Source organism: Microcoleus sp. B4-D4, from assembly GCF_036705185.1.
Classification (GTDB): domain Bacteria; phylum Cyanobacteriota; class Cyanobacteriia; order Cyanobacteriales; family Microcoleaceae; genus Microcoleus.
Window position 1 is genome coordinate 1 of the sequence record NZ_JAUBTX010000030.1, and the last position, 84,654, is coordinate 84,654.

The 84,654-nt window shown below is 44.7% G+C and carries 69 protein-coding genes and 1 pseudogene; 41 read left to right on the plus strand and 29 right to left on the minus strand.

Annotated features, from left to right (window positions below):
- Positions 1–378: 378 nt before the first annotated feature.
- Together QUB13_RS20250 and QUB13_RS20255 are read left to right on the plus strand one after the other, a co-directional pair.
- Complete coding sequence (locus QUB13_RS20250; RefSeq protein WP_333383960.1) at positions 379–1,020, plus strand: LON peptidase substrate-binding domain-containing protein; 642 nt, start codon at positions 379–381, stop codon at positions 1,018–1,020.
- 230 nt (positions 1,021–1,250) lie between these two features.
- The gene (locus QUB13_RS20255) at positions 1,251–2,189 is read left to right on the plus strand and encodes a PspA/IM30 family protein (protein WP_333089729.1); all 939 of its coding nucleotides are present in this window, start codon (positions 1,251–1,253) and stop codon (positions 2,187–2,189) included.
- 33 nt (positions 2,190–2,222) lie between these two features.
- Here the strand turns inward: QUB13_RS20255 and QUB13_RS20260 are convergent, their stop codons facing one another.
- A complete protein-coding gene (locus QUB13_RS20260) occupies positions 2,223–2,867 on the minus strand; it encodes a pentapeptide repeat-containing protein (RefSeq protein ID WP_333089730.1) in 645 nt (214 codons plus the stop codon).
- Positions 2,868–2,896: 29 nt separating this feature from the next.
- Complete coding sequence (gene pheA / locus QUB13_RS20265) at positions 2,897–3,820, minus strand: prephenate dehydratase (RefSeq protein WP_333383961.1); 924 nt, start codon at positions 3,818–3,820, stop codon at positions 2,897–2,899.
- A gap of 209 nt (positions 3,821–4,029) precedes the next feature.
- Between pheA and QUB13_RS20270 the strand changes: the two genes are divergently transcribed.
- Positions 4,030–4,608, plus strand: a complete 579-nt coding sequence (locus tag QUB13_RS20270; protein ID WP_333089732.1) for a DUF1997 domain-containing protein — start codon at positions 4,030–4,032, stop codon at positions 4,606–4,608.
- 294 nt (positions 4,609–4,902) lie between these two features.
- Here QUB13_RS20270 and QUB13_RS20275 read toward each other — a convergent pair whose 3' ends face one another.
- The 7 genes from QUB13_RS20275 to pgl all read right to left on the minus strand — a co-directional run bounded on the left by QUB13_RS20275 (position 4,903) and on the right by pgl (position 10,594).
- Positions 4,903–5,364 (minus strand): FHA domain-containing protein, encoded by a 462-nt coding sequence (locus QUB13_RS20275; RefSeq protein ID WP_333383962.1) that lies wholly within the window; start codon positions 5,362–5,364, stop codon positions 4,903–4,905.
- A 228-nt stretch (positions 5,365–5,592) separates the two neighbouring features.
- Positions 5,593–5,748 (minus strand): hypothetical protein, encoded by a 156-nt coding sequence (locus QUB13_RS20280; RefSeq protein WP_333383963.1) that lies wholly within the window; start codon positions 5,746–5,748, stop codon positions 5,593–5,595.
- Between the two features lies 1 nt (position 5,749).
- Complete coding sequence (locus tag QUB13_RS20285) at positions 5,750–6,487, minus strand: PRC-barrel domain-containing protein (RefSeq protein ID WP_333383964.1); 738 nt, start codon at positions 6,485–6,487, stop codon at positions 5,750–5,752.
- Between the two features lie 202 nt (positions 6,488–6,689).
- Complete coding sequence (gene iscB, locus QUB13_RS20290; RefSeq protein WP_194068626.1) at positions 6,690–7,961, minus strand: RNA-guided endonuclease IscB; 1,272 nt, start codon at positions 7,959–7,961, stop codon at positions 6,690–6,692.
- 285 nt (positions 7,962–8,246) lie between these two features.
- Complete coding sequence (locus tag QUB13_RS20295) at positions 8,247–8,723, minus strand: FHA domain-containing protein (RefSeq protein WP_442921603.1); 477 nt, start codon at positions 8,721–8,723, stop codon at positions 8,247–8,249.
- Positions 8,724–8,820: 97 nt separating this feature from the next.
- Complete coding sequence (locus QUB13_RS20300; protein WP_194012556.1) at positions 8,821–9,669, minus strand: FHA domain-containing protein; 849 nt, start codon at positions 9,667–9,669, stop codon at positions 8,821–8,823.
- A gap of 205 nt (positions 9,670–9,874) precedes the next feature.
- Complete coding sequence (gene pgl, locus QUB13_RS20305) at positions 9,875–10,594, minus strand: 6-phosphogluconolactonase (protein ID WP_333383967.1); 720 nt, start codon at positions 10,592–10,594, stop codon at positions 9,875–9,877.
- A 192-nt stretch (positions 10,595–10,786) separates the two neighbouring features.
- Between pgl and QUB13_RS20310 the strand changes: the two genes are divergently transcribed.
- Positions 10,787–10,948, plus strand: coding sequence for a hypothetical protein (locus QUB13_RS20310; RefSeq protein WP_333383970.1), 162 nt, complete (start codon positions 10,787–10,789; stop codon positions 10,946–10,948).
- 40 nt (positions 10,949–10,988) lie between these two features.
- Entirely contained in the window at positions 10,989–12,353 is a 1,365-nt protein-coding gene (locus tag QUB13_RS20315; RefSeq protein ID WP_333383973.1) for a hypothetical protein, read from the plus strand.
- Between the two features lie 480 nt (positions 12,354–12,833).
- On the opposite strand, the gene QUB13_RS20325 is transcribed toward QUB13_RS20315, so the two are convergent.
- From QUB13_RS20325 to QUB13_RS20345, 5 genes are all read right to left on the minus strand, one after another.
- Positions 12,834–14,000: an LptF/LptG family permease gene (locus QUB13_RS20325; RefSeq protein WP_333383979.1), complete on the minus strand. Its 1,167-nt coding sequence runs from the start codon at positions 13,998–14,000 to the stop codon at positions 12,834–12,836.
- 306 nt (positions 14,001–14,306) lie between these two features.
- A complete protein-coding gene (lptB, locus tag QUB13_RS20330) occupies positions 14,307–15,035 on the minus strand; it encodes an LPS export ABC transporter ATP-binding protein (protein WP_194068639.1) in 729 nt (242 codons plus the stop codon).
- A gap of 476 nt (positions 15,036–15,511) precedes the next feature.
- On the minus strand, positions 15,512–15,988 hold the full coding sequence (locus QUB13_RS20335; RefSeq protein WP_333089750.1) for an LptA/OstA family protein: 477 nt from the start codon (positions 15,986–15,988) through the stop codon (positions 15,512–15,514).
- Positions 15,989–16,361: 373 nt separating this feature from the next.
- Positions 16,362–16,772 (minus strand): DUF309 domain-containing protein, encoded by a 411-nt coding sequence (locus QUB13_RS20340; protein ID WP_333383983.1) that lies wholly within the window; start codon positions 16,770–16,772, stop codon positions 16,362–16,364.
- Between the two features lie 269 nt (positions 16,773–17,041).
- On the minus strand, positions 17,042–17,404 hold the full coding sequence (locus tag QUB13_RS20345; protein WP_194012549.1) for a ferredoxin-thioredoxin reductase catalytic domain-containing protein: 363 nt from the start codon (positions 17,402–17,404) through the stop codon (positions 17,042–17,044).
- Positions 17,405–17,705: 301 nt separating this feature from the next.
- On the opposite strand from QUB13_RS20345, the gene cas6 reads away from it, so the two are divergent.
- Positions 17,706–18,830 (plus strand): CRISPR-associated endoribonuclease Cas6, encoded by a 1,125-nt coding sequence (gene cas6 / locus QUB13_RS20350; protein WP_333383986.1) that lies wholly within the window; start codon positions 17,706–17,708, stop codon positions 18,828–18,830.
- A gap of 152 nt (positions 18,831–18,982) precedes the next feature.
- Here cas6 and QUB13_RS20355 read toward each other — a convergent pair whose 3' ends face one another.
- The 3 genes from QUB13_RS20355 to QUB13_RS20365 form a co-directional block, all read right to left on the minus strand.
- On the minus strand, positions 18,983–20,419 hold the full coding sequence (locus QUB13_RS20355) for a DUF2079 domain-containing protein (RefSeq protein ID WP_333383988.1): 1,437 nt from the start codon (positions 20,417–20,419) through the stop codon (positions 18,983–18,985).
- A gap of 108 nt (positions 20,420–20,527) precedes the next feature.
- Positions 20,528–22,099, minus strand: coding sequence for a DUF2079 domain-containing protein (locus tag QUB13_RS20360; RefSeq protein WP_333383991.1), 1,572 nt, complete (start codon positions 22,097–22,099; stop codon positions 20,528–20,530).
- A 9-nt stretch (positions 22,100–22,108) separates the two neighbouring features.
- Positions 22,109–23,653, minus strand: a complete 1,545-nt coding sequence (locus QUB13_RS20365; RefSeq protein WP_333383994.1) for a DUF2079 domain-containing protein — start codon at positions 23,651–23,653, stop codon at positions 22,109–22,111.
- Between the two features lie 127 nt (positions 23,654–23,780).
- Between QUB13_RS20365 and dxr the strand changes: the two genes are divergently transcribed.
- Both dxr and QUB13_RS20375 read left to right on the plus strand, forming a co-directional pair.
- The gene (gene dxr, locus QUB13_RS20370; RefSeq protein WP_333383997.1) at positions 23,781–24,971 is read left to right on the plus strand and encodes a 1-deoxy-D-xylulose-5-phosphate reductoisomerase; all 1,191 of its coding nucleotides are present in this window, start codon (positions 23,781–23,783) and stop codon (positions 24,969–24,971) included.
- Between the two features lie 521 nt (positions 24,972–25,492).
- Positions 25,493–26,167 carry a Uma2 family endonuclease gene (locus QUB13_RS20375; protein WP_333383999.1) on the plus strand — a complete coding sequence of 225 codons (675 nt, stop codon included), beginning with the start codon at positions 25,493–25,495 and terminating at the stop codon, positions 26,165–26,167.
- Positions 26,168–26,179: 12 nt separating this feature from the next.
- Here the strand turns inward: QUB13_RS20375 and QUB13_RS20380 are convergent, their stop codons facing one another.
- Complete coding sequence (locus QUB13_RS20380; protein ID WP_333384002.1) at positions 26,180–26,692, minus strand: phosphoribosyltransferase; 513 nt, start codon at positions 26,690–26,692, stop codon at positions 26,180–26,182.
- A 97-nt stretch (positions 26,693–26,789) separates the two neighbouring features.
- On the opposite strand from QUB13_RS20380, the gene QUB13_RS20385 reads away from it, so the two are divergent.
- A complete protein-coding gene (locus QUB13_RS20385; protein WP_333384006.1) occupies positions 26,790–27,962 on the plus strand; it encodes an RNA-guided endonuclease InsQ/TnpB family protein in 1,173 nt (390 codons plus the stop codon).
- Between the two features lie 97 nt (positions 27,963–28,059).
- Complete coding sequence (locus tag QUB13_RS20390; RefSeq protein ID WP_333384009.1) at positions 28,060–28,809, plus strand: pentapeptide repeat-containing protein; 750 nt, start codon at positions 28,060–28,062, stop codon at positions 28,807–28,809.
- 279 nt (positions 28,810–29,088) lie between these two features.
- Here the strand turns inward: QUB13_RS20390 and QUB13_RS20395 are convergent, their stop codons facing one another.
- Together QUB13_RS20395 and QUB13_RS20400 are read right to left on the minus strand one after the other, a co-directional pair.
- Positions 29,089–29,289: a hypothetical protein gene (locus QUB13_RS20395; RefSeq protein WP_333384012.1), complete on the minus strand. Its 201-nt coding sequence runs from the start codon at positions 29,287–29,289 to the stop codon at positions 29,089–29,091.
- 736 nt (positions 29,290–30,025) lie between these two features.
- Positions 30,026–30,223 (minus strand): hypothetical protein, encoded by a 198-nt coding sequence (locus QUB13_RS20400; protein ID WP_333089770.1) that lies wholly within the window; start codon positions 30,221–30,223, stop codon positions 30,026–30,028.
- 1,530 nt (positions 30,224–31,753) lie between these two features.
- Between QUB13_RS20400 and QUB13_RS20405 the strand changes: the two genes are divergently transcribed.
- From QUB13_RS20405 to QUB13_RS20425, 5 genes are all read left to right on the plus strand, one after another.
- Positions 31,754–31,942: a hypothetical protein gene (locus tag QUB13_RS20405; RefSeq protein ID WP_333384014.1), complete on the plus strand. Its 189-nt coding sequence runs from the start codon at positions 31,754–31,756 to the stop codon at positions 31,940–31,942.
- A 1,096-nt stretch (positions 31,943–33,038) separates the two neighbouring features.
- Complete coding sequence (locus tag QUB13_RS20410; RefSeq protein ID WP_333384016.1) at positions 33,039–33,893, plus strand: calcium-binding protein; 855 nt, start codon at positions 33,039–33,041, stop codon at positions 33,891–33,893.
- A 270-nt stretch (positions 33,894–34,163) separates the two neighbouring features.
- The gene (locus QUB13_RS20415; RefSeq protein ID WP_333384019.1) at positions 34,164–37,076 is read left to right on the plus strand and encodes a tetratricopeptide repeat protein; all 2,913 of its coding nucleotides are present in this window, start codon (positions 34,164–34,166) and stop codon (positions 37,074–37,076) included.
- Between the two features lie 24 nt (positions 37,077–37,100).
- Entirely contained in the window at positions 37,101–41,192 is a 4,092-nt protein-coding gene (locus QUB13_RS20420) for a tetratricopeptide repeat protein (RefSeq protein WP_333384020.1), read from the plus strand.
- Positions 41,185–42,987, plus strand: coding sequence for a tetratricopeptide repeat protein (locus QUB13_RS20425; protein ID WP_333384023.1), 1,803 nt, complete (start codon positions 41,185–41,187; stop codon positions 42,985–42,987). The genes QUB13_RS20420 and QUB13_RS20425 overlap by 8 nt, the downstream gene beginning before the upstream one ends.
- A 35-nt stretch (positions 42,988–43,022) precedes the next feature.
- On the opposite strand, the gene QUB13_RS20430 is transcribed toward QUB13_RS20425, so the two are convergent.
- The gene (locus tag QUB13_RS20430) at positions 43,023–43,286 is read right to left on the minus strand and encodes a hypothetical protein (protein WP_333384026.1); all 264 of its coding nucleotides are present in this window, start codon (positions 43,284–43,286) and stop codon (positions 43,023–43,025) included.
- Positions 43,287–43,350: 64 nt separating this feature from the next.
- Here QUB13_RS20430 and QUB13_RS20435 point away from each other — a divergent pair, with 64 nt between their 5' ends.
- The 10 genes from QUB13_RS20435 to QUB13_RS20480 all read left to right on the plus strand — a co-directional run bounded on the left by QUB13_RS20435 (position 43,351) and on the right by QUB13_RS20480 (position 53,251).
- Positions 43,351–44,085: a glutathione peroxidase gene (locus QUB13_RS20435; protein WP_333384030.1), complete on the plus strand. Its 735-nt coding sequence runs from the start codon at positions 43,351–43,353 to the stop codon at positions 44,083–44,085.
- Between the two features lie 195 nt (positions 44,086–44,280).
- A complete protein-coding gene (locus QUB13_RS20440) occupies positions 44,281–45,252 on the plus strand; it encodes a sodium-dependent bicarbonate transport family permease (protein ID WP_333089782.1) in 972 nt (323 codons plus the stop codon).
- A gap of 4 nt (positions 45,253–45,256) precedes the next feature.
- On the plus strand, positions 45,257–45,565 hold the full coding sequence (locus QUB13_RS20445; RefSeq protein ID WP_333384033.1) for a P-II family nitrogen regulator: 309 nt from the start codon (positions 45,257–45,259) through the stop codon (positions 45,563–45,565).
- A gap of 358 nt (positions 45,566–45,923) precedes the next feature.
- Positions 45,924–46,409, plus strand: coding sequence for a hypothetical protein (locus QUB13_RS20450; protein ID WP_333089786.1), 486 nt, complete (start codon positions 45,924–45,926; stop codon positions 46,407–46,409).
- Positions 46,410–46,580: 171 nt separating this feature from the next.
- The gene (locus QUB13_RS20455) at positions 46,581–48,554 is read left to right on the plus strand and encodes a carbamoyltransferase family protein (RefSeq protein ID WP_333384037.1); all 1,974 of its coding nucleotides are present in this window, start codon (positions 46,581–46,583) and stop codon (positions 48,552–48,554) included.
- 210 nt (positions 48,555–48,764) lie between these two features.
- Complete coding sequence (locus tag QUB13_RS20460; protein WP_333384040.1) at positions 48,765–49,172, plus strand: SxtJ family membrane protein; 408 nt, start codon at positions 48,765–48,767, stop codon at positions 49,170–49,172.
- The gene (locus tag QUB13_RS20465) at positions 49,173–49,337 is read left to right on the plus strand and encodes a DUF5989 family protein (RefSeq protein ID WP_193973035.1); all 165 of its coding nucleotides are present in this window, start codon (positions 49,173–49,175) and stop codon (positions 49,335–49,337) included. It abuts the gene before it with no gap.
- 4 nt (positions 49,338–49,341) lie between these two features.
- A complete protein-coding gene (locus QUB13_RS20470; RefSeq protein WP_333384044.1) occupies positions 49,342–50,574 on the plus strand; it encodes an SGNH/GDSL hydrolase family protein in 1,233 nt (410 codons plus the stop codon).
- Positions 50,575–50,587: 13 nt separating this feature from the next.
- Positions 50,588–51,913: a hypothetical protein gene (locus tag QUB13_RS20475; RefSeq protein ID WP_333384046.1), complete on the plus strand. Its 1,326-nt coding sequence runs from the start codon at positions 50,588–50,590 to the stop codon at positions 51,911–51,913.
- A gap of 6 nt (positions 51,914–51,919) precedes the next feature.
- Entirely contained in the window at positions 51,920–53,251 is a 1,332-nt protein-coding gene (locus QUB13_RS20480) for a hypothetical protein (protein WP_333384049.1), read from the plus strand.
- Between the two features lie 164 nt (positions 53,252–53,415).
- Here the strand turns inward: QUB13_RS20480 and QUB13_RS20485 are convergent, their stop codons facing one another.
- Positions 53,416–54,747, minus strand: a complete 1,332-nt coding sequence (locus tag QUB13_RS20485) for a hemolysin family protein (protein WP_333384052.1) — start codon at positions 54,745–54,747, stop codon at positions 53,416–53,418.
- A gap of 438 nt (positions 54,748–55,185) precedes the next feature.
- Here QUB13_RS20485 and mfd point away from each other — a divergent pair, with 438 nt between their 5' ends.
- Together mfd and QUB13_RS20495 are read left to right on the plus strand one after the other, a co-directional pair.
- On the plus strand, positions 55,186–58,746 hold the full coding sequence (gene mfd / locus QUB13_RS20490; RefSeq protein ID WP_333384055.1) for a transcription-repair coupling factor: 3,561 nt from the start codon (positions 55,186–55,188) through the stop codon (positions 58,744–58,746).
- Between the two features lie 200 nt (positions 58,747–58,946).
- On the plus strand, positions 58,947–59,600 hold the full coding sequence (locus tag QUB13_RS20495; protein WP_333384058.1) for an S-layer homology domain-containing protein: 654 nt from the start codon (positions 58,947–58,949) through the stop codon (positions 59,598–59,600).
- A gap of 144 nt (positions 59,601–59,744) precedes the next feature.
- Here QUB13_RS20495 and QUB13_RS20500 read toward each other — a convergent pair whose 3' ends face one another.
- From QUB13_RS20500 to gyrB, 3 genes are all read right to left on the minus strand, one after another.
- A complete protein-coding gene (locus QUB13_RS20500) occupies positions 59,745–59,873 on the minus strand; it encodes a hypothetical protein (protein ID WP_333384062.1) in 129 nt (42 codons plus the stop codon).
- Between the two features lie 67 nt (positions 59,874–59,940).
- Entirely contained in the window at positions 59,941–60,657 is a 717-nt protein-coding gene (locus QUB13_RS20505) for a biliverdin-producing heme oxygenase (RefSeq protein ID WP_333384065.1), read from the minus strand.
- A gap of 333 nt (positions 60,658–60,990) precedes the next feature.
- Positions 60,991–64,236: a DNA topoisomerase (ATP-hydrolyzing) subunit B gene (gene gyrB, locus QUB13_RS20510; RefSeq protein WP_333384067.1), complete on the minus strand. Its 3,246-nt coding sequence runs from the start codon at positions 64,234–64,236 to the stop codon at positions 60,991–60,993.
- Positions 64,237–64,522: 286 nt separating this feature from the next.
- On the opposite strand from gyrB, the gene miaA reads away from it, so the two are divergent.
- Complete coding sequence (gene miaA / locus QUB13_RS20515) at positions 64,523–65,446, plus strand: tRNA (adenosine(37)-N6)-dimethylallyltransferase MiaA (RefSeq protein WP_333384069.1); 924 nt, start codon at positions 64,523–64,525, stop codon at positions 65,444–65,446.
- Positions 65,447–65,969: 523 nt separating this feature from the next.
- Here miaA and QUB13_RS20520 read toward each other — a convergent pair.
- A complete protein-coding gene (locus QUB13_RS20520) occupies positions 65,970–66,206 on the minus strand; it encodes a CsgG/HfaB family protein (RefSeq protein WP_333384072.1) in 237 nt (78 codons plus the stop codon).
- Positions 66,207–66,288: 82 nt separating this feature from the next.
- On the opposite strand from QUB13_RS20520, the pseudogene QUB13_RS20525 reads away from it, so the two are divergent.
- Positions 66,289–66,722 (plus strand): annotated as a pseudogene (locus QUB13_RS20525) (IS1 family transposase); the annotation flags it as partial.
- A gap of 83 nt (positions 66,723–66,805) precedes the next feature.
- Here QUB13_RS20525 and QUB13_RS20530 read toward each other — a convergent pair.
- Entirely contained in the window at positions 66,806–67,525 is a 720-nt protein-coding gene (locus tag QUB13_RS20530) for a DUF2786 domain-containing protein (RefSeq protein ID WP_333089806.1), read from the minus strand.
- Between the two features lie 435 nt (positions 67,526–67,960).
- Between QUB13_RS20530 and QUB13_RS20535 the strand changes: the two genes are divergently transcribed.
- The 12 genes from QUB13_RS20535 to QUB13_RS20590 all read left to right on the plus strand — a co-directional run bounded on the left by QUB13_RS20535 (position 67,961) and on the right by QUB13_RS20590 (position 81,989).
- Positions 67,961–68,992, plus strand: a complete 1,032-nt coding sequence (locus tag QUB13_RS20535) for a glycosyltransferase (protein ID WP_333384075.1) — start codon at positions 67,961–67,963, stop codon at positions 68,990–68,992.
- A gap of 2 nt (positions 68,993–68,994) precedes the next feature.
- Positions 68,995–69,927 carry a beta-1,6-N-acetylglucosaminyltransferase gene (locus QUB13_RS20540; RefSeq protein WP_333384078.1) on the plus strand — a complete coding sequence of 311 codons (933 nt, stop codon included), beginning with the start codon at positions 68,995–68,997 and terminating at the stop codon, positions 69,925–69,927.
- A 269-nt stretch (positions 69,928–70,196) separates the two neighbouring features.
- A complete protein-coding gene (locus tag QUB13_RS20545) occupies positions 70,197–70,850 on the plus strand; it encodes a hypothetical protein (RefSeq protein ID WP_333384081.1) in 654 nt (217 codons plus the stop codon).
- 69 nt (positions 70,851–70,919) lie between these two features.
- Complete coding sequence (locus QUB13_RS20550; RefSeq protein WP_333384084.1) at positions 70,920–71,735, plus strand: class I SAM-dependent methyltransferase; 816 nt, start codon at positions 70,920–70,922, stop codon at positions 71,733–71,735.
- Positions 71,736–71,746: 11 nt separating this feature from the next.
- Complete coding sequence (locus QUB13_RS20555) at positions 71,747–72,904, plus strand: glycosyltransferase family 4 protein (protein WP_333384087.1); 1,158 nt, start codon at positions 71,747–71,749, stop codon at positions 72,902–72,904.
- Positions 72,905–72,990: 86 nt separating this feature from the next.
- Entirely contained in the window at positions 72,991–74,994 is a 2,004-nt protein-coding gene (locus QUB13_RS20560) for an ABC transporter ATP-binding protein (protein WP_333384090.1), read from the plus strand.
- 339 nt (positions 74,995–75,333) lie between these two features.
- Positions 75,334–76,545, plus strand: a complete 1,212-nt coding sequence (locus tag QUB13_RS20565) for a glycosyltransferase family 4 protein (RefSeq protein ID WP_333384093.1) — start codon at positions 75,334–75,336, stop codon at positions 76,543–76,545.
- Positions 76,546–76,700: 155 nt separating this feature from the next.
- Entirely contained in the window at positions 76,701–77,651 is a 951-nt protein-coding gene (locus QUB13_RS20570) for a glycosyltransferase family 10 domain-containing protein (protein ID WP_333384106.1), read from the plus strand.
- Positions 77,652–77,662: 11 nt separating this feature from the next.
- The gene (locus QUB13_RS20575) at positions 77,663–78,772 is read left to right on the plus strand and encodes a formylglycine-generating enzyme family protein (RefSeq protein ID WP_333384096.1); all 1,110 of its coding nucleotides are present in this window, start codon (positions 77,663–77,665) and stop codon (positions 78,770–78,772) included.
- A 100-nt stretch (positions 78,773–78,872) separates the two neighbouring features.
- A complete protein-coding gene (locus QUB13_RS20580; RefSeq protein ID WP_333384099.1) occupies positions 78,873–79,847 on the plus strand; it encodes an Npun_R2821/Npun_R2822 family protein in 975 nt (324 codons plus the stop codon).
- 77 nt (positions 79,848–79,924) lie between these two features.
- Entirely contained in the window at positions 79,925–80,803 is an 879-nt protein-coding gene (locus tag QUB13_RS20585; protein ID WP_333384108.1) for an Npun_R2821/Npun_R2822 family protein, read from the plus strand.
- Between the two features lie 157 nt (positions 80,804–80,960).
- On the plus strand, positions 80,961–81,989 hold the full coding sequence (locus QUB13_RS20590) for an Npun_R2821/Npun_R2822 family protein (RefSeq protein WP_333384103.1): 1,029 nt from the start codon (positions 80,961–80,963) through the stop codon (positions 81,987–81,989).
- Positions 81,990–82,090: 101 nt separating this feature from the next.
- On the opposite strand, the gene QUB13_RS20595 is transcribed toward QUB13_RS20590, so the two are convergent.
- Positions 82,091–82,465, minus strand: a complete 375-nt coding sequence (locus QUB13_RS20595) for a hypothetical protein (protein WP_193973787.1) — start codon at positions 82,463–82,465, stop codon at positions 82,091–82,093.
- Between the two features lie 136 nt (positions 82,466–82,601).
- The gene (locus QUB13_RS20600; RefSeq protein ID WP_333384105.1) at positions 82,602–84,278 is read right to left on the minus strand and encodes an ABC1 kinase family protein; all 1,677 of its coding nucleotides are present in this window, start codon (positions 84,276–84,278) and stop codon (positions 82,602–82,604) included.
- Between the last annotated feature and the right edge of the window lie 376 nt (positions 84,279–84,654).

An 84,654-nucleotide genomic window follows, 5' to 3' on the forward strand; every position in this document is an offset into this window, starting at 1 on the left:
ATTAGTCATTAGTCATTAGTCATTAGTCATTAGTCATTAGTCATTAGTCATTAGTCATTAGTCATTAGTCATTAGTTTATCAATAAATCTGTATAATTAATCTAAAATTTGAACTGTGTGGGAACGCTAAAAAAAATCATTTTAAAGTGGCTATCATAGCTTTTGATGTTGTTTATTCAACAAAAACATAATTTTTATCATTTTGAAAGCATGACGGCTTGTTTGAGCTGGTAGGGGTGGCTGGGAGGATTGACGATCGCCCGCCGTCGATCCCGGAGCCCGCGTAAAAGCCCGATCGCCCCTGTTCCCCGCCCCGGAATGACTCAAATCAGTTAAAGTAAGAAAAATAAGCGCAAGTACCGTCACCTTTGAGCGACAATGGCATCCTCTTCCTCCTCCACAGTTCGCGAACTCCCCTTATTTCCGTTGCCGGAAGTGGTTCTATTTCCAGGTAGACCACTGCCGCTGCAAATCTTCGAGTTTCGCTATCGAATCATGATGAATACGATTCTTGAGGGCGATCGCCGTTTCGGTGTACTCATGTGGGACCCCAACCAAAACAAAGTCTCAGCCGTTGGCTGTTGCGCCGAAGTAATTCACTGTCAGCGCCTCCCGGACGATCGCATGAAAATCATGACTCTCGGACAGCAGCGGTTCCGAGTCCTCGACGCCGTTCGGGAAAAACCCTATTTAGTCGGTCTAGTAGAATGGATTGAAGACGAACCGCCACAAACAGACCTTCGACCTTTGGGCCAAGATGTCGAACAACTGCTGAGAGATGTAGTTCGCCTCTCCAGCAAATTGATGGATCAGCCGATCGACTTACCCGAAGACATTCCCAGTTTGCCCACAGAATTGTCCTACTGGGTAGCCAGCTACCTTTACGGCGCAGCCACAGAACAGCAAAGTCTTTTAGAATTGCAAGATACTGCTGCGAGATTGGAACGCGAAACCGAAATTTTAACTTCTACTCGCAATCACTTAGCAGCAAGAACTGTACTGAAAGATACGCTCAAGTAGCGAATTTGCACAGGCAAAAAATACGATCGGTTTTGCCTGTACATCAGCCCAAATTGCACACAAATCATATTATTTTCAATTTAAAATCTTCCTATCGAAGATTTTAAAACTGTGAATGAACGATCGACTAAAGCTTTCGATCGCGCTACCAAATTCCATTCTTTTTAAGAACAGGTATCTATTTGAGCGGCAAATTCAAACAAGTTCGGATAGGTTCTTTATCGCATTAAATGCTTGTGTTAGAAAATCACGACCAACCGAAACCATACGATGCAGTGAGAGGCGGTCAAATGCCGCCTCCTGTGGGCGGTGTGGTACTCGGCGGGCTAGCAGGAGTTAAACACCGACTGTCGGCTGCTGTCAGCGAACACCGTATTGCGGCGCTGAAGGAAACCTTTAATTACGGCGATGCAGGCTTCAAAATAGCGATCGAGATTTGTCAAAACGAAACAGGCCCCGTGCAGCAGGCGGCCTGCGATTTAGTTCGAGAGAGGCTAAGCGCGATCGCCCGCGAAAAATTACAAGCCTTCGTACCTGTAAGCTTAGATTCAGAAACAGGGACAGATAAAACTCAAAAAATATTAAACAACTCACCCAGTGCAGTCTCAGAAAAAACTAGCGATCGGCAGTTGTCAGAAGCACAATTAATATTTGAGACAATTCTGCAGCAAATGCAACCAAATTTGCTGCTGTTAGAAGCATTAGTATCCTCTGTAAAGCGCGAAGAATTTACCAACGAATTGATGAATCTTTGGGATTTGTTAATCTCAGAAATTCAAGAACCTCTCAAAGAATTGCGTCAGGCTGTTGGTAGCGCAATTTCCGCCCAACTCCGCATTCAGTGGCAGTACAATCAAGCTGAATCTCAAGCCAATCAGTGGCAGCAGCGAGCCTTGATAGCACTTCAGAAAGGAGATGAAAACTTGGTTCGCCACGCCTGGGTTCGGAAGCAGCTAGAGTTGGATCAAGTAGCAGAATTAAAAATTGACTTAGACGACCAAACTGTGCGAGTAGAAACTCTCAACCGCAACTTGCTGGCTTTGGAAAGCAAGATTACTGAAGCTAATTCTAAGAAAGAGATTCTCAAGATGCAGGTTCATTTTGCTAAGGTACAGGAGCAAATTAACTGCACTTTCAGCCAAATGAATAATATATTTTTCCGTCCTTAATTGTTGGATTTTGGGCGTAAATATTGCCCGACTTCAGGCTTGTCTGATGCAAAAATGAATCGCCCCGCTAAAAATTGTTGAATCATCAAACTTAGCGCCTTCCATGTTAGCACCGCATAAAAAAGCCCCGCTCAAATTAGCGCCGCGCAAGTCAGCTTGTCTCAAATCTGCGCCCTGAAGATTAGCTTCATACAACAAGGCTCCTTTCAGGTTAGCCTTTTTGAGACTCGCTGACCGCAGTTTTGCCTCAGTTAGATTAGCTTTTGTAAAATCTGTATTGTCCAAGCAAGCATCAATGAGGTTTGCTTCGATTAGGTTAGCTTTGTAAAGTGAGGCCCCGGTCAAATCCACACCGATCATTTTTGTCTGGCTCAAATTGGCTTTGTTCAAGTTGACCTGCATCATTTCAGCTCCTGTCAACCTTGAAAAAGTTAAATCTGCTTTGCTAAGGTTTGCCCCATTTAGTTTGGTCATTACTAAGCAAGCATTTTTGAGAAATGCACCTAGTAAGTTTGCCGAACTAAGGTCTGCCAAAGTTAAATTAATTTCATTCAAAGTTGCACAGGCTAGATTAATATGAATCAGGAAAGCTTCACGCAAAGAAGCCTCTTTCAAGCTGGTTTCGTGAAAATCTCTTTCTCCGGCTGCATATCGCTTCAGAAGTTCATCAGCATTCATGTCGCTAGCCTCCTAAGTGGTAGCTAAAATTATACTACTGATAGTACAGTGTAGCAGCCGAAGATTTTTAAAGTTTCTGTGTGATTTTTGAGTTCTTCTACTGCCGATCGCACTAATGTAGAACCAGCATCCGCTTCAACATCCGTAAAAAAAATATATTCTCCGAGCGATCGCTTAGTCGGTCGAGATTCAATGCGACTTAAATTAATACCGCGACTGGCAAATACTTGCAAAGGTTTTACCAGCGATCCCGGCCTATTGGCAGGTACGCTAAAAGCTAGTGACGTGTGAGTGCAATTAGGCGTTGTCTCTAGATGCGACGGGGATGCTGATTTCGTGGCGGATTGAATTGATGAGTCGTGGGATGTTGCAGCGTTTCCCAATTTTCCTGTATTTGGGCCTAGTACCCAAAATCGAGTGTAATTGTCAGGATAATCATTAATCGGGCTCGCTAGCACTGGCAATTTGTAGAGTTCGGCCGCTCTTGGGGAAGAGATTACCGCGATACTTTTATCTTCTAGGTACTGCAACGCTTCCGTAGTTGAATTTGCCGGAATCAACTCAGCCGCCGGGATAAACTTTGCCAACCACAACTGACACTGAGCTAGGGCTTGCGGGTGAGAGTAAACTTTTTGAATCCCGTTAAAATTTTTAGCATTGGACAGCAGCGCGTGGGAAATCGGCAAAACCAAGGCGTGTTGAATGCGGAGTGCATCCAGCCGCCACAGGGTGTCTAGGGTGACAGTCACACTGCCCTCGATCGAATTTTCGACCGGCACAATTGAAAGGTCAACCAGCCCAGAGGCAGATGCCTCTAATGCCTGAGAAATGGTGGAATAAGGACACAGGGTGCATTCGGTGTTAGTTTCGAGACTTAACCAATTGACATAAGCTAGAGCTGCTGTTTCTGCATTCGTACCTACAGGGCCGAGATGTGCGATTGAAATTTTCATAATTAGTAGTTTTATGTTACAAATGTTTGCTTGACTCTCATCAGCCAGCAGGTACGATGAAAAAATTAGCCAGAGTCCCGAAAGCTTAGATCCGTAATTTCTCGGATGACATTGCGGGAGTGCGCGAGCTAATGCGAGACTTATGTCACCTTAAAAAGGTTATAGTTTATTAAGATATGCTTACAAATCCTATATATTAATATTTTCTCATGTATATCCGATTTAATTCTTCGCAATCCGTTGAGATCGCCGTACCAGATGAACAGGTTCCCATTCAACATTATCTGCGCCAGCCGAGGCGACTGGTGAACGCCTTAGTCGATCGCACTCGCACAGAGCAACTCAGCGATGACTGTTTCCGCCTGAAAATGCGGCCGTTACAATTTATGATGCTGAACATTCAACCCACGGTAGACATGAGGGTGTGGGCGCAGTCAGACGGCACAATCAATTTAGAGTCCGTGGCTTGCGAAATTCTCGGAGTGGGCTATATAAACGATCGCTTTGCTCTCAATCTTAAAGGACAGCTTGCTGCACACCAAAGTAGCGGACTAACCTGCTTGAAGGGAAAAGCCGATTTGGAAGTGCAAGTAGAATTACCGCCGCCCTTCTGGCTGACACCGAAACCGATTTTAGAAGCAACGGGCAACGGTTTGCTCAAAAGCGTGCTGTTGAGCGTCAAACAGCGGTTGATGCACCAGTTGCTCTTAGATTACCGCCGATGGGCAAGCAACGAAATAAACGTAATATCGAGCGATCGCCCTCAAATCTTATCTCTAGAAGGGTAATTTTGTGCTAGAGAATCGGTGAATTAATTGACAGCGATATTTGGCAAAAAATCGGCTTAATTGCAGAAATATTAGTTAAAGGGTCGAATATAGCAGTTCGAGTGACAGATGGGGTATCGATCCCCCAATCCCCCAATTCCCCAATCTAAAATCTAAAACTTGTACCCTCGCGACTTGTACCCTCGCGTAGCCGAAGCAAGCCGAAATATCTAAAATCTCAACTCCTCACCTTTTTGACAAAGGCTGTAGTACACCCAGAGTTTTATGGGATTTTGTGGGCTAGATAACGGCGGATCACTCAAGAATATCGATGTAAGTCTGTGCTCCTTCTTGATCGTCTTCAACGACTCCTACACCGATAGACCAATCAGTCGATTGGTCTTGTGAAGCTTCGTCTTTTTTGCCGATAAATTCGCGCTCTGGCGGGCTGGTAACTGTATCCGCTTCCAAATTAGTCGCCCCTACCCGAATTCGGATTTTGGGGCCGGAATTGCCCAAGCGAATCGTCATCCCGTCGGCGACTGACACCTGAGCGATCGGTTTATCATCTACATAAGTACCGTTAGCACCAAAATTAATAATTTCCCAGCCATTGGCGTGATTCCACAGCTCAACGTGGTGGCGGGAAACCACAGCACTGTAAATAATTACATCATTGTCGTTCGATCGACCGATCCGAACCACCGAAGCGGATTCAAAACACCACTTCTGAACCGCGACAGACTGGATAGGATGTAGCAGAGTTAAGGTAATCACGGATGTTTTGACACTCCGCCACCAAATACAAACGAATATGCTTCAATATCGATTTTTTCGGATAAAACCGCCAAAAAATTGATTCTCAAAAAAGTGGTCAGTGGGTGGCGACTTTCTCGCCCTACAGAAGTTAAGCACTTATTTATGCCGGAGTTTCTAGATAAAATAATAGTTTGCTGTATCAAACAACATAGGTCTTTTCGAGTTGCTAACATTTTCCTTATTAATTCAATACCAATAGAATACAATGCTTTGAGCAGCACTGGAATTCCTGGCACCCAAAGCCTCAATATCCGACACCAAAAATACCGATCGACCTTGCGGGGGCGCGTCGCCCCTAAAAATACGATCGGTAATTAGTCGCCTCTGGCCCTCTGGCTGCACTTCAGAGATCCGACTCTGGCGGCTCCGGTGTCGGCGGTGGCGATACAGATTCCTGCCTTTGTCGCTTCAACTCTGCTACTTTTTCTTGAGCTGCATCTCTGACTTCTAGAGCTTTATCTTGGAGTTTTTCCGCCAGATTTTGAGCGCCCCGCTTCACCTCTGCCACATTTAGGAGAGTTTGGTCGTAATCTTCGTGTAAAAACTCTGCTACCAGACCGACTTTTTTGTGTAATCCCTCAGCGTACTGTACGGGTTCCGACACAGCAGCCTCTGAAACGATCGCCCGTTTGCTGCCGATCGACGAAATCGCCCCAACCGGCAACAAGTAAATCCCGTCTAAAACGCCGCGCCAGCCGCTCGATTTAAACAGGTAATCGGTAACAGAACCAGTCGTGACATCAAATAGGTAGTCAACCACGGTACCTGCCTTATTTCCTGCGTCCGTGAGCACCTCAAGCCCGATCGGACAAACAGCTTGTTCCGGCTGATGTAATTCCGGGAGTTCCGGGTTAATAGTGACAAAAACATTTTCGCCCACAGCATCAACTTGCGCCCAAGCGAACCAGGTTTTTTTGTTCCCCAAAAGTCCCGACTTGCAAGTAAAGCCGATCGCCCGCTGGGAGTGAGAATCGAGCCAAATCCTGTCTACCCTGCCGACCTCTTCGGCAGTTCTGCGGTCGATCGTGCGGCGGTTTAGCAGTTCGCTGCGCTTAACAATCTGTTGTTGCGATCTACTCATAAATAAACTCCTGAGTGGCTACGAGAAAAAATGTCGGTCGAAGCGTCGATTTAAGATTTTAGGTTTTTGGCCCGTCAGAGGAATCACCGCAGTAGGAACCAGCGTCTAAAATTTTGGGATCGATCCTCAGCAGTATCGGGGTTAAGAACTGCTCGATAATCTCTACCCATACCTGGACATTACTACCGTTTTTGTTCAGATATCAGACATAACTGTAACCATCTTTGCGATGGATGGCTTTACAGTAATCGAGCCTTACCGAAAACCGTTTTTTGTTGATAATGAACTCACCTCTTCCATCCGACATAGGGCAGACTCTAGCTGTAAATGTTCCTTGATACTTACCTTTCGGTACATCGGCTCGAACAATATCACCAGTACAAAAGCCCAAAATTGGACGCAATGGACGATGCTTGATTGGATAGCCATATTTATCTGTTTGGCAGCGCTGCCTTGGACCCAAACCAGTTGCAGTGACATTGAGAATGCGCTCTGTTAAGACTTGCAGCGTTTTTGTGATACCAACACAGGCAGCGTCTAACCAGTGAGTTTTTTGTAATCCCAACCGAGTCCTGTTGTATTTGGTTTGTCCTCCTGTACCTGTATAGACTGGCAAGCCTGTTTCTTTGAGTCGATTAAACAATGCCCATCGGGTAGCATTAACGGCTGCTGCATCCAAACAAGGTCGCTTGGCTTGAGCTAATATCCGCTTAAGTAGATCGGGCTTTTTTGAGAGGAACTGCTCGATTGATTTTGTCCCTTTCTTGATGTTGCATTTCTCACAAGCTAAGCACAGATTAGAGATGCGGTTGCTACCTCCTTTGGCTAAGGGGTGAATATGCTCGATCTGTAAAGGCACATTTTCAATCCCGCAATAAGCACAGTTTCTTTGCCACTTTTCTAATAAATACTCGCGGATCTCGCAGCCAAACAAAGTGCCTTGTTGGTATTCGCACCCGCTAATCTCTGGATTATCTAGTGCTTGCGTGTCAAACTTAACTAGCTCCTGTCCGATCTCACGGATCGGAGCAAATTTACGCAGGCGCTTGACCCAAGTTTCTGTGGTTAAAACCCGATGCTTCAAGCTTGGTGCTAACCATCCTTGAGGGCGCGAACGGTTCAGAAAACGCGGCTGGCGGTAGCGTGTATTGCGGTTTCTCCGACCTCTCCGTAAAGACCTGCGAGAGTCAATAGCTAGTTTAATTTGCTGCCCGCGATGCTTCAATTCCATCCCCCAAATAACCTCATCCCTGTCAGTTACAAGAGCAAATCCCGTAACTTTTGAACCCGGATCGATTTTGAGAGTAAGAGGATGAACAATTGGACGCTCGATAGCTCGTTTCAGAATTAGAGTAAAGGGATATCTGCGAAAAGCAGCCGCCTTGCCCTGCTCTAATAATTTTCTTGCTTGTGCTGGATGAATCGGATTCATCGGTGTCTTTTGAGCGTCAATGAGAAAAACGTAGTTTGACATCTTCTGTCATCCAATTAAGTAAGGTTTGCCTCGGTAATGTTGAGAGGGCTTGTTAGGAACTAGGCACGGGCTTATCAACCTTTCGCCACTACTTTTTAACCTAGTTCGACAGGGCAGAAAACTGGCGTTTATTTTCTGGTGTCATGACCCTCCCAACGTAGGCTTAAGAAAGCCTTAACCTGCACGTTCTACTCTGTGGTAGAAGTTTCTACTTGTGTCCAGATTTTGGTAGGTTTTTACGAACGGGTTTGCAGTCATTTTTGAGCTGTAGCCAAAGATACTGATTTAATAATCTTCTTCCAAATAATTTGGAGTTTTTTCTGCCTCCGTTAAGTCATCCTCTTCTTTAGAAGTGCCAACTTCTTTTTGGTCGCGAAGAGGAATCGTGCTCAGGGGCGCGCCCAAGGAGGGAGCGTGAATTGCCTTAACATCCCTTGGCTTGACGCTAGGAACTCCTAACTCGACAGAGGGCTGATTTGGATCGACATTGATTTGAATTTTCGGGCCCGATCGAGCCAAGTGAACGATCAGACCGTCTACAACAGGAACCTTGGCGATCGGCTTACCATCGAGGTAAGTGCCGTTGGTACCTAAATTGATCAGTTCCCAACTGATGCCGCTGCGCCGCAATTCGATGTGGCGACGAGAAACCACAGCGCTAAAAAGAACGACGTGGTTTTCGTTCGATCGCCCGATCCGGACGACCTGCTCGTCTTCAAAGATCCAACTGCGGACGGGTATAGACTGGAGTGGATGTAGCAAGGTCAGCTTAATCACATTGGCAGCATTGAGTTTTGGTAGAGCGCCTCAAGATGCGATTTTAGATTTTAGACTTTCGATCGCCCAATCCAAACTCGATCTAAGAGATTTGAAATAGAAACGTAACCAGGTCTCCTTTCCCCAGAGAGATGCGGTCTCCCGCTCGCAACCGGTGTCGGTTTCCCTTTGGCAGAGGAGTATTGTTAACGTAAGTGCCGTTAGAACTGCCTACATCTTCTAGGTAGCAAGCATCTCCCTCCACCCGGAGATTTGCGTGTACCCGAGAAACAATCTCAGAATTAGCAAATCCAGAAACATCAATATCCGGCGGCACTAAGTCATTTGGCTTGCCTATGTGAACCACAGAAAGACTGTGAGGCAATTCTATCGGCGTATTTGTCTGAACGTGTATCAGGCGCGCCGATTGCTGTTGCAGTTGAGTTTTAGCCACACCCGCTGGCTGTGGGGCGGGAACCGGGGGAGAAGTATTTACTGCAGTTGCCGCCGATTCAGTTGTAACAGGAACCGAGAGTAAAGGCGGCGGATCTGGAATTGTAGGAATACTGGCGGGTATTTTTTCTAAGTTCGGCCCCAGATTTGGGGTGACAAAAGGTTCCGCTGCCGTCAGGGGTTCGGTGTCGAGTGCCTTATTTGCCGTAACTAAAGGTTCCCTTGCCATCATGGGTGCGGTGGGCGCTAAATCCGGCACCGGCGGCGATACCACTGTAGGCTCCACCGTCGAGGCTGACGGTACTGTCACCTCAACTTCTTCTGGAACTGTGGAACCCGGACGCAAGTTAAAGCCGCACTGACCGCAAAATGCTGCATCTGTCTGAACCGCTGCACCGCAGTTCGAGCAACTTGCGGTAACGGGTAAAGGCGTGTAGCAAGCCTCGCACTGGCTGGCCCCGTCGGGGTTCTGGTGATTGCAATTGGGACAGACAATCATCGATTTCTCCTTGCTATCGGCCAGATTTTCAAATCAGCCTCATAAAAAATACTAGGTATATGGTCAAATTTTAACTTTAACCGCCACAATTCTTATACTGCTTAGCCAATACTAGCAACTGACTCCGCACCGCGACGTTGGCGGTGAGGGGCAAAATCAAGTTAGCGATGTGCTGACTGTACTGCGGCGGCGCAAGCTTTCCGGGCTATTTTAGGGCAACACCGGCGGCGGCATCGAGCAGCCACCAAAGTTCGCCCTCTGGTTGAACGAGTCTGGCCGGATAGGTCATGGGGTCGGCTGCGGGGGCAAAAATTTGAGCTAGGGCGGGTTGTTTGCTGGCTCCTGCGACTATGAAGATGACGCAGCGGGCGCGGTTGATTAAGGGGACTGTAAAGGTGATGCGGGGTTCACCGTCTTTGTTGCCGACAGTTACTAAGGTGTCCCGGACTTGCAAGGCTGGTGTGCCGGGAAATAGAGAGGCTGTGTGGGCGTCGTCTCCTATGCCCAACAGGATGATGTCGAAAGCGGGAAACTCGCCGTCGGATACTTTGAAAAACTGCTGCAATTGAGTTTGGTGTGCTGAGGCATCGGCTGCGGGGTCGCCGGAGCCTGTGGGCATCGGGTGGATGTTGCTGGCGGGGATGTTTGTGCGATCGAGCCACGCGAGGCGCGCCATTTTTTGATTGCTGTCCTGGTGTTCTGCGGGAACGTAGCGTTCGTCACCCCAGAAAACGTGAATTTTGTCCCAAGGCAGGTCTTGGCTGGCGATCAATCTGTAGAGCGGTTCTGGTGTGCTTCCGCCCGCTAAGGCGATCGTACAAAGTCCGCGTTCTGCGATGGCTGCTGCGATTTTCGACAGGACAACCGCGAGGGAGCGCTCTATGAGTTCTTCTCGATTTTTTAATACTTCTACTATTTTTTGCATTTATTTCCTTTTAACTTTCTTCTGCGTGTGGCGATCGGCAATTGCCAATTTTGCTTTGAAATTTTGCGATCGGGTCGATCGGCCGCCACGCTTGGAAGCCTCAACACCGCGTCAAGTCGGATTTTATCATTCTTAGCGGGCTTTGTATTCTTGTGGCATATATAGCCTTTCTGTGCTCTGGTATGAGGTACTATGTGGCATTGGGCGGAGCGAAGCGGAGGGATTGGCCCGCGCAGGGCATTGGGTATACCTCACCACGCTGGAGAACCGCTATATGTCTGTAGCAACTTGCGATCGCAAGCTCGATCGCACCCCCAAAAAGCAAAAATCATCAAGATTCCTGTGGTAGACTAGGAAAAATAGTTTTAAGTCCGCACAGGATGAAAGCAAAACTATGTCAAGCTTTAAGCGATTCCCTACATCTGTCCGCTATCTGATAGCCCGGTTGCGCCACTGGACGCAACCAGCGGTTTGGGCTCCGTTAGCCGTACTCTGTGCGGGCGGATTATTTATCTGGGAAGTCTCCGTACATCCAGAAAGGTTAAGCATAGATGGCGAAGAAGTAGCAGCCTCAAACAATCAAGCTTCGCTACCCGGATTGTCTGCTGAAGATAGCGCCATTGCTGCTGAAATCGACAGCTTGCCGGTGCTAATCAATCAGTTCAATCAGTCTAATTCTGAATTGAGTTTATTAAATTCATCAGTAGTCAAAGGCCAAGGTTTATTCAACGAAATTAACGCTGGTGGATCAGAAAAGTCCCAGCCATCTTCAGCCATGCAGCAGCAAGCAACGAGCCGATTGTTGACTTTGCCAAATTTAGCAAATCCTGATGCCGGGTTCCAAAACAATAATCCGCTAAATTCCAGCTTGCCAAGTTCAAACGCCGCATCAGCTTTGAGTTTATCTGGTAGTGGGGCGATCGTTTCAGGGATAAAAACGATCGGCTTTCCTGAGTCTGGTGGTACAGCGACAAGCACTTTATCGCAGCAGTCGAGCGGTGCTAATTCTGGCAAACAAAACGACGCGCCCCTGCCTTTGAGTCCGTTGCAAGCAGCTATGCAAAAATACCTCGCCACTAACACTTCGGCAACGGCGACTTCTACTGAAAACACGGCTTCCTCAGCTCAATTGCTCGATCGACCAGCTTCGAGCGAGTCTCCGGCAAATCCGGCAAATTTGCTCCCAGCGGCCGCTACAGCTCAAGGGAGAGCAAATCCTGTGAATGTTCCGGTAGCACTTCCTTCAGTTGCGATTCAAACAAATACAATCGGCGAATCTCCACAATTCTTAAACCCAACAGCTACAACCCCTGAATCATCTGCCCGGTTAAATTCCAGAGTACCCAGCCTCGGGGAAATTAATACTGCGCCTGCAACTGTAGCGATGCCAAAAAATCCCTATCAAACTAATTTATATGGCTCCGGTGTAGCACCGGAAGTTCAACCCGCGGCACTTCCAGCAGTCGTACCAGGGCCAATACCGCTACTTCCCAATGTCCGTCAATCCTCTTTTCCAAGTGCGATCGGGGAAAGCAAAATAATTAACCCCCAAGTCTCTCCCAATTCAGCGAATTCTGAATTTCAACCAGCTCAATCAAATCAGCTTAACTTACCTGGTCAGCCTAATTTTGGAGCCGTTCCTCAAAACAACAATAATCAGGGGCAGCAAATTCAACCGCAACCTTTTTCTACACCCCGATCGCTGACACCGGGACGCTACATTGGCGGCGGCGAAATCAATACTTTTGCTAATCCTTAAAGTTATTGGTTATTGGTTATTGGTTATTGGTTATTGGTTGTTAGTTATTGGTTGCTGGTTATTGGTTGCTGGTTATTGGTTGCCAATCACAAATAAAATTGGAAAAAAAAAATGCTTTGCGGCCCAATTCCCAATTCCCAATTCCCAATTCCCAATGACTACTAACTGATGACTAAGAAATGAAAATTTAATAACTTAAGCGATTGCTCGTTACCTTCGCTCTGCCTGGTAATGCAGATAGGCGAGGCTCTGCCTCCTTTTATCGCGGAACTTACAGGATAGAGGACTGTAGGAGGTGCTTAAGCTGTCGCGCTTTTAAATTGCATATTCAGGGCGGGCGGGACAACCCACAAGATTTTTATTGTTTTTTACATAAAATTTAAATGCAAAACAGCTTAATGACTACTAACTAATGACCACTAACTAATGACTAATGACTAATGACTACTGACTACTGACTAATGACTAATTTGAGATAAATTACCTAGAGGCGGCTCGCACCAACAACAATCCGCCGATTCCAAAGCCAAAGGCTATGGGCAGCCAAGCCGAAAGAATCGGAGTCAAAGCAGCTTTTACGCCCATAGAACTGGTGATGAAAGAAAATACATAGTAAGTAAAAATTACAACTACACTAATCCCAAAACTCGTTCCTCTGCCGGAACGGCGCGGTTGAGTTCCCAAAGCTGCTCCTACTAAACCAAATACCAAGCACACGAAAGGAAAAGCATATTTTTCTTGAATTCGCACCTTGAGTTTGCGAATTTGCGGTACATCGCCGCTGTTTTTAAGGATTTCTAAACGCTCTAAAGCTTGAGCAATATTCATTTCCTTGAAATCTCGCACTCTGGCTGCTAAATCTAAGGGCGTGCGGGGGAGTTGTAACTGCTGGTGTTGAAATCTAACTATATTCCGGTAAGAGCCGTCAGGAGCGACAAGATAAGCGGTTCCGTTGTAAAAATCCCAGGTGTTTTCTGAGGGATTCCAAGTAGCTGATTCTGAAGAAACGATTTGATTGAGCCCTGGGGTGGAGCGATCGATAATTGTTAAACCTTTCATTTGCTTGCCGTCAAACTGTTCTGCATAAAAAAAGCGGGACAGGGTTTCTTCGCCGCCTTTTTCGGGTTTCCGAAATTCTGTGTAGATAATATTTCGATCTTGAAATGTTGGTTTTTCTCGCTTCAGGGCTCTGTCTAAAGTTACAGTTGCTCTGTAGCTGGCGGCTGGTACGACTAACTCTTGCAAAGCAAAGGTGAAGCCGGCAACAATTAAACTCATAATGACTGCGGGCATTACCAGTCGGTAAACGCTAACTCCGCAACTGCGGAGGGCGATGAGTTCGCTGTCGCTGGAGAGTCGGCTGTAGGCCATTAAGGTTGCTAGCAGCATTGACATTGGGAAAGCTAATACTACGAAGTAGGGAATTTGCAGCAGAAAAATTTCTAGGGCGGCGCTGTAGGGGAGGCCGGATTCTGTTACTCTGCGGACTAATTCAAATAAGGCTCCAACTGTGACGGCGACGGATGTAAAAAGTCCGACTCCAAATAGAAACGGGCCGATTAATTCTTTGGTAATGTACCAGTCCATTACTGAGATTCTTGGCAGCCAGTTGAGGGGAGTGAAGGATTTGGAGATTGCTATTTTCATAGTTTGGCGTTTTTGCTGTGGCTCTTCAAGCTACAATTTAAATTATCAATTTTAAATTTCTGTATTGTGTTTTTATGGTTGTGGAAGGGCTGGTTTATAGATATCTGGGCTGGGATATTTATAGCCTTTCTCACAAAGATGAGGTGCTAGGAGTGGGCATAGGGCATAGGGCATAGGGCATAGGGCATAGGGCATAGGCAGGAGTGGGAGCCGGCATACCTCACCAAGCTTGAGAACCGGTATATATCTAGGCGAAGCCGCCCCTACTGAATCTGTTTGGTGCGTCTTTGCGGTTGCTATACAAGACTACCGCACGAAGCTGTCGCCTAGGTAATATTGCCGGACTAAGGGGTTGCTGTAGAGTTCTTCTTCAGCGCCGGAGGCTAATATTTGACCGTCTCGCATGATGTAGGCTCGATCGGTAATTTCGAGGGTTTCTCGGACGTTGTGATCGGTGATCAGGATGCCAATTTTACGATCGCGCAGTTTGGCAATTATCGTTTGAATTTCATCTACGGCGATCGGATCTACGCCTGCAAACGGTTCGTCTAAAAATAGGAACATCGGCCCGTCTCGCCCAGCGGCTAATGCTCTCGCCAGTTCAGTCCGCCGCCTTTCTCCCCCCGAAACTTGAATTCCCAAACTGGATGCTATGTTTTGTAAGCGAAATTCTTCCAACAGGAAATCGACTCGATCTTTCCATTCCCCACGAGGCACTTGAGTTTGTTCTAGGACTAACAAAATGTTGTCGCGCACGCTCATGTTGCGAAAAATGCTGGCTTCTTGAGCGAGATAGCCAATTCCCAAATGCGCTCGTTTGTGCATGGGCATTTTAGTGATGTCTAAATCGTTGAGCCAAACAGTTCCTTGATTGGGTTTTTCTAATCCGGTTGCTATGTAAAATGTTGTGGTTTTGCCGGCACCGTTGGGGCCGAGCAGTCCTACGATTTCTCCTTGGGCTACGGAAAGGTTGACGCGACTAACTACATTGCGTTTTCCGTAGGATTTGTGAATATTTTCGAGTACAATTTTCATACTTGCCGAGGCAAATTATTAGAAGTCATAGTCATCAGTCATTAGTCATCAGTCATCAGTCATCAGTCATTAGTCATCAGTCATTAGTCATTAGTCATCAGTCATCAGTCATCAGGCAGGAGGCTATAAGGGCTTCGCTCGGAGGGTTAAAAGAAGGAAGAATAAGTACACAGCCAGCCTGTGAGCGATACCTAATTTTACGTTTAATTAGGTGGATTTACTTGCCTGTTAAATTTCAGATTGCTGGTTGGTGCGATCGCCCCTCAAGTGGATATTTGACAATCTTCAGGTTTTTACTTTTTTCAAGACTAAATTTTGCATTTATTCTCAGCTTTCAGGCGTCGCGCATTTAAACTCCGATCCAGGAACAGGCAGGATGCCCGTTCCACAAGAATTTCGGTAAAAATTATTGTCCGAAGTAGCTATGCAACAATTGATGTTTTTGGTGATAAATTTTGCTGCTATGGGGAGGGCTGTTACTTAGGTGCTGTTGAACTGGCGGGCGGTTTGGGGCCGATCGTATTTTGGGCTGCTGCATCTTGTTCGGGAGCAACGAGATAGACTGATTCTACCTGTCCTGGATTGTCTGGGAGGGCAATAAACCTGCCTTCATCGATCAAGTATGTCACGGTTTCGCCGCGCAGGCTGTTGCCCTGCTGCAATACGTAAACGTCGCCGCTGAGAATGATCCGGCGTTCGCGGCTGAAGTATTGAGCTTGAGCTGCTGTTGCTTGGATTTGGCGGGCTGGATAGTTGATTTGGACGTTGCCGCGGGCTGTCACGATGCCGGTTTTGGAGTCGGCTTCTTGAATGTCCGATCGCACGGAAAGGGTTCGGGGCTGCGCGGTTTGGGAATAGGTGGGAGAGACAATCGCGCCGGCCAGAGTCAGGGGCAACAGCAGCGACAATCCTTTGAATATGCGCGAATTAAGTAGTTTAGCGGAGGGCATCATAGCTTGCAAGCCTCAAAATATGTGAAATTGCTGAAGGGCCTTTTCCAACCCCTGATTTGTCTCTATGGAGATTAAATCCACCACACCCGATTTAGTTAGGTATTTTATCTTAACGGCCAGAAATATTCTCGTCAGGTCGATCGACCTGCCCGAAAGCATCAACCAATTATCCTAGCAAGACAATAGCCATTTTCACGAGGTGTTTGGCTGATTTACAGTTCTATCGAGAGGGCTTCTGTCCTCTGGCTGCGGTTTTATCGTTCGGACTTCAGTCCTTGGTATGACTTTTAGTCAATAAACTTGTTGCATAAATCTTGGATTGATAGTCCACCGCAGATGCAAAGCAGATGTACGCAGATCATTTAAAGAAGTGTCAACCCTGCGTCTGATGTTTCAAAATGTACGGCAATTGCAAGCCTGCAACTTCTGTACCTGCGAACAACGGTAAAAAATTAGCTACTGCTTCCGGGCCGGCTTGTTGCAAAGTGCTCAATAGTTTAGCGCTTTGTCGGAGCAAATCTTCAACAGCAATTTCAGCATAACTCGGCTGATAATAACTGAGCCGATTTATTCCTTCTCCGAGCAAGATTACTGCACCGCGCCAGTTTTGATTGCTTAAGTGATAAAGCCCTACAGCAATTTGTAAAATTCCCTGATAAAACTTTTTTTCCGGTTCGCCCGCTTCCATCCACAAAGCCTCTAAAGTATCGTGACAAGCGTAAAAGTCTTGGCTGTTAAACTGTTCGATACTTTGCCAAAATTCGTCCGGCATTTCCTCTATCATTTATTTGAGATTGGAAATTTTGAATTGGGATACAGCCTTCTCTAAAAAATGAGGTATTGACAATCTATTAATCTATGTATTAATAATCCATCAATCCCCAATTTAAAATCTACAATCTAAAATCTACAATACTTGTAGATATCCTAAGTGAGGAATGCTCTAGAGCGTAGAGTGGCGATCGGTTTTGTGAATAGCTAAGTCTTAAAAATAGGAAAAATTACGACCTGTTGTCAAAACTGCTATCAATTTACGACCGCCTACTTAACCGATTACATAGTTTCTCTGACAGCTTGAATCTGATCCATGCCAATTTCCTGATTAGTTCCAGCAAAATCGTTATCTGGCGTCAGAAATAACATACAATGACACTCTTTGCGCTCGCGCATGGGAATGCAAGGACAGTTCCAGTAGGCGGCTTTTACTTCGGCTTCTTTATCTTCGTAATGGCGACAAGGGCATAGGGGAGCACCTAGTTCATCTTTGTGCTTTGCTAGTCCTTCTATGACGACAGCAGTGACAGAAGGCTCGGAACAAAAGTAAGTTCCGGTGCGCTTGGCGTAGGTTTCGGAGAAATTCTTCATTGCCTCCAAGGTTTTTTCGTTGGAGAGTTTAGATTTTTCTGTTGTGTTCATAGTTCAGGATCGGAGTTGAGGATGCTACGAGCTTTTAACAATTGTATCGCAGAATGTGATTTTAAACACTTGTATATTTCTGTTTACTTACCAAGAGGAAACCTTGACAAAAATTGAGTTTTAGGTTGTGGGTTTTGTAAGGATTTTTTACGCATCCCGGACGGTTGGGGAAACAGGGCCATGACCCGGTTTTTGGAGCCTCCCAAAGATTTGACCGATCGCCCGCCCTGAAAAAAACATCCCCCAAAGGGGATACAAACAAGATAGAATATCACAGCGCTGTCCCTGTTTCTGGCATCTCATGGCAACTTCCCCCGACCCCACCCCCCGCAAAAAATCTGCTTCTGCTGCGCTGATTTGGCCCGCTGACACCGAGTTAGTCGGATTAGTGTTTGAATTAACTCCCCGCGCTGCTAGCTATCTGTACGCGCAGTATGCCATAGGTTTACACGCTTGGTTTTTGTATCAAGTACAGGAAACTGACCCGGATTTATCGCAGCTTTTGCACGACGATCAGTCAGAAAAAGCCTTTACGATTTCGGGATTGGAAGGTGATTTAGCCGCTAGTGGCAAAGAATTTCAGCTTGCGGGCGATCGTATTTATCGCTGGTACGTCACAGGACTTTCAAAGCGAATAGTGCAGTGGCTGAGTCAGTGGCTGCAAAATTTGCCCGAAGAGATAGATTTGCGAAATGCTCCGCTACTCATTCGCTCTTGGAAAATTGCTTTTGCTCCCACAACTTACCAGCAATTACTAACAGCAGAATTACCATTATCGCGCAACGTAAAACTTAGTTTTGTAACTCCAACAAGCTTTCGCAGCAAAGGTCATCATTTCCCTCTCCCGGTTCCTGAAAATGTTTTTTACAGCTATTTACGCCGCTGGAATAACTTTTCTGGGGTAATTTTTGACCAAGCCGAATTTATGAATTGGATTGATGAAAATGTAATTATTAGCCGCCACAAGTTGGAGTCGCAGAAGGTGGCGGCTGGCAAAAAAGGCATGGTGACGGGATTTACTGGGGCTGTGGAATTTGCGATCGGGCGATCGGGCCAAAATCGCCCTGATTTTGTACAATTATTTTATGCTTTGGGGCGGTTAGCACCTTACTGCGGCACCGGGCACAAAACAACTTTTGGTTTGGGACAAACGCGGACGCAATGGCTGACAGAATCGCCGACAGAAGTGTCTATACAAAGTGTATTGGCGGCGCGAATAGATGAATTGACAGAGAAGTTTATGGCGCTCAGAAAGCGTAAAGGTGGCAGTCGGGCTGCTGAGATTGCGGAAACTTGGGCGACGATTTTGGCGCGCCGGGAATTGGGGGAATCTTTGTTTGATATTGCTGCTGATTTGGAAATGCCCTATGAAACTGTGAAAACTTATGTGAAGTTGGCAAGAAGGGCTTTGAAAGTTGAGGATTAAAGTAATTGGGCATTGGGCATTGGGAATTGGGAATTGGGAATTGGGAATTGTTAGCTGTTGACTGTTGACTGTTGACTGTTGACTGTTAACTACTGCCAACTGCCAACTGACTACTGCCAACTGCCAACTGCCAACTGCCAACTGCCAACTGACTACTGACTTTTAGTAAATAAATATATGTCATCTCGCTGATATTTTAGTTGAAATTGAGGGTGATTTTTTAGTTGAGTTACTAGGTTTTGTACAAAAGCTCGATCGCTCATCCAGCCGGGATACCTCAGATTCAGCAAGACATAATCAAATTCTGCGAGGCTTGTAGGAGGTGTCTTAGCCTCAGTTAACTTTACCACGGGGCGGTGCGTTAAGTGGGGAGCTACGTGAGAAGTTGTTAAAACGCTGCCTTTTGTGTTGATGAAAGTAATTGCTTCTCTGGTAGCTGGTAAAGTGTCGAGGGAATCTAAATAAATAGTCCAAAAATAGCCGTATTTCGCTAAAGCTAAAAAAGCGATCAATGACCAAATTACAATGATTTTTGGCAATGGATAATTAGGAATTGGTAATCTATCAAATATTATCTTTCCTTGACACTGATTTCTATCGGCTAAACTGGAAATTACGGCAACTAACAAAAATGGTAATATCGGAATAGAATACTGATGAATCAAATCTCGCTGGGCTGGGATATCGGAAAGAATATTCATCGCCAACATCGGCACGGCGCTAATTAAAGGTGTCAGGTGACGCGGGGAAAGCCACCAAATTACAGGCAAGGTTAATAAGGCTAAATATTCAAAAGTATCTAAAGAAAATAAACGCCCTAAAATTAGATTTGGTTTCAATATTAAGTTAACAGCAATTTCTAAAACTGAATGTCCCAAATATTGATATCGCCCGACTCCTGCGTGTTGTCTTCCCAGATTGAAATACGGTATCACAGCCTGAGTAGTTATCAGGAACCAACCGACACCTAAAAAGAGAGCTATGAGTCCGCAATTGCGTTTTTTGTCAAAACACAACAGCCATAATCCCATCGCAGCTACAGTCAAAGATAGCACGGCTTTGCAACTCAAAACTAAGAGGATAGCAGCACAAAACCACAGGGTTTTATTGAGTCTGGCAGCTAGGATTGCTGCTAGCAGTGCGGGTAGGGCAATTACTTCTGGGTGGAAGTCGAAGAGGTTGACATTGAAGACTAATGGATAGAGGAGGTAAATACAGGCGATCGCCCGAGATATGCTATTATTTAATCCGGCTTGAATGGCCAAACTCCAAACTGGCAAAGCACCCAATGCTAAAGCAACTGCTTGGACTAGCAACAGCCAATGAACGTCGGGATATATTTTGTAAAGCAAAGCCACGGGATACATAACCAAAGCGGCGTGATTTCCCATGTGGTGAATTTCGAGAAATGAGGAAAACGGCGTTTGTCCCTGACTGATTAGATACGCTACTTGGTCATAAATTCCTAGTTCAAAGGCGTTGGATTCAAACAGGGCGTGGCGTACACTGCTGCATAGTAAAAATATTAACACAAAAAGGGCGATCGACCAAATTACAGGCTCGTATTTTAGATGCTTAAAATTGTTCATATTGTATTCATTCCAAAATTATCTTAAAATTATCTGCGTTTCTCTCTGTTTCTCTGCCTTAAATCTGCGGTTGGTTTTGAGCGATGAATAATTATTGCAATAAGTTTACTAATTGCTGATTTTTTGAAACAAAAATACATCGTCTTCATGATAGGTTATCTTAAAGTTAGGAGAATTTTTAAGTTGAGCCGCGACACTCGCAGCAGTATCGGCAGTATCCGGCCAAGGATGGCGCAAATTTAACAGTACATAGTCAAATTCATTCAAACTTTGTCCGTTAGCAACTTGATGCAGCAATTTAATTGTTTTTCGGTGAGCGAGATGAGTTGCTAGGGAATTATCTGTTAACACATTGCCTTTTGTTTCCACTCTGTTAATTGCCTGTCGCGTAGCTTGCCAAGTATCGAGAGACTCTAAATAAATTGTTCCAAAATAACCGTACTTAGCCAAAGCTAAAAAAGTTAACAGCGACCACAAAATTAACAATTTTGACAGCAAAGAGTTAGTAAATAGCAATTTGCCACTTTTCCCGCTTTGGCGAACCCAAATCCGGTGATTCCAGATACGTTTAACAGATTTAATCGAAATACGCTGCGATGCTTTCGTCCAGATTTGCGGCATCCAGTTGTGATGATTCCACAGATAATTAATTACATTTTTCCAGAAATTACTTCCTCTTTTTTGTCTGTCTGCTAGCGTATCAATTATAGCAATTAATAAAAATGGAAATATCGGCACAACATATTGGTGAATCAAATCTCTCTGCGCGTCAATATCGGAAAGAATATTCATCAATAGCATCGGCGAAGCACCAATTAAGGGCGAAAGATGCCGAGGAGAAATCCACCAGAGTGCGGGCAAAAATAACAAAATCAAATATCCCAAAGTCTCTACTGAAATCAGGCGATTGGCTACTAAGCTAGGTTTCAGCGCTAAATTAACAACTATTTCAAAAACCGAGTTTCCTAAATAGTGATATCGCCCCACACCTGCGTGCTGTTTTCCTTGATTAAAATACGGTACTATTGCTTGAGTTGCTATCAAAAACCAAGCCGCACCGAGAAATATAGCGATGAGTCCGCACCTGCTCTTTTTTTCAAAGAAAAACAGCCAAACACCCATCATCACGACGGTTAAAGATAATACGGCTTTGCAGCTTAAAATTAATACTGTGGCGGCACAAAACCACAGGATTTTATCGAGTCTGGCTGCTAAGATTGCTGCTAAGATTGCCGGCACAGCAATTACTTCGGGGTGGAAGTCAAACAAATTGACGTTAAATACTGCGGGATAAAGCAGGTAAACTGCTGCAATGGCGATCGCCTTTGATTCGTTTAATCCCGCTTGACGTGCTAAACTCCAGCTAGGCCAAGCACCTAGGGCTAGGGAAACAGCTTGCACTAATAACAGCCAGCGAACATCGGGATATATTTTGTAAAGTAAAGCTAGCGGATAGAAAATAAACGCTGTATGATCGCCTAAAATATTGATTCCCATTAATGAAGAAAATGGCGTTTGATTTTGAGAGATTAAATAAATTGCTTGGTCAAAAATTGCTAAGTCGAATGCTGTTGAATGAAATAATGCGTGCCGCACGCTGCTGGCGATAAATAAGATTATCGTTGTCACGACAATCATTAAAAATACTGGATGGAATTTTGTGGATTTTAAAGTTAGCATTCTGTTGGGTTAACCTGGGATGCGTTTAAATAGTATAACGTCGTTTTTTTGATAAGTTAATTTAAAATTGGGAGCATTTTTTAGTTGATTGGCTAAGGTATTTCCAATTTTTTCAGTGTCGGGCCAAGGATGGCGCAGGTTGAATAATATGTATTCAAATTCAGCTAGGTTTGTTTGGGGTGAAATTTGTGAAAGCAATTTTACGATTGGGCGGTGCGCGAAGTGAGGGGCAAGTCTGTTATCTGTTAAAATGCTGCTTTGGGGTTTAACTTGTGCGATTGCTTCCCTTGTGGCTTGCCAGGTATCTAGTCTATTTAGATACAGGAAAAAATCTTTATATTGTCCGAAAATTAAGAATATTATTAATGACCAAATTATCATTTGCTTCGGCAATTGAATGCCCAGCCACAGTTGCGGTATTGGTATTTTGATAAATGGTAAAGTCGCCGTTTTTTGGGGCGAAAATATTTGCGATTCGGTTTTCACTTGGGTGTTTTTGCGGCTGGATTCTTTGGCGATGACTGCTACGATCAAAAATGGAATTATCGGTAGTGAATATTGATAGGCTAAGCTGCGTTGAAATGGCAATTCGGAGAGGATATTGATAATTAGGGTAGGGATGGCAGGAATTAGGGCTGTTAAATATTTGAGGTTGTTTGGGCGGGGAAATGGCAGTAGCAGCCAAATCATGGGTAATATCAGGATGAATAAGTATTTTATTGTATCGATGGAAAGGATTCTTCCTAAGATTAATTGTGGCTTTAATAAAAGGTTGATAATTATTTCTATTACGGATTTTCCTAAATAGCTGTAGCGCCCGACTCCGGCGACTTCGCTACCGCTAAAGTAGGGGATGATTTTCTGGGAAGCAATCAAAAACCATGCTGCGCCTAGCAAAAGTGCGATCGCCCCAAAACGTTGCTTTTTTTCGCAAAAAAACAGCCATAACCCCATAGCAGCGATAGTTAGGGACAAAACAGCCTTGCAACTCAAAACTAACAGAATTGCGCTACAAAACCACAGGATTTTATTTAAACGCGCTGCCAAAATTGCCGCCAAAAGTGCGGGTAAAGCGATTACTTCCGGGTGAAAATCAAATAAATTGATGTTGAATACTACTGGATAGAGCAAATAAATTAGGGCGATCGCGCGGGATTGTTCTTGATTTAAACCGCCTAAACGCGCTAAACTCCAGCTAGGCCAAGCCCCCAAGGATAAAGCAACTGCTTGTACCAACAGCAGCCAATGCACGTCTGGGTAGATTTTGTAGAGCAAAGCTAGCGGATAATAGATTACCGCTGCGTGATCTCCCAAAATGTGCATCTCCATCAAAGAAGAAAAAGGCGTTTGGTTTTGGGCGATGAGGTAAATTGCTTGGTCAAAAATTCCTAAATCGAAAGCTGTTGATTGGAATAAAGCGTGTCGCAAACTGCTACAGGCAAAGAAAATTGTAGCTGAAATGGCGATCGCCAAAACCAGACTCGACGGTGGCTGCGATCGACCTTCTTCTATATTTTCGGCGCTGTCATCAACAAAATTTTCCCTATTCTCCATGAAATCTGGCACTAGCTGATCGGTCAAAATATAATGCCATCGAATGTGCTTGCCGCGCAATAGTTAACCGCTAATTTTAGTTCCCGCAATCGTAATATTAGAATAATCCACAAAACCTTAAAAAATTGTGAAAGCAATAACTCTTCTCGGCTCCACAGGCTCCATCGGCACTCAGACTCTGGATATTGTAGCTCAATACCCGGAACAATTTCGGATTGTCGGGTTAACAGCAGGACGAAATGTACAGTTGCTGGCGCAGCAAATTCGCCAGTTTAAACCAGAAATTGTCGCGATTTGTGACGAAGATAAATTACAGGAATTGCAGGAGGCGATCGCAGATATCGACCCTCAACCTATTTTACTTGCTGGGGAGTCAGGCGTTGTCGAAGTTGCCAAATACGGCGACGCTGAAGCCGTAGTCACCGGCATAGTTGGCTGTGCGGGTTTGCTGCCAACAATTGCGGCTATAGAAGCAGGCAAAGATATCGCCTTAGCAAATAAAGAAACCTTAATCGCCGGCGGCCCCGTTGTCAACCCCTTAATCGAAAAATACGGTGTTAAAGTATTGCCGGCTGATTCGGAACATTCGGCAATTTTTCAGTGCTTGCAAGGCTTACCGGCAGGAGGGTTGCGCCGGATTATTCTTACAGCTTCCGGCGGTTCTTTTCGAGATTTGCCGATCGACAAATTAGCAGGAGTAACAGTCGCCGATGCCTTGAAACATCCGAATTGGTCGATGGGACAGAAAATCACGATTGATTCTGCTACTTTGATGAACAAAGGATTAGAAGTAATTGAAGCTCATTACTTGTTCGGCCTGGATTATGACGACATTGATATTGTCATCCATCCCCAGAGCATAATTCACTCGTTAATTGAGCTGCAAGATACGTCGGTTTTGGCGCAATTAGGCTGGCCGGATATGCGCTTGCCGCTGCTTTACGCTTTGTCTTGGCCGGAGCGAATTCCTACAGATTGGCCGCGGCTGGATTTGGTAAAATCTGGTGATTTAACTTTCCGAGAACCAGACCACAAAAAGTATCCTTGTATGCAGTTAGCCTATGCAGCGGGACGTGCGGGCGGCTCCATGCCTGCGGTGCTGAATGCGGCGAACGAACAGGCGGTAGCGCTATTTTTGGACGAAAAGATTACATTTTTGGATATTCCGAAGTTGATTGAGCAGGTGTGCGACAAACACCAAGCTGATAACTGTGAAAGTCCTGGTTTAGAGGATATTTTGGCAGCGGATCAGTGGGCGCGGCTGGAAGTTTTGGCTGGAAGCGTCGAATTGGGCGATCGGATTCTTTCAGTGCGCTAATTCTGAGGAATTGCTCGTTACCAGGCTCTGCCTGGTAATGCAGATCCGGAGGCTCTGCCTCCTTCTTTCTTGCAACTTACAAGAGAGAGGACTGTAGGAAGTGTTTAAGTTATTAAGTTTTCCGATCCTCAGTTCGCTAATTTTTAGATGCAGACGGCGGTTAAAACCGCGTTTGTACTAAACACTCACGCGACTCTGCGGGTTAAAGAATGGGCAGTGAAAATTACGTTGTTTTATTCATTTATTGTCTTCAGTCCGCGTCAGCGGACTTCGTTTTTGTAAACCTGGTTTCAACCGCCGTCTTCTATTCTTCATGAATCCCTTGATAGAATAGAGCTATAAGTCAATACGGTTCACTTAACATATTTATGCCCCGGAGATCCCCCTCGCATCCCCCTTAAGAAGGGGGACTTTGAGAGCATTCTTGTCCCACCCCCTACTCCCCTTTTTAAGGGGTGTGCCAGGGGGATCGTCTTAAGTAAACCGTATTGAGCTATAAGTCCTCTTCTTGGAAGCAACCGATGCAAACAGAAACCAAACCAACCGTATTTGAACTCAATCAACTGATTATCCCACCCGGCAATAAAATAAAGTTACAAAATATTAGCTGGGAAATGTACGAAGCTATCCTAGACGAGTTAGGGGAAGGTTATGCACTTCGACTTACTTATTACAAAGAAACACTAGAAATTAGGATGCCTCTACCAAAACATGAAAAAGCTAAATCATTGATTGGTGACTTGGTTAAGTTACTTCTGGAAGAGCTTAATATTGATTGTGATGTTTTAGGTTCTACTACCTTCAAAAACAAAGAGATGCAGAGCGGCGTAGAACCTGACGATTGTTTCTACATTCAGCATGAAGCTGCTATCAGAGGTAAGGAGAGAATAGATTTAACAGTAGATCCGCCTCCCGATTTGGCGATCGAGATTGACAACTTCTCACAAACCAGTTTGAGCAGCTATCAAGCTTTGAAAGTGCCGGAACTTTGGAGATATGACGGGCGAATCCTGAAAATCTATCTGCTCCAAGACGGAAAATATATTGAGTCTGATAGCAGCCCAAATTTCCCCAACTTTCCCATTATTGATGTAATTCCTCAATATGTCGATCGCAGCAAAACTGAAGGCAGAAGCCCGACACTCAGAGCATTTAGAGCTTGGGTAAAAGAGCAACTACAAACCAAAGACTCGTAGCGGCGGGTTTTGCTAATTTTTGACTTTCGCCGCAAAATCAGCCGCACTCATCTTTTCGTACATTTCAAAAGGTTGGTGAATCCAAGGATTGTCAGTCAAATAATCTACATAATAATCCGGCTTTGCCACAGAACAAGCCTTGTACCAAAGTACAGCAGTCCGAATTTCCTGAATATCTTCGCCGTAGCGGTTTTGCAGCCAAAGGATACCTTGTTCTAAACTAATTCCCGAATCCACCAAATCGTCAACTAGCAGGAGGCGGCTGCCCAAATTATCGCCCACCATTGTCAAATTAGGCGCAAACTCGATCGCCCGCCGGACTTTTCCCTCCGCCCCACCGTAGGAAGAGGCCGCTAAAATTGCCAGAGGTTTGTCGAAAATCCGCGACAGAATATCGCCCACCCGCAGCCCCCCCCTCGCGAGACACACAATGCGATCGAATTTCCACTGAGATTCATCAATTTTTACAGCCAAATCCTCAATTGTCCGATGGTACTCTGACCAAGAAACGTAAAGGTCGCTCATCAAAAAAATGGGTAGAAACCCCGTCCTTTTAGGACGGCTTTACAAAAAGACTTGCCTCAAACCAACAATATCACAGAAAATGTGTTAACGTGTGAGAATGGAAAAAGCCTACCGCTACCGATTCTATCCCACTACGCAGCAAGAAAATCTCTTGCGACGGACAATGGGGTGTACACGGTTAGTGTACAACAAGGCTTTGGCTGCTCGCACAATCGCGTGGTACGAGCATCAAGAGAAAGTTGGCTACAGCCAAACCTCCTCTATGCTGACGAATTGGAAGAAAGAGGAAGAGCTTGATTTTTTGAATGAAGTTAGCTGCGTACCTTTGCAACAAGGACTCAGACACCTTCAAGCAGCGTTTAGCAACTTCTTTGCCGGTCGCGCTAGATATCCTAACTTCAAGAAGAAGCATAACGGTGGCAGTGCTGAATTCAGCAAGTCAGCTTTCCGCTGGAAAGATGGACAGGTATTTTTAGCTAAATGCACTACTCCATTGCCAATTCGTTGGAGCAAACAAATTCCCGAAGGGTGCATTCCGTCTACCATTACGGTAAGACTGACACCTGCTGGACGTTGGTTTGTTTCCATGCTTGTAGACGACTATACAATCAAGCCACTTCCGAAGATAGAGAAATCTATTGGATTGGATGTAGGAATAACCAGCCTAATTGCTACTAGCGATGGCGATAAAATCGCCAATCCTAAGCACTTTAAAAAGCTTCGCAAGAAGCTAAAGAGGAAACAGAAAGCGTTAGCCCGCAAGCAAAAGGGAAGTAACAACAGGCAAAAAGCGCGGGTACAAGTAGCAAAGATCCATGCACAGATCACCGATGCGCGTAAAGATTTTCTACATAAATTAACAACTCAACTAATTCGTGAAAACCAAACGATTGTAGTTGAGGATTTAGCTATCAAGAATATGGTGAAAAACCATAAATTAGCTTTGGCGATCAGTGATGCTAGTTGGGGCGAACTAATTCGCCAGTTGGCGTACAAATGCGAGTGGTACGGTCGAGAGCTAATAAAGATAGACCGCTGGTTTCCCAGTTCTAAGCGTTGTGGAAACTGCGGGTATATTGTAGATAAATTACCGTTGAATATTCGGGAATGGGAATGTCCTAAATGTGGGACAAACCATGACCGAGATATCAACGCTGCAAAAAACATTTTGGCGGCTGGGCTAGCCGTGTCAGTCTGTGGAGCAACTGTAAGACCCCAAGAGAGTAAATCTCGGAAGGCTGGTGCTACGAAGCAGAAACCTAATCAGTGATGATTGGGAATCCCCGCTCCTTGTTTGACGGGGTGGATGTCAAGCCTAATATTATTGAAATATCAATGATATTATTCAATATTTTGGGGGAAATGACATGAATGCAGACGAACTTCTCAGACGGTATGCAGCCGGAGAACGGGTTTTTCACAAAATAGACCTGAGCGGGGCGAATATGTCAAGGACAAATTTGCGCGATATTGACTTGACTGGAGCTGATTTAAAAGGTATAAATGCGATCGGCATCATCCTTTACAGAGCCAATCTGTATCAAGCAAATATCAGCCAAGCCAACCTCTCCCAAGCCAACCTCATGTCGGCTAATTTCGGCGAATGCGAGGCGGTGGGAGCGAACTTAAGCGGAGCCATCTTGCGGAGTGCGGTGCTCGGCGGGGCAGATTTAACCGGGGCGAGTCTCAGAGGTGCAGACATGAGAGAGGCCAACCTTCAGCGGGCAATCTTGATGCAAGTTTATGCAGTTAACGTTAACTTGCAAGGTGCCAACTTGACAGAAGTAAAACTTTGCCACATCAACCTCAGCAAAGCAAATTTAACCGACACCAACTTTACACAAGCTGATCTCAGCCATGCTAAGCTGACTCAAGCAAATTTGAGTTGGGCAAATTTGACCGAAGCCAATCTCGAAAAAGCGGATTTGAAGGGAGCCAATTTGAACGGAGCAAACTTGAGCTGTGCGAATCTTCATCTAGCTGATTTGAGCGGAGTTTCCCTTAAAGGAGCAAATCTCCGGGGAGCAAACCTGCATCAAGCTAATTTGCGCGGGACAAATTTAAACGAGGCGAATCTGAGAGAAGCGATGATGCCTGATGGCAAAATTTCTGAGTAAATAAACGGGCAAAATAGAACTTTAAACTGCGGGGTGCTGGTGGCGCACCCTACCTTTAGTTTAAATCCTAATTTTATTGAGGGGATTTAATTCTGTTTTTAGGTGAATGCGTTTTTCAACTGATACCGTACCGCGTACCATCCTGAGTGGAGAGGCAAAAATTTTAGATTACCGTTCAATCTCCAGATTCATCTGTTGACTAAATCTTAAATCTAAAATCTACTAAAATCGATTGACTGTGCATTTCCACAGAATCTGCAAAAAATTTTGTACTTGAGTTTAGTCTACGACTTTCAGCCAGCCCCGCCGAACGGCGTGGAGCAAGCGGTTGATGGCTGTTTGATCTTCTTCGGTAAGACGGTCGTTTAACAGCGCTGTTTGGAGCTGGCGTCGGTGAGTGGGAGTCAACAAACCCGAGTGATATACCTGAAAGACTAGCTCTGCAATACTAGATTGAGTTAAAAGCGTTTGGGTCATCATTGTGTTTTTTTTTTGAACTCGCTTTTAGTAGTATTGACTAATTTTCCAAAGTTTTATGTGATTCAAATAGGCGAGTTAATGTGATCCATTCGGCCTTGATTTGTGATTTGTGTCAGCCAAAGTTAGGTATCGTATTTTCCTAGATATAGATAGAAACTCGAAACACCAACTCTGTCAAGATTTCTGGCTTTTGGTAATTCCGAAATCTGTAGCTTTTGTTAAGAGATTACTACAAATAAATTAATATTTATCTCATAATAGACTACGAAGATCTGCGAACTAAATCGATCGACTTAATAAAACGTAAAAGTTTTACCGGACAAAATGGGTTTAAAGACTCCCCATCCTAGGGGAAAGGAAAAATTAATTTCTCTCGCTGCTAATCCTGTTGGCGTAAGTCTTTCGGTCAAATGACAAGCTGTTTAGTGTTTGCTGTTGAACGGGTGCAGTGGTGGAGGATTTTTCCGTGGCTTTGGTTAAGGAATGTTAACTGTTGACTGCTTCGGATCAAAAATCCCGGCTTTTTTAAGAAACCGGGTTCGACTGCAACGATCGCACTACGATTTTTTTTTAAATAAGGTTAAAAGCTTTACAGGAGAGAAAGTATAGCAGTGCGAGCGAAAGATGAGGTATTGCTCCCTCAATCCCCCAATTCCCCAATTCCCCAATCTAAAGTCTAAAATCTAAAATCCACTGACTTCTCACCTTTTTGAGAAAGGCGATATCTCTGAGGGGACTAATCGGAAATCCCGATCCATCCGCGGCGGATGGCGTAAAGCAGGCGGTTGACTGCATCTCGGTCATCTTGGTTCAGAGCGCTTTGGCAGAACGAAAGCAGTTTGTGGCTTTGAGTGCGAGTCAGATTGCCTGAATAGGTGACTTGATAGAATAGTTCAGCGATCGCCCGATCGGATTGTAAAGTCAGAGCTTGCATGAAATTTCGTTAATCTTGACTGTTCTAATATGCAGTGTTTGAGATGACAGTAGGGTGATTGCCGTCAGCTAAGCTGTGCGATCGTTCTGAACTATACTTGCGATCGAAGTCTGGGAGTATAGGTGAGTTAAATCACCGAAGAACAAAATACTCGATCGCCTTTGGGGTCATTTCCGGGTTGCTCTCACAGTTTGACAAAACGTCAAAAACTAATGAGAGCAAGGCTTTGAGCGCCACTGGCTGTCGCCGGAGTGCGTGTTGAAGGCGACATCTTGGGGCGTGGAGTCTGATATCTGTGAAAGTTTGGGCGATCGACAGTTGCAGGGTCGGGGAAAATTTGCGATCGGCAAACCGCACCCTGAGATATAATAATGATCAATAATTCGAGCCCATCTTATAGACTAACAGGTAAAACAATGATCGTTATTGGCTACTTTGCGATTGCCTTAATCGTTTTTATTGTTTGGTTCAAAAGTTTTTGGAACGATAGTGCGACATCAAAAACTGACTTAATCTCTTGGATAGCCTTAGTAATCGGCCCTCTGATTTGGCCTGTTGTGCTGCCCCTATCCCTTTTGCAAATTACCAGCAAAAAGTCTGTCGTTGCAGTTAAATCCGAGTAATTGTTCTAATAAGTTGTAGAAGTAACTGACTCAAACGCTGTCGGGTGTTTCGTCATAACTTATCCCCCCTACATCGCTCGTGGCAGCGATCGCATCTTCATTTTGTTTTTCCATAACCATGTGCATCTACAAGGTCAATATTTTTTGACCGCTCTCAAATTCTGCATTCTACTATTTTAATCTTGCTTTTTTGTCACCAGATTACTCTGACAAGCCTCATGCTGTCATGGCTGAGGTTCCTGACAGTATCAGGGAGCATCTCTCTCCGAATCCAAAAAGTATTTTTTACGACTTGCGAGCTGTCGCGCGATCGCGCGGGCTTGGCTTATAGATGTGTAGGGAGGTAGCGTCTTCCCTCGCACGGGAGCGAGCGCGACAGCACTCAAACAAAAAAATGCTGTTTACTACAAAGCCGGAAATACTCAAGCTTGATATGCAATGTAAAACGGTCTGTTGCTGGTCTGAGTATAACTTAAGACATATTTATTTGAGCGATCGCTCACTAACTGCATAGTTTTTCTGGCTTTCGGCCGCCGCACGCCATTGGTGGAATATTGAAAAATTCGCGCAGTACAAAAAACGCTACAGTCTTTGTGCTGCAAGCTTTAGCAGCTATTTTTTTTTAAATGTAGCAGCTTTTCAGAGACAATTGTAGAGTTCTAGAACGCCCAAATCGTCGAAGTCTTACCGCAGTTAGATAGACAATGCAAGGGGGAGAGTGCAATATGAAATAGCAATAAAAACTGTTTGCCCAATAGGCAAAATTTGTTGTAGGCGATCGGACATCAGGATTTGAGTACGCCAGCGTTCGGATTTTAGATCGGGTGCTGTATTGGCGGGAACTTCTCAAAAAAACGTGCCGTCACTGTAGCCAACTTTGCTATTTACACAAACAATAGGACTTAAAATGAAAGAAATGTCTGAAAAGCCAGTTTATCGAATTCTTAATCTAGTGTCGCTGCTAGCCCTGAGCTACTATGCAGCTACTTCGATAGGTTATATTTTCGAGAGCGACCCTCACATTTACAGCTACGACAACCAGAGCTATTCTAACGGCTCAACTCAGCAACTAGAAGCACACAAATCGTCTCAATAGTACAGCTTGTCTATGAATGCTCAACCAAATTCCCTCGAAATTGCTAATTGCGGGCGTACTCCTCGAAGTTAACAATTAGCCAGAATTTTATTACTTAATAATTAATTTGATTAATTTAAATTGTTAAATATAATCATCAGAAAAACTTATATATTAATTGTCAACTGTCAACTGAATGCAGGAGGCTGAGGGTGTAGTTTCACTTTTAAGAGTCCCATACTCCGGCTTTAAAGATTTATCTGTTTGGCATTGTGTCGCCAACCGAAGACAACTAATCCCATTTGCGATCGGCGATTGGTGGTGACTTGCTGCGCCAGCGGGTTGGGAACCCAGGCTCGATCGGTTGCATTTTTTGATTGAAACTAATGTTAAGCTCGGCAGCAGATTATTCTCAGCTTTGACTAAACGTCTTAACTCTAGTGTGCGGCCCTTAATCGCAACTCGATTGCCGAAATCACCGATTTTATTAGATAAAAACTGGGGTGATGAGCCACAAAAGTCCCTCAAGGACTGTGTTGGGGCGCAATTTTGACCGAAAGCGACCCCAAGCGCGGGCGGCCTGGGAATGCCCGCTAAAAATTTTTTTGATTTTTTGGGAACTATTGGGGGAACTCAAAAGTCAGGTCAACGAGAGTATACTAAAACATTGCTACTCCTGTTCTGCCCGAACGGGCCCGAACAGGAGTAGCAGGGCGATCGACAGTTGCCAAGGACTGCGGTGCAAATTCTCAATCTTGAGAGCATACTCCCATTAAAAATGGTCAGCGTGTATTTGCAGACTAATGTTTTAAAAATGACTAGCCGCACCCGAGCTAGGTATGGTAAACTCACAAACGTTTAAGTGGAATATTTTCGTGTTAGAGGAGGGAGTTGTGGAGTGGAGAGTCCAAAGCAGGAAAAAACCGATATTTGCTGCTATACGAATAAAGGATTGTACTCGCGCTCCGGGGCTCCCTGCTGACAAATTAAATTACATGACAGCTTATAGCAGCCGGGTCAATTAGGGTCTCAACCGATGTCCGGTTTCATTTATTGAATCCCTTTGGAGGGAAAAGTGTATTGTAGAAAAATGATTGATCTTTTAGGAGGAGTGTAAATGACACAGGTAACTAATCCAACAACGCCAGTATCTTCTATCCCGGGAAGTGGCGGTGGCTCTAACATTATCGGTGCTCAAGGCGAGAACAGGTTGAACGGCACCCAACAAGCCGATATTATCCTGACTTTTGGCGGCAATGATGTCATTGCCGGTGGAGGTGGCGACGACCTGATTATTTCCGGTGGCGGTAATGACAGCATCGGCGGCGGCAGTGGCAACGACGCTATCTTTGCAGGCAGCGGTAACGATGCGGTCGCTGGCGGTGACGGCGACGACCGGATCTTTGGCGGTAAAGGAAATGACATCATCGACGGCGGTGCTGGCAATGACTTGGTTTCTGGCGACAACGGCAACGACACCGTACTCGGCGGAAGTGGCAACGATACAGTCTTTGGCGGCCGGGGCAACGATATCGTGAGCGGTGGCGACGGCAACGACAGCCTCTACGGCGGTAAGGACAACGATACAGTCGATGGCGGTGCTGGCAATGACTTTATCTCTGGCGACAGAGGTAGCGATGTCTTGACTGGCGGTGCCGGCAGCGACACGTTCTACTTCGCTGGTTTTGGCGGCGACTTCGGCGTAGACACGATCACTGACTTTACTCCAGCCGAAGATAAGATCGTATTGAAGTCAGGCGGTGTGTTGGGTGCTTTGGGCACAGGCTTGGATTCCAGCGAGTTTGTCGTGGTTTCTAACTTCAATGCAGCCAGCAGCCCTGGAACTGCTAACAAGTTGGTTTACGACCCGCAAAACGGTGTGTTGTACTTCAACGGTACCGGCGGAGTGCTAACTATTGCTCAGTTGCAACCTGGCCTGACAATTACCTCGAACAACTTAGAACTGTTCTAAAACAACTGGCAGTTGTGGGGCAGCACTGGATAACATCTGGGGCTGTTCTTACAACTGCCGATCGTGTTTTAAAGGATTTTAACCTCACTCTGCTACCAGCGGGGTGAGGTTTCAATTCTGGAATTGAAGTAGGGACTGTTAAAAAAAAATCGATCGCCAGTTATTGATGAAATTAATCGATCGCCCGATCGCCTAAAATATATACAAATTTTAAAATCATAATTTATAAGTTTTCCTGAAGCGGGGAAAAACCGCAACTGCCCACAAGCAATGAGCACTGAAGCATACATCCGTCAAGCCCAAGTTTATTTGAAGCAGGGGAAGTTAACTGAGGCGATCGATATTTGCCATCAGGCGATCGAACTACAGCCATTTTCGCCGCTAGCTTACACTACTTTAGGCGAAATTCTCGAAGCGAGCGGAGACCCGACGGCGGCAAGAGATGCTTTTGTGCAAGCTTTGGAAATTTCGCCCCAGTTTGTTCTGGCTCATGCTTATTTGGGTCAACTTTACAACGAGTATTGCTGGTTGGATGAGGCGGCTTTTCATTACCGCAAAACTCTGGAGTTGAAGCCAGATTGGGCGGAAGTTCATTATAACTTGGGAAATATTTTTCACAAGCAGGGTAATTTGTTGGGCGCGATCGACTGTTATCGAAAGGCGATCGCCCTTAAACCGAATTATCTCGTTGCTTGCTACAATCTGGCTGTGGTTTTAGATGAAAATAATCAGATCGCTGCGGCCATTGATACCTACCGTCAGACGATTGCCAAACAGCCGGATTATGTGGAAGCTTACAGCAATTTGGGCGTGATTTTGCTGAAGGACGATCGCCCTGCTGAGGCGATCGAGATTTATCAACAAGCGATGCAGATTAAGCCGGATTGGGCGACGCTGCACAATAATTTGGGTCAAGCGTTGCAGGGCAAAAATCCCGATCGGGCGATCGCATCTTACCTCAAAGCTATTGAGTTGGAACCCGACATGGTTTTAGCCCACTACAATCTGGGGAAAGCTTGGCAATTGCAGGGGGAACATTCGGCGGCGGTTGCTTGTTTCGATCGGGTAATCGAACTAAATCCCCAACATATTTCGGGCTGTACGGATGCCGGATTTTCTTTGATGGTTTTGGGTCAAATTGCCGAAGCCATGCCTTATTTTCGGCAGGCGATAGCTCTGAAGCCTGATTTTGTTGAGGCTTACCGACGTTTGGGAGAAAGACGCCAAACTGCTGCGGTAGAAGATGATGAATTGTCAAGGGCGATCGCTGCGTGCGATCGATTTCTCGCAGCATTGATGGGAAGTTCGGCAACGGATTTTGTAGCGGATGTAACGGATGTAACGGATGTAACGGATGTAACCGATGTAACCGATGTAAGTCCGTCGGAAGAAGTCCGAGGGAAGAGGGAAGAAGTCCGAGGGAAGAAGGAAGAAGGAAGATTAATTACCGATTCCCCATTACCGATTCCCCATTACCGATTCCCCATTACCGATTCCCCATTACCGATTCCCGATTCCCAATTACCAATTGCTGAAATTTGCGATAATTTAGCAACAATTTACCTGCATTTGGGCAACGCTTTAACAGAGTACGGCGGTGCTGAATCTGCCGCGGCTTATTATCAAAAAGCTTTGCAAATTAATCCGAAAAATCCAGAAATTTACTGGCGGCTGGGCAATTGCTTGGTACAGCAAAAGCGCCTGACTGCGGCCATTGCAGTTTACCACATGGCTTTGACGGTTCAACCAGCTCTACCGCAGGTTTATGTAGAGTTGGCAAAAGTCCTGGAAAAACAGGGGCGCTGGCAACGGGCGATCGACTATTATCAAAAAGTTTTAGAATTGCAAAGCTGCGGGTATACGCAACTATCGCAAACAGGGAACTCTCTGGCAATAGCAACAAATGCGATCGCACTTCCTCACGGTATTTATCTATCGACTTGGGATTGGTTGGTTAATGCCAAATTGGATGCTGGGAATTATGTAGAAATAGTTTGGGAAGCCCAGACAGCAAACGCCGAAGATCTGGCTAATTCCCAATTACCAATTGCTCATTCCCAATTAGCAAATTCCGATTGTGGCGGTTTGACTTGCGGGCTGTGTCTGCAGCGAATTTCTAAGTGGTTCGATCCGGTGCATCTCGGTTGGGGAGTTTGCCGTTTGTCTAACTCGAAACCGATACCTGTAGATGCGCCAAAAACTTTTGTGGCACAGATTCCCCACGGGCGAGTTTGGATTGTGCCCCAGCAAAATTATTGGCTGATTTCCAAGGCGATCGCTGTCATTACTCCCGATAATTATTTGTTGGCTGATGTGTCGAGAGATTATCCTGATTTGTTGCCGGGATGCGACAAGCATGATGTTAGAAAACACAGCGTTTTTGACTTAGAATCTTTTCCAGGTTTAAAACAAATTGAGGGCGTGGTGGCGGTGCTTTCTGGCTTGTCGGGAAATGTCTATTTTCACTGGATGGTGGACGTTTTGCCGCGAATTGAATTGCTCCGGCAAAGCGGTAGGGATTTGGCAGAGATTGATTGGTTTTTGGTGAATAGTTGTCAGCACCAATTTCAGCGGGAAAGTCTCGAAATTCTGGGCATTCCCGAGGAAAAGGTTTTGGAGAGCGATCGCCTGCCTCACATTCAAGCAACAGAGTTAATTGTACCTTCTTTTGCGGGATATTTGGGCTGGCCGCCTGGGTGGGCGATGGATTTTTTGAGGCGGGAGTTTCTCACGAAAATTATCCCAGGTTCGAGTTATCCAAAACGCATTTATATCAGCCGTCACAAAGCAAGGTATCGCCGAGTTTTGAACGAGGAAAATGTGGTTGAGATTTTGGAACAATATGGCTTTGTTTCTATCTTCCCTGAATCGATGTCTTTGGTAGAACAAATTGCTCATTTTGAGGCTGCTGATGTGATAGTTGCCGCCCACGGTAGCGGCTTAACTAATACGATTTTTTGTCGGCAGGGAACTAAAGTAATTGAGTTGGTGTCGCCTCACTATATCAGCCATTATTACTGGGGAATTAGTCAACATTTGAAGTTAAATCATTATTACTTGGCTGGCGAGGCTTTTGAATGCTATCCTATTAGACAGTTAATGTATCAAAATTCGCTGACTGAAGATATTTTGGTGAACTTGAGTTCGCTCAAAAAGATGGTTGAAGTGGTTGGTTTGGGTTAGCTGGCATTTGGAGTAAGTTTAATTATGCCCTCGATTGAGAAGATGGAAAAAGCAGCGGTTGATTTGAATCGGCAAGCAGAAATTCATTTAGCTGAAGGAAGATTGAATGAGGCGATTGCTGCTTGCGAGTCGGCGCTGAAAATTGAACCGAATTTGGCTGTTGCTTGTCAAACGCTGGGAAAGGTGATGCAGGTGCGAGGTGAAATTGAACAAGCTAAGCAGTGGTATGAATCGGCGCTGGATCGCAATCCAAATTTGCCGGAAGTTTACGCTAATTTAGGCATTTTGTATTCTCAACAAAAACAGTGGCAAAAGGCGATCGCCAGTTGTGAAAAAGCTATCGCCCTAGCGCCCAATTTTGCTGCTGCTTACCGACAGTTGGCGAAAGTTTGGACGCAGTTGGAGAAGCGAGAAAAGGCGACTGAGTGTTGGTATCAAGCTTTTAAAATCGAGCCGAATTGGGCAACTGCTGACGAGTACGTTACCCTGGGAAATAGTTTAGTTGAATTGGGCAATTTTCCACAAGCGATCGAAAGTTATTCGCGGGCAATTGAGTTAAACCCGCAACTGGCAACAGCTTATCACAATTTGGGGGAAATGCTGGTAGGTCAGAAGCGGTGGGATGAGGCGATCGCCAATTACCGCCAAGCCATTGCCATCAATCCAGATTCTTTTGAATCTTACCACAGTTTGGGCAAAACTTGGGCTGAGCGAGGAGAATGCGATCGGGCGATCGCCTGTTACCGCAAAAGCCTCGAAATCAATCCGAATTACGCCCGTGCTTACCTTGGTTTGGGCAATGTTTGGGCGCAGAAACGCGAGTTTGATGAAGCAATTAAATGTTACCGTCAGACTCTGGAAATTAATGATAATTTCTATTGGGCGCACAATTCTTTAGGCGAAGCTTTGGCTCAAAAACAACAGTGGGAAGAAGCTATTAGTTGTTACCGCCAAGCGATTGCTATCAATCCAGATATTCCTTGGTTTTACTGCAATTTGGGAATTGCTTTAACCTGCGAAAAATCCTGGGATGAAGCTGTTAGCGCTTACCTCCACGCCATTCAACTCGAACCAAATTTGACGGGAATTAATCAGAGATTGGGATATGTTTTGCGGCAGCGCAGCGAATCTGATTTAGATAGCACAATCGCAGTTTACTGTCAAGATATTGAACAACTTGCTAGCGGGAAAATTTACCACAGATTGCTGGGAATTGAGTTAGATGGAGCGGAATTTTTTATAAATTTAGGCAACAGTTTAGCGAAACAGAAGCAGTTGGAAGGTGCGATCGTATTTTATAGCATGGCCATCAAAATCGATCCCAATGCTGCGGAAGTTGTCGCCCAACTTCAGGAAGTGCGGGCGAAACAACAGGAATTATACGCAGAAATCGCTGCTTACCGCCACCAAATCGCAATCGATCCGAGCAACTCTAAGGCTTACAATGATTTAGGCAATATTCTACCGCAATTAGGGGAATTGGCCGAAGCAATTATTTGCCACCAAAAAGCCAGTGAATTGAGAGGTTGGCCGGAATGTGCGGCGAAAAATTATCAATTTACCCAAGATTGGTTTACCCACAATATTCCTATTTGGAAACGGCATTTGCAGCAATTTACCGGAATTGCAGATTTTCAAGTTGTGGAAATCGGCAGTTTTCAGGGAATGTCGGCTTGCTGGTTGTTGGATAATATTTTAACTAATCCGACGGCAAAAATTACTTGTATTGATTTGTATTTTCAGCAACATTTTAAGGGTAATATTGCTCAAACAGGAGTCGCCGAGAAAGTAATTGAATTAGAAGGTTACTCTCAAGATTTGTTAATTAATTTAACTTCGGAATTTTACGATATTGCTTATGTTGACGGCTGTCACAAACCCACCAGCGCTTTGCAAGATGCGATTTTATCTTGGAGGTTGGTGAAAGTTGGCGGATTGATGATTTTTGACGATTACGAGTTTACTTTTCCCGATAGCCCGGAGCAAGATACTAAAATTGGAATCGATGTTTTTTTGGAGATGTTTGCAAGTCAGTTAGAAGTAGTACACAAAGGCTATCAACTGATGGTCAAAAAAACTGACAATCAAAAATTGGGCGAAGAGCAAACTCTGTTGTCTCTGGGTTGGGAAAAGTTGGGGGATATTGCTACAGAGGCGGGCTATCTCGATGAGGCGATCGCCCGCTATCAAACAGCTATTAAAATTAAGTCTGACAACTACTTGACTTACCACAAGTTGGGTAAAGCTTTGCAAGCAAAAGATTTGTTTGAGGAAGCTGGGGCCGCTTACCGAAGGGCGATCGCGCTTAACCCTAATTTTAGTTGGGCTTACCACTTTCTGGGGGAAACTTTACAGGCGATCGAGCAATACAGCGAAGCCGCTGCTGCTTACCACAAAGCGATTGAATTAAATCCCGATTTTTGTTGGAGTTACAATAATTTAGGCGATGCGCTGATGGAGATTTCTGAGTGGGAAGATGCGGCGGCGGCTTACCACAAGTTAGTTGAACTGAATCCCGATTTTTGTTGGTCTTACGAGAGATTAGGTAAGGCTTTGGTTGCACTAGAAAATTGGGAAGAGGCGACGGATGCTTACCGCAAAGCTATTGAATTAAATCCCGATGATTGTTGGCTGTACAATAGTTTGGGAGAAGTTCTAGAAAAACAAGAAAATTGGCCGGAAGCAGCGGTGGCTTTTGGCCGTGCTGTTGAGCTAGAACCCAATGAGAGTTGGCTGTACAAAAAATTGGGCGATGCGCTGCGGAATCAAGGGGAATTGGAAAGGGCGATCGCTATTTACGAACAAGGCATAAATCTCGATCCAAAATCCTGTTGGTGTTACGAAGGATTGGGTTTGAGTTTAATTGCCAAACAGCACTGGGAACCTGCAATCATTAATTTAGTTCAAGCCCTGCAAATTCAACCCGATTTGTTTGAAGCTTACGATAATATAGGGTATGCTCTGGAACAACAAGGAGAAGTTGATGAGAGCGATCGGGCAAAATGCAGCAATCAAATCTTACCTTTAAGTATTCTCAAAAAATACTGTGGGTTTACAGAAGATTTGACCGTTACAGCAGAATCCAATCCGCACCTCACCTGCATTGACATCTATCCTGCGAGTCAAATCAATTTATCTGATTCCAAAACAATCGACAGCAGCCGCAGATTTGGGGGAAATCAAAGTCATTCCAGAAAAGCTTTTGTTGCCGTATTGCCAAACGGACGAGCTTGGGCAGATGTTGTGACTACCGCCGTGATTAATTCAGACAATAAACTTGTTGCTGATATTTCAATGGGTTGTGCTGAATTGGTAATCACTTCCGACAAATTGCCTCCCGCTGAACACGTCGATGGAAATGTGGCTTTTTTATCTGCTCGCTGGGGTGGAGCCTCTTATTTTCATTGGATGTTTGATGTGATTACCCGATTTGACCTTTTGCAGCGGAGCGGATTGATAGAAACTATAGATAAGTTTGTTGTCAATGCCTCGGATTCTTCCTATCAAGCAGAAACTTTAAATACTTTAGGAATTTCTCAACATAAAATTTTAGAAAGCCGCTGCAATCTACATATTACAGCCGATAAATTAATAATTCCCTCAATATCTTATGACGGAGCGGGGGCGGTTTCAAAATGGAAGTGTGAACATCTACGACAGACATTTTTAAATGAACAACAGCCACTAAATACAAACTATTCAGAGCGCATTTATATCAGTCGCGAACAAGCATCTTATCGGCGAATCGTCAACGATGAAGAGGTAATTAAATACTTAGAAAAATTGGGGTTTCGTGCAGTCAATCTGGAAACAATGTCGGTAGCGGAACAAGCAGCGTGTTTGGCTGCTGCTAAAGTGGTTGTCGCACCTCACGGAGGCGGGTTGACTAATTTAGTTTTTTGCAGTCCGGGAACTAAGGTAATTGAGATTTTTTCTCCCCTTTACGTTCCGCATTGTTATTGGATGATTAGCAACTTGTGCGGTTTGGAACATTACTATTTAATTGGTGATTTGGTTGATGATGGAACTCCGACAAAACCATTACATAAGAATATGCGGTTGGATTTGAACTCGCTGGAACAATTACTAACTCTTGCAGGAGTTTTGCATGGATAATGACTACCACGAGTTGGGGAATTCGCTGCAATCAAGCGGTAGGTTTGATGAGGCTGTTGCTGCTTACCAACAAGCTGTTGAGTTAAACCCGGATTTTTCGTGGTCTTATCACAGTTTGGGCGATGTTTTGCTGAAACTTGAAAAATGGGAGGAAGCTGTCTGCGCGTACAAAAAAGCTGTTGAGTTAAATCGCGATTTTTCGTGGTCTTATCACAATTTGGGCGATGCTTTGCTGAAACTTCGGCGATGGGAAGAGGCTGCTGTGGCTTACCGCTGCGAGATTGCTCTCAACTCGGATTTTGCTTGGTCTTTCTGCAATTTGGGCGATGCTTTAACTAAGCTAAAACAGTGGGATGAAGCTATTGCTGCGTATTTGAAAGCTGTGGAAATTGACGGAAATTTGCCGGGAATTTACGAGAGATTGGGGTATGTTCTAGGAGAAACAAAGTCTGATTTAAAGTTGGTATTAGAACAGTGTCAATTGCAAATTACACCGGAAAATTGGAAGTTTTATTTGCAGTTAGGAAAAAATTTAGGAAAGTTCCATCGCCCAAAAAACGCAATTATTTTTTACCAATTTATCTTGACATACGCTCCGAGTTGTGCAGAACTGTCAGCGGAATTAGAGGAGTTGTTGCAGCAGCAAGAAAAGTACGTTAGCACTTTAGCCTCCGCCCGCGCCACAGTCGCCCAAAAACCTGATGATTGCTGGTCTTATTACAATTTGGGTGCTGTTTTGAGCCAGCAAAAATATGGGGAGGAAGCGGCGGCGGCATTTTTGCAAGCAATCCAAATAAATCCCGATAATCCTTGGTGGTTTTATTACAATTTGTGGGAAGTTTTGGTTAAGCAAAATAAGCTGGATGAAGTTGAGAAGTTGTGCCACGAAGTTGTGGAAGCTCAACCGGAGGCTTTTTGGCCTTATTTGAATTTGGGGGAAGTTTTGACGAGACAAGGCAAAATTGCTGAGGCGATTGATTGTTATCAAACTGCTAGTTACAAACAAACTTTGGCATCTGCTCTACTTAAAAATACAGGCAATTTGCCTCTTACAAAAACAACAGATAAAGTTAAATTTCCTAATTTTATAATTATTGGTTCTCAGCGGTGCGGCACGACTTCTCTGTACACTTATTTAGCTCAACACCCGCAAATTTTGACTCCGATTAAAAAGGAGATGGATTTTTTTTCGTGGCATTTTCACAGGGGAATTGATTGGTATTTGGCTCATTTCCCGCCCATGCCGGAGGGAGGGGAGTTTGTGACGGGTGAGGCTAGTCCGAGTTATTTTGACTGTCGGGAAGCGCCGAAACGTCTCTACAGCGCGTTTCCAGAGGCTAAGCTGATTGTGCTGTTGCGAAATCCGGTCGATCGCGCGATTTCTCATTTCTACCGCTTAAAGGGCTTGAATTGGGAAGGGCGATCGCTCGATCGGGCAATTAGCGATGAAATTGAACGGTTGAATCAAAATCCAGAATACATCATCGGCGAAGAACCGGGGAATTATTTAGCTCGCGGTAGGTATATAGAATTTATTAAAAATTGGCTGGCTTTCTTTCCCAAACAAAAGTTATTAATTTTGAAAAGTGAAGATTTTTATGCAAATGCGGCGGCGACTGTTCAGCAAGTTTTAGAATTCTTAGAGTTGCCGGAATATCAATTACCTGAATATCAAAATGCTAATCCTGGTGCTTATCCGCTCGTAAATCAGTCGGTTCGCCACTTGTTGAGCGATTATTTTAAACCTTACAATCAGGAATTAGAAGAGTATTTGGGGATTAAGTTTGGTTGGTAGTTATTTGTTAGTGGTTATTTGTTAGTGGTTATTTGTTAGTGGTTATTTGTTAGATGATTCGGCGGTTGAAACCGCCAGAAAGTCAAACAAAGTCGGCCTGCGCCGACTGGTTCATCAAGGGTATCCAAAACCCGGATTTCGTATGAGTCGGCAGTTGTGAGTCGGCAGCAGGCAGGAAAACAAGCAACTGCCAACCGCCAACCTCCAACCGCCAACCTCCAACTGCCAACCTCCAACTGCCAACCTCCAACTGCCAATTGCCCGCTGACTAAAAAACCTGTTTTCCCTTGACAAGTCATACTCGTTATGAGTACGCTATAATGAACGAAGCAATTTAACCCAAATACTCAAGGATTCAAAATTATGCTGCCTAACAAAGAAGGTCAAAGAGTACCCAAAGTCACCTTTCGCACTCGCAAAGACAACGAATGGGTGGATGTCACCACCGATGACTTGTTTGCAGGCAAAACCGTAGCTGTGTTCTCGCTACCGGGAGCATTTACTCCCACTTGTTCCTCAACACACCTCCCTGGCTACAACGAATTGGCGAAGGTTTTCAAAGAAAATGGCGTAGATGAAATCGTTTGTATGTCCGTCAACGACACCTTTGTGATGAACGAATGGGCAAAAGACCAAGAAGCAAACAATGTGACGTTAATTCCCGACGGTAACGGTGAGTTTACTGAAGGCATGGGAATGCTGGTAGACAAAACAGATTTAGGCTTTGGAAAGCGGTCTTGGCGCTATTCGATGCTGGTCAAAGATGGTTTGGTTGAGAAAATGTTTATTGAACCGGAGGAACCGGGCGATCCTTTCAAGGTGTCCGATGCTGAGACGATGCTCAAGTACATCAACTCTTCAGCAACCAAGCCGAAGGTGGTTTCGGTGTTTACAAAAGTAGGCTGTCCCTTCTGCGCTAAGGCTAAGGCCATGTTGACTGAAAAGGGCATGGATTATGAAGAAATCGTCCTCGGCCAGGACATCACAACCCGATCGCTCCGGGCCGTAACTGGTGCTACAACAGTGCCACAAGTATTTATCGACGGCAAGTTGATCGGCGATTCCGAAGCCCTAGAATCTTACTTGGCAGTTGCTTAGTGAGTTAAAAAACAACGGCTGCGGGTGTGTGCTGCACACCCTACAACGGCTGCGGGTGTCTACTGCACACCCGCAGCCGTATTTAGTCCGATCGAGCTTTCGGAGTCAAAGGTTCGATCGCGCTATCGATCGCTTCTCGTGCAACAATTATGGGTGAAACAATATTAAAAAAATCAAAAATGGGAGTTAACGATCGTGGATTTGAGTCTAGTAGCGTCAAACATTTTAAATCCACCAGTATTAGCTTTTTTCATGGGAATGGCAGCAATTTTTCTCAAATCCGATTTAGAATTTCCCGCCCCCATCCCCAAACTGTTTTCGCTGTACCTGCTGTTTGCGATCGGATTTAAAGGAGGCGTCGAACTTTCCAAAAGCGGAATTGACCAGCAAGTCGCCCTGACAATTTTGGCAGCGATGCTGATGTCTGCCCTAGTACCAGTTTATACTTTCTTTATACTGAGAATCAAACTCGACGCCTACAATGCAGCGGCGATCGCAGCCACCTACGGTTCCATCAGCGCCGTCACCTTTATCACCGCAACCTCCTTCCTCACAGGACAGGGGATCGACTTTGACGGTTACATGGTAGCAGCGCTAGCATTAATGGAATCCCCAGCAATTATCGTCGGTCTAATTCTCGTCAGCGTATTCGGCGGACAAGAAGAAAAACGCGATATAGTTTGGTCAGAAGTGCTCAAAGAAGCCTTCCTAAACAGTTCAGTATTTCTGCTAATTGGCAGCCTCATCATGGGGATACTGACTGGAGAGCACGGTTGGGAAGTTTTAAGTCCCTTTACTCAAGATTTGTTTTATGGCGTTCTGACTTTTTTCTTGCTAGACATGGGCCTGGTTGCTGCTAGCAGAATTCAAGATTTGCAAGATGCAGGAATTTTCCTTATCGGCTTTGCAATCCTCATTCCCATAGTTAACGCAGCCATTGGTTTAGTGATAGCCAAAATAATCGGAATGCCGGAAGGAGATAGCCTGCTGTTTGCCGTATTGTGCGCGAGTGCTTCTTACATCGCAGTACCGGCAGCAATGCGGCTGACGGTTCCCGAAGCTAACCCGAGCCTTTACATTTCAACAGCCTTAGCAGTGACGTTTCCGTTTAACATCATTGTAGGCATTCCCACGTATCTATACGCAATCAATATATTTTGGAGGTGAACCGATGGAGACAGTTAAAAGGATAGAAATTATTGCGAACTCGGTAGAACTTCCAAAGATTTTAGACGGTTTAGAAAAAGCTGGTGTCCCCGGTTATTCAGTGATTCGGGGTGTCGCAGGCAAAAGCACCAGGGGTACTCGATCGCGCGATTTAGCAATGACAATGCTGGATAATATTTACGTACTGGCTTTTTGCGAACCCGATCGAATATCGGCAGTTGCAGAACATATTAGACCCGTGCTAAATAAGTTTGGCGGGTCGTGTTTTATTTCCGATGCGATGGAATTGCTAACAACTAAGTGCGTTGGGTAGCGATTAGTCATTATAGCCTTTCTCTAAAAGGTGAGGTACCAGTTTTGCCATAAAAAGCTTGACACTGTAAGGGTTGCAGCATACCTCGGCATACCTCATCTTTCGCTTGAAAGGCTATAGTCATGATAGATTTTAGAGACATAAGATACACTGCACACTAAAATTATCTTTCGGTCATTATTCGGTCATTATTAGGATCAATCATTCTGTAGCTGTCTCTGAAATCACGAACAATCTACAGGCAAAACCCGCCCCCACCCAACTATCAAATATTCTGCGACTTACAAAAAAACTCACGCAACATACAATTTCTGTACTCTGTTAAGATCGCTCAATATCTTGACAAACCGCCCGATCCATGCAAACTTTCAAAAAATCAACCAGACCTTTCAACTCTCAAGATACATATCCCTGTCCCGTCTGTCGCACCGGTGAAATTGCTACGATGCCGATGATGGAAGCCCTAGCTTGCAACTTCTGCCAGCACATTTTTACCGCCAGCGAAGAAAGGCAATCGCTCCAAATGGCCGATCGCCAGCCGCCCGTAATTTGGCACTGGAACGGCAAAAAATGGATAGGAGCACACCTCGAAGGCGTAGAATTCGGATGGCCTTATTTTGCCGCAGCGATCGGCCTCATCTTCCTTCCCACCACCTTGCTCGGACTTTCAGCTTACTACTTTCCCCCAGTTCCCGGCAGCCGCTTGTCGTGGCTGCCCGCAGCTTGGACTGGTTTAGCCTTTTTGTCCCATTTAGGCATAGTGCTGTGGTTGGTAGGCGAATTTTATCAATTCCCCGCGGCCACTTACTTGAGAGCTTGGGGGCGCAGGATTAGCAGGCGCTAGCTGGCTGGTGTCAGACGGTTGAGGGCCGCGCACCGAGATTTATTTCGGTAAAATTTAAGTAAAATTGGAGGCGATCGCAAAAGTCAATTCCAAATCAGCACCACTAAAGCTATAATCATTAGCTATTCTAAATACTCAGATACGAGCGCATAGCGATTTGTAAGGAGAGCGATGAACATACTTGGAATCTCGGCGTACTACCATGACAGCGCCGCAGCCTTAATTTGCGATGGAGAAATTATCGCCGCAGCGCAGGAAGAAAGATTTTCCCGCAAAAAGCACGACGCCAGATTTCCCAAGAATGCGATCGCCTATTGCCTAAAAGAAGCGAACATAGAATTACGGGAAGTCGATCGCATAGTCTTTTACGACAAACCATTAGTCAAATTCGAGCGCCTTCTCGAAACCTACTTAGCCTACGCACCCCAAGGTTTTCGCTCTTTCCTAACCGCCATGCCCATATGGCTGAAAGAAAAGCTTTACCTCAAAACCATGCTCAAAAGAGATCTCGCAGAAATAGGCAACTGCAAAACCAATAAACTGCCATCTCTGCTATTTACCGAGCACCACCAATCCCACGCAGCCTCAGCATTTTTCCCCAGCCCGTTTCAAAAAGCAGCCGTTTTGTGCCTCGACGGCGTGGGCGAGTGGGCAACAACCTCGGTTTGGTTGGGAGACGGCAACGAACTTACACCTCAGTGGGAAATCGATTTTCCGCATTCCTTGGGTTTGCTTTATTCAGCTTTCACCTATTACACAGGCTTCAAAGTCAACTCTGGCGAATACAAACTCATGGGTTTAGCGCCTTACGGCGAACCCAAGTATGTAGACAAAATTCTCACCCATTTGATGGATCTCAAAGATGACGGAACTTTCCGTTTAAACATGGATTATTTCAACTACACAGTTGGCTTAACCATGACAAATAAGAAGTTTGACGAACTGTTTGAAGGGCCGCCGCGTCAAGGTGAAGGACAACTGACTCAGCGGGAAATGGACATTGCAGCTTCCATTCAAGTTGTTACCGAAGAAGTTGTTTTGCGGCTTTGCAGAACAGTCAAAAAAGAATTGGATGTCGATTATCTTTGTCTCGCGGGCGGCGTTGCTCTCAACTGCGTTGCTAACGGCAGACTTTTGCGGGAAAATATTTTCAAAGATATTTGGATTCAACCAGCAGCGGGAGATGCTGGCGGTGCTTTGGGCGCGGCTTTGGCGATTTGGTATCAGTATTGCGAACAAACTCGTACTGTGGGCGACGAGTTACTCGCAGTAAATAATATTAAGCCGGAGAGGGCTGAAGTCCTTACTACCAGTGGGGAGGAGAGGACTGAAGTCCTCACTACAAGCCAAGCTGTCGCAACAGTGGCGAAGTCGGTGGCTCATTTAACTTGTCACGACAAAATGCGCGGTTCCTATTTGGGGCCAAGGTTTACTGACGCAGAAATTCTTGAATATTTAGATGCTGTCAAAGCTAGTTATCACCGATTGGACGATGCCGAATTGATGCCGCAGTTGGCGGAAATTTTGGCACAGGGAAATGTCGTCGGATGGTTCCAGGGGCGGATGGAATTTGGGCCGCGAGCTCTGGGCGGGCGATCGATTATTGGCGATCCGCGCAATGCTAAAATGCAGTCTGTGATGAACCTGAAAATTAAATATCGGGAATCATTTCGACCTTTTGCACCATCAATTTTAGCCGAAAGAGTTGCGGATTATTTCGAGATTGACCACTCTAGCCCTTATATGCTATTAGTAGCACCGGTCAAAGCCAGTCTCCGCATTCCCATGACTCCCGAACAAGAGCAGTTGTTTGGCATTGACAAGCTCAACATTCCGCGATCGGAAATTCCGTCTGTTACCCACGTAGATTACTCGGCTCGCATCCAAACAGTTCACAAAGAAACCAATCCTCGGTACTATGACTTAATCAGTCATTTTGAAGAGCGATCGGGGTGTTCGATTCTGGTAAATACTTCCTTCAACGTCCGAGGTGAACCCATTGTTTGTACTCCCGAAGATGCTTACCGCTGTTTCATGCGAACCGAAATGGACTATCTGGTTTTAGAGAATTACTTGATTCCTAAATCAGAACAAATTCCTTGGAAACAAGATGATGCTTGGAAAAATGAATTTGAACTAGATTAGTCAGTTGACAGTTGGCAGTTGACAGTTGACAGTTGTCATTAGCTGAGATTTTAACTGGTTACCAGGCTCTGCCTGGTAACGAGCATATTTGAACTAGATTAGTTATTAGTTATTTGTTGTTGGTTATTGGAAGAGTGCAAATAACGAATAACCAATAACGAATAACCAATTCCCCATTCCCCATTCCCCATTCCTCATTCCCCATTTCTAATGAGCGACGAAATTAAAAAACTCGACAAAAAAGGCCTGCGCGATTTCGGGCTGCTAATTGGCGGCTTAATTGCAGTGCTGTTCGGTTTAGCAGTACCTTTACTGCGGCGCGATTCTCTACCTTGGTGGCCCTGGGCTGTCGGTGCAGTGCTAGTTGTGCTAGCATTGGTTGCACCAAAATCCCTCAATCCCGTTTATCACGCATGGATGCGGTTTGGACTGCTTCTCAACAAGATCGAAACGCCGATCGTCCTGGGGATAGTTTTTTACCTGATAGTTTGGCCGATGGGAGTTATCAAAAACATTTTCGGCGAAGATGCAATGCGCCGCAAACTCAATCCGAAAATGGATACTTACCGCATTCCAAGCAAAACAAGAACCAAAGTTAGTATGGAGCGTCCTTTCTAAGTGTTTGAAGCAACTTTAGACTTTCTCAAAGATTTGTGGGCGTTTATGAGAGAACGCCAAAAATATTGGCTGATACCCTTAATTGTGACTTTAGTATTTTTGGGAGCTTTGATTGTATTGAGTCAGGGTTCTGTGATTGCTCCGTTTATTTACACGCTGTTTTGAAAGAATGAGCAAGTTGAAAACTTTGGGCGTCAATTTAGCTTTGACACTCGGCGGTTTGTTGATGGGGGTGGTCATTGGTGAAGTTGGATTGCGAGTTGCGGGAGTTGAGGGCTACCCCAAAATTGGAGCTTTCGCAGACTCCGCGCCAACTCGTTTCCACACTGCCGATCCCGATTTGGGCTGGAAGCTTAAACCAGGTGTATCCGGGGAGTGGAAGGGCGAAGGTGAGAGTTTTGTGCAGGTGAATAGTGAGGGTTTGCGCGATCGCGAACACACAAAAGCCAAACCTCCCAATACCCTCAGAATCGCAGTTTTGGGCGATTCTTTCACCGAAGCAATTCACGTACCAGTTGAACAAACTTTCTGGTCGAAATTGGAACGAAAGCTAGGCAACTGCGAAGCTGTTAAGGGACGCAAAAATGTTGAAGTTATCAATTTCGGCGTGCAGGGTTACGGTAATGCTCAAGAATTGATAATGCTGCGAAAAAAAGTGTGGGATTACAATCCTGATATTGTAATTCTTGCATTTTTTATTGGCAACGATGTAATTAACAATTCCCCCAAACTAGAATACGACCACTATCGACCATTTTTTGCGTATAATGCTAGCGGCAAGTTAGTACCGGATATGTCTTTTCGCAATTTAGCACCGATCGACCGCAACGCAAGAGCAGTTTCATTCGTAGACAAATTGCCCAGTTTTCTGGTCAACAATTCGCGCATTTTGCAAGTCATCAAAAAAATTGACATAGACCAGAAAAAGCTGCAGTTATCGGCAGATTTTTCCGGTTTGAGTACCAAAAACTTCATTCCACCTCAAGATGCAGCTTGGCAAGATGCCTGGAAGGTAACAGAAGGTTTGATTGTGGAGATTCGCAATGAAGTCGTGCAGAAAAATGCTGATTTCTTACTTGTGACGATCGGCGATCCGATACAAGTTGAACGGGATGCCCAGAGGCGAAAAAATTATATGAGAAAAAACAAAATTCAGGATTTGTTTTATCCCGATAAGCGGCTAGAAAAATTGGGCGCGCGCGAAGGTTTTCGGGTACTGAATTTATCCGAACAGTTTCAAGGTTATACTGAAAAATTTCAAGTGTGCGCCCACGGTTTTGAGAATTCTGTACCCTGTGGGGGTCACTGGAATGAACTCGGACACAGGCTTGCTAGTATTTTGATCGCTCGCAATTTGTGCGAAAACTTGAAGCAGTCTCAAGCCCCCCAAAAACAACCGTAATCAGTCAAATTACATGAAAGACTCAACTTCGTTCAAAAAAGGCACAAATATATTAACTTTAATCGCTGTTAATTTGGCGATCGCTTTTATTTGTCTGGAAGCTTTGTCGCTAGCTTTTTATTTTGTAAATCAAAAACAGTTTTTTTATACCAGAACCAAAGGCAAAGAAAAAGTAGCAGAAGATATTGAAAGGCTCGGAATTCGACTCGATGAATCAATCGTAGAAAGACTGCACCCGTTTTTTGGTTACGTGCTAAAACAAGGTGCTTTTACCAATGAAAGATTAAAGTTGAAAGTCAACAAACAAGGCTTTTTTTCCCTCTACGAATATCCGTTTGTCAAAACCAAGAAAAATCAATTTATTATTGGGATATTCGGCGGTTCTGTTGCTAACAACTTTGCAGTAGATGAATACGTCACTCAAAGATTGTCTAAAAACTTAAACAGTTATCCAGAATTCGCCAATAAAGAAATTGTAATTTTAAATTTCGGTAACGGCGGCTACAAACAACCCCAACAATTATTAATTTTAAATTACTTTCTGGCTTTGGGTCAAGATTTAGATTTAGTCATCAATATTGACGGTTTTAACGAAGTAGCACTGTCAAATTTAAACAACAAAGCTCGATTAGAACTAGGAATGCCCAGCGTTCAACACATACAGCCGCTGACGGGTTTAGCCAACAACAACTTGTCGCCGGAAGCGATGAATTCGATCGCGCAAATTAGCGAAGACAAAAAAGAGTTGAAAGCAGGTATTGACAAATTGCAAACTTGTCAGTTGGCTTTGTGTCACGCTGTTACCTCGCTGAGAGTGAAACAATTAGTCAACAATTACCAGCAGGCCGTTGTCAAGTACGACCGGCAAGTCAAACAATCCAACCCAGACACGGCAAATAGCGGTATAGTATACCTTCCCAAAGCTGACTCTGTTTTGTCGGATGGTGCTGCTTTTGATAAAATAGCATCGATGTGGTACGAATCGTCGATCGCGATGAATCAAATTTTATCAAGTAGAAAGATTGAGTATTTTCACTTTATCCAGCCCAACCAGTATTATCAAACTAAACGAACCTTTACCGCCAAGGAGGACGAAATTGCGATCGACAAGAATAGTCCTTACATTGAAGGGGTGAAAAAAGGTTATCCCGTACTGTTGTCCAAAGTCGATGATTTGCAAAAAGCTGGGGTTAATGTTTTTAACGCAGTAAATATTTTGGACAATACCAAAGAAACGGTTTACAAAGATGCCTGCTGCCACTACAATTCAGTGGGAGAGGAAGTATTGGCAGACTATGTTTCCAGTTCGATTATTAAAGTAGTGAGAGAGTCAAAATAGATATTTATGAAAGATTTTAAAGTGATTAAAAAAATCCCAGAAATTCTGAAAATTGCTGCGATCAACTTGGCGCTTTTACTGGTTTTCCTGGAACTCGGTTCGCTGGGATGGTATTTTGTCAAGCACAAGCAATTTTTCTATACTAGATCCAAGGTGCAAGATAAGTCGGCTTTAGGAATAAATTTAGAAGGAGTACGGCTGAATCAGTCTATTGTCGAAAGGTTTCATCCTTTCTTTGGGTTTGTTCAAAAACCCAGCGCTGATTTTCGCCCCGGTTTTAAGGTTAACAACTACGGATTTATCTCTCCTTACGATTACCCTTTGAAAAAAACTAAGAAAAATCAATTTATTATTGGAGTTTTTGGCGGTTCTGTGGCTTCTAATTATGGAATATTTGAAGTTCAAAATAAAATTTTACCTCAATACCTCAAGCAGCTTCCCGGTTTACAGGATAAAGAATTTATAATTTTGTCTTTTGCTACTGGAGGCTACAAACAGCCGCAACAGTTATTAATTTTAAACTATTTTTTGGTTTTAGGTCAAGAATTAGATATGGTGGTCAATATAGATGGCTTTAACGAAGTAGCACTTTCTAATCTCAACAATAAAAATAAAATTGATTTGGCGATGCCAAGCATTCAGCACATTCTGCCGCTGACTAATTTAGCGAATAATAGCCTTTCTCTAAAAGCTATGAAAGCAAGTGTCAGAATTCAAGAAACTAAAACTAAGATTAATGAGGGGCTGGAAAGTTTGCAGCGCTGCTCTTTCGCGGCGTGCGATGCTTTGACTTCTGTTTACGTTCAAAATTTAGTTAACAATTATCGTAAAGATGTGATTGCGTTTGACAAAAAACAAACTCAACCACAAAAAAATGGTGATAACGTTATTTATATCAATAAAAATAATTCTGTTTTAAGCGATTCAGCAGCTTTTGAAGAAATGGCATTGAATTGGGCAAAAAGTTCAATTTTTATGCACAAAGTGCTGTCGGCTAGCAATGTGCCGTATTTTCAAGTTCTTCAGCCGAATCAATATTATCAGACGCAAAGGGTGTTTGGTGAGGCCGAAAAACGGATTGCTTTTAACAATGATACTCCTTATGCTAAGGCTGTGAAAATTGGCTATCCGGCTCTTTTGAGTAAGTTTCCTAATTTAGAAAAAAATAAGATTAATATTTTCAATGGGGTTAAGGCGTTCGACAAGACTAAAGATGTTGTTTATGTAGATAGCTGCTGTCATTACAATCAAGCTGGACAGGCGATATTTAGCAATTATGTGGGCCGTTCTATTCTGGAATATTTGCAGAAGAATGAGGCTAGGAGTAAGAAGAAGTAGGTTGACCAAATTATATCAAATCCGGCTTACATAGATAGCCCGATAATTTACATTATGTATCGCAAAATAACCATGATAAGGTTTGTAGTGAGGACTTTAGTCCTCAGAAATTGATCGGGACTAAAGTCCTCACTACGAACCTATTTTACCGCCGATCGCAAATTTTAGGTATTTGCTTCGGTTTTAGATCGATCGCCCACAGAGTCGATCGGCATTACCAATATCTTATCAACTCGGTTGCCGTCCATATCCACGACTTCGACTCGCAAACCGTTCCACTCAAAATGCTCCGCTGCTGTCGGAATTTTCCCCAAATTTGTAATCACAAAACCGCCCATTGTGTGGTAGCTACCCCTATTTTCTGACGATATTTCATCAATTCCAAATAATTCAAAGAAATCTTCAACCGGGAGCATTCCGTCTAACAGCCAAGAACCGTCCTCGCGCTGAACTGCTTGGGGTTCGTCGGCATCTTCTATTGAAGGAAAGTCGCCAACGAGTTCGACTAAAATGTCGTTAACTGTCACCAATCCTTGAATGACTCCGTATTCGTCAACCACCAAGGCAATTTGATTACTAGATTGCTTAAAAAGCTCTAATACTTTTAAACCGCGCGTGCTTTCAGGCACAAATAAAGGCCTGCGTAAAGAAGCACTTAAATCGAGGGGTTGACCTGTCAAAGTGCGAGACAGCATATCAGTAACGTGTACTAAACCGACAACATTATCGAGTCCGCCCTGACAAACAGGAAAGCGAGAGTGACCGCTGCCGAGCATTTTTTGGCGGTTTTCTTCTACTGAGTCGTCGAGGTCGAGCCAAGTAAGATCGGGTCGCGGAGTCATTAAGGCGCTGACTCGCCGATCGCCCAAACGAAAGACTCTTTCTACCATGTCTTGTTCGGCTTCTTCAAAGGTTCCGGCCTCGGTGCCTTGCTCTATTAAAACTTTGATTTCTTCCTCTGTAACTTGCGGTTCTGTTGAAGGCACAATCCCCATAATCCGCAAGATTAAGTCAGTGGAATAACTTAAAACATAAACGGCGGGAGCGCCAATTTTGGACAGCATTCGCATCGGAATAGCGACACTGGAGGCGATCGGCTCAGGGTTGTTGAGGGCGAGGCGCTTCGGCACGAGTTCGCCAATAATTATGGTGAGATAAGTTATGGTTAAAATTGCGATGACTGAGGCGATCGCCCCTGAGTAGGGTTCCAAAGCCGGAATCAAGCGCAACAGAGGTTCTACTCTTTTAGAAATCGTCGTTTCTCCGAAAGCGCCGGACAGGATAGCCAGCAGCGTAATCCCGATTTGAACAGTCGGCAAGAACTGATTGGGGGCATTAGCCAGATCCAGCGCTACACGGGCATTGAGCGAACCCTGGTTTGCCATCTGTTGCAGTCTCACCTTCCGTACTGAGATGATGGCCATCTCTGACATCACAAACACGCCATTGAGGAAAACCAGCAGGAGAACAATCAGAAGGTCTATACTTGGGGACATTTCTCAAATTATCGGTGGTAAAGGCGAAGCGCACTGCCCGGTTAGTCGATTTTAGATTTTAGATTTTAGATTTTAGATTGACTCCGCAGCCAGTATCTGGGGGATTTCCCTAATGTCTAAAATTTTTCGATCTTCACAACTTGAGTCGGGGGCTTGTATCCGTCTTTGGGTGCAGTCACAGGAGAGGTCTGGAAGCGGTCAATCTCGATCGCAAAATCGAAATTTTTTCTAAACCTGGCCCTATATTAACGGAACTGGCTCGATCGCGATCGCAAGTTCGAGATTTTTATAGAAAGCCTCTAGCAGAAATCTACCTGTAGTTGAGTGGCACTGCCAACAGCCGATCGCCACAATGATAGATGTTTGTCGTACAATCGAACTTACTTAGCAGGCCGCGGGGAAGAGCCTTCGCCCATCGGGGATTAAAACTAACAGCCCATGACTTTCTCTTCAATAATTCGTACTTTGGGGCGATCGCCCCTAGCAACAGAACTTCTCAACAAGCTCAAACGGCATCACTGCTTGCAACTGGCAGGTCTAGCCCGCTTACCTAAAGGTTTGGTAGCTTCCGCCCTCGCCCAGGAAGAAGAGCGAAACCTATTAGTCGTGACAGCAACTCTGGAAGAAGCAGGGCGCTGGGTAGCCTCTCTAGAAGCGATGGGCTGGCAAACCGTACATTTTTACCCGACCTCCGAAGCTTCGCCCTACGAGCTATCCTACTCCGACGAGAACGAAATGACCTGGGGACAAATGCAGGTGCTGGCGGATTTGGCGGACAAGCCAGAAAAAACCGCCAATCAGTCCAAGCCGATCGCCATTGTCGCCACAGAAAGATCCCTGCAGCCTCATTTGCCACCTCGAAGTGCTTTTGAGCCTTACTGTCTGACGCTGAAGCGAGGCGAAGTTCAAGACTCCAAGATACTTGACCGCCAACTGGCGTCGATGGGATACGATCGCGTGAATTTGGTAGAAACTGAGGGCCAGTGGAGCCGCCGGGGCGATATTGTCGATGTGTTTCCGGTGGCGGCGGAGTTGCCGGTGCGGCTCGAATGGTTCGGGGATAATTTGGAACAAATGCGCGAGTTCGATCCGTCTTCGCAGCGATCGCTCGATAAGGTCGATCGATTAGTTTTAACTCCTACTAATTTTAACACAATTATTAAAGCAGTTTTAGTCGAAAAAACGCTTGACAAAATTAACAAATTAGGCTCGATTGACACAGAAAATGAATCTGAAAAATTTGTCCGCAGACTGTTGGGTTTAGCCTTTGAGAGACCCGCATCTTTGTTGGATTATTTGCCAGAAAATACCTTAGTTGTGGTTGACGAGCCGGCGGGATGCGAAGCTCACAGCGACCGCTGGTTCGAGAATGCACAGGAACAATGGGAAAGTTGCAATCGGGAATCAGAAGCTGCAGGTGGTGAAACCGAAAGATTGCCAATTGCTAATTTAAAAGTTCCCAAAATTCACCGCACTTTTGCCGAATCAATGGCGGATGTCGCCGTTTTTTACAGGTTAGAAGTTTCAGAATTGGCAGAAGATTCTGCTACTCAAAAAATTAAAAATTCCGCAGGGGGCGAGCAGCTATCGCCTCCGATTAATTTGGCCAGCAGGCCTGTGCCGGTGATGCCTCACCAATTTGCTAAACTCTCTCAAATGCTCCGGGAAGAGCGCGATCGGGGTTTTACGGTGTTTATGGTTTCGGCTCAACCGAGCCGCTCTGTTGCTCTGCTGTCGGAACACGACTGTCCGGCTCAGTTTGTGGTGAATCCTCGGGACTTTTTGGCGATCGACAAATTGCAGTTGCAGCACGTTCCCGTAGCTTTGAAATACAACGGGCTGGCAGAATTGGAAGGGTTTATCCTGCCGACTTTTCGGATTGTTTTAATTACCGATCGCGAATTCTACGGCCAGCATTCTCTGGCGACTTTTAGCTATGTCCGCAAGCGCCGCCGCGCTGCTTCTAAAAAGGTTGACCCGCACAAGCTGAGTCCGGGGGATTTTGTGGTGCACCGCCAGCACGGAGTTGGCAAGTTTCTCAAGTTGGAACGCTTGACGATCGATCGCGAAACTCGCGAATATTTGGTGCTGCAATACGCTGACGGTACTCTCAGAGTCGCTGCAGACCAGTTGGGCGCGCTGTCGAGGTTTCGGACTGTGGGCGAGAAAGCGCCGGATCTCAACAAGCTGACAGGTCAAACTTGGGAAAAAACTAAGACAAAAGTTCGCAAAGCTGTTAAGAAATTGGCAGTGGATTTGCTGAATCTTTACGCTAAAAGAGCTAAACAACAAGGTTATGCTTTTCCTCCCGATATGCCTTGGCAGCAAGAGTTGGAGGATTCTTTTCCGTACCAGCCAACGCCGGATCAGTTGAAGGCTAGTTTTGATGTGAAACGTGACATGGAGGGCGATCGACCGATGGATCGTCTCGTCTGCGGCGATGTCGGTTTTGGCAAGACGGAAGTCGCTCTCAGAGCTATTTTTAAGGCGGTTACAGCGGGCAAGCAGGTGGCAATGCTTGCGCCGACGACAATTTTGACCCAACAGCACTATCACACCCTCTCAGAGCGTTTTTCGCCTTATCCGATCCAAGTTGGTTTGCTCAATCGCTTTCGCACAGAAACCGAGCGCCGGGAGATTCACAAGCGCTTGGCCACTGGGGAGTTAGACGTGATTGTCGGCACTCAAGCTGTTTTGAGCAAGACGATTAAATTTCGGGATTTGGGCCTGTTGGTGGTGGACGAAGAACAGCGGTTTGGGGTGAAGCAAAAGGAAGCGATTAAAGCCCTGAAAACAGAAGTTGATGTGCTGACTCTGACTGCGACTCCGATTCCCCGGACTTTGTATATGTCGCTGTCGGGGATTCGGGAGATGAGTTTGATTGCGACTCCGCCGCCAAGCCGCCGCCCGATTCAAACTCATTTAGCCCCCTACGATTTGGAAGTTGTGCGGACTGCTATTCGTCAAGAGTTGGACAGGGGCGGTCAGGTTTTTTATGTCGTGCCCCGGATTGAGGGGATTGATGAGTTGGCGGATACGTTGCAAACAATGGTTCCGGGGGCGAGAATTGCGATCGCCCACGGTCAAATGGATGCTTCGGAACTAGAATCAATCATGCTGACTTTTAGTGCCGCTCAGTTCGATATTTTGGTGTGCACGACGATTATTGAGTCTGGTTTGGATATTCCGCGCGTCAATACTATTTTGATTGAAGACGCGCAGCGGTTTGGTTTGGGTCAGCTTTACCAGTTGCGGGGACGGGTGGGGCGCGCGGGGATTCAAGCTCATGCTTGGCTGTTTTATCCGAAGCAGAATAAGCTTTCGGATGCTGCAAGGCAGAGGTTGCGCGCTATTCAAGAGTTCGCGCAGTTGGGTTCGGGCTATCAGTTGGCTGTCCGAGATATGGAAATTCGGGGCTCTGGTGATGTTTTGGGTACGGAACAGTCCGGTCAAATGGAGGCGATCGGTTTTGATTTGTATGCTGAAATGTTAGAGGAGGCGATTCGCGAAATTAAAGGTCAGGAAATTCCGAAGGTTGAGGATACACAAATCGACCTCAGTTTGACGGCGTTTATTCCTGCTGATTATATTGGGGATTTGGATCAAAAGATGAGCGCTTACCGCTCTGTGGCTTCTGCTAATACTTCAGCAGATTTGCAGCAAATTCGGGCCGATTGGTGCGATCGTTACGGGCCCATTCCTCTGCCGGCTGAGCAACTGATCCGCATTGTCGAACTCAAACAAATCGCCAAGCAAATCGGTTTTTCTCGGATTAAACCTGAGAACAAGCAGCACATTGTTTTGGAAACGCCGATGGAGGAGCCTGCTTGGAATTTGCTCCAGGCTAATTTGCCGGAACATTTGCGCTCTCGTTTTGTCTACAGCAAGGGGAAGGTTACTATTCGAGGTATGGCGGTTTTGACTGCCCAAAAGCAGTTGGATAATTTGATTGATTGGTTGGGTAAAATGCAGGGCGCTTTGCCGGAAGCAATTTTTTGATTTTTAAGTGGTGTTAAGCGAACACTTGAATTTTCTCTCTGCCCTCTTTTGTCTTAATTCGGCTACGCTACTTCGACGGTGCCGTATAAGTCAGTACGAGTCAGGACGAATCTTCCCTGCATCCATTAAATCCGTGGAGCGAGTCTGTTGTCGAACTTCCTTCAGTCGTAGCACAAAGGATTAAAATAGTGAAAACGTTAGTGTGTGTTTTTTTTGCGATCGCGCTAGCGCAAGGAGTGCCAACGGTGGTTCAAGCTCAACAAAGTATTGACCCGATCGATCGGGTTGTCAGTGCTGGATTGATGAATAAAGATCCTAGCGGTAATTTTAATGCTGATGGCCTTGTCAGCCGCGCTGATTTGGCGGTTATTTTAGTAAAAACCTTTGGTTTGGAACGGCGGAAAACCGCTCAGAAACCGGATATGGAATTGCCGGACGTAGCTAAGAGTTACTGGGCTTACAGTGCGATTCAAACTGCTTTGAAAACGGGAACAATGAGCGGATATCGCGACGGAATGTTTTTCCCTAATCAAAGGGTGACTCGTGCTGAAGCTTTAGCAATTTTTGCTCAAGCCTACGGTGTTTTTCAGTTTCCCGACGCGACTGTTGGCGAGATTTTAACTAAGTATCCAGATGCAGGGGAAATCCCTAGTTGGGCTAGAAAGTCTATGGCTACTGCACTTTATGAAGGGTTTGTGAATGTTGATATTGGAACTAATAAAATTAATCCTTTGAAGCCGATGACTCGCGGGGATATCGCTTACGCTTTGAGCAAGTATTTGGAGCGACAGGTAAGGCCAACTTCTTTACCAGTCCGTGACGAGGGGCCTCCGAATCGCGGCATGGGAAGGTAATATTTGTTCTGGATTAAAATTTAATTTTTGGGGATGCCAAAATGCCCGTGCCATCCCAGAGAAGTCCTAGGGTGCGCCGCCATTAAAAATTGATCGTATCATGTGCGATCGATTACCATCACAAAAACGGTTCGTAGTGCGGACTCATTTTACTGCAGCTAATATTTCTTTCCTCTGCAAAAAGTCGTGAAGCGTAGCTATGCTGTAGGGAATCGCCCGCAATTCAAATACCATGCAAAATCCCGGAGCTTTGGTGACTGTGAAACCAGCCATCAAACCCCCAGGATTTAAATTTTTCCTCTTATAATGAGGTTCAAAATTATCGTCCGCAGACCTTAACCTACTCAGCAGTAGCCAATTCGGTATTGCCACCGTTGCGCTTGCGTGTCAGGGTATTGAACAGCATCTGACCGACTGCTTTAATCAAATTGCCTTCTAACTCCATAAACATTTTCATGTTCATGCCAAAAGCTGCATTAGCTTCATCAACAATTCGCTCTGCTGTAGCTTCGTCAATAGGCAGTTCATTCATTGCCTGACGGTAGTTATTCTTAAACTCTTTTTCATCAGGAATATCCTGGAATTCATAAAAAGCAGTGCCTTCTCCCTCAGTAAGATTCATCCCGCGCTGAGCAATTCCCTTGAGGATTTGTCCGCCGGATAAGTCGCCGAGGTAGCGAGTGTAAGAATGAGCTACTAACAGTTCCGGTGCTGTGGCAGAGATTTCGTGAATCCGCTCCACATAGGCTCTAGCTGCTGCTGACGGAGCTACTTGTTCCCGCCAATTGGCACCGTAGTAGTAGAACAAATCTTGCTCTAAGCTTTGTTTCCGATTCAACTCAGAAAAGTAAATTTTTGAAATAACCGGATGGTTCTTTTGGCGTTCCATTTCCTCTTCGATTGCCGAGTAGACAAAGTAGAGGTTTCCTACTAACTTCCGGTAAGAAGTTTTTTCTACAACGCCTTTTAAAAAACACTTGACAAAACCAACGTTTTCTGCCATAGTGTGGGACTTTTTGGTTCCCTCACGCAATTTGGTCGCTAAATTGATGCTCATGCTATATTGTCCAACCTTCTATTTTTGTGGTAGCTGATGGATGGGTCAAAAATCTAAAAATTACCTAAGTATTTACCTTATATCGATTTGATGAGAGCTTGTATTAATTTTTATAACAAAAGTTGCAGTAGTTCAGTTGGCAGTTGGCGGTAGTCAGTTGGCGGTAGTCATCAGTCATCAGCCAGTAACTAATGACTAATGACTCATCTTGGCCAGCAAACAAATGTCAAATGTCAACCGCCAACTGCCAACTGTCAACTGCCAACTGTCAACTGCCAACTGTCAACTGCCAACTGTCAACTGCCAACTGCCAACTGCCAACTGTCAACTAATTTAAATGTCCAAGTCGAGCATATTGAGTTTGGGGCCGTAGGTTTCGATAAATTCGCGGCGGGGGGCGACTCGATCGCCCATTAAGATGGTAAAGATGCGATCGGCCTCAGCGGCGTCTTCAATCTCCACCCGTTTCAGCGTCCGAGTTTCCGGGTTCATCGTGGTATCCCACAACTGTGTCGGCATCATTTCGCCCAAACCTTTGAACCGCTGGACAGTGTAGTTAGCATTCGCCGGAAATTCATTGCGGATAAGACTGTTCCTTTCGCGTTCGCTGTAACAGTAGTAATGATTCCGGCCGCGTTCTACTTTGTAGAGAGGAGGACAAGCAATGTAGATATAACCTTGCTCTACAAGCGCGCGTTGGTAGCGGTAGAAGAAAGTCAACAACAGCGTGCGGATGTGAGCTCCATCTACGTCAGCGTCAGTCATAATTACGATGTGGTGATACCGCAATTGACCGGGATCGAATTCTTCGCCTTTGATGCCCAAACCCAGGGCGGTAATTAACGATTGAATTTCGTTATTTTTGTAGATTTTGGCATCGTCGGTTTTCTCAATGTTGAGAATTTTACCGCGCAAAGGCAGGATTGCTTGGAATTGGCGATCGCGCCCTTGTTTCGCACTGTTGTGGACAAAAACTCCCGCAGCTAATGCAAAGTTGTGACTGTTAGGCACTTCGATGTCGTAAACATCGTACCGTTCCTCCAAATGTTCGATCGACACAACGCGGTGGTTGTAATTGCGAACAGCTTGGCGAGCCAGCAATTGATCTCCGCCAAAGTAGCGATCGCAAAAAGTTTGGTACTTCAACAAACACTTATCCTTTTTCGTCCGGCGGCAAGCATCGTAATAATCTACATTAATACAGCCTTTTTGCAACTCCACATACTTCAACATTTCCAGAGTTTTCCGGTAGTAAGTTTCGTTCAAAGCTGCTTTGCGTTGGCGGCGAAACTCCGGCGTCCACTGTTGCTTAGTTTTTTCACGGCGCCAGTCCAACAATTCCCGATCTTTCCACTGCTCCTTGGCAAATTGCGAATTAGCCTCCCGCGCTTCAGGATTGTTAGCAAAATGATTGCGAACCCGTTCCGACTGAGCCAAACGGTTTTCTTCGGAGCTCCAATACTCTTGCTGCGCTTGGTTAAGCAGTTCATTATTTTGCTCGCGATAAGCTTCATTCGTGTCGTAAAACTCACGCCACTTGCTCGTCATATAAGCTTTATACTCTTCATCTTCCCACTGAGCTTTTGCCTGTTCAGACAGAATTTGTCTGGTTTCAGGGTGCTGCATCCGCTCTTTCATCATCGCCCGAAATTCATCAGTCATGTGAGCTTGACGGCTCTTTTCAATGACATCTGGCCTGTGCAATGTTTTCTCAAGATTGGCGCGGTGTAAAGCCAAGTGAGCCTGAGCGGGCATCCGATGAATATTGGTCGGATTGTTGTTGAGTTTGTTGAAATCAACATGGTGGCGGTGATTACCGTCAGATGCTTGATAAACCTGATGTTTCAGGTTGTAGAAATCCGATAGCAGATGACTGTAAATCCACTTGTCACTGTTGGGATTCCAAACCATTTCGTAACCGTTAAGTCCCTGCCCGTTTTGGTTCTTTTTAGACAACTGGCGGTTGAGGGGCATTAAGGAATCGTCCGGTGTCAGCATGGCTGCTGCTCTGTAGGTACCATCCCGCAACATGAACGGATGATCGGGAGTACAAGTGATTGTCTCGCCATTGTCTAATGTCAGTTTGACAACTTCAGCATTTGCTTTAGTCATGCGAGCGTTAGTTATCCGCTCAAACCCTATGTTTCCACTTTCGCGAATGGTGTAGCAAAAGTGTTCTTTACCTTCTGCTTGTTCGTCAACTATCTCTTTGATAGTTTTTGTAGTGCCGTCAGCTAATATTATTTGCTGAGATGAAAAAAAACAGCCCCCTGCAGAATCGCCTTCAACTAGGTATATCTCAGACAGGGCGGGGTCTCTGGAGCTACAGTCCGCTAATTTTCCGGGCAAAGGAGACGATTCTAAGACGGATTTGCGGCGGACTAAATCGCGGGCGCGGCGGGCTGCTTCTGCGGCTTTAAATGCCTGAATTGCTTTTTCCAAAATAGCGTCGGCTACTTGGGGGCGAAACTCCAAATATTCGGTCAATACTTCGCCTACTAAGGAATCAACTATTCCCCGAACTTCGGTATTTCCCAGCTTAGTTTTTGTTTGGCCTTCAAATTCTGGATCGGGGACTTTGACGGAAATTACTGCTGTCAAACCTTCGCGGACGTTTTCACCAGCGAGGTTGGGCTCGTTTTCTTTGATTTTGTTGCGCTTGCGGGCGATCGAATTCATCGTCCGCGTCAAAACGGCTTTCAAACCTTCTAAGTGCGTACCGCCGTCGATCGTCCGAATGTTGTTAGCAAAACCGAGAACGTTGTCGCTAAAAGCATCGACGCACCACTGCAAAGACACTTCTACGTGCACGTTGTTGCGTTCTCCTTGCACGTAGATCACCTCTTCGTGCAGGGGTTGCTTGTCGCGGTTCATGTAGGCGATGTATTCCTTGATGCCGCCTTCGTAACAATAGGTTTCGATGCGCGGTTCGCTACTTTTGAGCAATTCCAAACGGCGATCGCTAAACGTAATTCTCACGCCCGCATTCAAATAAGCCAATTCTCGCAAGCGTCCCGAAACCGTAGCGTAATCGAACTCAATGCCAGTGCTGAATATCTGAGTGTCTGGCAGGAAACAAACTGAAGTACCGGTGCGATTTCCTTTACTGGGCTTTGCCTCAAGTTCGCTGACTGGAAAGCCTCTTTCGTAGCGCTGCAAATGTTCTTTTTGGTCGCGCCAAACTGTAACCTTTACCCACTCCGAAAGCGCGTTTACAACCGAAATACCTACACCGTGCAATCCTCCAGAAACCTTGTAACCGCCGCCGCCAAATTTACCGCCGGCGTGCAGTACAGTCATTACTGTTTCTATTCCCGATTTGCCAGTCTTGGCAACGATGCCGGTGGGAATACCGCGGCCGTCATCTGTGACACTGACTGAACCGTCGGCGTTGAAGTCAACCTCGATGTGAGTGCAGTGGCCAGCCAGCGCCTCATCGATGGAATTGTCCACAACCTCGTAAACTAGATGGTGGAGTCCTCGCGGGCCGGTTGTACCGATGTACATCCCCGGTCGTTTGCGGACTGCTTCGAGACCTTCGAGAACTTGAATCTGGTCGGCGCTGTAGCTGCTGGTCATACAAAATAGCTCCAATAATGAGGTCTAAAGCCCCAAAAGCTTCTAAAATGGAAAAACTCCTAAAATTATAGCACAAAACGGTTAATGGCGATGCTAGGGCATTCTAAATGGAAATTTATTAGGGGGACGGAGGCGAATAGTTGTGAGATTGCTTCGCGACTTTCCTGGTGCAGCGCGGTAAATGAGTGGATGGAGAGAGGGGAAAGTGGAGAGGAAGAGAGTCTAGGAGAGGATTTGACGGTTTTTATAACGAAATGAAATATGCTTTTGAAATCTGCGACGGCTTATGTTTAGATTAATTACGATTTGTGGGGCGACGGCGACGGGGAAGTCGGGAGTGGCTTTGGCTTTGGCTTCACGACTGCGATCGGCAATTTTGAGTGCGGACTCCCGTCAAGTGTACCGCGAATTTGACATCGGGACTGCCAAACCTACAAAAAGCGATCGCGCTTTGGTACCGCATCACTTAATTGATATCTGCGATCCGACAGAAACTTTAACACTGGCGGAGTACCAGCAGCAAGCTCAAAAAATAATTGCTGATATCGATTTTCCGGTTTCTCCCCCGCTGTTGTTGGTGGGAGGGACTGGTTTGTATATTAAATCGATTGTCAGGGGTTTGAAAATTCCGAGGGTTGCACCGATGCCCCAATTGCGATCGCAACTTGCGGAACTAGGACAATCTCAATGTTACGCGATCTTGCAGCAGGTCGATCGCTCTGCAGCGGAGAAAATTCACCTAAATGATTCCTTCAGAACCTTAAGGGCGCTGGAAGTATTTTATGTCACTGGGCGCTCGATTTCGGAACAGCAGGGCGAAATTCCTCCGAATTATCCTATTTTACAAATAGGGTTGGATTGTGATATTGATGTTTTGGGCGATCGCATCAAACAGCGCACCGAACAAATGTTAGAACGCGGTTGGGTGGGTGAAGTAGAATATTTGTGTAAAAAATACGGCTGCGACTTGCCTTTATTGAACACGCTGGGCTATCAGGAAATCAAACAATATTTGGCTGGCGAGATTACTCTGAATCAAGCTAAGGAATTAACAATTTTGCACACGAGGCAATTTGCTAAGAGACAGCGAACTTGGTTTCGAGCTTATCCTGAAATTGAATGGTTTGATGTTAGCGCGCCAGATTTATTAGAGCGAGTTTGGCAGAGAATGCAGGAGTTTGTCAATCAAGATTTCGGCGATTGGCAATAATCCGAACCAGTTCGGAAAAACATTTTGTCACCCTCAATAGTCGAGGATCTTTTTTGGGCTGATATCGTTTCCGGTTGCATAGGAATTATTTAACCACAGAGGGCGCAGAGAACACAGAGGAAGAGAAGAGAGAGATGAATACAGGACGATGAAACATCCACTTGTTGAGGCGCTGTCTGCTATTTTTCGGTGACATACAGCGTATTCCGGGTTGGTGAAATATGCACTCCTAATCTGGTTTATTTACAGTTAGATAAGCTGTCAACTGATGGTTGTTCGAGAAACCCGGTTTCTGGGGTAGTGCATCTCAATGGAATATGCTGCAAATCAATTGATATATAGCGGTTCTCAAGCTTGGTGAGGTATGCTTTTAGGCCCGATGCCCGATGCCCTATGCCCGATGCCCGATGCCCGATGCCCACTCCTAGCAGCTCATCTTTCTAAGAAAGGATACAACTTCGTCTTTCTCATCCGGGCATCTTGAGGAATGCCGAAATTTTTAACCGAACTTGGTATGATTATTTTACGGCAATTTTTTGGATACTTCTGCCAGTTTAGTCACCATTTGGGATACCGCTTTATCAACCGCCGCGCTCAAAAGTCCGTCTTCATTGCTACTGCCGGAATTACCGCCAATACCTCGGACAGAAAAATTGGAATCGCTTTGATCCGCTTCTCCTACTGATTTAGCTGTGGCAAGAATATCCCCGGAAGCTGTACCGATTAGCCTTGCGTCTATTTGATAGGCCAAACCGGGCATAGGGCTATTCTCACTTTTTTTATAACCGCTATATGTGTTTATAAAAAATTAGGAGCTGTAAAAAGATAAGTAGAAGTGAAGTCAAAAAAAAGGGAAGCTAACAATTCAATGTGATGAAATGTGGTGATTTGTAGGTAATAAGGATAATAAGCAGTGGATTTGGCTGGCAATTGATGTATCTACATTCATAAATTGTAGGAGTATATATTGGCAAAAGAGATCGAGCTGGCGCTCAAGGATCATGGGATTCTTTGCCACCAGTTTATAGTCAATCTGCCCTAAGTCATACAGACTTTTGGAGTACCTATAGAACAGTTTTTCCTCAAAAAAGATACAAGACAGTAGGAAAGGAGACTAATCTGACAAACTATATAGAAAGATTTAATAATACGATGAGACAAAGAATATCTCGATTGGTGAGAAAAACTCTTTCATTCTCTAAAAAACTCTCCAATCATATTGGCAGCTATTTGGTATTTTATTCATGAGTATAATGCCAGTTTATGTATCAATTAAAATCCTTAACTTTCCTTACTATGCAGGACTACCATTTCTAGGTCTGACATGGCACTTTCCTTTGTACAACAACAATCCCGAACTCAAACACATTCATTAAGTTGTTTCATATCCTCTGGCGGCTGCACTTGCTTTTGCAAACTAATTTTGTCGCCCACTTCATAGCCAGAATTAAAGCCAGCCTCGCTGCTGACTTGAGAATCTGTTCTCGTTTTAACTTTAACACCTCGGCCTTTTAAATAATCGGCGATCGCCTGTTGATTCTTCTCAAACATCGATCGCACTACAATCGCAGGAGTCGCCGCCGTATCAGCCGTACCGGGAATCCCAGACTCCTCCATCTCCCGCTTTTGTTCCAGCAATCGCTGTCTCAGCCTTGTGGCGCATCCCACCCGAAAAGCATTCAAATACGCCAATCCCCGGCCGCTTCCCTTGCGGTATTTCGCCCGTTTCTCGATCGCAGAACTCAAATACTCGTAAAGGTGCTTGCAAACAATCAAATTTGTAGAGCTTCCCACCAAAAACATATTACCAGTATAAGTGTTCCGCATACCCGTACAACCGTTAGCTTCAGCAATTCCCGACAGCAGCATCATTTTCCAAGTCACAAATTTCGAGGTGGTTTCAACTCCGCTTTCGCCCATTTCTTCTTGGTGATTCGGGCCTAAATCAGCGAGGCTGAGATTGTACTGCGCCAGTAAAACCGAAGCTTTTTCGGCCGCTGCCGTCGATTCATTTTCATTGGATGAGGTGGCGAGGGCTAACAGCTTTTTAATTTTTTCAACAATACTTGTATCTGCCATTGTTCGATCGGTTTTAGGGTGAGATTACGCCGTGGTAGCGATTTGGGGATAGTTATATTTTACTATAGCGTGGAATGTGCGATATTTTTCAACCGTCTTAGCGGGTAGTCAAAAACCGGATTTTTTAACAAAAAGATGCGTTTTCACGCGAGATTCGCTGAAAACGTCAGCTTCTTTGGTAACAGTGCGATGTTTTTTGAAGATAATTTGATTCATCTAAATTGTCTGTACCAAAAAGCTGCATTTTGCCTAAGACGGTTTACTTAAAAGTTGTTATAGTTGGAGATTTTCTCCCATACCTCCTAGTCTCCAAGCCATCGAGATAGTAGGGCGTAGCCGAGGAATCTTTGGAAGGTATCAGCAGTTTCAACCCAAGCGTATTAAAATAGAACATGAGTCGATCGATACTTGACAAATAGCAGGCTGGATGATGAAATGAATGAAAGTTTGCCGCCGATTTATTTTTACATTCCTAAAAGCCAGTGGCCTGTAGGAAAAATGCCAAAAATTCCTCAAGAATACTGGCAGTGGATGAGTTCTTGGGGTAGCAGGTACGGCCGGGGAAAGTATGATTGGACTCTGCAAACTTATCTTTATTTGAAAGCGGACGGGTTGCCATGTCAATTAATAGATTTTATGCCGGATGAAGGCATCGTGCTGTCCCATCGAGATTTTTTATCCGATAATTTACAACCGCTGCCAAAGTTGCTGGTTGTTTGTATTAAAGTGGATAGAGAACCTCACCCTTACGCTCAGTTACAAGTAGTGCAGAACGATCGCGATCCGCTATTTAGTCGATCGCCCTTTTTATGGCAGTGTCACCCGCTCAAATTTTGGCTGCAACCAGGGTTAATTCCACGCGATGCTAGCCGGGGCGAAATCTTTGAAAATGCAGCCTTCTTCGGCGTTTTAGACAGTCTAGCACCGGAATTGCAAGCACCATCCTGGGGCGAAAAACTCGGCGTTTTAGGTTTGGATTGGCAAGTCGTGGGGTGCGATCGCTGGCACGATTACAGTAAAGTTGATGTGATTGTGGCTGTTCGCAGTTTTGAGGGCGAACTCACTTTTGACTCGAAACCTCCCTCGAAATTGATTAACGCTTGGCACGCGGGCATTCCGGCGGTTCTCGGCCGCGAATCTGCATACCGCAGGGAACGCAAAAGCGAACTCGATTACATAGAAGTAGCTTCGCCGGAGGAAGCGATTGCTGCTGTTGAGATGCTGCGGGGCGATCGTAATTTGCGCGCGGCAATGATCGAAAATGGTAGAATTAGAGCGCAGGAAACGGCAAATGCCCAGATTATTTCGCAGTGGCGCAATTTTTTGACAAACGTAGCCGTTCCTGCATATTATCGTTGGTGTACCGCATCTATTTGGCAGCAGCAAATATTTTTAGCCCGCCGCCATCTAATTATGAAAGCAAACCGCCTCCAAAGCCGCCTCAATCAATTTATCTCTAAGAAATAGCCGTGAAAATTTGCTATTTTATCCAAACTCATCAAAATCCCCAACAAATTTATCGCCTGGTTCGCACTATAAAAAAATCTAGTCCTAATTCTCAAATCCTCATCAATCACAACTTTAATAGATGCGATTTAGACTTGACTCCGCTGCAAGAATTGTCAGATGTTCATTTGTTGACGAATCAAGAATATTTAATCCGCGCTGATTTTTCTTGTCAAGTTGAACCGTATTTAAATGCAATTGATTGGTTATTTGCCAATAATTCTGATTTTGACTGGCTGATTAATTTAACCGGCCAAGATTATCCCACTCAACCGCTGTCAAAAACTGAAGATTTTCTCGCAAAAACTAACTCGGATGGTTTTATTCGGTATTGGGATGTTTTGGCTGAGGGAATACCTTGGGAAACGCAGAAAGGATTCAAGCGATATTATTGCCGTTACTGGCGAATTCCCGGCCGCTGGAGTTACAGTTTTTTGAAAGAATTTCAGCAGTTGTCGGCGGTGCAAAAATTGACTCCGCTGCAATTTTACCTGAGTTACGGCCCGTTGGTGGGGATACCGCGCCGATCGACCTTATTTAGCGATCGGTTTATTTGCTACGGTGGCTGGGCGTGGTACACTCTCTCTAGAAAGTGCGCTGCATATATCAAAGATTTTGTTAATACTCGCCCGGATTTTGTGGACTATTATCAAAAAACAGTAGTCCCAGAAGAGTCTTTTATCCAGACTATCTTAGTCAACAATAAAAATTTAAATCTCGTGAATGACGACAAACGCTATATTGATTATACAAATGCAATCGCCGGTTCACCAAGAACGCTGACAGTGCAAGATTATGCGACAATTACTAACGGCAACTTTCACTTTGCGCGCAAATTCGACATCAAACAAGATGCGGAAATTCTTGACAAATTAGATTCCTTAATTTTCACTTAAAAAACCAGGTTGGCAGTGAGGAATTCAGTCCGCCTCAAAACCTGAACGCTAATGTCCACAAAACGAACAACAAAACTAAAGTAGTTGATTTTTTAATGAAAGTAGAAACCAAGGGATTTATCACTATTTTAACAGGTCTTTACTCATTCCAAGATTGCATTCATTTTTTGGCTTCAATCAGGAAATTTCACCAGGAACCAATTATTATTTTAATAAATAGAGTACCTCGAATTTTATATCCTTTACTTCAAGTATTTGGAAAAGTCATATTGAAACCTGCACCCTCTCACGAAAATCCTGTTTTAGCCTCGCGCCAAGCTAAACTGGCTTTATACCGAGAATCTTCGTTTGACAAAACTATTTATATGGACTGCGATATTTGTTTGTTGTCGCCAATAGATGAAGTTTTCGACTATCTTGACGAAGTGGATTTGTTGGTGACAGAAGATGTGCAGCCAGCAATTGCTAAAGCTGCAAATTTATTAAGAATTAAGCAGGATATTCTGTCAACTTTGCAGTCTGTCGGATTGCCGCTAAATCAAAATAGCATTCAATACAACGGCGGGTTTATCGCTTTTACCAAAAGTAGTAAAAATTGCGAATTTTTCCAAAGTTTTAAGAAATATTTCGAGATAGTAGTGGCTAACCAAAATGTGCTATTATTGAAAGATCAAGGTGCTTTTGCGGCGGCTGTGGAATTTGTCCAACCGAAAATGAAAACATTGTCGCCTGTTTACAACTACTTGGATAAGTGGAAAGATGCTTATGCGATCGACAAACCGATTAAAGTCATGCACTGCACCTATCCCTACCGCCCGCAGTACGCAAAGAACGTGACGCGATCGCTCTTGACTCGAATAGTCGATCGCACTGCTAAAATATTTTTACCAAATCAACTCAACAATCCCTGGCGCTTAAAATAAACTTTCTCTCACTCCGCGCCCTCTGCGGTTCATTAAAAAAAAAATATCATTCACAACAAAAGAAATAGGATGGCTATAGCTGCCGTGCAACATTATACTGAAGAACTCTATCAATACTTGCAAAAAACATCCCAACAATCAGCCAAAGAAATTATTCCTATTCTTTGGGAATTCCTGCAGCCAAAGCGAGTGATTGATGTGGGTTGCGGCACGGGAAATTGGCTGTCAGCATTCAAAGAATTCGGCGTTGAAGATATTTTGGGAATAGACGGTGATTGGGTCGAACCACAACTGCTAGAAATTCCCAAGGCCAACTTTTTAGCATTAGATTTAACCGAGCCTTTGCCGATTGAAAAACAATTTGATTTAGTCGTTTCCTTAGAAGTAGCAGAACACTTGCCCTCCGACTGCGCCCGGGTATTTGTAGAGTCTTTAGTGAAACTGGGCCCCGTTATTTTATTTTCGGCCGCAGTACCATTTCAAGGAGGAACAAATCACGTTAACGAACAGTGGCCAGACTATTGGGCGAAACTCTTTCAAGAGCAAGGATATGTGACGATTGACTGCGTGAGAAATAAAATATGGCAAAACGATCGAGTTAAATGGTACTACGCCCAGAATATACTTATATTTGCTAAGGGGGAATATTTAACAACAAATCCAGTTTTACAAAAAGAGGCAGATAGAACTAACATTTTACAGCTTTCCTTAATTCATCCAGAGCTTTATTTGCGAACTGCATCAGCAGCCACCAAATTAAGACAAGAAATCAAAGATGCTTTAGCCTTAAAAGATCCGAGGGTTTCCCTAAAAAGAGTATTTTTTGCTTTGCTACCATTGACAAAAGCTCGGTTAAGCAGGAAAATAAAGCAACTTTTTTCATAAAAAATTACCAAGTGAAAGTTTCATTAGTGGTGAGCGATTTATCCGGGGGAGGTGCAATTCGTGCTTTTCTCCTAGCTCAAGTCCTGATCGAGCTTAACTGCGAGGTAGAAGTCGTCGGATTTAAGTTTGGCAAGGAATTGTATGCTATTCCTCCGAGAGACATCCCGGTATGTGCGATCCCAGGAAAAAACTATCCGGGATTTTTCCTGGATGCTCAAAAAATTTTGAAAAAAATAGATGGGGATATTATTTATGCGGTGAAACCTAAACCTACAAGTTTTGGTTTATCGCTGCTAAAAAAACTGGAGACTCTGCGCCCTGTGATTTTAGATATTGATGACTGGGAACTGAGCTGGCTCGGCCAAGATGAATGGAAATATCGTCCTTCTTTTAAACAACTTTATCGAGACATTTTCAAACAAAACGGTCAATTGAGAGAACCGGATCACCCGCTGTATGTCAAGTGGATGGAAAGTTTAATCCACCGTGCTAATGCAGTCACCGTTGATACTGAGTTTTTACAACAGCGTTTTGGCGGTGTATATTTGCCTAATGGCAAGGATACTAAAATGTTCGACCCTGCTAAATACAATCCTGAATTGAGCAGAGAGCGTTATGGCTTGTCTGGGTATAGAATATTAATGTTTCCGGGTGCGCCTCGACCTCACAAAGGTGTTGAGGATGTTTTGATGGCCCTCGAACAGTTAAACGAGCCTGATTTAAAATTAGCGATCGTCGGGGGAAGTCCTTATGACGATTATGATGATAGACTTATGCAACAATGGGGGCGTTGGATTGTTAAGCTGCCAAGGTTTCCAGTCGAGACAATGCCTGAAGTTGTAGCGGCGGCTCATGTTGTCGTTGTTCCTCAGCGAGAAACTCTGACAGCGGTGGCTCAGTTTCCGCTCAAGCTGACAGATGGGATGGCGATGGCTAAGCCTGTTTTATCAACGCGAGTGGGGGATATTCCAGCAATTTTAGGGGGAACCGGTTATTTAGTCGAGCCGAGTTCTCCCGCTCAAATTTCCCAAAAAATTCAATGGATATTTCAAAATTTGACAGCCGCGAATTTGCAAGGAATGAAAGCTCGGGAAAGATGCGTGAAAAAATATAGCATTCAAGCAATGGCACCGATACTTTTAGATATAATTTCAAGTAGATTGAGGTGACATTTAAGCGGCTGAATGGAGAAAGAAAAACTGGGTATAATTGAAAAATATTTTGAGATGCCATACTGTTTAGCTGGGAATGCTTCATGTCTGCCAATAAGCTACTCCTAAAATTTGCCAGACGATATCCCGGCAGGATTTTATTAACTGTGATCCTGGGCTTTTCTGGGGCTTTATTCAGCGGTATCAGCACTACTCTGATTGTACCAGTGCTTTTAAATTTTTTGGATGAAGCGATCGAGCTGCGCGGCGCTCCACCTCTCATTAAAAATTTGATGTATCCCTTTGAAGGAATGCCCGAAAATCAGCGTTTAATGTTGATGACAGCGGCGATTTTTCTGGCAATTTTTTTAAAAAATATTGCGAGTTATATCAATACTTTAGTGGCTACTTCTCTGACGCGCTCTCTGACTTTTGATTTGCGAGAAGCAGGTTTACGGTTGTTGTTAGATGTAGATTTAGATTTTTATTCTAAAACTAAAGTCGGGGATTTAATTAATAGATTGGGCGGAGAAATTGGCCGGACGGCTAGTGCAGTGGGTACGGCAATCGGAATGTTTACTACCTCAATCACTGTTTTGGTGTTTGTGGGCTTGCTGCTTTCTATATCGTGGAAACTGACGGTGACAGCTACAGTTTTGCTGGCGTTAGTTGCTTGGACAAATCAATATATTATTAACCGTTCCAAGCATTTTGGTCTCCTGCTTTCTGAAATGTCGAAAGATTATTCGGTTAGGGTGCTGGAAACTATAACTGGGATTCGGCTGGTCAAGTCAACGGGGAACGAGGAAAGAGAGTATCAGCGGATCAAGCATTTAATTCAAAGGCGAGAACACGCAGATTTTCAAGCTCAGGTAAATTATGCGGCGATCGCCCCAATTAACGAAGTTGTTAATTTGATAGTTATTATTTTGATTGTATTTATTGGTCGCACAATATTTGCAAATGAAATAGAGTCTATTTCAACAGTTTTATTGACCTATTTATTGGTACTTTTTCGGTTAATTCCTTTGATTTCTCAGTTGAATAGCGGGCGCAGTCAATTTGCTAATACGTCGGCTAGTGTAGAAGTGGTTAATGATTTTTTGAGATGCGATGACAAGCCGTTTATGCTGAACGGTTCTGTGCAGTACACTCCCTTGCAATCGGGAATTCATTTTAATAAAGTATCTTTTAGTTATCCGAATCACAAGAGTTTAGTTCTTCAAAAAATTGATTTATTTCTCCCTCACGGTACTACTTTGGCTTTGGTAGGAACTTCGGGTTCTGGTAAGTCAACTTTGGCAGATTTACTGCCGAGATTTTACGATCCTACTGAAGGTAATATCTCGATAGATGGCACGGATTTGCGCGAATTTGAGCTAAAAAGTCTCAGAAAAGCGATGGGTATTGTTAGCCAAGATACGTTTTTGTTTAATGCTTCAGTGCGCGAAAACATTGCTTACGCTAGGCCCCAAGCGACTGAGGCAGAAATTGTGGAAGCGGCGCGGGGAGCGAATGCTTATGAGTTTATCGAACTGTTGCCGGAGGGGTTGGATACTCAAATTGGCGATCGCGGTGTAATATTATCGGGAGGGCAGCGTCAGAGAATTTCCATTGCTAGAGCTTTGCTGCAAAACCCGGAAATTTTAATTTTAGACGAGGCTACGAGTTCCCTGGATACGGTTTCCGAAAGATACGTGCAATCGGCGATCGAGAAATTGAGCTGCGATCGCACAACCTTAGTAATCGCCCACCGCCTCTCCACAGTCCAAAAAGCCCACAAAATCGCCGTAATCGATCGCGGACAAGTAGTAGAAATAGGTTCCCACGAAGAATTGCTAGCAAAAGGAGGTTACTACACTCGCTTGTATTCAGTGCAATTTGCCGAAGAAACCGCTCGTGACGAAGCATTAATCAGAGGTTCTTACGAAATTCGCACTCGCCTGACTCCCATGATAGCTTACCTCAAATTGCTAGTAGATGAAATGGTAGATTCTCCCGAAGAAAAAGACGAGTTAATTAGAGAATCATTTCACTCCGCTGCTAACATTTTTAAAACCTTAGAATTTATAGAAAATACTATCAAACGTCAGACTGTTAAAAAGTAGGTAGTTGTTATTGGTTATTGGTTATTGGTTATTGGTTATTGGTTATTGGTTATTGGTTATTGGTTATTGGTTATTGGTTATTGGTTATTAGTTATTAGTTATTAGTTATTAGTTATTAGTTATTAGTTATTAGTTGCTCGTTACCAGGCTCTGCCTGGTAATGCAGATCCGGAGGCTCTGCCTCCTTCGATCTTGCAACTTACAAGAGAAAGAACTGTAGGAGGTGTTTAAGTTATTAAGTTTTCGATCCTTAATAGTCAACAGTCAACAGTCAACAGTCAACAGTCAACAGTTAACAGTCAACAGTCAACAATCAACAGTCAACAATCAACAATTCCCATGTCTAAATATTATGTATTTTTCACCAGAAATGTCTTGCCGCAACCCAATATAGCAAGCTTAGTTCAAGTTGCACACTCTGCCAATGCCGCAGCAAATCTGGGTTATCCAGCAGTTTTGGTATACCTCCGCAAAGGCTGGAGTGCTTCAAATCCGGTTGATTTACTTTTTCCTTTTCAGCCGAGAAAACCCGATGACAAACTTGCCAAAACCTACAATCTTCAGGAAAAATTAAAAGTAGCAGATTTGCCAGTGCCTGCCTTCGATTTTTGGGACAACAAGTGGACGAATGCGAGTACCATAGTTTGTAAATATTATTTACCAATTCACCTGCTAAAATCAACTAAAATCGTCCACAGCCGCGACTGGAACTTTGTCAAAGCTGCTATTAAAAACGGAATTCCCGCTATCTACGAACAGCACCACCATGAAGACAAGAAATTTGCACCAGAAATTGTGAGCAATCCTCTATTTCAAATTGCTGTAACTGTTGCAGATACTGTTCGAGACAGCATGATTGAAAATGGGATGCCACCAGAAAAAATAATTACGCTGCACAATGGTTTTAACCATTTGTTTCTCGCGAGACAAGCAGCAGCAGCCGATAATTGGCGGCAGCAATTATTAGCAGGTGACAGGCAGCATTTAGCAGTTTATGCGGGGGGACTTTACCCGTTTAAAGGTGTCGATATGCTGGTGGATGTAGCCGAGGAATTGCCGGAAGTTCAATTTGCGATCGCGGGCGGGGATTCATCCCAAGTTACAGCATACCGGAAATTAGCTAAAGAGAAGCAAGTTAACAACATTAATTTTCTCGGATACCTGCCTCAAAATCAACTGGCTAGCTTGCTGCAAGCAGCGGATGTTTTGACTCACCCTCACTGTTTGACAGAAGCCGCGACGTTTACGTCTCCTTTGAAGTTCTTTGATTATATGGCGTCGGGTACTGCGATTGTAGCGACGGAGATTGCATCTTTGATGGAATTTAAATCTGGAAATATCGCAGCAATTTGGTGCGAACCGGATAACCCGCAGCAGTTTGCACAAAGCATTCGAGATTGTTTAACCAAGTATCCGAGGCAGGTCGAAGGTTATGCAGAAACATTGAAATTTGTCAAGCAATTTTCGTGGGAAAATCGGATTGAGAGGATTTTGAGTTATGTGGATGAGTCATTGGTAGGGTGCGTCAGTCCGCAGGCGACAGACAATTGATAAAATTATCAAAACAGACGCACCATTAACTGTGCGGTGCGTCAGCTTTTAAATTATCAAAACAGACGCACCATTAACTGTGCGGTGCGTCAGCTTTTAAATTATCAATTATGGCGAAAATCACCCAAGCTGACGCACCCTACATACTACTAATTATGAACCCAAAAATCATCGGCACAATCACCACATACCCAGGGATGAGTCAAAGCGATTGGCTGTGGCAACAAACTCCCCACAACTTCGGCAAATGGGGAAATATTCAAATGCTTGCCAACCACCCAGATCCAGACTTTTTACTCATGTATCAATTCGACTTTCCCCGACAACCAAAACAGCAATCGTGGATGGATAAAATACGAAATTACAGGCATCCCCAACCAGAAAATGACATTCGAGACAAATTCCGCAACGTTCCCCAAGAACGGATCATTTATCTAATCAGAGAGCCGCCATTACCAGAAGTTATTGAAATTACCAAAACCAACTACGAACAAGCCAAACTTTATTGTGGCTACATTTCCGGGCCCGACGACTTCGCACCAAAACCCGATTATATGCCCGCGATTTGGTATCACTCTAACTCGTTTCGAGAACTGAATGAAATGCCTGCGCCACCGAAAACTAAATTATGTTCTTGGATAACTTCAGGTGTTAGCCGCAGCGCCAATCACCGCCACCGATTGAATTTTATCAAATTGCTGCAACAACAAGAATTAAACTTTGACCTTTACGGGCGAAACTTGCCAATTTGGGCGCAGGGAAACGGCACTGTTAACAATAAATGGCACGCCATCGCACCGTACTATTACAATTTGGCTGTTGAGAATTATGCTGAAAACGATTTGTATGTCAGCGAAAAACTTTGGGATGCTTTGTTAGGTTGGTGTTTGCCAATTTATTACGGCGGTTCGGCGGCGGATAAATTGTTGCCTGCAGGGAGTTTTCTGCGGCTGCCGAGTTTGGATGAAAAAGGGGTTGAATTTATTAAAGAGGTTGTGGCTACTGCGGATTATTGGCATGAAGCGAGGGAGAAAATTGCAGAAGCTAGGGAAATCATTCTCCACGAATTGAACTTGCTGAATTGGCTGTCTAATTTTGTATCTTAGGAAATAGCGCAATGACAGAAAATCAAAATCAACCTAGAGAATATGATGCAGTCAAGGGCGGTCAATCTCAAGTGCCGTTAGGTGCGGCTGTTTTAGGCGGGATTCCCGGTGTTAAAAGTCGTTTGGCTTCACCGATTGTGGAAGTCAGAATTACCGCACTGTCTGAAGCGCTGAAATATGGAGATGCAGGTTTAGATTTAATAATTGGGGCACTGCAAGATGAATCTATGTCGGTGAAGTTTGCAGCCTATTCGCTGCTGAAGGATAGAGATGAACTAAATCTAAAAGAGCAATTCCAAAAATATTTGCCTACTTTTGACTTTGATGTGATAACAGTTGATGCTGAAGGAAAAGAAAACAGTCGCCGCACGTCCTTTGCTTGCTTCTTCTCCGAAGACTTAGGGAACTCAGTTGTGCTGGAAATGGTTTATATTCCCGGCGGCAAATTTGTGATGGGTTCCCCAGCAACAGAGGAAGGTAGAATTTATCGTGAAAGTCCGCAGCATCAAGTAACAGTACCAGCTTTTTATGCAGGGAAATACCCCATCACTCAAACACAGTGGCAAGCAGTGATGGGAAACAACCCATCGAAGTTAAAAGGTGAAAAACGTCCTGTAGACCTAGTATCGTGGGAAGCTGCCGTCGAATTCGGTGCCAAACTCTCGCAAAAAACCGGGAAAAAGTATCGTCTCCTGAGTGAAGCGGAATGGGAATACGCCTGTCGTGCTGGTACAACAACCCCATTTCATTTTGGGGAAACCATTACCCCGGAATTAGCCAACTATGAGGGAAACTACCCCTACGCAAACGCCTCCAAAGGACTTAACCGCCGACAAGCAACCGATGTCGGGAGTTTTCCCCCTAATGCCTTTGGACTGTACGATATGCACGGCAATGCTTTCGACTGGTGCAGCGATCGGTGGCACAATGACTACAATCGCGCACCAACAGACGGAAGTTCCTGGGATACTGGTACGGATAATTGCCGAGTGGCGCGTGGCGGTTCCTGGGACTACGATGCGGACAAATCTCGTGCTGCCCGTCGTAGTTCTGTGGGCGCGCGCGATCGCACCTCGCTCATCGGTTTTCGCGTGGCTCTGGTTTTCGGTTCTGTCCTTTAGTCTCCCCCGATCGCACTTTTCTACCATTTTACCCTTTAAATGATTCGGCGGTTGAAACCGCTTCTACACAAACAAAGTCCGCCTACGCGGACTAATAGATATGAATGGGATTTGCACGCTAGCCAACGATACAGTTTACGATCAACTAATTGCCTTGCTCAACAGTATTGAAGTTATCTTAGGCTCAAATACTCCTGTCTGCATTTATCCTTTCGACGAGCAAATCGAGCAAATTAAAACTGAAATTGTTAACCGTCCCAACGTCTTTATTTATGAAGATACTGCATCAATTCAGCGATGGGACAACTTCATGCAAGCAGCCGCACCAGAGCGTTTGAACCGCAAAAAATTCCGGCTTTACGGCGCACATCGGCGCTTTTGCGCTTTCGACGGCCCGTTTGAAAAGTTTATCTACATGGATGCGGATACTTTGGTGATGAATTCCCTCGATCCGGTTTTTCAGAAGTTAGAGGAATCGGATTTTGTGGTTTATGATTTTCAATTTCTATCCCCAACTAAAGTATACAATATTCAGTCACCAAAACTGCTCGAAGTTTTCGATCAAAATCGGATTGATTCGGAAATATTTTGTTCGGGATTTTACGCCAGCAAGCAAGGATTGTTTGAGCAAAATACTAGGGAATGGCTGTTAGCTCAACTGCAATCGGGCGAGGCGGAAATTCTCTATGCAGGTGCGGGAGAACAGCCGTTGCTCAATTATATGGTGATGAAAACGAACCTGAAGAGCTATAATTTTGCTTGTAGCCTCCCGGATGGCGAGAAAACTGGGTGTAGCGTCACTTCCCAACATTTTGAAGAACGCGATAATATTTTGTATGATAAGGGAAATCGGCTGACTTATCTTCATTATATTGGTGTGCCGCCGGATTTGATTCGGAGAGTTTGTGCGGGGGAAAATATTGAGTTTCCCTATGGCGATTTGTTTCTCCATTACCGCTATCTCCGGGAATCGGAAAAGCGTCCGGTTTTTACCCAAGCGCCTAAGTCTTATACTGAGGTTTCTAGGTCGAATTTGTTAACCAGGGTATTGAGAAGGTTGAGGATAAATGTTTGATTGTTAAACCGCAGAGGACGCAGAGAACGCAGAGAGAGAGAAGAGAAATGAGTTATTCTGATGTTAATGGATTTGATGTGAGTCGCGGTATTTATATTGTTGCTAATGATAAGGTGATGGAAAGCGCGATCGCCCTTATGGCAAGCATACGTCTGTACAATTGTCAAGTACCAGTTTTTCTGATCCCGTTCGACGACAATTATCAGCAAGTCGCAGCCGCACTCAGCAGCCTCTACGGGGTGCAATTGTTCCCAAATCTGGAGTTTGTCGAACAGTTTACCAGGGAAATTGGCCAAATGTTCGATCGCACTTTTCTAGCCCTTCCCAACAAAATGCGGAAACTCTGCGCCTGGTTTGGCCCCCTCGACGAATTTTTGTACATCGATACCGATATCATCGTTTTTGAAGACATCGCAGCCAACTTAAACAAACTCTCAGAAGTAGACTTTTTTTGCTGCGACTATCACCACCTCAGCGAAAAACTGCGAAATGTATTTTCACCAATCATAAAAGAACAGAATATATTTACCGACTCACAGCTTCAAGATGTATTCAACAGCGGTTTTTGGGCTTCGAGAAAAGGCACTATTACCGAATCGCAAATGTATGAAATTTTGCGAGAATGCGCGCAGCATCGAGAATATTTTGACTTTACTCAAAATGTTACAGACCAACCTATACTAAATTATATGATTCTTAAGTTAATTCCCAAGCGCTGCAATCTGGTAAAAACTTCAGCCGCAGAACCAGGAAGCTGGGCTGGTTCTAAACATTTTCAGGAAATAGATTACCTGCTTTATGACAAAGGCAAAAAGTTAAAATATCTGCACTGGGCTGGGATACCAATTAAATCGGGTAGTCCTTATTGGGAATTGTGGAAACATTATCGTTACCTTCATGAGGAAGAGGAAAAACCAAATTTAGTGCAAAAATTATTTCGTGTTTTAACTAGGTGAGGAGAAAATTATATGTTGTATCATTATCAACAAGGTTTGAAGAACAGGCATCTTGCCTGTTCCACAATCTATAAATTTTATTTCTTGTAGTGTGGGCATCTTGCCCGCACCTAAAAAGAAATATATATGCGCTGGGTTACTTATTAACTAAAAAACTATGACTGATGGCATTTATATTCTAGCAAACGATGTTGTTTTCGACCACTTAGTTGCTTTGTTAAACAGTCTCGAAGTCAATGGGGCAAAAGATATTCCCGTTTGTATTATTCCCTATGATGATAGGCTGAAAAAAGTGCGAGTAGAAATTGCAATTCGTTCTAATGTCACCCTCTTTGACAACACCGATTCAATTTATTTCTGGGAAGACTTTGCAACTCAAGCTTGGACATCTCACGCCAAAGCTCAAAAAGTTTGGCAAGCTAAAGGTTTGAAACCAGTTCACTGTTTGACCAGGCATCGGAAATTATGCTGTTTTGACGGGCCTTTTGACAAATTTGTATATTTTGACGCTGACACTCTGTTAATGGGTTCTCTGGATTACATTTATCACAAACTTGATGAATTTGATTGGGTAGCAAACGATTTTCAGTACAAATCCGACCTCAATTATGTGTTTGATTTATCATCAGATAAATTGCCACATATTTTCAATATAGACCAACTGCCATCTCATACTTTTTGTACAGGTTTATTTGCTTCAAAAAAAGAAATATTTAATAGAGAAAATTCTGTCCAACTGTTAGACAACTTAACATCAGGAGAAGCGGAAATTATGTGTTTGAGTGCATCTGACCAATCTTTATTGAACTATTTAGTAGCCCGCAGCAAAATCTCTTTTTATAACTTTGCGTATCATCAACCTGCACGGGTAACGGGCAATCATTGGTCTTCTAAATTTGATGTGATAGATTATGTTTTATACGACAAAGGACGGCGGCTGACTTACTTGCACTACATGAGCATTTCGGCGGCACAGTTTACTCGATTGTGTGCTGGGGAAGATATTGAGATTCCCTACCGAGAGGTATTTCTGCACTACCGCTATTTGAATTCGCCGGAAAAACTCCCAAATCTCGCGCCTCCCAATTTGTTGGTTCGTTTGGGTAGAAATTTCAAAAGTTGGGTAGTTAAAAAAATTAATAATATTATGTTTAAGTTGCGAAGTTTTGGGAGTGATGGTGATTAGTTTGATTTGTTTTTTGAACCGCAGATGTTGGCAGATTAACACTGATGGACGCTGATGGGTTTTTATCTGTGTGATTCGCGTTTGTCTGCGGTTTAAGAAGTTTATTGTTCAAATGAATCTAAATCGAGCGCTTGGGAACCTCCGCGTTCGAGTTCGATTAAAAGTTTGTTTAGCTGAGTCCAAACCAACCACGCGGTGAGTAGTGTGAGTGGTAAAGCTAGAGCATAAGAAAGTAATTTTGGGAAGCCAAAAATCTCCACTCCCGAAGCTAAAAATACGCAAATTCCCCCTGCCATTCCGATGAAAGGTATGGATAATTGCAACCTTGGCAGGTTAGCTAAAGTACGAGTAGAACGATTTTTTGACCACTGCTGCACTGCTTGTTTGAGTGTTGCTTCAAAGGCTAAGCCTGATGCCATACCTGCTAGCAATCCAGCGCTCATTAAAAAATATGGAGGTTCTGGAAAATAATACACGAATAATTCCTTAGTTTGGGTAATGGAAGATTTGGAATGGAAAATTGGGAATTGGGAATTGGGAATTGGGAATTGGGAAAAGTAGATTTTTTTCCCTCTTCCTTCTTCCTTCTTCCCTCTTCCTTCTTCCTTATAATTAAAACCGAGTCAGTGCGGCTGTTCCTGCTGTGGAAAGCTCTGTTAAAGCGTCTAAAGCAACGTTGAACAGGCGGCTTGGTTGCAAGTCTTCTTTGACTAGGTTCCAAAGGCTGCTAACTTCTGCTGTGTGGAGGCGATCGTCTTCAATCAAAGCTAATATCAATTGGCGACGCAAAAACGATCCTTCTTCTGACAGCAAGAATTGTATGCCTAGTTGGGCTGTGGGTAGCAGGTCGAAACTGCGATCGGACCTAGCGATCGCGATCATGTCCTCTAATCTGTTCCACTGGAATTTGCCATCTTTGAATAATACCTCAATCAGGCGACGGCGCAATGCTGGAGATTCTCCGTTTAACAATCGGCGCGCTACGTAAGGATACGCCACCTCGACTATCTTGAAATCGGGATTCAGCGTCAGGGCTAAACCTTCTTCTGTCACGAGAGAGCGAATGATTAAGGCAAATTTCGCGGGCACTCGGAAAGGATAGTCGTACATCAATTCCGAAAACTGGTCTGTAATCGTCTTGAAGTTAAAATCTGACACCTTTTCGCCGACTATATCGCCGAGTACAGATTCTAGGGCCGGGACGATCGGCATAATGTCTGTGTCTGGTGTCAAAAAGCCGAGTTTGACAAAATCCTGGGCTAACTGTAAGTAATCTTTGTTGATTAAATGAACGACAGAATCAACCAAGCTTTCTTTGGTTGTTTCTTCCATCTGATCCATCATCCCAAAATCGATGTAAGCCATGCGGCCGTCCGCTAAGGCAAACAAATTTCCCGGATGGGGGTCAGCGTGAAAAAATCCGTGTTCTAGCAACTGCCGCAAACCGCTGCGGACTCCGACTTCTATTAAGCTATCGGTGTCCAAGCCTGCTGCTTTCACGCTTGCGATGTCTGTCAGTTTGATGCCGTCAATCCATTCGAGTGTGAGAACGGATTTTGAAGTATAGCGCCAGTAGATACTCGGAACTTTTACTGTGGGGTCGTCGGCAAAGTTTGTGGCAAATTTTTCGGCGTTGCGACCTTCGTTGATATAGTCAATTTCCTCGAATAGTTTAATGCCGAATTCATCGACTATTAAAGAGAGGTCGTGGCCGAGATTGAGCGGCAGCAAGGGGGCTAACCATCCAGCGGCCCAGCGCATTAAGTAAAGGTCGAGGCTCAATATTGGTAGCAAGTTGGGTCGCTGAACTTTGACAGCGACTGCTTCTCCGGTCATGAGACGGGCTTTGTACACTTGACCGAGACTGGCGGCGGCGACTGGTTCGGGGGAGATTTCGCTGTAGGTTTCGCTAATGGGGCGATCGAGTTCTGCTTCAATAATCTCAAATGCTCGCGCCGAATCAAAGGGTGGCAATTGATCTTGAAGTTTGATCAGTTCTTCGAGAAAGTCTTTGCGAATTAAATCCGGTCTGGTAGAAAGGGCTTGGCCGACTTTAATGAAAGTGGGGCCCAAGCGAGTGAGTATTTGTCGTAGATGGGTGGCGCGTTCCGGCTGGTGTGCTGCGGCTTCGTGCTGCCAACTGTCCCACAGCATCCCCAGCACGAAGCCTGCAAAAGACCAAATAACGGTAATTGCTCGCCAAATGGCTTTCCAAGGACGTTTGCGGTAATACTTAGCGATCGCTTGTGGATCGTAGCGTCTAGCCTGAGTGAATTTATACTGAGGCACTCGTTTATTTTCCTCTTAATTTTATGAAAATTGCAGGTTAAATTGAAAATTTGAGATCGGGCATCGGGCGTCGGGCATCGGGCATTGGGTATTGGGCATCGGGCGTCGGGCGTCGGGCATCGGGCATCGGGCATTGGGCGGAGCGAAGCGGAGGGATTGGGCATCGGGCAAACAGGGCATCGGGCATCGGGCATCGGGCATTGGGCATCGGGCATTGGGCATCGGGGATGGGAAGTCGAAAGTTCAAACATTCTTCCTTCTTCCTTCTTCCTTCTTATTTCTTATTTCTTCCTTCTTCCTTCTTCCTTCTTCCTTCTTCCTTCTTCCGACGGACATCGGACTTACATCCGTTACATCCGTTACATCCCGTACATTG

Bases quoted from the DNA above. Each gene is read 5' to 3' on its own strand.
- QUB13_RS20455 (WP_333384037.1), top strand. From the start codon at position 46,581: ATGAACATACTTGGAATCTCGGCGTACTACCATGACAGCGCCGCAGCC.
- QUB13_RS20335 (WP_333089750.1), bottom strand. From the start codon at position 15,988: ATGATGCCCTCCGCTAAACTACTTAATTCGCGCATATTCAAAGGATTG.
- QUB13_RS20445 (WP_333384033.1), top strand. From the start codon at position 45,257: ATGGAGACAGTTAAAAGGATAGAAATTATTGCGAACTCGGTAGAACTT.
- QUB13_RS20345 (WP_194012549.1), bottom strand. From the start codon at position 17,404: ATGAACACAACAGAAAAATCTAAACTCTCCAACGAAAAAACCTTGGAG.
- QUB13_RS20565 (WP_333384093.1), top strand. From the start codon at position 75,334: ATGTCTAAATATTATGTATTTTTCACCAGAAATGTCTTGCCGCAACCC.
- QUB13_RS20420 (WP_333384020.1), top strand. From the start codon at position 37,101: ATGCCCTCGATTGAGAAGATGGAAAAAGCAGCGGTTGATTTGAATCGG.
- QUB13_RS20390 (WP_333384009.1), top strand. From the start codon at position 28,060: ATGAATGCAGACGAACTTCTCAGACGGTATGCAGCCGGAGAACGGGTT.
- QUB13_RS20300 (WP_194012556.1), bottom strand. From the start codon at position 9,669: ATGATTGTCTGTCCCAATTGCAATCACCAGAACCCCGACGGGGCCAGC.
- lptB (WP_194068639.1), bottom strand. From the start codon at position 15,035: ATGAAAATTGTACTCGAAAATATTCACAAATCCTACGGAAAACGCAAT.
- QUB13_RS20315 (WP_333383973.1), top strand. From the start codon at position 10,989: ATGTCAAGCTTTAAGCGATTCCCTACATCTGTCCGCTATCTGATAGCC.
- QUB13_RS20535 (WP_333384075.1), top strand. From the start codon at position 67,961: ATGAATGAAAGTTTGCCGCCGATTTATTTTTACATTCCTAAAAGCCAG.
- QUB13_RS20470 (WP_333384044.1), top strand. From the start codon at position 49,342: ATGAGCAAGTTGAAAACTTTGGGCGTCAATTTAGCTTTGACACTCGGC.
- QUB13_RS20520 (WP_333384072.1), bottom strand. From the start codon at position 66,206: ATGCCCGGTTTGGCCTATCAAATAGACGCAAGGCTAATCGGTACAGCT.
- QUB13_RS20410 (WP_333384016.1), top strand. From the start codon at position 33,039: ATGACACAGGTAACTAATCCAACAACGCCAGTATCTTCTATCCCGGGA.
- QUB13_RS20395 (WP_333384012.1), bottom strand. From the start codon at position 29,289: ATGATGACCCAAACGCTTTTAACTCAATCTAGTATTGCAGAGCTAGTC.
- QUB13_RS20580 (WP_333384099.1), top strand. From the start codon at position 78,873: ATGAATGGGATTTGCACGCTAGCCAACGATACAGTTTACGATCAACTA.
- QUB13_RS20480 (WP_333384049.1), top strand. From the start codon at position 51,920: ATGAAAGATTTTAAAGTGATTAAAAAAATCCCAGAAATTCTGAAAATT.
- QUB13_RS20570 (WP_333384106.1), top strand. From the start codon at position 76,701: ATGAACCCAAAAATCATCGGCACAATCACCACATACCCAGGGATGAGT.
- QUB13_RS20250 (WP_333383960.1), top strand. From the start codon at position 379: ATGGCATCCTCTTCCTCCTCCACAGTTCGCGAACTCCCCTTATTTCCG.
- pgl (WP_333383967.1), bottom strand. From the start codon at position 10,594: ATGCAAAAAATAGTAGAAGTATTAAAAAATCGAGAAGAACTCATAGAG.
- QUB13_RS20405 (WP_333384014.1), top strand. From the start codon at position 31,754: ATGAAAGAAATGTCTGAAAAGCCAGTTTATCGAATTCTTAATCTAGTG.
- QUB13_RS20380 (WP_333384002.1), bottom strand. From the start codon at position 26,692: ATGAGCGACCTTTACGTTTCTTGGTCAGAGTACCATCGGACAATTGAG.
- QUB13_RS20505 (WP_333384065.1), bottom strand. From the start codon at position 60,657: ATGAGCATCAATTTAGCGACCAAATTGCGTGAGGGAACCAAAAAGTCC.
- cas6 (WP_333383986.1), top strand. From the start codon at position 17,706: ATGGCAACTTCCCCCGACCCCACCCCCCGCAAAAAATCTGCTTCTGCT.
- QUB13_RS20270 (WP_333089732.1), top strand. From the start codon at position 4,030: ATGTATATCCGATTTAATTCTTCGCAATCCGTTGAGATCGCCGTACCA.
- QUB13_RS20430 (WP_333384026.1), bottom strand. From the start codon at position 43,286: ATGACTTGTCAAGGGAAAACAGGTTTTTTAGTCAGCGGGCAATTGGCA.
- QUB13_RS20530 (WP_333089806.1), bottom strand. From the start codon at position 67,525: ATGGCAGATACAAGTATTGTTGAAAAAATTAAAAAGCTGTTAGCCCTC.
- pheA (WP_333383961.1), bottom strand. From the start codon at position 3,820: ATGAAAATTTCAATCGCACATCTCGGCCCTGTAGGTACGAATGCAGAA.
- QUB13_RS20485 (WP_333384052.1), bottom strand. From the start codon at position 54,747: ATGTCCCCAAGTATAGACCTTCTGATTGTTCTCCTGCTGGTTTTCCTC.
- QUB13_RS20365 (WP_333383994.1), bottom strand. From the start codon at position 23,653: ATGGAGAATAGGGAAAATTTTGTTGATGACAGCGCCGAAAATATAGAA.
- QUB13_RS20285 (WP_333383964.1), bottom strand. From the start codon at position 6,487: ATGAGTAGATCGCAACAACAGATTGTTAAGCGCAGCGAACTGCTAAAC.
- iscB (WP_194068626.1), bottom strand. From the start codon at position 7,961: ATGTCAAACTACGTTTTTCTCATTGACGCTCAAAAGACACCGATGAAT.
- QUB13_RS20435 (WP_333384030.1), top strand. From the start codon at position 43,351: ATGCTGCCTAACAAAGAAGGTCAAAGAGTACCCAAAGTCACCTTTCGC.
- QUB13_RS20375 (WP_333383999.1), top strand. From the start codon at position 25,493: ATGCAAACAGAAACCAAACCAACCGTATTTGAACTCAATCAACTGATT.
- QUB13_RS20425 (WP_333384023.1), top strand. From the start codon at position 41,185: ATGGATAATGACTACCACGAGTTGGGGAATTCGCTGCAATCAAGCGGT.
- QUB13_RS20590 (WP_333384103.1), top strand. From the start codon at position 80,961: ATGACTGATGGCATTTATATTCTAGCAAACGATGTTGTTTTCGACCAC.
- QUB13_RS20400 (WP_333089770.1), bottom strand. From the start codon at position 30,223: ATGCAAGCTCTGACTTTACAATCCGATCGGGCGATCGCTGAACTATTC.
- QUB13_RS20385 (WP_333384006.1), top strand. From the start codon at position 26,790: ATGGAAAAAGCCTACCGCTACCGATTCTATCCCACTACGCAGCAAGAA.
- QUB13_RS20340 (WP_333383983.1), bottom strand. From the start codon at position 16,772: ATGATAGAGGAAATGCCGGACGAATTTTGGCAAAGTATCGAACAGTTT.
- gyrB (WP_333384067.1), bottom strand. From the start codon at position 64,236: ATGACCAGCAGCTACAGCGCCGACCAGATTCAAGTTCTCGAAGGTCTC.
- QUB13_RS20460 (WP_333384040.1), top strand. From the start codon at position 48,765: ATGAGCGACGAAATTAAAAAACTCGACAAAAAAGGCCTGCGCGATTTC.
- QUB13_RS20475 (WP_333384046.1), top strand. From the start codon at position 50,588: ATGAAAGACTCAACTTCGTTCAAAAAAGGCACAAATATATTAACTTTA.
- QUB13_RS20415 (WP_333384019.1), top strand. From the start codon at position 34,164: ATGAGCACTGAAGCATACATCCGTCAAGCCCAAGTTTATTTGAAGCAG.
- QUB13_RS20355 (WP_333383988.1), bottom strand. From the start codon at position 20,419: ATGAACAATTTTAAGCATCTAAAATACGAGCCTGTAATTTGGTCGATC.
- mfd (WP_333384055.1), top strand. From the start codon at position 55,186: ATGACTTTCTCTTCAATAATTCGTACTTTGGGGCGATCGCCCCTAGCA.
- QUB13_RS20310 (WP_333383970.1), top strand. From the start codon at position 10,787: ATGTGGCATTGGGCGGAGCGAAGCGGAGGGATTGGCCCGCGCAGGGCA.
- QUB13_RS20325 (WP_333383979.1), bottom strand. From the start codon at position 14,000: ATGAAAATAGCAATCTCCAAATCCTTCACTCCCCTCAACTGGCTGCCA.
- QUB13_RS20500 (WP_333384062.1), bottom strand. From the start codon at position 59,873: ATGGCTGGTTTCACAGTCACCAAAGCTCCGGGATTTTGCATGGTATTT.
- QUB13_RS20450 (WP_333089786.1), top strand. From the start codon at position 45,924: ATGCAAACTTTCAAAAAATCAACCAGACCTTTCAACTCTCAAGATACA.
- QUB13_RS20360 (WP_333383991.1), bottom strand. From the start codon at position 22,099: ATGCTAACTTTAAAATCCACAAAATTCCATCCAGTATTTTTAATGATT.
- QUB13_RS20260 (WP_333089730.1), bottom strand. From the start codon at position 2,867: ATGAATGCTGATGAACTTCTGAAGCGATATGCAGCCGGAGAAAGAGAT.
- QUB13_RS20560 (WP_333384090.1), top strand. From the start codon at position 72,991: ATGTCTGCCAATAAGCTACTCCTAAAATTTGCCAGACGATATCCCGGC.
- QUB13_RS20575 (WP_333384096.1), top strand. From the start codon at position 77,663: ATGACAGAAAATCAAAATCAACCTAGAGAATATGATGCAGTCAAGGGC.
- QUB13_RS20255 (WP_333089729.1), top strand. From the start codon at position 1,251: ATGCTTGTGTTAGAAAATCACGACCAACCGAAACCATACGATGCAGTG.
- QUB13_RS20550 (WP_333384084.1), top strand. From the start codon at position 70,920: ATGGCTATAGCTGCCGTGCAACATTATACTGAAGAACTCTATCAATAC.
- miaA (WP_333384069.1), top strand. From the start codon at position 64,523: ATGTTTAGATTAATTACGATTTGTGGGGCGACGGCGACGGGGAAGTCG.